The organism is Streptomyces tendae (assembly GCF_014650435.1).
Taxonomy (GTDB): Bacteria; Actinomycetota; Actinomycetes; order Streptomycetales; family Streptomycetaceae; genus Streptomyces; species Streptomyces tendae.
In genome coordinates this window covers 1-110,944 of the sequence record NZ_BMUY01000019.1, presented here as the reverse complement: position 1 = coordinate 110,944, position 110,944 = coordinate 1, and the positions used below count along the sequence as shown (strand labels likewise).

Genomic DNA, 110,944 nt, shown 5'->3' with positions numbered 1-110,944 from the left:
CCCCGTTCTCCCGGGTTCACCGGAGCGCCCCAAAGGGGCGCGGGGCGGTGTCTATGCGCGGCTCCGCCGCGGGGGCGCGAGCAGCTTGCGTGATCCCCGTTCTCCTGGGTTCGCGGGAGCGCCCCAAAGGGGCGCGGGGCGGTGTCTATGCGCGGCTCCGCCGCGGGGGCGCGAGCAGCTTGCGTGATCCCCCTTCTCCCGGGTTCACCGGAGCGCCCCAAAGGGGCGCGGGGAACTGCGCGAGCAACCCCCACGGGCCCGCGCCCGACGAACCGCCCGCCCGGCCCGGGGCGATTCGGGGCGCCTCGTGTCGCCGGGGGTGCCCCTCAGGGGCGCGGGGAACTGCGCGAGCAACCCCCACCGGCCGCGGCCGACAAACCGCCCCGGCCCGTAGGCCGACAAGCCGCACCCGCAGCCCAGTCAGAGCCACCCCTGCCCCCGCGCCGCGCGGAGCGCCTCCGTTCGGTTGCGGGTGCCGGTCTTGCCGATCGCCGCGGACAGGTAGTTGCGGACCGTGGACTCGGACAGGTGCAGCGCGCCGGCGATGTCGGCGACCGTCGCGCCGTCCGCCGAGGCCCGCAGCACGTCGCACTCCCGCGCGGTGAGCGGACTCGGCCCCGCACTGAGCGCGGCCGCGGCCAGCGCGGGGTCGACGACCGTCTCCCCGGCCAGCACCCGGCGGATCGCACCGGCCAGCTCCTCCACCGGGCCGTCCTTGACCAGGAAACCGGCGGCGCCCGCCTCCATGGCCCGCCGCAGGTACCCGGGACGACCGAACGTGGTCAGGATCAGCACCCGGCAGTCCGGCGTCCGCGCGCGCAGCTCGGCTGCGGCGTCCAGGCCGCTCAGGCCCGGCAGTTCGATGTCGAGGAGGGCGACGTCGGGACGGTGCGCGAGCGCGGCGGGGACGATCTCGTCACCGGCCGCCACCTGCGCGACCACCTCGATGTCGTCCTCCAGCCCGAGCAGCAGCGCGAGCGCGCCCCGCATCATGCCCTGGTCCTCGGCGAGGAGGACGCGGACGGGGTCGGCGCGGGGCGTCTCGTCGGTCACGGGGCAAGGGTAGAGGGCGCGGCACCGGAGGCCGGGCGTCCCGAAGGCCGGGCGTCCCGAGGCCGGCGTGCACGGGAGGGCCGGGCGTCCTGGGGGGCGGGACATCGCGGAGGCCCGGCGCACCGGGGCCTGGCCCACCGGGGGCGGGGCATCCCGGAGGGCGGCATCCCGGGGGCGAGGCATCCCGGAGGCGCGGCGCACCAGGGGCCGGGCCTCCGGGATGCCCGGGTGCTACGCGGGCGCCACGCCGGCGGCGCCCGCCCCCACCGGCTCCCCCTCCGCCCGCACCGGCAGCTCCGCCGTCACCGAGAACCCGCCGCGCGGCTCCGCCCCCGCCGTCAGCGAACCGCCCGCCGTGGCGAGGCGTTCCCTGAGCCCGGTCAGACCGGTGCCCGGCCCCTGGGCGGCGACGGCGGCCCCCGCACCGTTGTCCGTGACCGTCAGCCGGACCCGGTCCGCGCTGCCCGCGACCGCGATCTCGCACCGGCTGGCGCCGCTGTGCCGTACGACGTTGGTGACCGCCTCCCGCACCACCCACCCGAGCAGCGCCTCCGCCTGCGGCGGCAGCGGCGGTCCTGAGCGGTGCACCACCGGGTCGACGTCCGCCGCGCTCAGCGCGGAGCGCGCCCGGTCCAGTTCGGTGCCGAGGCTGCCCTCCCGGTAGCCGGTGACCGCCTCGCGGACCTCGGTCAGCGCCTGGCGGCCGACCGACTCGATGTCCGTGACCTGGGTCAGCGCCGCGTCCAGGTCGCGGGGCGCCAGCCGCCGGGCGGCCTCCGACTTGACCACGATCACCGACAGCGTGTGCCCCAGCAGGTCGTGCAGGTCCCGCGAGAACCGCAGCCGTTCCTCCGCCACCGCCCGCGTGGCCAGTTCCTCCCTGGCGGCGCGCAACTGCCGTACGGCGTCGGACAGACTCAGGATCGCGGCCGTCACCATCGTCGAAAGGAAGGTCCCGTAGGCGATGTTCAGGCCGTTCCAGCCGTCCTTGACGCCTGCCACGACGCCCGCCGCCACCGCCAGCGACCAGCCCCACCGGCCCAGCCACCGGCCGCGCAGCGCCGCCCCGGCGGCCAGGCCGAGCAGCGGGAAGAACAGCAGCCAGCTGCCCCCGTACGCCAGCGCCAGACCGCAGGTCACCAGCGCCATGGCGGCCAGCGCCAGCCGGGTGGACGGCGACTCGCGCAACTCCTTGTCGAAGGAGCGGAAGGCGACGTAGATGTAGAGCGAGTTGAAGACGAACAGGCCCGCCCCGCCGATCCAGGGGTTGGAGTCGTTCCCCTGGAAGATGTTCGCGAGGCTGCCCAGACCCATCAGCAGCCACGGCAGCAGCGTGAAACCGGTGGGCGGCGGCCCCATCCGCTCCGACCGCTCGCCCGCCCCGGCCGCGTCGGCCGGATCCGACTGCCGTGCCAGCTGCCACGCGTCCAGGCGGCACGACATGCTGCGCAGCCGCCCTCGGGTCCCGGTCATGGGTGTCCGCTCCCTTCCACTTCGGCGCCCGCGGCGCTCAGTCGGTCGCCGCGCCGCGGCGGTAGGACAGGACGGCGTACGCGCCGAAGGCCAGCAGCCAGCCCGTCAGGACGAGAATGGCACCCCCGGGCGGCGCGTGCCCCGTGGCGACCGATGTGCCCAGCTGCGCGAAGCGGTTGGTCGGGGTGTACGCCGACACCGCGCGCAGCCACTCGGGGAACAGCGCCAGCGGGAACCACAGCCCGCCGAGCACCGCGAGACCCAGGTTGGCGACCATGTTCGCCACGCCCGTGGTCTGCCCGGTCAGCCGGTAGCCGTTGCCCAGCCCCAGCAGCGTGAAGGGCACCGACCCCAGCCACAGCAGCAGCGCCAGCGCCGCCCACTGCCAGGCGTCCAGCCGTACGCCGTTGACCAGGCCGCCCGCCGCGAGCACGGCCGTGATCGCGGGCAGCACGGTGACCGAGGCGGTCAGGGCCCGGCCCACGACCACCTGGTGCGGCCGCATCGGAGTCACCCGCAACTGCCGCAGCCAGCCGATGGCACGGTCCTCGGCCACCCCGCCGCCGGTGTTGAGCGCGGAGCCGACCGCGCCGTACGCGGCCATGCCGACCATCGCGCCCGTCTTCCACTCGCCCGCGTCGCCCCCGAGGTTGGTGAACAGCAGGTACATCAGCACCGGCACGGCGACACCGCCGACGACGAAGCCGGGGTCGCGCAGTGTGCGGCGCGTTTCGAGGAGCAGGTAGTCCCTCATCGCACGGTCTCCTTCATCGCACGGTCTCCTTCTCCGGCACCGGTGCCGTCGTCGTCAGGGCCAGGAACGCGTCGTCCAGGGACGCGGGGGCGACCTCCAGGCCGCGTATCGCGCCGAGCCGCGCGAGGGCGATCACGGTGGCGTCGGAGTCCTCGGTGCGCAGCACCGCGCGGTCGCCGCGCACCTCCAGCGTGCGCACCCCGGGCAGCAGCATGAGGTCCTCGGTGGGCCGCCCGGCCAGGTCGAAGGAGACGCGGCTGCCGCCCGCCGCCCGGCGCAGTTCGTCGCCGGTGCCGTCGGCGACGATCCGACCCCGGTCGACGACCAGGATCCGGTCGGCGTGCGCCTCGGCCTCCTCCAGGTAGTGGGTGGAGAAGAGGACCGTGCTGCCACGCCCGGTGTACGCCCGCATCGACCGCCAGAAGGCGTGCCGGGCCTCCACGTCCAGGGCGGCCGTCGGCTCGTCCAGGACCAGCAGGTCGGGGCGGCCGGCCAGGGCGAGGGCGAACCGCACGCGCTGGGTCTGCCCGCCGGACAGCCGGTCCACGCGCCGTCCGGCCAACTGCGCCAGCCCGGCCAGCTCCAGGGCCTCTCCCACGGGCATCGGCGCCGGATAACGGCCGGCCACGAAGGTCACCAGCTCGCCCACGGTGACCCGGGGCACCGCCCGCACCTCCTGGAGCATGGCTCCCACCCGGCCCGCGTGCACGGCTCGCTCCGGAGCCCCGCCGAACAGCTCCACGGCGCCCGCGTCGGGCGGGCACAGGCCGAGCAGCAGCGCGATCGTCGTCGACTTGCCCGCGCCGTTGCGGCCGAGCAGCGCGACCGTCTCGCCGCGCTCGATGCGCAGGTCCACGCCGTCGACGGCGCGGACGTCGCCGTAGGACTTGGCCGCTCCCGTGAAGGCCACGGCGGGGGTGGCGCCCTGTGTCGGTGTCATACCGGTGACGCTACGGAGCCGGCGGGCAGGGGCGGCAGATGCGGTTGTCCGGAGATCGGGAGGACAAATGTCACGGGCGGCCCGCGTCCCGTACGGTCGGGGCTGTCGTGATCGTCGTCGTGACCGGGAGGAGCAGCAGGGCCATGCCCATCGACGCGGCCGGGGCACTCGGCGCCGCACCCCGGGTCCGGGAGATCGCCTGGGACCACAAGGACGTCCAGCTCTACCACCTCGGCATCGGCGCCGGCCGGCCCGCCACCGACCCGGGCGAGCTGCGCTACACCCTGGAGACCCGGCTGCACGTCCTGCCGAGCTTCGCGACGGTGGCCGGGGGCGGCGCCCCCGGTGTGATCCGCGCGCTGTCCGTGCCCGGCGTCGACGTCGACCTCGCCCACGTCCTGCACGGCGGTCAGCGGCTGCGCCTGCACCGGCCCGTTCCGGTGCGGGGCCGGGCCACCGCCGCCGCACGCGTCGTCGCCGCGTACGACAAGGGCACGGCGGCCGTCCTCGTGCTGCGCACCGAGGTCACCGACGCGGACGGGCCGCTGTGGACCGACGAGGCCGAGGTCTACGTACGCGGGGAAGGCGGCTGGGGCGGCGAGCGGGGCCCGTCGGGACGCCCCTCACCACCGCCCGCCGAGCCCGCGGACCACGTCGCCGAGCGGGTCCTGAGGGAGGACCAGGCGCTGCTCTACCGGCTCTCCGGGGACTGGAACCCCCTGCACGCCGACCCGGAGTTCGCGGCGCGCGCGGGCTTCGAACGGCCGGTCCTGCACGGTCTGTGCAGCTACGGCGCCACGCTCAAGACGGTCGTGGACACGCTGCTGGACGGTGACGTGACCCGGGTGCGCGCCTACCGCACGCGGTTCGCCGGGGTGGTGTACCCGGGGGAGACGCTGCGGGTGCGGATGTGGCGGCCGGCCGGGGCGGAGCGGTACGGAGCGGAGGGCGGCGGGGCCGGGGAGGCCGGGGAGGTCCGGGTGGCGGTGAGTGCCGTCGAGCGCGACGACGCGCCCGTCCTCGCCGACACGGTCGTGCGATACGGGTGAACGACAGCGGCCCCGCCCGCCGGATACGACGAACGGGGCCGGAGCCGCTTGCTTTTCGCTTGCCTGTGCCTGTGTCGGTGCTTGTCCGTACCGTCAGGCGGCCGTCTCGGTCTCCTCGGCCGGCTTGCGGTGGCGGCCCTTGGGAGTCGCCACGGCCTCCTGGCTGGAGACCGGTCCACGGTGCTTGCCGTGGCCGGTGTCGGTCTCGGAAACGTCGGCACCGGCGGCCTGGATCGGCTGGGTCGTGCTGGCGTCGTTCATCGGAAGGAATTCACCCCGTCAACATGATCTTTCCTACAGCCGGGCGAGTCTAACCGGCACACCTCGGGCGGAATCCAGGCGGCCACGCCAACCGGCACTACTTCGTTACAAGCCGTGCCAGCGGGGCCTGTTGCAGCGGTACGGGGCGGGGTCGAGCGGGGGCGGGAGCGGCCGCCGGCGTGTCCGCGGCGCCGGGTTCGCCGGGCTCGCCGGGCCCACCCGAGGCCGAATCCTCCGGAGCTGAATCCTCCGGATTCCCGGGATCCGCCGGTCCCCCCGGCTCGCCCGGTTCCTCGGGCCGCTCGCCACCGGTGCCGGTGCCGGTGCCGGTGCCGGGAACGTCGGGTGCGGCGAGCCGGGCCACGCCGCACGGCGACCGCGGTGTGGAGCACGGCAGCCGCAGCTCCCCGTCCGGGGTCCACAGCCCGGCGCCCGTCAACCAGCCCTCGGGCGCCGGGAGATGCCGCACCTGCCGGTCGGCGGGCCGCCACACGCCGACCCAGCTGCCGAGGGCGCCGTCCACCCGCAGGGCCACCGCACAGCGCTCCGGGGTCAGCACCTGCCCCGGCTGGACGGCGAACGGCGTCACGACGCAGTCCGGCAGCCGCAGGCACTCCGGGAAGCGCACCGGCAGCGTGCTGCCCAGCACGCCCCAGCCGAGCCGCTCCCGCCCCGGGGAGGGGGCGTCCGAGCGGATCAGCACCAGTCCGCTGTCCGGGTCGGCCAGCAGGAGCCGGTCGTCACTGTCCGGGGCGATCTGCAGCAGCGGCGACACCTCGCCGCCCCGCTCCAGGTCCACCACGACCGCCTTGGTGCGCCCGCCGGTCTCCCGGTCCACCGCCAGTATCCGGCCGGTGCGGTCCAGCCAGACCCCGCCCGAGCAGCGGCCGGGGATCTCCGCCACCCGCTCGGGCCCGAAGGCGCCGCCCGCGACCTGCCACAGCACCGTCGACCGCGGACCGGCCGCGAGGGCGTACGCCCGCTCGCCGTCCGGGGCCGGCGGCAGCAGCCGCAGTCCGGTGGCCTCCGCCAGGCACTCGACCGCGCCCAGCGGCAGCTCGCCGGTGCCGGGCCCGGTCGGGTACAGCAGGGCGAAGACGTGCCGGCCGGCCGCGACCCGGTGGACCAGGACCCGCCCGTCGCCCATCGGCTGCACCTCGGTGCCCGGCTCCTCGGGCTGGTTGCCCGGCAGCGGCACCGCGTACGGCTCGGGGCCGTCCAGGGTCCAGCGCTCCGGGTACCAGGAGTCGCCGCCCTCCCCGCTCCGGGCGAGACGCGCGGCGTAGGCACCCTCCGCGGTGATGCTGCAGTCCGCCCGCGGGCCCCCGCCGTTCCCGGGGTCCGCCGAAGGCTCGATCGCACAGGCCGTCATCGTTCGGTCACCTCCGGCGACGAAGCTAGTTTTCGTACGCACGGGCGGGGGACCGGCAGCCGTCCCCATCACACATACGTGTGTCACAGGAACGATTCGCCTGAGGGAAGGGCACGGCGTGTGCTGTGCCGCACCGTCCGGTCGCGGCGGCGGACGACGGATACGTCCGCGAGTAGACCGGCGAGTTGATCCGTGAGTGAATCCGCGGGTACGCCCGCGGGCACTCCGCGGGTACAACGGCGCAGAACCTCCAGGTAGCCTTGCACGCGTGCCCCGTCTGTCAGAAGTCATCACCGCGCTGGACAACCTGTGGCCCGCCGAGCGGGCCGAGTCCTGGGACGCGGTCGGCACCGTCGTGGGCGAGCCCGACCAGGAGGTCACACGGGTCCTGTTCGCGGTGGACCCCGTCCAGGAGATCGTCGACGAGGCGGTGAAGCTGGGCGCCGACCTGCTCGTCACCCACCACCCGCTGTATCTGCGCGGGACGACGACGGTCTCCGCGGCCACCTTCAAGGGCCGCGTCGTGCACACGCTCATCAAGAACGACATCGCCCTGCACGTCGCCCACACCAACGCCGACACCGCCGACCCGGGCGTCTCCGACGCGCTGGCCGGCGCCCTTGACCTGAACGTCGTAGGGCCCCTGGTGCCGGACCCGAGCGACCCCGCGGGGCGCCGCGGCCTGGGCCGGGTGTGCGAGCTGCCGCACCCGCTGACCGTCCGCGAGCTGGCCGCCCGCGCCGCCGAGCGGCTGCCCGCCACGGCGCAGGGCATCCGCGTCGCCGGTGACCCCGAGGCGACCGTGCGCACCGTCGCCGTCAGCGGCGGCTCCGGCGACGGCCTCTTCGACCACGTGCGGGCGGCCGGCGTCGACGCCTTCCTCACCGCGGACCTCCGCCACCACCCCGTGTCCGAAGCCCGCGCCCACAGTCCCCTCGCGCTGCTCGACGCGGCGCACTGGGCCACCGAGTGGCCCTGGTGCGAGCTGGGCGCGGCCCAGCTCGACGAGATCTCCGACCGCAACGGCTGGGACCTCAGGGTCCACGTCTCGAAGACGGTCACCGACCCCTGGACCGCCCACGCGGCGTCCGCCCCGACCTCTAGCGCAATGGGAGCCCCCAACTGAAAGCCGCGCCCGCCGACCAGATCCGACTCCTCGACGTCCAGGGCCTCGACACGCGGCTCCAGCAGCTCGCGCACAAGCGCCGGTCCCTGCCCGAGCACGCCGAGATCGAGTCGCTGACCAAGGACCACACCCAGCTGCGCGACCTGCTCGTGGCCGCGCAGACCGAGGAGAGCGACTGCGCCCGCGAGCAGACCAAGGCCGAGCAGGACGTGGACCAGGTGCGCCAGCGCGCCGGGCGCGACCAGCAGCGCCTGGACTCCGGCGCCGTCACCTCCCCGAAGGACCTGGAGAACCTCCAGCGCGAGATCGCCTCCCTCGCCAAGCGCCAGGGCGACCTCGAGGACGTCGTCCTGGAGGTGATGGAGCGCCGCGAGTCCGCGCAGGAGCGGGTCGCCGAGCTGACCGAGCGGGTCGGCGCGGTCCAGGGCAAGATCGACGACGCCACCGCGCGCCGGGACGCGGCCGTCGAGGAGCTGGACGGCGAGGTGGCCTCGGTGACCAAGGAGCGCGAGGTCGTCGCGGGCTCCGTCCCCGAGGACCTGCTGAAGCTCTACGACAAGCTGCGCGAGCAGCAGGGCGGCGTCGGCGCGGCCAAGCTGTACCAGCGCAGCTGCCAGGGATGCCGCCAGGAGCTGGCCATCACGGAGCTGAGCGAGATCCGCTCCACGGCCCCCGACACGGTCGTACGCTGCGAGAACTGCCGCCGCATCCTGGTGCGCACCGCCGACTCCGGGCTGTAGGGGGCCGGTCGGTGACTGAGCGGTGGGAGACGCGGTGACCGGTTCCGCGCGGGAGTTCGTCGTCGAGGCCGACGGCGGGTCGCGGGGCAACCCGGGGCCCGCGGGCTACGGCGCGGTCGTGCTGGACGCGGCGACCGGGGAGACCCTGGTGGAGGCCGCCGAGTACCTCGGGGTCGTCACGAACAACGTCGCCGAGTACCGGGGCCTGCTGGCCGGTCTGCGCGCGGCCGGGGAACTGGACCCGGACGCCACCGTGCACGTCCGCATGGACTCCAAGCTGGTCGTCGAGCAGATGTCGGGCCGCTGGAAGATCAAGCACCCCGACATGAAGCCCCTGGCGGCCGAGGCGGCCCGCGTCTTCCCGCCGGGGCGCGTGACGTACGAGTGGATCCCCCGCGCGGACAACAAGCACGCCGACCGCCTGGCCAACGAGGCGATGGACGCGGGCGCACGCGGCGAACAGTGGTCGCCGTCCACGTCGACGGCGGAACTGGACGCGCGCGCCGCCGACCGCGCCGCACCCGCCGACCGCACGGCCGGATCCCGCCGGAGCGGGGACCGGGCGACCGCCGCACCCGCCGGCGCCGGAGAAGCCGCCGACGTGGCGGCCGCCGGCGGTGATGCTCCGTCCACGGGCGAGCGCCTGCCCCGGACGACGACGACCCGGACCGGCGCCGGGAGCGCGGTGTCCGGCGGTGCTGCCGCCGGAGGTGCGTCCCGGGGCGGCCGTGGGGAAGGCGACGGCGGTGAGGCTGCCGTCTCGGGCGACGGTGCGATCGCGGGGGAGCGTGTCCTGCGGGCGGCCCGGACCGGCGCCGGGAGCACGGTGCCCGGTGCCGCCGAGACCCCGGCGGCGGCCGATGTGCGGGCCGCGAAGGCCGTGGCCTCGCCCGGCTGGGGGCCGCCCGACATGGGCTCTCCCGCCACCTTCGTCCTGCTGCGGCACGGGGAGACGCCCCTCACCCCGCAGAAGCGGTTCTCCGGGAGCGGCGGCAGCGATCCGTCCCTGTCACCCGTAGGGCGCGAGCAGGCCGAGAGAGTTGCTGAGAGCCTCGCCCGGCGCGGCACCATCGAGGCGATCGTCGCCTCGCCCCTGGCCCGTACCCGCGAGACCGCAGGCATCGTCGCCGCCCGCCTGGGTCTGGCGGTGACGGTCGAGGAGGGGCTGCGCGAGACCGACTTCGGCGCGTGGGAAGGGCTCACCTTCGGCGAGGTGCGCGACCGGCACCCCGCCGACCTGGACGCCTGGCTGGCCTCCCCGGACGCGGAGCCGACCGGCGGCGGCGAGAGCTTCGCGGCCACCGCCACCCGGATCGCCGCCACCCGCGACAAGCTCGTCGCGGCGTACGCGGGCCGCACGGTGCTGCTGGTCTCCCACGTCACGCCGATCAAGACGTTCCTGCGGCTCGCCCTGGGCGCCCCGCCCGAGTCGCTGTTCCGGATGGAACTGTCGGCGGCATCACTGTCGGCCGTGGCGTACTACGCGGACGGCGGCGCCAGCGTCCGCCTGTTCAACGAGACGTCCCACCTGCGCTGAGTCCACCCGCGCCGAGCGCCGCCGCCTCGCGGGCCAGCGTCTCGACGCGTCCCCAGTCCCGGCCGGCCACCGCGTCCTTGGGCAGCATCCAACTGCCCCCGACACAGCCGACGTTGGGCAGCGCCAGGTACTCCGGCGCGGAGGCCGGGGTGATGCCGCCGGTTGGGCAGAAGCGCGCCTGCGGCAGCGGCGCGGCGAGCGCCTTGAGATAGGCGGTGCCGCCCGCTGCCTCGGCCGGGAAGAACTTCATCTCCCGCACCCCGCGCTCCAGCAGCGCCACCACCTCCGACGTGGTCGACACCCCCGGCAGGAACGGCACCCCGGACCCCCGCATGGCCTCCAGCAGTACGTCCGTCCACCCCGGGCTGACCAGGAACCGAGCCCCGGCCGCCACCACGTCCGCGACCTGCTCCGGCGTGATGACCGTGCCCGCGCCGACCACCGCACCCGGTACCTCAGCGGCGATGGCCCTGATCGCGTCGAGGGCGACCGGCGTCCGCAGCGTCACCTCGATCGCGGGCAGCCCGCCGGCGACGAGCGCCCTGGCGAGCGGCACGGCGTCGGCGAGGTCGTCGACGACCACGACGGGCACCACGGGCGCGAGATCCAGCACCGAGGCGGCGGGGGAGGAGGGCAGCGGAGAACTCATGCCCTCATCGTGCCGCCGAAACGCACTCTCTGCAATCGCCGTTGCATGCGACGCAACGGGGGTGGGTGTGATCGAGGGGTCGGGTCAGTGGACCTCGTCCACGAGCACGTCCAGCGACCACGGCCGACCGGCCTTCGCGGGCGCCTCCGCCTCCACCTCGTACCCCAGCTCGCGCAGCGCCTCCACCAGCTCCGCCGGCCCCTCGGGCCCGGTCCCGGACGCCAGCAGGCTCCGTACGATCCGCCCCTTGGTCGCCTTGTTGAAGTGGCTGACCACCTTCCGCGTCGGCGCGTGCAGCACCCGCACCGTCGCCGTCCGCGAGGCGACCTCGCCCTTCGGCTTCCACGCCGCCGCGTACGCCGACGACCGCAGGTCGAGCACCAGCCCGTTCCCGGCCGCCTCCGGCAGCACCTCGGCCATCGGCATCCGCCAGTGCGCGCCCAGCGCCCCGAGACCGGGCAGCTTCACGCCCATCGAGCACCGGTAGGAGGGAATCCGGTCGGTCACCCGCACGGCACCCCACAACCCCGAGAAGACCAGCAGAGACCTGGCCGCCCGCCGCTTGGCGGCGGCGTCCAGCGAGGCCAGGTCCAGGGCGTCGTACAGCACCCCGGTGTAGATCTCGCCGGCCGGGCGCGCCCCCGCCGTCAGCAGCTCCACGTTCTTGGCGACCTCGCCGCGCAGGCCCTCGCTCAGCCCGAGCACCTCGCGCGCCTTCTCCTCGTCGCCGGCGCACAGCTCGACCAGTTCGCCGAGGACGGCCTCCCGGGCCGCGGTGAGCCCCGGCAGGGACAGCGACCCGGTCTTCAACGGGGCGCCCCGGCCGGACGCGGCCTTCCCCTCGGACGGCGGCAGCAGGACAAGCACACGTACTCCTTCACATCGAGCCGGCTCCCCGGCCCCCGGTCAGGGTACGGCGTCCCCCGCCCGCGCCCGCTCGACGGCCCGTACCAGCGCCCCGGGGTCGTCGGCGTGACACCGCACCACGCGCACCTCGCGCCGGCGCCCGAAGAAGGAGACGTGGGCGACGGGCTCGGCGAGCTCGACGGTGACGGAGGTCTGGGACCCCACGGCGAGAGCGAGTTCCCCGTCGGCGGGCTCGTGCGTCGTGCGCAGCTCGCGCCGGACGGAGGCGATCCGCTCCAGCGGTATCCGTACGTCGACGTGGATGCCCCGCCGGATCCGCAGCGTCCCGGCGGCCGGGTCCAGGACGTGCGGCCGGACCACGGACGCGGCGTGCAGCCCGACCACCATCACGACGGTGTACACGTCCAGCACCAGCACCACGTGGTGCACGGCGGGCCAGTCCCGCAGCAGCAGGGACATCATCACGGACTCGACGACACACACGAACGCGAACCCGGCCATCATCGCGCCCTGGCCCCGCGCGTACCCGAAGGCGGACCCGCCGGCCGCCGCGTCGTGCGTCCGCCGGGCGGCCCACAACCACAGGCTCGCCCACAGCCGCAGCTCGTGCCTCACGAGCAGGTACGGAAACGTGGCGGGACCGGTGCCCCTCACGACCGCCGTCCCCGGGAGGCGATCTCCATGGCCCGCCGGACCGCCTCCGCCTGGGCCGGCGCGAAGTCGGCGTACAGGGCGCGCAGGAGACCGTGGCCGGGGTCGAGGTCGAAGCCGTCCTCGGGCAGCAGCTCCGCGGGCATGCAGTCGGCGAGCAGGCGGGCCGCCTCCGCGACGCGGGGGTCGTCGGCTCCGGCGTCGGCCAGTTCGTCGAGCAGCGCATAGGCGCGGCGGGCCCGCGCCGCCGCCTCCGGCGAACCCAGGGCCTCGCGCATCGCGGCCAGCAGCCCCTCCCGCTCCTCCGGGGCGACGGTGCTCTCCAGCAGCACCAGCATCTCCCGGTCCCGCAGGGCCATCGGCGAGCCGGACACGTCCCCGATCCCGGCGAACAGCTCGGCCAGCTCCGGCGAGACCGGCCCCTCGGGCGGCACCCCGCCCTCCGCCTCCAGCAGCGCCCGCAGCCGCGTCCGGCGCTCCCGGATCGCCGCCTCCTGCCGCGCGAGATCCGCGTCCAGCTCCTCCAGTACCTCGGCGAGGTCCTTCCCGGCATCGTCCGCGAGCACGTCGCGCACCTCCGCCAGCCCGAGTCCCAACTCGGTCAGCCGCCTGATCCTGGCCAGCACGACGAAGTGCCGCAACGTGTACGTCCGGTACCCGTTGGCCAGCCGCTCCGGTTCGGGCAGCAGGCCCTGGTGGTGGTAGTGCCGCACGGTCCGCGTGGTGACGCCGACGGCGTCGGCGAGTTCTCCGATCCGCATGGCCCCAGTAGAAACGTTGACGTTGCGACAGGGTCAAGCGCGACAGGTTCGCCTTCCGGACAGCGACGCCGATCCTGTGCCACGATCGAGGGAACGGTTCCCGATCTCTCGGACAGGTGATCAGTCGATGCCCCAGCCTGGCGAGCGACCGAAGGAGGGGCGTGACATGACTGCCATGGCCCATGAGCCGCTCACGCAGGCGGACGTCCTGCTGGAGGGGTTCCTCGCCCTGGACACGCCGGAAGGCTTCCGGGCCGAGTTGATCGAGGGGGAGATCGTTGTGACGCCGCCGCCGGACGGGGATCACGAGGACTACATCAACTTGATCGTGAAGCAGGTGATCAGGAGGTCCAGGACGGACATGGACGTTTCCGGGAACAAGGGGCTGAGGCTCAGAGGCGGACTTGACCTTCCCATGGATCACGTCATCCCGGACGCCACTTTCGCCCCCACCGACCTGCGCCTGTATCGCGGCGCCGACCCCTGGATGCCCTGCCAGGGAGTCGCCATGGTCCTGGAGGTGACGTCGAGCAAACCCCGGGTCGACCGCGAGGCCAAGCGCCGCTGCTACGCGGGTGGCGGCATCCCCCTCTATCTGCTGGTCGACCGGCACGCGTCCTCGATCACTCTGTTCAGCACCCCGCAGAAGATCGACCACCGCGACGACTACCGAGAGCACTGCACTCGTCCCCTGGGCAAGTCACTCGCTCTCCCCGCCCCCTTCTCCTTCGACCTGGACACCACCGACTTCCTCTGATCCCGTAGGGGCAGGGGGTGGGCAGCGGTGGACGCACGCGGCGAGCAGGCACGCTGGACCAGGGCGCGGCTGGGTGCGGGCGGCCCGCCCCTCGACCTCCTCACCGCCTGCTTCGACCGGCACGTCTACGCCCCGCACGCCCACGACGAGTACACGGTCGGCGTCACCGTCGGCGGCCTGGAGGTCATCGCCTACCGGGGCGGTCACATCCGCTCGGGTCCGGGCTCCATCGTCGTCCTGGAACCGGGCGAGGTGCACACCGGCGGCCCCGCCGCCCCCGTGGGCTACTCGTACCGAGCCCTGTACGCGGCCCCGAACCTCCTCACCGACGGCACCCGCACTGCCGTCGCCCTCCCGCACTTCCGCGAGCCCGTCATCGACGACCCCGAACTCGCCGCCGCCCTGCGCGCCGCACACACGGACCTGGCCCGCTGCCCCGACCCCCTGGAGGCGGAGTCCCGCCTGCCCTGGCTGCTCACGGCGCTGGCCCGCCGCCACTCCACGGCCCGCGCGGCCGACGACACGGTCCCCGGCGCCGACCGCGTCGCCCGCGTCGTACGCGACCGCCTCGCCGACGAACTCCTCGCGCCGCCGTCCCTCGCGGCCCTCGCCACCGACCTCGGCCTGTCCCGCTACCAACTCCTGCGGGCCTTCCGTACGTCGACGGGGATGCCGCCGTACGCCTGGCTCGCCCAGCACCGGGTGGCCAGGGCGCGCGGACTCCTGGACGCGGGTCTGCGCCCCGCCGAGGTGGCGGCGCTGGTGGGCTTCGCCGACCAGGCTCACCTGACCCGCTGGTTCCGCCGGGTCCTCGGGGTGACCCCTGCGGCGTACCGCAACAGCGTTCAAGACCGCGCGGGGTGAGGCGGCCGAGACTCGCCGCATGACTGCACGCGGCTGGTTCCTGTTCTCCCTGATGGGAGTGGTCTGGGGTGTCCCCTACCTGATGATCAAGGTGGCGGTGGACGAGGTGTCCCCGTCCGGAGTGGTGTTCGCGCGCTGCGCGCTGGGCGCGGCGCTCCTGCTCCCCTTCGCCCTGCGCAAGGGAGACCTCTACGGCACCGTACGGCGCCACTGGAAGCCGATGCTGGCCTTCGCCGTGATCGAGATCATCGGCCCCTGGTGGACCCTGACGGACGCCGAACGGCACCTGTCCAGCTCCACCGCCGGGCTGCTGATCGCGGGCGTGCCGATCGTCGGCGTCCTCCTGGCCCGCTTCTTCGGCGCCGCGGAACGGGTCGGCGCCCGCCGCATCACCGGACTCGGCCTCGGCCTCGGGGGCGTCGCCGTCCTCACCGTGCCGCACCTCACCGGCGGCGACGCCCGCTCGCTGGCCGAGGTGCTGGTGACGGTCGTCGGTTACGCCACCGCCCCGCTGATCGCCGCCCGCCACCTCAAGGACGTCCCCACCCTCCAGCTCATCACCCCCTGCCTCACCCTGGCCGCCGTCGTCTACGCCCCCGCCGCCTTCCTGACCCGGCCCACCACTCTCCCGTCCGGCGAGGCCCTGGCAGCCCTGGCGGGACTCGGCGTCGTCTGCACCGCGATCGCCTTCGTGGCCTTCCTGGAGCTGATCAAGGAGGTCGGCCCGGTCCGCGCCGGCGTCATCACCTACGTCAACCCGGCGGTCGCCGTCGCCGCGGGCGCCCTGCTCCTGGACGAGGACCTGACCCTCGGCATCGGAGTCGCCTTCACCCTGATCCTGGCCGGCTCGGTCCTCGCGACGGCCGCCGCCGGTCCGGGGCGGGAGGTCCGCCGGGTACCATGGTCGACACGGCAGACGAGCCGGGCGGGCGGCCGCGTGGAGTCCCTCACGGGACTTCCCGAGGAACGTCCGGGCTCCACAGGGCAGGGTGATGGCTAACGGCCACCCGGGGTGACCCGCGGGACAGTGCCACAGAAAGCAGACCGCCGGAGGCTTCGGCCCCCGGTAAGGGTGAAACGGTGGTGTAAGAGACCACCAGTGCCCAGGGCGACCTGGGCAGCTAGGTAAACCCCACCCGGAGCAAGGTCAAGAGGGGGCACCCAGGTGCCCCTGCGCGGACGATCGAGGGCTGCCCGCCCGAGTCCGCGGGTAGACCGCTGGAGGCCGGTGGCAACGCCGGCCCTAGATGGATGGCCGTCGCCGACGGGACCGCGAGGCCCCGTCGGAACAGAACCCGGCGTACAGCCCGACTCGTCTGCCGCTCACCGCCCCGGGGAGGGGCGGTGGTGCCGTGGCCCGAGCCGAATCCGCGCGCGTCAGTCCTTGCGCCCCGTCGCCGCGACCGTGACGCCCAGGCCGATCATCGTGAGGCCGCCGATGCCGCCGACCAGGGAGAGCCGCCGGGGGGAGCGGGCGAACCACTCCCGACCGGTCGCCGCGGCCAGTCCCCACACGCTGTCGCAGGCCACCGCGATGAGGTTGAAGACCAGGCCCAGCATCAGCATCTGGGCCACCACTTGTCCCTGGGCGCGGTCCACGAACTGGGGGAGCACCGCGGCGAAGAACACCATCGTCTTGGGGTTGGCCACCCCGACCGCGAATCCCTCCCACAGGGTGCGCAGACCGCCCCCGCGCGCGCTCCCGTCCGTGGTGACCGCGGCCTGCAACGAGCCGCGCTTCCGCCAGGCCCGCACGCCCAGGTACACCAGGTAGGCCGCGCCGACGAGCTTCAGCGCCGTGAAGACGAGGACCGAGCGCTCCACGACCGACCCGACGCCGAGCGCCACCGCCACGACGAGCACATAGGCGCCCACCGTGTTCCCCACGACCGTGGTCAGCGCGGCCCGGCGGCCCTGGGCCAGCGCCCGTCCGATCACGAACAGCACGCTGGGCCCGGGGACCACGATCAGCAGGAACGACATCGCCGCGAAGGCGAGCAAGCGCTCGGAGGACACCATGGCCTCATCGAAGCACGGCCGGGTGCCGGGTCTCAGCCCTTTTTCGCGGGGTCCTGACCCTGCCGCCATGCAGCCTTGCCCTCACCCGAACCCCGGCATCACCCGCTCCGCGATCAGCCGCAGCTGGGTGTTCACGTCCGCCGCCCCTGGCAGGTCCCGGCCCGTGAACGTCTGCACCAGGGCGCGGTCGGTGATCGCGCAGATCATGTGGTTGACGCCGCTGGGTGCGATGTCCCGTTCGATCTTCTCCCGGCACTCCTCGGGCGTGCCCGCGACCGAGAGGCGGTCGGCGATCTCCGGGGTGGTCAGCTCGATGCCGCGGGCCAGGTCGCCGGCGCCGATCGCGTCGATGACCGGCTTCAGTTCCGCCGGGTCGACGCCCCCGCATCGCGCCGAGCTTCAGCCGGTCCTGCACCGGGCGGGCGAAGGTGAACAGGCCGTCGTAGGAGAAGAACTCGCCCTCGTGCGTGATGGTGCCCTCGTCGAGGAAGGTGCGCATCACGTGCAGGGCTTCCTTGACCCGGGACAGCGGCCTGGTGCGGGCCCAGTCGATGCGAGCGGGGGTTCGAAATTTTCGGACCTGCTTATTCTCTTTTCCGAGTACTCCGGTGAGATGGTTTTGCGTGGCTGGTGCTTGCTTGTGATGAAGGGGCTCTGGTCTGCGCTTTCGTGTCGCGTGCAATGCCTCCTTGGCGGCCGAAGGTTTCGAAATATTTACCGAAACTGTTGACGCTTGATGGGTGCAGGTCAACACTGTCGCCGTTGTCCGCACCCGCAGGAGAGGAACACCCCCATGAACCTGCTCGTCCAACCAAGGCGTCGCAGACGCGGTCTCGTGACCCTGCTCGTCCGGAGCGCCTGGGCCGTCGCCCTCGCCGCCCTCGCCGCGCTGATGCTGCCGGGCACAGCCCAGGCCGACACGGTCGTCACGACCAACCAGGAGGGCACCAACAACGGCTACTACTACTCGTTCTGGACCGACAGCCAGGGCACCGTCTCCATGAACATGGGCTCCGGCGGGCAGTACAGCACCTCGTGGCGCAACACCGGCAACTTCGTCGCGGGCAAGGGCTGGAGCAACGGCGGGCGCAGGACCGTGCAGTACTCGGGCAGCTTCAACCCGTCCGGCAACGCCTACCTGGCGCTCTACGGGTGGACGTCGAACCCGCTCGTCGAGTACTACATCGTCGACAACTGGGGCACCTACCGGCCCACGGGCGAGTTCAAGGGCACCGTCACCAGCGACGGCGGCACCTACGACATCTACAAGACGACCCGCGTCAACAAGCCCTCCGTCGAGGGCACTCGCACCTTCGACCAGTACTGGAGCGTCCGGCAGTCGAAGCGGACCGGCGGCACCATCACCACCGGCAACCACTTCGACGCGTGGGCGCGGGCCGGGATGCCGCTGGGCAACTTCAGCTACTACATGATCATGGCCACCGAGGGGTACCAGAGCAGCGGCAGTTCCAACATCAACGTCGGGGGGACCGGCGGGGGCGACAACGGGGGCGGTGGCGACAACGGTGGTGGCGGTGGTGGTGCCTGTACCGCGACGTTGTCCGCCGGACAGAAGTGGGGCGACCGGTACAACCTCAATGTCTCCGTGAGCGGTGCGAGTGACTGGACGGTGACGATGAACGTGCCGTCCCCGGCGAAGGTCATGTCGACCTGGAACGTCAACGCGAGTTATCCGAGCGCGCAGACGCTGACCGCCAAGTCCAACGGCAGCGGCAACACCTGGGGTGCCACCATCCAGGCCAACGGCAACTGGACCTGGCCCAGCGTGTCCTGCAGCGCGGCCTGACCCACGGCACCAGCGGAGAGGAGAAATCACTCGTATGCGTACCAGTACCGGAATACGCGCGTCCGCGCGCACCCTGCGCACCCTGGCCTCCGGTGTCGCCGTCACGGCGCTCGCCGCCGCGGGCACCGTCGCGGCCGGAACCGCTCCGGCCCAGGCCGCGGCGTGCAACGGCTATGTCGGGCTCACCTTCGACGACGGCCCCTCCGGCAGCACCCAGTCCCTGCTCAACGCGCTCAGGCAGAACGGGCTGCGGGCCACCATGTTCAACCAGGGGCAGTACGCCGCCCAGAATCCCTCGCTGGTCCGGGCCCAGGTCGACGCCGGGATGTGGGTCGCCAACCACAGCTACACCCACCCGCACATGACCCAGCTCAGCCAGGCGCAGATGGACTCGGAGATCTCCCGGACCCAGCAGGCGATCGCGGGCGCGGGCGGCGGGACGCCCAAGCTGTTCCGCCCGCCCTACGGCGAGACCAACGCGACGCTCCGATCGGTCGAGGCCAAGTACGGGCTGACCGAGGTGATCTGGGACGTCGACTCCCAGGACTGGAACAACGCAAGTACCGACGCGATCGTGCAAGCCGTCTCGCGGCTCGGCAACGGCCAGGTCATCCTCATGCACGACTGGCCGGCCAACACGCTCGCGGCCATCCCGCGCATCGCCCAGACCCTGGCGAACAAGGGGCTGTGCTCCGGCATGATCTCGCCGCAGACCGGCCGTGCGGTCGCCCCCGACGGTGGGGGCGACAACGGGGGCGGTGGCGACAACGGTGGTGGCGGTGGTGGTGCCTGTACCGCGACGTTGTCCGCCGGACAGAAGTGGGGCGACCGGTACAACCTCAATGTCTCCGTGAGCGGTGCGAGTGACTGGACGGTGACGATGAACGTGCCGTCCCCGGCGAAGGTCATGTCGACCTGGAACGTCAACGCGAGTTATCCGAGCGCGCAGACGCTGACCGCCAAGTCCAACGGCAGCGGCAACACCTGGGGTGCCACCATCCAGGCCAACGGCAACTGGACCTGGCCCAGCGTGTCCTGCAGCGCGGCCTGACCCGGCCGGCCCCGACCGGCCCGCACCCGTGACCGACTCCCACGGGTGCGGGCCTCCCGGGGCACGGGGCCAGGGGCCGAGGGCGGGGGGCTGGGGGCCTCGGTCCTGGTCCCTCACTCACCCAGCGAGCGCCCCGCCACCCGTGCCAGATGCCGGCCGAAGACCTCTCGGGCCTCGGGTGTCAGGGTGCGCAGGGCCACCATCGCCGTGATCACGACGTCGCACAGCTCCGCCTCCACGTCGTCCCAGGTGTGGGTGACGCCCTTCCTCGGGTTCTGCCCGGTCGCGCCGATCACCGCCTCGGCGACCTCGCCGACCTCCTCCGACAGCTTCAGCATGCGCAGCAGCAGGCCCTCCCGGCCGCCGACGGGCTGGTCCGCCTCCAGCCACTTCCACAGATCGTCGATCGTGCTCCAGAGGTCGGCTCGCGCGCCGTCAGGGTGGTCGCTCATGGGGAGCAGCGTGCCATGGCCGCGGCTCCCCCGGCCGTCACTCGAACAGAGGTTCCTGTTGTCCCTCCGCCGCCCTGCGCAGCCGCCTGTTCCGCGCCCCCACGACCACCGTCGTGGCCGCCGCCGTCGCCGCGAGGGCGGCGGGGACCATCCAGTTCCGGTTGACCGCGTGGCCGAGGGCGTGGTCCAGGGAGAGGCGGCCGGGGCCCGAGACCGCTAGGCCCGCGGCGGTCAGGCCGAGGGAGACCGCGTACTCGTAGCCGCCGGCCTGGGCGAAGAAGCCGTTCGGGGCGTGCACCGCCGCGGCGCCCGCCATCGCGCCTGCTGCCGCCGCGCCCGCGGCCGGAGTGGCCAGGCCCAGCGCCAGCAGCGTCCCGCCGCCCGCCTCGGCGAGGCCCGCCGCCGTGGCGCTGGCCCGGCCCGGCGCGTAGCCCATGGCCTCCATCGCCCGGCCGGTCTCCCCGATGCCCCCGCCGCCGAACCAGCCGAGCAGCTTCTGCGCACCGTGCGCGGCCAGGACGCCGCCGGTGCCCAGGCGGAGCAGCAGCAGCCCCAGGTCACGCCGGTCACAGCAGTTCACTTCGACTCCTCGCGGGCAGTGGCGGCTCATCTGCCCACCGTCTCCCGTCGGCGGCGTCCGGGCCCGCCACCGGGCGCCGTTCGGGTGGCGGCGGGCGGGTGACGGGCGGCGGGCCCGGTGGCGGGCGTGCGGAGCCGGTGTGACGCTGCGGCCATGACGATTCAGACCACGCGACTCAGCGACCCGGCCGTCCGCGCCTTCGTCGCCGCCGTCAACGCCCACGACCGCGAGGCCTTCCTCGCGCTGCTCGCGCCCGACGCCACCATGGCCGACGACGGAGACGACCGGGACCTCGACCAGTGGATCGACCGGGAGATCTTCTCCTCCAACGGTCACCTGGAGGTCGACAACGAGTCGAACGGCGGGCGCGCCCTCATCGCCCGCTACCGCAACGACACCTGGGGCGAGATGCGGACCCGGTGGGACTTCACCGTGGACGAGGAGGGCCGGATCGCCCGCTTCGAGACCGGGCAGGCGTAACCGGGAAACGGTGCGGCAGCCGTTCCGTCCACCGGCGTGCCGGTGTGGCGGAACGGCTGCCGCCTCCCCCCTCGGTGTGGTCCATGGAGCGTTGCGGAGGGCCTTGTGAAGGGGCCCTCTGGAGGCGCCTTGTGGAAGGCCAACGCTTCAAGTGTGAAGCTCTGGTGAAGGAGATTTGAGCATACGTCCTCCACCGGCCGCAATACCGTGGACCTTGAAATTCCGATTGTGTGAATCGCCGGGTGCCGTCGCGGCGTGCGCTCAGCCGCGCCCCACGTACGGCATCGCCGTCGCCATGACCGTCGCGAACTGCACGTTGGCCTCCAGGGGCAGTTCGGCCATGTGCCGCACCGTGCGCGCCACGTCGGCGACGTCCATCACGGGCTCGGGTGCCGTCTCCCCGTTGGCCTGGAGCGCGCCGGTCTGCATGCCGGCCGTCATCTCGGTCGCCGCGTTGCCGATGTCGATCTGGCCGACCGCGATGCCGTAGGGACGGCCGTCCAGCGACAGCGACTTGGTCAGGCCCGTCAGCGCGTGCTTGGTCGCCGTGTACGCCACCGAGTGCGGGCGCGGGGTGTGGGCCGAGATCGAACCGTTGTTGATGATCCGGCCGCCCCGCGGATCCTGTTCCTTCATCTGCCGGTACGCCGCCTGCGCGCACAGAAATGCCCCGTTGAGGTTGGTGTCCACCACGTGCCGCCATGCCTCGTAGGGAAGGTCCTCGACCGGCACGCCCCCGGGGCCGAACGTCCCGGCGTTGTTGAACAGCAGGTCCAGTCGCCCGAACCGGTCGCGCACGGCGCCGAACAGCGCCGCCACGTCCTCGGGACGTGACACGTCGGCGCGGACGGTGAGCGGTGTGCCGCCGCCCGCCGGTGCCGCCGCGGCCGTCTGGGCCAGGGGCTCGGAGCGGCGGCCGGCCAGGGCCACCGACCAGCCGGCGGTGAGCAGTTCGACGGCGACCGCCCGGCCGATGCCGGACCCGGCGCCCGTGACGACGGCGACCTTCGGCGCCCCGGCGCTTTCCTCGTCGGTGGTTTTCACGGTGTTCATGAGTCCGCAGCGTACGGGTCGCCGAACATCCCGAACTCATCCGTCCGACACGCGATCGCCATGTCCGCGCCAAGCTCGGGTCGTTCCCGGCCCTTCGAATTCCCCTTGCAACCACCGCAAGGGGAGGAACGGATGACACCCGCGAACCACCAGGCCCCGACCACGGTCCCGAGCCCGGTCCCGGACCGGTCGCAGTCCTCGCACGCGCCCGAACTCCGCGCCGCCGCCCGCAGCCTGGGCCGCCGCCGCTTCCTGACCGTCACCGGCGCTGCCGCCGCGCTCGCCTTCTCCGTGAACCTGCCGACCGCCGGCGCCGCGAGCGCCGCCGAGCTGGACGCCGCGCAGCTGACCGCCGACCCCTTCACGCTCGGTGTCGCCTCGGGCGACCCGCAGCCCGGCTCGGTGCTGCTGTGGACGCGCCTGGCCCCGGTCCCGTACCAGGCCGACAGCGGACTGCCCGCCAAACGCGTCGAGGTGAGCTGGGAGGTGGCCCTGGACGAACGGTTCCGCCGCGTCGTCAGAAGGGGCCGGGCCACCGCCCACCCCGAGTTCCACCACACCGTGCACGTCGAGGTCGACCACCTCGCGCCCGGCCACGTCTACTACTACCGCTTCCGCGCCGGCCGCTACGTCAGCCCGGCCGGCCGCACCCGCACCGCCCCCGCGCAGCACAGCCGGGTCGCCGACCTGACCTTCGGCGTCGTCTCCTGCCAGAAGTACGACCAGGGGTACTACACCGCGTACAAGCACCTGGCCCAGGAGGACGTGGACGTCGTCTTCCACCTCGGCGACTACCTCTACGAGTACGCCGTGAACGCCACCGGCGGCTCCCGCGCCTACCCCGCGGGCACCCTGCCCGCCCACTTCAACCACGAGACGGTGACGCTGGAGGACTACCGGCTGCGGTACGCCCTCTACAAGTCGGACCCCGACCTGCGGGCCGCGCACGCCGCGCACCCCTTCGTCGTCACCTGGGACGACCACGAGACCGAGAACAACTACGCCGACGAGACGCCGGAGAACAGCGTCCCGCCGGAGGAGTTCCTCATCCGCCGGGCCGCCGCCTACCGGGCCTACTGGGAGAACATGCCGCTGCGGCGCCCGCAGTTGCCCGACGGCGCCGACCTCAAGCTCTACCGCCGCCTGCACTGGGGACGGCTGGCCCAGTTCGACGTCCTCGACACCCGGCAGTACCGCTCCAACCAGGCGTACGGCGACGGCTGGCAGTTCCCCGGGCCCGAGTCCGAGGACCCGAGCCGCACACTCACCGGCGACGCCCAGGAACGCTGGCTGATCAACGGCTGGCACCGGTCGAACGCGCTGTGGAACGTGGTGCCCCAGCAGGTCACCTTCGCCCAGCGCTACAACATGACCAGTACGCCGTCCAAGGTCTCCATGGACTCCTGGGACGGCTACCCGGCCTCCCGCGAGCGGGTCCTGGCCGGCGCGCAGGCCGCCGGGATCGAGAACCTCATGGTCCTCACCGGCGACGTGCACGTCTCCTACGGCTTCGACATCAAGCGCGACTTCGACGACCCGGACTCCCGGACCCTGGGCACGGAGATCGTCACCACCTCGATCACCAGCGGCGGCGACGGCTCGGCGAAGCCGTCCAACTGGGACACCCTCATGACCGCCAACCCGCACCTGAAGTTCTTCAACGGGCTGCGCGGCTACGCGACGGTGGCACTGGGCCGCGAGTCGGCGCGCGCCGACTTCAAGACCGTGTCCCACGTCAGCACCGAGGGCGCGGCGCTCACGACCGCCGGGTCCTTCGTGACGGAGGCGGGGGAGCCGGGGCTCAAGCCGGTGTGACGACCGGCTCCGCCGTGTCTCCGGGGTTCCCCGCTGCTGCGGCCTCCCCTGCTGCCGCGGCTTCCCCTGCTTCTGCGGCTTCTCCCGGGTAGCGGACGCCGACGCGGTTCCGGATCGCGTCGAGCGTCCGCATCACGGCCAGCGTGCCGTCGAGGGGGACCAGTGAGGACTCGGTCTCCCCGGCGCGCAGGGCCCGCATCACCTCCTCGGCCTCGTGCCGCAGGCTCTCGCGCGGCCCGTCGGCCGGGTCGGCCCGGAACTCCTGCGGGTCCCGGCCGGTGCGGTGCAGCACGAAGTGGTCCGGGAAGAAGAAGCCGTTCGGCACGTCGATGCGGCCCTCGGAGCCGGTGATCGACGCGGAGTTGGGCGTACCGCCGGTGATGGAGCAGTGCACCGAGGCGAGAGCGCCGCTCTCGTAGGAGAGCAGTGCGCCCGTCTGGAGATCGACGCCCTCCTCGGAGAGCACTGCTCGCGCCGCGACGTCCGCGGGCTCACCGAGCAGCAACTGCGCGAACGACACCGGGTACACACCCAGGTCCAGCAGCGCGCCGCCGCCCTGCGCCGGGTCGCGGAGCCGGTGCGCGGGCGGGAAGGGGCCCGCCAGGCCGAAGTCCGCCTGGAGGCTGCGGACCTCGCCGATCGCACCGTCGTCGACCAGCGTCTTCAGGCGCCGCACCAGCGGGTTGCAGTACATCCACATCGCTTCCATGAGGAAGACGTTCTTCTCCCGGGCGAGCGCGACCAGTTCCGCCGCCTCGCGCGCGTTCAGCGTGAACGGCTTCTCGCACAGCACGTTCCGGCCCGCCTCCAGGCACAGACCGGCCGCCGTCCGGTGCGCCGAGTGCGGGGTCGCGACGTACACCACGTCGACGTCCTCGTCCCGCGCCAGCGTCTCCCAGTCGCCGTACGCCCGCGGTATGCCGAACCGCTCCGCGAACGCCTTCGCCGACGCCTCGGTCCGCGAGGCCACCGCCACGACCTCCGCGTCCGGCAGATCGACCAGATCCGCCGTGAACCTCGCCGCCATCCCGCCGGTCGCGAGAATCCCCCAGCGCACCTTCTGCCCGGTCACCGCTGACACCCTGCCCCACCCTCGCTCAGGTTCGTTCGTCGTTCGTCGTTCGACGTTCGTCGTTCGTGCGTTGTTCGAGTTTGTGCGTCGTTCGAGTTTGTTCGTTCAACTGCGTACGAGCTGAGAGCATAGGTGGCGGATCTGTAGAAGAGGGAGGGGCACATCACATGCCCGAGCGCGGGCCGTCCACGCAAACGCCGCAAACGTCTCAATCGTCGTATATATCGCAGACGCCGCCCGCCGGGCGGCGTATCAGTCTTCTCGTCACGCTCATCCTCGGCAGCCTGACCGCCACGCCGCCGCTGGCGATGGACATGTACCTCCCCGCGCTGCCGGAGGTCACCCGGTCCCTGAGCGCACCGGCCGCGACCGTCCAGCTCACGCTCACCGCCTGCCTGGCCGGCATGGCCCTCGGGCAGATCGTGGTCGGGCCGATGAGCGACAAGTGGGGACGGCGGCGTCCGCTGCTGGCCGGTCTCGCCGTCTACGTCGTCGCCACCGCGCTGTGCGCCGTCGCGCCGAACGTGGAAACCCTCGTCGCCTTCCGGCTGGTCCAGGGCCTCGCGGGCGCCGCCGGGATCGTCATCGCCCGGGCCGTCGTACGCGACCTGTACGACGGCGTGGCCATGGCGCGCTTCTTCTCCACCCTCATGCTGATCTCCGGCGTCGCGCCGGTCGTGGCGCCGCTCATCGGCGGGCAGATCCTGCGCGTGACGGACTGGCGGGGCGTGTTCGTCGTCCTCGTGGTGGTGGGCGTGGTGCTGGGTGTCGTCGTGTGGGCCCGGCTGCCGGAGACGCTGCCCGTCGAGGAGCGGCACGCGGGCGGTGTCGGCGACACCCTGCGCGCGATGCGCGGTCTGCTCGCCGACCGGGCCTTCACCGGCTACATGCTCGCGGGCGGCTTCGCCTTCGCCTCGCTGTTCGCCTACGTCGCTGCGTCGCCGTTCGTCATGCAGGAGATCTACGGGGCGTCGGCGCAGACGTTCAGCCTGCTGTTCGGGCTCAACTCGATCGGCCTCGTGGTGGTCGGGCAGATCAACGGCAAGATCCTCGTCGGGCGGGTCAGACTGGACCGGGTGCTCGGCCTCGGCCTCGTCATCGTGATCGCCGCCGCGACCGTGCTGCTGCTGATGTCCCTGGGCGTCTTCGGCGAGGTCGGGCTCGGGCCGGTCGCCGCCGTGCTGTTCGTGCTCATGTCGGCGATGGGCATCAGCCTGCCCAACACCCAGGCGCTCGCGCTGATGCGGGTCAAGACGTCCGCCGGCTCCGCCTCCGCGCTGCTCGGCACGTCGTCGTTCCTGATCGGTGCGGTGGCCTCGCCGCTGGTCGGGATCGCGGGGGAGGACACCGCCGTGCCGATGGCCGTGGTGCAGCTGGTGGCCGCGGTGCTGGCGCTCGGCTTCCTCGTGGCCCTGTGCCGGCCCTCGGCCGGAGGTGGCGCCGGGCTGGGAGCCGGTGGGGGAGTCGGTGGTCGAGCTGGTGAGGTCGCCGGTGAGAGTGCGGGCAAGGGAGCGGGCAGCTGAGCGCTCCGAGACTGCGCGGCGACACCCCGGGGCGGGCCGGACTCGATCCGGGGCAGCTCCGTCGGGTCGTCGCCGACGTGCGCGACCTCACCACCGGTGAACGCCCCTGGGCGGCGGGCGCCGTCGTGGCCGTCGGGCGCGGGCCCGTGCTCGCCGTCGAGGAGGCGGCGGGCTGGGCCGTGCGCTACGCCTCCTACGACCCGCGCACCGACACGGGCGTGGAGCTGCCGGCGGACTCGCGGGTGCCGATGACCGTGGACACGCCCTTCGACCTCGCCTCGCTGACGAAGCTGTTCACCGCGGTCGCCGCCGTGCAGCAGATCGAGCGCGGCACGCTCGGCATCGACGCGGAGGTCGGCGCCTACCTGCCGGACTTCCGGGCCGCGGCGCGGCACGGGGTCACCGTGCGGCAGTTGCTCACCCACACCTCCGGGCTGCGGCCCGAACTCCCGCTGTACGACTGCGCCGACGGCGAGGAGCGGCTGCGGCGGCTGCGGGCGGAGCCGCCGGTGGGGGTGCCGGGCACGTACTGCTACTCGGACCTGAACATGCTGCTCCTGCAGCAGGTGCTGGAGCGCATCACCGGGCGGGGTCTGGACGTCCTCGTCCGGGACGGGATCACCCGGCCCCTGGGCATGACGGCGACGTGCTTCGGGCCGTGTCCCGGCGCGGCGGCCACGGAGGACCAGCGGCGGCCGTGGGCCAAGGCGGACCGGGGGATGCTGCGCGGGGTCGTCCACGACGAGAACGCGTGGGCGCTGGGCGGGGTGGCCGGTCACGCGGGGCTGTTCTCGACGGGGCGGGACCTCGCGGTCTTCTGCCGGACGCTGCTCGCGGGGGGTTCCCACGGGCCGGCGCGGATCCTGGGGCCGGACTTCGTGGAACTGCTGCTCGCCGAACCGGGGCTGGGATTCGCTCTGGACCAGCCGTGGTTCATGGGCGAGCTGGCGGGGCGCGGGGCGGCGGGGCACACCGGGTTCACGGGCACGATGCTGGTCCTCGACCGGGTGACGGACACCTTCGCGGTGCTCCTCGCCAACACGGTCCATCCACGCCGCCGGGATCCGGACAACCGGCCGCGCGCGGCGCTGTGTACGGGGGTGGCGCGGGCGGTGCGGGTCTGAATCCGGCGCGTGCGGGTGCCTGCGGCGGCTGTGCGGGGTGGTGGGGGTGCGGGGTGCCTGCGGCGCCTGTGCGGGTTCGGTGGGGGTGCGCGTAGCGCGATACGTCCGGTGGGTGGGTCGGGGCCGCGCCGGGGGGTGTCCGTCCTCGGAACGGCGCGGAATCGGTTCCTCGAAGAGGTGCGCGGCGTTGACGCGCCAACCGCTGCGGGCGAACACCCCCCGACACGTCCCCTCCTCGCCGTACGCGCCTGCGGGCCGTCGCCCCCTAGCCGCGGGCAGTCGTGCCGCTGGGGCGGCACGGGTGGGCGCGGCGGCACCCCGGCAGCGCCGGGCCACGCGACCCACCCCCGCGCCCGCGCCTGCGCCGGGTGCCAAGGGAATGCCGGGCCGCCCTCCCCGCCCCGGCGCCCGCGCCAACGCCGGGGTGCCAAGGGGACGCCGGGCCACGCGACCCACCCCCCGGCGCCCACTACAATCGCCGGGTGAACCACCCCGCCGCCCCCGCCGACGCCCTGCGCGCCGCCCTCGCCGACCTCGTCGACGGGTTGCCGCCCCGGCAGGCCGCGCAGGCCGTGGAGCGGCTGATCGCCAACTACCGCGGGGACACCCCCACCGACGCCCCCATCCTGCGCGACCGCGCCGACGTCGTCGCCTACGCCGCCTACCGCATGCCCGCCACCTTCGCCGCCGTCCGCTCGGCGCTGACCGCGTTCGCCGAGGCCGTGCCGGACTGGGTGCCCGGCAGCCACGTGGACGTGGGCGGCGGGACCGGCGCCGCGACCTGGGCCGTCAGCGACACCTGGGGCGGCACGCGCCCGGTGACCGTGCTCGACTGGGCCGAACCCGCGCTCGCCCTCGGCCGGGAGATCGCCGCCTCGCTGCCCGCCCTGAGAGAGGTCCGCTGGCAGCGCTCGCGGATCGGGTCGGCGCTCGACATCGAGAGCGCCGACCTCGTCACGGTGTCCTACGTACTCAACGAGCTGACCGGTGCCGACCGTGCCGCCCTCGTCGACGCCGCCGCCGGTGCCGCGCGCGCCGTCGTGATCGTCGAGGCCGGCACCCCCGCCGGGTACGCCCGCGTCATCGAGGCCCGCGACCGGCTGATCGCCGCCGGGTTCCGGGTCGCCGCGCCCTGCCCGCACAGCGCCGCCTGCCCCATCGTGCCCGGCACGGACTGGTGCCACTTCGCGGCACGCGTCAGCCGGTCCAGTCTGCACCGGCAGGTCAAGAGCGGGTCCCTCGCGTACGAGGACGAGAAGTTCAGCTACGTGGCCGCCACCCGGCTCCCCGCCGAACCCGCCGCCTCCCGGGTGGTCCGGCGTCCGCAGATCCGCAAGGGACAGGTGCTGCTGGACCTGTGTGAACCCGACGAGCAGTTGCGGCGTCGTACGGTCACCAAGCGGCACGGCGATCTGTACAAGGCGGCCCGTGACGCGGCCTGGGGCGACTCCTGGCCGCCGGGGGAGGAGTGAGGGAGAAGTGGAACGTGATGTGCGGGGCGCCCTGCGGATCGTGATCGCCGAGGACGATCCGCTGCTGCGCGAGGGGCTCGCCCTGCTGCTGCGGGCCGAGGGCCTGGACGTGGTGGCCACCGCGGACACCGCCGAGTCGGTGCTCGCGGCCATCGACGAGCACGAGCCCGACGTCGCCATCCTCGACGTGCGGATGCCGCCCACCCACACCGACGAAGGGGTCCGTGCGGCGGTCGAGGCGCGGCGGCGGCACCCCGGGCTCGCCGTCCTGGTGCTGTCCGCGTATGTGGAGCAGTCCTTCGCCACCGACCTGCTGACCGGGGGAGTGGGCGGTCTGGGGTACCTGCTCAAGGAGCGCGTCGGGCGGGTCGAGGAGTTCATGGACGCGCTCGGGCGGGTCGCGGGCGGTGGCACCGCCATCGATCCCGAGGTCGTCGCCCAGTTGTTCACCCGGACGCGGCAGGACACCCGGATGGAGCGGCTCAGTCCGCGCGAGCGGGAGGTGCTCGCCCTGATGGCCGAGGGCCTGGGCAACAGTGCCATCGCCGGGCGGCTGGTCGTTACCGACGGCGCCGTCCACAAGCACATCCGCAGCATCTTCGCCAAGCTCGATCTGTCCCCGGCCGACCAGGTCGACCGGCGGGTGGCGGCCGTACTGCACTATCTGGAGAACGCGCGGGCGCCACGCCACTGAGCCCCGTCCACTCGCTATTGGCGAGACGGTCCGTCTTGTCGGCCTGGTAGCTTCGTTGCATGGCCACCATCCGGAAGTCCGCCCGCAGTACCCACCCCGCCGCCGAGCGGCCGCACCCCGACGCCACCCGGCGCAGTCAGCGGTCCCGCCAGGCCATCTACGACGCCGCCCTCGCCCTGGTCGGCGAGGTCGGCTACCCGAAGACCACCATCGAGGGCATCGCCGCCCGGGCCGGCGTCGGCAAGCAGACCATCTACCGGTGGTGGTCCTCGAAGGCGGACGTGCTGCTGGAGGCATTCCTCGATCTGGGTGAGCGGCTCGTGGAGGCCGCCGGCGAGGAGGCCTACACCATCCCGGACACGGGTGACGTCGCCGCCGATCTCAAGGTCGTACTGCGCGCCACCGTCGACGAGCTGCGGGATCCGAGGTTCGAGGCGCCTTATCGTGCGCTGGCGGCGGAGGGCGTCGTCAACGAGGAGCTGGGCCGGACCTTCGTCAGCAGGCTCCTGGAGCCGTCGCTCCAGCTGCACGCCGACCGGCTGCGGGCCGCCCAGGAGGCGGGCCAGGTACGGCAGGACATCGATCTGCGGATCGCGCTGGAGCTGTTCGTCTCCCCGCTCGCGCAACGCTGGCTCCAGCACACGGGGCCCTTCTCCCACGCCTACACCGACACCCTCGTCGACTACGCGCTGCACGGGCTCGCCCCGCGCTGACCGAAGAGGTCTGACCAGGGAAGTTTGTCCCTTCGCGACCCCGAAGCGCGGAATGGTGCGACGATAGGGCATGCTGGAGCGCACGACGGCGAGGCAAGGGGATAGATGAGCGCGGAGTTCGGCGGTCGGAGCGGTCTGCAGGGCAAACTCTCCTCGTGGCTGCGCGGACGCCGCCCCAAGGAGGCCGCCTCGGACGGTGGCCGGGAGGATCTGCTGCTCGCCGCGGCCGGTGCCGGACTGCCCCTGGCGCCCGCCGCCCACCCCGCCGGATACCGTTGCTCCTGCGACCGCGTGGGCTGTCCCACCCCCGCCCGGCACCCGGTGTCGTTCGCCTGGCAGACGCAGTCCACCACCGACCGCGCGCAGATCGAGCGCTGGGCCCGGCACCAGCCCGAGGCCAACTTCATCACCGCGACCGGCATGGTCCACGACGTCCTTGACGTGCCTCTGGAGGCCGGTCGGGAGGCGGTGCGCAGGCTGCTCGACGCCGGTGTCGAGGTCGGGCCGGTCGCCGAGAGCGACGACGGGCGCATGCTGCTGTTCACCCTCACCCGGGGCACCCCCGAGGACGAGGACGAGTGGTGGCCCTGCGAGCTGGACTGTCACCCCGAGACCATGGACGAGCATCCTGGGCTGCGCTGGCACTGCCGCGGGTCCTACGTGCTGGTGCCGCCGGCCCGGCTGCCCGGCGAAGGCCGGACCGTGCGCTGGGTGCGCGGGGCCGAGCATCCGCTGCCGGACCCGCTGACCCTGCTGGAGACCCTCACCGACGCCTGCGCCCGGCACGCCGGTGCGGAGAGCGACGACCACGAGGATGCCTCCTGGCCGCTGCGCCGCTGAGCGCCCCGGGCTCTCCTATTCGCCCTTGCCCGAGGTGAGGCCCTGGACCCGGCCCAGCACCGACACCTGCCCGTCCGCCGGGTCGAGCGCGACCTCGTTGGAGACGAACTCCATCGTCAGCGACTGCTTGATCTCGCCGTCCGTCAGGGCCAGCACGTCCTTGTTCGGCGTCGGCACGGACGCGCCCCGCGCGGCGGTCTGCTTCTCGAAGTGGCGGCTGGTGAAGAACACCAGCGCGCCGCCGTCCACGGTGCGCAGCGCCAGCGGCGCGTAGTCGCCGTTCGCCAGCGGCTCGTCGATGTACTGCGTGACCAGGCCGGGGCGGGTCGAGCGCTTCTCGCGCAGTGCGCGCCAGGAGCTGGTGTGCACGCCGTCCGCGAAGGTCTTGCCGCCGTCCTGCAGATACGTCGTGTAGTCCTTGCTCAGGTCGGCCGGCGGGACGCTCACGTCGGTGGAGTTCGCCGGCACGGCCTCGGCCCAGCCGTCCTGGTCGGTCTTGAACTCGGGCACCTTGCCGGGGGCGACCAGCGTCAGGTAGGCCGCCTCCCAGGTGTCGTCCAGGCCGCTCCGGGTGAAGACCAGCAACCAGCGTGTCTTGCCGCCCTTGTTGGCCTTGGTGTCCGCGACGAACCAGCGCGGCCAGCCCGCCTTCTTCGGGATCGTGAACTTCGCGTCGGTCAGCTCCAGCGGCTCGTGCGCCGGATTGCCGTCCGGGTGGTTGGCCGCACCCGCCTTCAGCCGTGCCGAGTCGATCGCGGCGAGGGCGCCGGCGGTGTGGTCGGCGTCCAGGGAGGCGTCGTACGCCTTGTCGGCCGCGTTGTACGCGGTGGTGAACTGCTCCAGCGCCTTCGCGGCCTCGGCCCGGGTGGCCGAGGGGAGCACCTCGCGCTCACCGTGCACCACCACGCAGCCGCTCGCCGTCAGCGACAAAGCGGTCGCCGAGGCCGATATGAGCGCGTACTTCTCAAGCCTGCGGGGCCTTCGAGGGCCGCGATCCTGGCTCATCAGGTTCCTTCACCTTCCCCTTCCCGGAGGCGAACCCTACCGGGGCGAGGAAGAGCGCGAGTGTCGGGACCAGGTACAGCAGCCACACCGTGACCTGGAGGACGGTCGGATCGGGCTGGAAGTTGAACACGCCCTTGAGCAGGGTGCCGTACCAGCTCGACGGGTCGATGGTGCCGCTGATGTCGAAGGCCAGGGTCGTCAGGCCCGGCAGCAGGTCGGCCTCCTGGAGGTCGTGCAGTCCGTAGGCCAGCACGCCCGCCGCCACGACGACCAGCATGCCGCCGGTCCAGGTGAAGAACCGGGCCAGGTTGATGCGCAGCGCGCCCCGGTAGAACAGCCAGCCCAGGAGGACGGCGGTGGCCAGCCCGAGGGCCACGCCGATCAGCGGGCGCGGGGTGCCGTCGCTCGCCGCGTGCACCGACGCCCACACGAACAGCGCCGTCTCCAGGCCCTCCCGGCCGACCGCCAGGAACGCGGTGGCCACCAGGGCCCCGGTGCCCATGGCGAGGGCCGCGTCCAGCCTGCCGTGCAGCTCCGTCTTGAGGTGGCGGGCGGTGCGGCGCATCCAGAAGACCATCCACGTCACCAGGACCACGGCCAGGATGGAGAGCGAACCGCCCAGCGCCTCCTGCGCCTTGAACGTCAGCTCCTGCGAGCCGAACTCCAGCGCGCAGCCGAAGCCGAGCGCGATGGCGATGGCGACGCCGATGCCCGCCCAGATCGGTTTCAGGGCGTCCCTGCGGTCCGTCTTGACCAGGTAGGCGATGAGGATGCAGACGACGAGGGAAGCCTCCAGGCCCTCGCGCAGCCCGATCAGGTAGTTCGAGAACACGGTTACGCCTCCTTGCCGAACAGCGTGCTGCCCCACCAGTCGTCCGCGTCGCGGACGCCGGGCGGCACGGCGAAGACCGCCGAACCCACGTGCTGGATGTACTCGTTGAGCGCGTCCGTCGCCAGGTTGCGCTGCACGGGGACGAAGCCCTTGCGGATGTCGCGCTGGTAGGCGAGGAAGAACAGGCCGGCGTCCAGGCGGCCCAGGCCGTCCGTGCCGTCGGTGAAGGAGTAGCCGCGGCGCAGCAGTGTCGCCCCGCCGTTGGAGTCGGGGTGGGCGAGCCGGACGTGCGCGTCGGGCTTCATCGCCTTCAGGAACGGCTCGTCGCGCTCCTTGGCCTTGCCGACGGGCGCGCCCTCGCCCTTGTCACGGCCGAACACGTCCTCCTGCTCCTGGAGGGAGGTCCGGTCCCAGGTCTCGATGTGCATGCGGATGCGGCGGGCGACGAGGTAGGAGCCGCCCGTCATCCACGGCGTCCCGTCCTTCTCGGCGGCCCAGACGAACCGGTCCAGGCGGTCCTTCTCGGTGCCCGCGATGTTGCGGGTGCCGTCCTTGAAGCCGAGCAGGTTGCGCGGGGTCTGTTCGTCGGGCGTCGTGGACGAGGTCTTGCCGAAGCCGAGCTGCGACCAGCGCACGACGACCTTGCCGAAGCCGATGCGGGCGAGGTTGCGGATCGCGTGCACGGCGACCTGGGGGTCGTCGGCGCAGGCCTGGACGCACAGGTCGCCGCCGCTGCGGGCCTTGTCGAGGTTGTCCCCGGGGAACTTCGGCAGGTCGGCCAGGGCCTCGGGGCGCCGGTCGGCGAGGCCGAACTTCGTGAAGAGGGACGGTCCGAAGCCGATGGTGAGGGTCAGCCGGGACGGCTTGAGGCCCAGGGCCTCGCCCGTGTCGTCCGGCGGGGCCTCGGGCAGTCCGCCGTAGGCGCCCTCGCCCACCGCGTGACCGGCGGTCATCAGGCGGGCCGCCGCCGTCCATTCCTTGAGCAGCGCCACGAAGGCGGCGCGGTCCTCGGTCGTCACATCGAACGCCGCGAAGTGCAGGCGGTCCTGCACCGGCGTGGCGATGCCCGCCTGGTGCGCCCCGTGGAAGGGCACGGCGGAGCCCGCGTCGTCGGCGGCGGCGGGGTCCGCGTCGTCGGTGCGGTCCATCGCCACCGCGCCGCCGGCCGCCGCGGCGGCGCCGAGCGCGAGGCCCGCGCCGCCCCATCCGATCAGCGACCGCCGGGAGGGCGAGGGGGCCGGTGCGGGGGAGTCGGTGTCCGTCATCTCGCCTCCCACGCCTACTTGGTGACCACGGCCGCGGCGAGCTTGGACAGCGGCTCCGCGAGCGCGTTGACCGCGTCCGACAGCTCCTTGCGGTCCGCCTTGCCGACCTTGTCGTAGGAGGTGAACTCGTAGGAGGAGGCGCTCGGGCGGTACTGGTCGAGCAGCTTGTCCAGCGCCGCGAACTGGCGGTCCAGCTCCGTCGTCAGCGCCGCGTCGTTCTCCTTCGCGACCGGCTTCAGGAGCGCGTACGACTGCTGCGCGCCCTCCACGTTGGCCTTGAAGTCGACCAGGTCGGTGTGCGAGTAGCGCTCCTCCTCGCCGGTGACCTTGCCGGTGGCGACCTCGTCGAGGAGTTCCTTGGCGCCGTTGGCCATGGAAGTGGGGGTGATCTCGGCCTTGCCGACCCGGTTCTGCCAGTCCTTCAGGTCGGTGACCAGGGTCGCGGCCAGCTCCTTCTCGCGGTCGCCGATCTTCCCGTCCTGCCACAGCGCCTTCTCCAGGCGGTGCCAGCCGGTCCAGTCGGTCGCCGGGTCCTGGCCGTCCTCCAGGCCGTCCTCGCGGACGTCGACCTTCGGGTCGATGTCGCCGAAGGACTCCGCGACCGGCTCGGTGCGCTCCCAGCCGATGCGGGAGGGGGCGTACGCCTTCTTCGCGGCCGCCAGATCGCCGGCCTTGACGGCCTTCGCGAACGCCTCGGCCTTCGGCAGGGTCTCGTCGGCCTGCTGCTGCACGTACTGGCGGTAGGCGGCCACGGCCTGGTCGAGGCGCGGGTCGCGCGCGGCTGCCTTGCCGCCGGTGGCCTTCACGTCCTGGCGGATGCCCTTGCCCTTCATGCCGGGCTTGCAGGCGATCCGGTAGTCGCCCGCCTTCACCTCGGCGGTGACCCGCTGCTTGGTGCCGGGGCCGATGTTCTCCCGCTCGGTGACCACCCGGTCGTCGGGGAAGAGGAGGTAGACCTCGGTGACCTTGGAGCCCTTGTTCTCGACGGCGAGTTCGACGTGACCGGCCGGGAACTCGGCCTTCGACACCTCGCACTTGTCGTCCGTCGCCGTGACCGAGATGACGTGCTCGCCGTCCTCGGCGCCGCTCTTCTCCGTGCACCCCGTGACGGCGGCCAGGGCCGCGGCGGTGGCTACGGCGGTGACGAGGGAGAGTCTGGCGGCTCGCATGCGGGCTCCAAGGGATGGCCGAAAGTGCGCGTGACGGGCCTCACAGGGAAGGTGAGGCTGGCCTAACATACCTAAGGATTTCCTAAGCAAAACCCGCCCATACGGTGATCCGAATCTCATGGACGGTGTATGAGCACGGGCCGGTCACGGTGGCTCAATGAAGTGCTCATGGGAAGGTCAAAGGTGCGTCAAAGACTGCCTCGTCGGGGGTGGCGGTCGCCGGGACGGTCGCCGCGGCGGGCGTCAGGACTCGCGGCGCGGGACGACCAGGAGGGCGCCCGTGCGCGGGTGCGGGAACACCTCCACCGGCTGGTCGTAGACCTCGGACAGCAGCCCCGCGGCGAACACCTCCGAGGGCGGGCCCCCGGCCGCGATCCGGCCGGAGCGCAGGAGCGCCACCCGGTCCGCGTACGCCGCCGCCAGCGCGAGGTCGTGCAGGACGACGACCACCGCGTCCCCGGCCCGCGCCCGCTCCCGGCACAGCCGCAGCACGAGTTCCTGGTGCCTCAGGTCCAGCGCCGCGGTCGGCTCGTCCAGCAGCAGGAGGGGAGCGCGCTGGGCGAGGACGCGGGCGAGGGCCACGCGGGCCCGTTCGCCGCCGCTGAGCGCGGAGAACGGACGGTCGGCGAAGCCGGTCACCTCCGTGCGGGCCATCGCCTCGGCCACGGCCGCCTCGTCCTCGTCCTCCCGGTCGCCGCCCGCCCAGGGCGCCCGGCCCATCCGCACGACCTCCTCCACCGCGAACGGGAAGGACAGCGACGCCGACTGGGGCAGCACCGCGCGGCGCAGCGCGAGTTCGGGCGCCGACCAGTCCGACACCGGGCGGCTGTGCACGTGTACGACGCCCTCGGCGGCCGGGACGTCGGCGGCCAGCGCGCCCAACAGGGTCGACTTGCCCGCGCCGTTGGGGCCGACCAGGGCAAGCACCTCGCCGGCGCGGACCTCCACGTCCACCCCGTCGAGGACCGGCCGGCCGCCCAGGTCCACGCGCAGTCCCTCGGCCGCGGCGAGGACGTCACCCGGTGCGGCCGGGGGCGGCGGCACCGGACGGGACGGCACCAGCCGCGGCAGCTTCACACTTCTCATGCCCAGCCTCCCTGCCTGCGCCGGGTGCGGCGCAGCAGCCAGAAGAAGAACGGACTGCCCAGCAGCGCCGTCAGCACCCCGAGCGGCAGTTCGGCCGGCTCCGCGACCGTGCGGGCGGCCAGGTCTGCGGCGAGCAGGACCAGCGCGCCGAGCAGCGCGCTGCCCGGGACCAGGAACCGGTGGCCCGGCCCGGCCACCATCCGCAGCAGGTGCGGGACGACGAGCCCGACGAAGCCGATGACACCGGCCACGCTCACCGCCGCCGCCGTCAGCAGGGCGATCACCAGGACCAGGACGATCCGCAGCCGCTCCACGTCCACCCCCAGGTGCCGGGCCGGGCGTTCGCCGAGGGCGAGGAGGTCGAGGCGACGGGCGTAGAGCGGGGCGAGCCCGAGGCCGAGCGCCGCGCACGGCAGGACCGCCAGCACCTTCGGCCAGGTCGCCTGGGCGAGCGAGCCCAGCTGCCAGAAGGTGATCTGGTTGACCGCCGCCGTGTCCGCGAAGAACAGGAACAGACCGATCAGCGCGCCCGCGAAGGCGTTCACCGCGATGCCCGTGAGGATCAGGGTCACGACCTCCGTACGGCCGCCCGAGCGGGACATCGCGTAGACGACCAGGACGGTGACCAGACCGGAGACGAAGGCGAAGACGGACACCGTCCAGGTGCCGAGGAAGTTCAGGCCGAACGCGATGGCGGCGACCGCGCCGACCGCCGCGCCGGAGGAGACGCCGATGACGCCCGGCTCCGCGAGCGGGTTGCCGAACACGCCCTGCATCAGCGCCCCCGCGCACCCGAGCGAGGCGCCGACCAGCAGGGCCAGCACGATCCTGGGGAACCGCACGTTCCACAGCACCGACTCGGCCACCCGGTCCAGTTCCGTGCCGCCGAGCCCCGTCCGGTGCAGCAGCGAGCCGAGCACGTCGCCGACCGGGATCGGGTAGGCGCCGGTGCCGGCCGCGACCGGGACGAGGACCAGCAGGCCGGCGGTGAGGGCGGCGGTCAGCAGCCAGGCGGTGCCGCGCCGGACGCGGGGCGCGGCCGGGTCCGAGGGCGCCTGGGGGCGGACCGGCTTGTCCAGTACGGTCACTTGGCGCCGTCCTCGCCGTAGAGCTGCGCCACGACCGACTTCAGCACCTGGTCGGTGCGCGGGCCGTAGTTGAGCAGTACGCCGTCCTCGACGGAGACGATCCGGCGGTCCATCCCGGCCGGGGTCTGGGCGACACCGGGGATCTTCACCAGCCCGTCCACGCCGCCGACCGATTCGAGCCCCTTGCTCATCACGAGGATCGCGTCCGGCGCGGCCTTGACCAGGGCCTCGCTGGTGATGGCGGTGAAGTCCTTGTCGAGGCCGGAGGCGGCCCCGGCGTCCACCGCCCCGGCCGCCTCGATCAGCGAACCGGCGCCGGAGTCCTTGCCGCCGATGAGGTAGACGGAGGCCGAGCCGCGCAGGTAGAGGAAGGCGACCCGCGGCTCCTCCCCGTGCGGAACGTCCCCCCGTACGGCCTCGATCCGCTGCTCCGAGCGCCGGGTCAGCTCCTTCCCGGCCACCGGTACGCCGAGCGCGTCGGCGACCGCCTCGATGCGCGGGCCCACGTCGTCCAGCCCCTTGGCCGCCTCGACGAAGAGCACCGGGACCCCGGCGGCGCGGATCTGGTCCACCGCCTCCTCGGGGCCCGAGGTGGTCTCGGCGAGCACCAGGTCGGGCCTCAGCGACAGCACGCTCTCGGCGGAGACGTCGTGGCCCCGGGTCACCACCGGGAGCTTCGCCGCCTGTTCGAAGGTGGCGGTGACGTCCCGGGCGACGACCCGGTCGCCGAGCCCGAGGGTGAAGACGATCTCGCTGAGGCTGCCGGAGAGGGGGACGATCCGCTCGGCCGCCCGCACTGTCACCCGCTCGCCGTCGGCGGACGGGACGGTGACCGGGAGCCGGGGCTCGGGTTTCCGGGTGAGCGGCTCGACGCGGTTGGCGACGGACGCCCCGGCGGGGGAGGACGTCGAGTCCCCGCCGCCGGGCGCGGCCTCGGAGGAGCCTCCGCATCCGGTCGCGGTCAGGGACAGGGCGAGCACGGACAGCAGTGCTCCCGCCAGTCGGTTGCGCAAGCGTCGCACGGTGGTCCGTTCCTCTCCTCGGGCCGCGGACGGGCGGCCGGCACGGGGTCGACTAGAGCTTAGGTTAGCCTTACCTTTGTTCGCTACCGGCCCCCCGATCCGGAGGACTTCGCATGCCCGCCCGCCTTCGCGCCCTGGTCACCGTGGTGTGCGCGGCCGTTCTCGGCGCCCTGCTGTCCGTGACCGCCGCCCACGCCGAGAGCCGGACCGTGCAGGGCGGACGGCTCGACTGGGGCATCAAGTCCTCGTTCCAGAGCTACGTCACCGGGCCCATCGCCAAGGGCAGTTACTCGCTGACCCAGGGGGCGGCGACCGTCGGCGGCAGCGCCTTCCGCTTCCACTCGGCGACCGGCAGCTACGACGCCGCCACCGGCGCCTTCCGCGCCGCCTTCACCGGCGGTGTCCACTTCCTCGGCCATCGCACGAGCGCCGGTTCCCACCAACTCGACCTCACCCTCAGCCGTCCCACCGTGAGCATCTCCGGCTCCACGGGAACGCTCCACGTGGACGTCGTCAGCAGGGCGAAGGACACCGGGGCGGTCACGACGTCCCGTCAGGTGCCCTTCGCCTCTCTCTCCCTCGGCGGCATCGACATGCGGGGCGGCGGCGGTACCGTCGCCCTGAACAACATCCCCGCCACCCTCACCGCCGAGGGCGCCCGCTCCTTCGCCGGGTACTACACCGCGGGCACCGCGCTCGACCCGGTGAGCCTGTCCGCCGACGTCCAGGCGTCCGCGCCGGGGCAGGAGAAGCAGCCGTCCGCCACCCCCTCCGCGTCCGCCGAGTCGCCCAAGCCCGCGAAGACGTCCGGCGGCGCCATCCAGGACGGCGCCGTCGACTGGGGGGTGCGCCGCACCTTCCGCGAGTACGTCACCGGCGACATCGCCGACGGCGAGTGGGCCCTCACCGCGGGCGCCCAGGACGGCGGCGCGCTCTTCCGCTTCCCCGGCGGCCGGGGGACGTACGAGGACGGCGAGCTCACCGCCGACTTCGAGGGCACCGTGCGCTTCACCGGCGCCCACGGCCTCGACCTGAGCCTCGGCAACGTGCGGGCGGTCGTGGAGGACGGCAAGGGCACGCTGTACGCCGATGTGACGAGCCCGGACGTCAAGGAGAAGAAGGTGCCCCTGGTCACCTTCACCGCGGGCGAACCGAAGCCGGCCGGCGGTCTGGTGAAGGTCACCGAGGCCCCGGCCGAGCTCACCGCCCGCGGCGCGAAGGCATTCGGCGGCATGTACCAGGCCGGCACCGCGATGGACCCCGTGTCCCTCGCCGTCGCCCTCACCGCCGACGCGGAACTGCCCGCCCTGCCCGACCTCGGCAGCGAGCCCGCCCCCAGTGCGAGCCCGCGGCCCGAGAAGACCGGCGCCGACACCTCCGCCGCACCCGTCGCGAGCACCACCGACGACGGCGATTTCCCCGCACTTCCCGTCTCCCTCGCGGCCGGCGCCCTGCTGCTGGCGGCCGCGGCCCTCGTGGCCGTCGCCCTGCGCAGGCGCCGCGCCCGGCCCGCCGCGTCCGCCGATTCCCCGGCGGACCCGGAGCAGGGCTGAACACCCCCGACACCCAAGGAGAACCGAGCCATGCCCGTCAGACGACGCCGCTCCACCGCACTCGCCGCCGCCGTGGCCACGGCCGCCGCCCTCGGCGCCGCCGCCCTCGCCACGCTGGGCGGAGCCACCAGCGCCTCGGCGGCCGAAGCCCCGCTCGCCGACTACGAGTTGACCTGGGGCATCAAGCAGTCCTACCGGACGTACGTCGGCATGTTCGGCAGCTTCACCGCCTCCGAGGGTGCCAGTCAGGCCGCGGGCAACGGCGCCTTCGCCTTCACCGACGGCACCGGCACCTACGACACCACGGCGCACACCGTCGGCCTCGCCTTCCAGGGCAAGCTGGTGAGCGCCTCCGCCGCGCACCAGTTCGAGGTCACGCTCACCGACGTGCGCTTCGACAGCGGCGCCGGTGAGATCACCGCCGACGTGACCACGGTCGACACCTCCGGCGCGACGCCCACCAAGAAGGGCGACGACGTGCCGCTCGCCAAGGTCGCCGTGACCCGCGCGATGACCGACATGGCGACCACCCTCACCACCGAGGCGGGCGAGTACCTCGGCAGCGCGAGCTACGCGGGCGCGGCCGGAGACCCGCTGACGGTGGTCAAGAAGACGCCGCCGACCACGGAACCCACCACCGGTCCCACGACCGAGCCCACCGGGCAGCCCACCACCGGGGAGCCCTCCAAGGAGCCGACCACCGGCCCGACCGACCCGGAGCCGACCGACCCGGAACCCACCGACCCGCAGACCACGCCGGCCGGCCAGGGCCCGAGCCCCGCGGCGAGCACGAGCGCCTCGCCCTCGGCCCCCGCGAGCGCCGCCCCCGCCAAGGGCGCCGTCGCCGACGGCACCCTCGGCTGGGGCGTGAAGGAGTCCTTCCGCGCCTACGTCGTCGGCACCATCGCCAAGGGCCGGGTCACCGTCTCCGGCGGCGCCGTCCAGGCCGCCGGAAACGGCGCGTTCACCTTCAAGGACGCCACCGGCACCTACGACACCGACGCCGACAAGCTGACCGCCACCTTCAAGGGCGCCGTCAACTTCAAGGGCCACGAGTCGGGCGGCACCTACGGCCTCGACCTGACCCTGAGCAACCTCAAGGCCACCCTCGACGGCGGCACCGGCACGCTCAGCGCCGACGTGAACAGCCTCGGCACGCAGACCAAGGGCGTGGTCCTGGCCGACCTCGAGGCGAAGTCCGGCGACCTGAAGGCCGCGCAGGACGTCATCACCGTCGACGATGTCGCCGCCACCCTCACCGCGGCCGGCGCCAAGGCGTTCGGCGACTTCTACCAGGCGGGCACCGCGCTCGACACCGTCGACCTGTCGGTGGCGCTCAGCGACGACGCCCAACTGCCGGACGGCGGCGGCTCGGACACGTCCGGCGGCACGGGCGGCGGCGCCGGCACGGCGGGCGGCTCCACCGGCGGGGGCACGGGCACCGCCGGAGGCACCGGATCGACCGTCGGCGGCACCGGGACGACCACCGGCGGCTCCATCGGCGGCGGCAGCCTCGCCTCCACCGGCTCGGACATACCCGGCCCGGCGCTGGGCGCGGCGGCCGGCGTCGCGGTCGTGGTCGGCGCGGGCGCGGTGTACGCGACGCGCAGGCGGCGGAACCAGGGGCAGTCCGCCGAGTAATTCCTTGCGGGCCGGGGCGGCCGGGACCCGATACTGGCCGTATGGAACGGGCGGTGCGGGAAGCGACCGGGGGACCCCTGGTCCTGGACGTCCGGGGCCGCCCCGGCCCGCCACCGCTGCGCTTCGTCCGGGCCCGGGACGGCGGCCCGCCCACGCTCCACCAGGGCGACCGCCCCCTCACCCGGGCCCGGTGGCACGGCGACGGCTGCTGCCGCGAGCTGCACCTGCGCCGGCTGCCCGGCCACCGTTCCCCGCTGTCGCCCCTGCGCGCCGCGTCGATGCGCACACCGGACGCCGACTGGCGCCACCGCTGCGCCCGGTGGTTGGAGGACACTCCCCACGGGCCGCTGCACGACGGACGCTGGTCGCTCACCGCACGCGCGTCGTTCGCTCCGGGCATCTGGACCGAGGACTTCGTACGGGACTGGCCCGACGCCATCCTCGAACTGCTCTGCGGTGGCGGCTGGCACGGCGTCCTGCCCCTGCGCCCGCTCTCGCCCCCCGACGCGCCGCGCGTGAAGGCGTACCGCAAGCACGCCCGGGACGGCACCGTCGCCCCGGTCCTGCTGTGGTGGGTGTCCTTCCTCGACGGCTGGCTGATCCTGGACGGGCACGACCGGGCCGTGGCGGCGCTGGCGGAGGGCACCGAACCGCCCTGCGTGGTGCTCGCCCGGCTGCCGGACGAGGCGGAGTGGCGGCGGACCGCCGACGCGGTCGCCGAGGGCCACGCGGAGCGCATGACCCGGCTGTCGGAGCACCCCGCCGGACCGGGGACCGAACGCCGACGCGCCGCCCTGGAACGCGGGTACGCGGACGCGCTCGCCACCCTCCCCCACGACGAGGCCCCCACCCCGCTCTGGCCGCCCGCGGACGATGCTTGAATGCCCCGGTGACCGACTACGACGTACTGCGGGTCTTCTGCGCGCCGAACGGCGGCTACGGCAACGAACTGGGCGTCGTCCGGGACGGATCCGTACTGCCCGAGCCCGAGCGGCGGCAGGAACTGGCCGCCAAACTCGGCTTCAGCGAGACCGTGTTCGTCGACGACCCCGAGCGCGGCGTCGTCGACATCTACACGCCCACCCTGCGCCTGCCCTTCGCCGGCCACCCCTGCGTCGGCACCGCCTGGCTCCTCGACGTGCCCGAACTCGTCACACCGGCCGGGGTGGTGGGCGCTCGGCTGGACGGGGAGTTCAGCTGGATCGAGGCCCGGCCCGAGTGGGCCCCGCCGCGCACCCTGCGCCAGTACGCCACCGTCGCCGAGGTCGACGACCTCGCGGTGCCCCCGAAGGGGGAGTGGATCTACGCCTGGGCGTGGGAGGACGAGGCGGCGGGGCGGGTGCGCGCCCGCGCCTTCCCCGGCCGCGACGACGGCATCGACGAGGACGAGGCGACGGGCGCGGCGGCGCTGCTGCTGACCGGACGCCTCGGCCGCGCCCTCAACATCACCCAGGGCGTCGGCTCCCAGATCCTCACCGCACCGCAGCCCGAGGGCTGGGTCGAGATCGGCGGGCGGGTACGCCTGGAGCGGTGACTCAGGCGGACAGCGGGAACTCCTCGCCCAGCGCCCGGAACACCGCCGTGTTCAGCGCGAAGGCGCGCTTGCACTCGGCGACCACCCGCTGCTTGTCCAGGTCGTCCGCGCGGATGCCGTCCAGCAGTTCGCGGTACTCCCGCTTGAAGGCGGCCGGGTTGGAGATCTCCTCGAAGACGTAGAAGCGGACCCCGTCGCCCTTCCTGGCGAAGCCCCACGTCCGCTCGGCCTTGTCCCGGATGATCTGGCCGCCCGACAGGTCGCCCAGGTAGCGCGTGTAGTGGTGGGCGACGTACCCCGCCGGCCACTGTTCGGCGCACTCGCGCACCCGGGTCGCGTACGCCTCGGTGGCGGGCAGGGCGGTCAGCCCCGCGCGCCAGTCGGCGCCGCGCAGGTGCGCCAGGTCCCGCTCCAGGGAGGCCAGCCGAAGCAGCTCCGGCCGGACGAACGGCCCCGCCACCGGGTCGGCCGCCAGCCGTCCCGCGCCGGCCTCCAGGGCTTCGTAGACGAACCACAGCTGCTCGGTGTAGCGCGCGTACGCGTCCACGCCGAGCCGGCCCCCGAGCAGGTCGCTCATGAAGGTGGAGGTCTCCGCCTCCACGTGCTGCTCGTGGGACGCCGTGCGGATGAGGGTCGAGAAGGAGTCCATGGCGTGATTTTCTATGGTTAGGCTTACCTAAGTCAATAGGCTTGCCGACGGCCTGTCGGTAAAAAGCGTACCCGCCGGGACGCGAAACGGCCCGCCCTCCGAGGAGAGCGGGCCGTCCAGAGCGTGCGAGGTCAGGGCAGGGTGAGGATCTCCGCGCCCGAGTCCGTCACCACCAGGGTGTGCTCGAACTGCGCGGTCCGCCTGCGGTCCTTCGTCACGACCGTCCAGCCGTCGTCCCACATGTCGTACTCGTGGGTCCCGAGCGTCAGCATCGGCTCGATCGTGAAGGTCATCCCGGGCTGGATCACGGTCGTCGCGTGCGGGCTGTCGTAGTGCGGGACGATGAGCCCCGAGTGGAACGACGAGTTGATCCCGTGGCCGGTGAAGTCCCGCACCACCCCGTACCCGAACCGCTTGGCGTACGACTCGATGACCCGGCCGATGATGTTGATCTGCCGGCCCGGCTTGACCGCCTTGATCGCGCGGGCCAGCGACTCCCGGGTCCGCTCGACCAGCAGCCGGCTCTCCTCGTCCACGTCGCCGACCAGGTAGGTCGCGTTGTTGTCGCCGTGCACCCCGCCGATGTACGCCGTCACGTCGAGGTTCACGATGTCGCCGTCGCGCAGCACCGTGGAGTCGGGGATGCCGTGGCAGATCACCTCGTTGACCGAGCTGCACAGGGACTTCGGGAAGCCCCGGTAGCCGAGGGTCGAGGGGTAGGCGCCGTGGTCGCACATGTATTCGTGCGCCACCCGGTCCAGCTCGTCCGTCGTCACGCCGGGCGCGATGTGCTTCGCGGCCTCCTCCATCGCCCGCGCCGCGATCCGCCCGGCCACGCGCATCGCCTCGATGGTCTCGGGCGTCTGCACCTCCGGCCCGGTGTACGGCGTGGGCGCGGGTTTGCCGACGTACTCGGGTCGGCGGATGTTTCCGGGCACGGAACGGGTGGGGGAGAGCTCCCCTGGTACGAGCAGCGACTGGCCAGACATGCGGCGAGTCTAACCAGCGGCCGTGGGGGAACATGTCGGTGGCGAGAGGAGCTGCCCATGGCCCTGTTCAAGAAGCGCACGGTCGGCAAACCGGGCGAGTGGTACTACTGCCTGGAACACCAGAAGGTCGAGGAGGGCCCGGACTGCCCGGGCAGGGACCGCTTCGGGCCGTACGCCTCCCGCACCGAGGCCGAGCACGCGATGCAGACCGCCCGCGAACGCAACCTCGAGTGGGAGAACGACCCCAGGTGGCACGACGCCTCCTCGACGGGGAGCGCCGACGGCGACCGGGACGACTGAGCACGGGCGGAGCCGGTCGGTCACGCGCGGGCCGGTCACCCGCCCGCGGCGTCGGCTGCGCGTTTCTCGCGCAGCCGCACCGCGTGCTCGTTCGTCCGCGCGTCGTACGTCATCATCGTCGGCAGGCACAGCGCCAGCAGCCCCACCGCGCCCGCGCACAGCAGCCCGCCCGACCACACCGACGCCCGCACCCCGGCGAGCGCGGCCGTGCCGCCCGCCCGGACCTGGCCGAGCTGCGGGCCCACCGAGTACGACAGCAGCTCGATCCCGGCGAGCCGGCCGCGCAGTTCGTCCGGGATGGTCTGGTTCCACATCGCGCTGCGGAAGACGCCGCTGACCATGTCGCAGGCCCCGGCGAGGACGAAGCACAGCAGCACCAGCCACACGTTCCCGGCGAAGCCCGCCGCGGCGATCGCCACGCCCCAGCCGGCCGCCGCGAGCACCACCATCCGCCCGTGCCGGTGCACCCGCGACGTCCAGCCGCTGCTCACGCTCACCAGCAGCGAGCCCGCCGGGATCGCCGCGTACATCAGGCCGAGCGACCACTCGGCGTCCAACTCGTCGGCGAGGAACGGCAGTACGGCGAGCGGCATCGCCAGGAGCATCGCCGCGACGTCGACCGCGTAGGTGCCCAGCAGCTCCTTGCGGCTCCACGCGTACCGGGCGCCCTCGGCGATCGCCGCCCACGACGGCCTGCGCGCCTCGTGCGAGGCGGGCGAGGAGGCGAGCCCCACCACCAGGGCCACCGAGGCGGCGAAGGTGACCAGGTCGACCGCGTACGCCCAGCCGAGACCCGCGTACGCCACCACCACGCCCGCCAGCGCCGGTCCGGCGATCCCGCCGACCTGCCATCGCAGCGCGTTCAGCGAGGCGGCGGCCGGCAGGTGCTCGTGGGCCACGATCCGCGGGATCAGCGAGTCCAGGGCCGGGCGCTGGACCGCGCCGAGCGCCGAGGTGAACGCGGCGATCACATACAGCGGCCAGACGGCGGGGCTCGGCATCAGCGCGTTGACCAGCAGTGCCGCGCACGCCACGCCCTGACCGGCCTCCGTCCACAGGATCAGCCGCCGCTTGTCCCAGGCGTCGGCCAGCGCACCGCCGTACAGCCCGAAGACCACCAGCGGCACCAGCTCCACGGCACCGATCGCGCCGACCGCCGCCGCCGAGCCGGTCAGCTCCTTGATCTGCACCGGCAGCGCGACGAACGTCAGGAAGCTCCCGAAGTTCGTGATCAGTCCCGAGATCCACAGCCGCCGGAAGTCCCGGGAGGCCCGCCAGGGCGCGAGGTCGGGCAGCAGCGCCCGCAGTCCGGTGGGCGCACCGACGGGCACGTCCGCGGGTCTGTCAGCGGGCGCGTCGGCGGGTCTGTCGGCGGGCGCGTCGGCGGGGGAGGTGTCGGTCACGAGGGCCCATCGTCCGGCGCCCGCCGGAGCACGGGCAACCGGTTTTCCGGCAGGCCCGTCACCAGCCCGACGGTGGTGGGGCCGTCAGGTGGTCGGCGAGGCGCGAGAGGCGGTCGCGGAAGCGGCGGCGGCCCCGGGGCGGCGGCACCGCGTTCTCCCCGGCCGAGGCGCTGACCAGGTGCTGCACCGTGTCCAGGTCCAGCTCGGCGCCGTCCGGGACGGTCAGCGTCTCGTGCGCCATCGCCGTCAGCTCCCGCTCACCGGGCTCGCGGTCGGTGCCCAGCGCCAGCACCGTCGCACCGGCCCGGCGGGCGTCGTGTACCCGCTCCAGAAGCGGGGCGCCGGGGTCGTCGGGCGTGACCACCAGCAGCGTCTCGCCGCGCCGGGCCGCAGCCAGCCGCCCGAGGCCGACCGCGAGGTGGGCCGGGTCCGAGGGCCGCGCCCCGTGCCGGACCAGCGTCGGTGCCAGCTCCGGCGTCCCCGACCAGGCGGCCTCGTCCACCAGGTGCGCCGCCAGGTGCCAGGGCTCGAACCCGGGGGTGCCCACCAGCAGCAGACCGCCCCCGTGCGGGACCACCGAGCCCCGCAGCGCCCCCGCGAACCGCCGGGTGGCCCCCAGCCACTCGGTCCCGGCGAGCACTTCCCGCAGCAGCGCGACCCGTACGGCGTCCATGCGGTCGCATCCTGCCGCAACCCCCTCCGCCCGGTCCGGCGTTCGCCCCGGATTCACCCGCCCCGGGGACCGCTCTCCGCCGGGCCGGACCCGTACCGCCGGGCCGGTCGTCACAGACGTAGGGTCGGCCCATGACCTCTACCGACAGTGCTGCACACAAGGCCCCCGCCAAGGCACCGGCCAAGGACCCCTGGGACCTGCCCGACGTCTCCGGGCTGGTCGTCGGCGTGCTCGGCGGCACCGGCCCGCAGGGCAAGGGCCTCGCGTACCGCCTCGCCAAGGCCGGCCAGAAGGTGATCGTCGGCTCCCGCGCCGCCGAGCGCGCCGAGGCCGCCGCCGAGGAGATCGGGCACGGCGTCGAGGGTGCCGACAACGCCGAGACCGCGCGCCGCAGCGACGTCGTGATCGTCGCCGTACCGTGGGACGGCCACGGCAAGACCCTCGAATCCCTGCGCGGTGAACTGTCCGGCAAGCTCGTCGTCGACTGCGTCAACCCGCTCGGCTTCGACAAGAAGGGCGCCTACGCGCTCAAGCCCGAGGAGGGCAGCGCCGCCGAACAGGCCGCCGCCCTGCTGCCGGACAGTCGGGTCGCCGCCGCCTTCCACCACCTCTCGGCGGTCCTCCTCCAGGACCCGGAGATCGACGAGATCGACACCGACGTGATGGTCCTCGGCGAGGAGCGCGCCGACGTGGAGATCGTGCAGGCCCTCGCCGGGCGCATCCCCGGCATGCGCGGCGTCTTCGCCGGACGCCTGCGCAACGCCCACCAGGTCGAGTCGCTGGTCGCCAACCTGATCTCCGTCAACCGGCGCTACAAGGCGCACGCCGGGCTCCGCGTCACGGACGTATGAGGCGATGGGGGACACTGGTCGGTACCAGTGTCCCCCCGACAGGAGCCGTTCCCATGCCCCGCCTCGCCCTCTACGCCCTGGTCGTCTGCGTACTCGCCGTGGCCGCCGCCGTCGTCTCCTTCGTGCAGGGCAGCGTCGTGATCGGCGTCGTGTGGGTGCTGCTGTCGGGGCTGTCGTCGAACATGTGCTGGTACTACGCCAAGCGCGGCCGGGACGCCCGCCGCGCCGCCTCGTCCACGTCCGTCACCGGCTGAGTCCGGCACCGGCCGAGCGGCCTCATCCGCCCGGCGTGCACAGCGGGTCGGTCTGCCAGAAGCGGTACAGCTCGAAGCCGCAGTACGTGTCGACCTCGCCGATCCCCAGGCCCCGCAGCAGCGCGTCGATCGCGTCGAAGAACACGCCGTTGAGCGCCGGGATCCACAGCAGCGCGAACACGATCAGCAGCCCGAACGGCGCGAGCGGCTCCACCTGCCGTCGCACGTTGTACGACAGCCAGGGCTCGATCACGCCGTAGCCGTCCAGGCCCGGCACCGCCAGGAAGTTCAGGATCGCGGCCGTGACCTGGAGCAGTGCGAGGAAGGCCAGCGCGAGCCGGAAGTCGCGCGGCACGCCGTCCAGCGCGTCCAGCCAGAACGGCGCCGTGCACACGACGGCGAACAGCACGTTCGTCAGCGGGCCCGCCGCCGAGATCAGACTGTGCCGCCACCGCCCCCTGATCCGCCCGCGCTCGATGAAGACGGCACCGCCGGGCAGCCCGATCCCGCCCATGATCACGAAGAGGACGGGCAGGACGATGCTGAGCAGGGCGTGCGTGTACTTCACCGGGTTCAGCGTGAGGTAGCCCTTCGCGCCGACCGAGATGTCGCCGCTGTGCAGCGCGGTGCGGGCGTGCGCGTACTCGTGCAGGCACAGCGAGACGACCCACGCGGCCGTGACGAACAGGAACACGGCGAGCCCCGGCTGCTCGGCGAAGCCGGTCCAGGTGGCCCAGCCCGTGACCGCGGCGACGGCGACGATCCCGAGGAAGACGGGACTGATCCTCCGGTCGCTGGGACGGGCGGTGGCGGTGGACATGGAACTCCCTGACTGTCGGGCACGCGTGACGGGCACCCGCGGGGTGCGGGACTGCCCGACCGTACCGGGCGCACGGGGAGAACGTCTCGCGCGGGGCGGACGGTTCCGGGCCGGGGCGGACGGTTCCGGGACGCCGGGAGCGGGGCGGTGCGGGCCCGGCCACGCCGTGCGGCCAAAACCCCGTGACCGGCTCCGACGGCAGCGGGGACAATGGGCCCGTGCGCTATCGCATCCTCGGCACCACACAGGTACTCCGTCCCGACGGCACGGCCGTCCCGCTCGGCGGGGCGCGGCTGCGTGCCCTGCTGACCGTGCTCGCCCTCCGGGCGGGCCGCGCCGTCCCCACGGGACTGCTGGTGGAGGAGGTCTGGGACGGAGACCCGCCCGCCGACGCGCCGGGCGCCCTGCAGGCGCTGGTCGGGCGGCTGCGCCGGGCGCTGGGCGCGGACTCGGTCGCCTCGGCCGACGGCGGTTACCGGCTCGCCGCCGCGCCCGACGACGTCGACCTGCACCGCTTCGACCGGCTCGCGGGTGAGGGCGCCCGCGCCCTCGCCGACGGCGACCCGGCCAAGGCCGCCGTCGTGCTCGACGACGCGCTCGCGCTGTGGCGCGGGCCCGTCCTCGCCGACCTGCCCGACCGCACCGCCGAGGCGGCCCGCTGGGAGACCCGGCACTTCGAAGCCCTGCGCGCCCGCCACACCGCCGCCCTGGACCTCGGGCAGGCCGAGCACGCCCTGCCCGAGCTGACCGCCCTGTGCGACGGCCACCCCCTGGACGAGCCCCTCCAGGCGCTGCGGCTGCGCGCCCTGCGCGACACCGGCCGCACCGCCGAGGCACTGGCCGCCTACGAGTCCGTACGCCGCGTCCTCGCCGACCGCCTGGGCGCCGACCCGGGGCGTGAGCTGCGAGCACTCCACGCGGAGCTGCTGAGCCCTTCGCCCGCCCCGGCACCCGCCCCCGGCCGGCCGTCCGGCACGGGCCCGGCGTCCGGTCCTGCCGCGGGGCCCGCCGCCGCGCCTGCCCACGGCACGGGTCCTGCCCCGGGCAGGTGGGCAGCATCCGAGACGGCACCGGGGGCCCCCGCCGGGCCGATGCACGGCGCGGGACCTGCGTCGGGTACGGGACCTGTCTCCAGTACCGGACCCGCCTCCGGCCTGGCGCCCGCCTCCAGTACCGGACCCGCCTCCGGCCTGGCGCCCGCCTCCAGTACCGGACCTGCGTCCGGCCCGGCGCCCGCCTCCCACCCGGCGGGCACGTCCGCCACCGGACCGCAGCCGACCACGTCCCCCGTGCCCGGTGCGACCTCCGCGCCCGGTGCGCCCGTGCCGCCGGAATCCGCCGCCGTGTCGCCCGGGTCCGCCGCCGCACCCGTCCCGGAGGGCTTCCGCCCCCGCGGCAACCTGCGTGCCCGGCTCACCTCCTTCGTCGGGCGGGACGGCGACGTGGAGGCGCTGCGTGCCGATCTGGCGACCACTCGGCTGGTCACCCTGCTCGGGCCCGGCGGCGCCGGGAAGACCCGGCTGTCGCAGGAGGCCGCCGAGGGGGCCGGGGACACGGCGCGGGACGGGGTGTGGCTGGCCGAGCTGGCCCCCGTCGACGACCCCGCCGACGTACCGGAGGCCGTCCTGACCGCCGTCGGCGCCCGCGAGACCGTGCTCTACCGCGCCGGTGCCGAGGAGATGCGGGCCGTCACCGCCTCCGAGGGGCAGGACACCGCCGTCGAGCGGCTCGTCGAGCACTGCGGCCGGCGCCGCATGCTGATCGTCCTCGACAACTGCGAGCACGTCGTCGACGCCGCCGCCCGCCTCACGGAGGAACTCCTCGCCCGCTGCCCGCACCTGACCGTCCTCGCCACCAGCCGCGAACCCCTCGGCGTACGGGGCGAGTCGCTGCGCCCCGTGGAGCCGCTGTCCGAGCCCGCCGCGCTGCGGCTGCTCGCCGACCGGGGAGCAGCCGCCCGCCCCGGCTTCCGCGTCGACGCCGACGAGGAGACCGCCGCCGCCTGCGCCGAGATCTGCCGCCGCCTCGACGGCCTGCCGCTGGCCATCGAACTGGCCGCCGCCCGGCTGCGGATGCTCACCCCGCGCCAGATCGCCGACCGGCTCGACGACCGCTTCCGTCTGCTCACCTCCGGCAGCCGCACCGTCCTGCCCCGCCAGCAGACGCTGCGCGCGGTCGTCGACTGGTCCTGGGACCTGCTCGACGCCGACGAACGCGAGGTGCTGGGGCGGCTGTCCGTCTTCGCGGGCGGCTGCGACCTCGCCGCCGCCGAGGCCGTGTGCGGGCCCGCCGCGCTGGACGCCCTCGGCTCCCTCGTCGACAAGTCCCTCGTCGTGGCCGCGCCGGTGACGGACCGCCTGTCCGGCGACGGCATGCGCTACCGGCTCCTGGAGACCGTCGCCGAGTACGCGGGCGAGCGCCTCGACGAGACCGGCGGCCGCGCCGCCGCGGCCCGCGCCCACCTGACGTACTACCGCGAACTCGCCCGCACCACCGACCCGTTGCTGCGCGGTCCGCGGCAGCTCGCCGCCATCGAGCGGCTGGAGCGCGAGTACGAGAACCTGCGCACCGCCCTGCGCCACGCCGTCGCCGAGCGCGACGAGCAGGAGGCGCTGTGCCTGGCGCTGTCGCTGGTCTGGTACTGGCAGATGCGCGACCTGCGGGTGGAGGCCCGGAACTGGTTCGTCGAGGTGATGGCACTGGGCCCGGACCCCTTCGCCGAACCGGGCACCCCCGCCCGGCCGGTGTGGGAGCGGTGCACGTCCGCCCCGCCCCCGATGACCGGCGAGGTCCTCGCCGAGGCCCGGCGCGGCGTGCACCTGGCCCATCTGGCCTGCATGGACACGGAGCTGGACGCGTGGCAGAACCCGGCGGCCCAGCGCAAGCTGCGCATCATCGCGGGCACCTACGAGCCGGGGATGCCGCAGACCTGCTCCAGCCCCGGCCTGCTCTGGTTCTACTCCGTGATGCTCACCGGTGACATGGACCGGCTGCGCGAGATCATGGACGCCACCCTGCGCACCTGCCGGGAGACCCCCGGCTACGAGTGGGAGCTGGCCGGCGGCCTGCAGATGCGCGCCCAGATGCTCGCCAACCGCACCGACTGGGCGGGTGACGCGGTCCGCGACGCCGACGAGTCGCTGGAGATCTACGACCGGCTCGGCGACGCCTGGGGCATGGCCGAGGCGCTCTCCGGGCGGGCCGAGGCCCGCGAACGCGTCGGCGAGTACCGGCTGGCCGCCGCCGACTACCGGGCCGCCGCGCAGCACGCCAAGCGGCTCGGCGCCCACGCCCAGGTGGACATCCTCGACGCCCGCCTGGGCCGCGTGCTCCTGGAGGCGGGCGACACGGAGCGGGGCGAGCGCGTCCTGCGCGAGGTGCTCGACCGTACGGCGGGGACGGGCCACAACGGCGCGATGCCCGCCGCCAGGCTGTTCCTCGCCGGACACCTGGGCATGACCGGCCGCACCGCCGAAGCGAGCGAGCAACTGCGGCTGCTGCGCGAGGAGTTCTCCATCGCCCACTTCGTCGTCTTCGACGCCTTCATCCTCGCCGCCGAGGCGTGGCTCGCCACGCTGGAGGACCGGCACGAGGATTGCCTGACCCGGATCCGCAAGTCGCTGGAGCGGGCCGAGGACCCGCTGTCCGCGGCCATCGCCCCGCACATGCGCTCGGCGTACCTGACCATCGGCGCGATGGCCCTGGCCCGCCTGGACGGCGGAGAGCGGGCCGCGGACGGCGCCCGGTGCCTGGGCGCCGCCGAGGCGATGCTGCCGCCGGGGCACGTGTCGACGGGCATGGAGCGCGACGCGCGCGGCAGGGCCGTCGAGCGGGTCCGCGAGGCGCTCGGCGGCGAGGCGTACGACGCCGCGTACGCCGAGGGCGCCCGGCTCTCCCCGCAGGAGGCCGTCGCCCTCGTCTGACGCGTGCCGCACGTGCGCGGTTCAGGTCTTCGTACGGAACTTGTGGACGGCGATCGGCGCCATCACCGCGGTGATCGCCGCCGACCAGCCGAGCGTGATCCACAGGTCGTGCGCGACCGGGCCGCCCACCATCAGCCCGCGCGCCGCGTCGGCGAGCGTGGACAGCGGGTTGTAGTCGGTGAAGGACTGCAGCCAGCCCGGCATCGACTGCGTCGGCGCGAAGATCGAGGAGCCGAACTGCAGCGGGAACAGCACCATGAAGCCCATCGCCTGCACGGACTGCGCGTTCTTCAGGACCACGCCCAGGGTGAGGAACACCCACATGATCGAGGAGGCGAACACCGCGGACAGGCCCACCGCCGCGAACAGTCCGGCCCAGTGGTCGATGTCGAAGCCGACCAGGACGGCGACGATCATCAGCACCGTGGTGGCGAACAGCATCCGGGCCATCTCGACCGCGATCTTCGCGAAGAGCACCGAGCCGCGCCCGATCGGCAGCGACCGGAAGCGGTCCATGACACCGGAGTTGAAGTCCTGGCTGAAGCCGGTGCCCACGCCCTGGGACAGGGTCATGCTCATCATCGCGATCATGCCGGGGATCACGTACTGCACATAGCCGTCCTGCCCGCCGCCCAGGGCCTGGCCGATCGACCCGCCGAAGACGTACACGAACAGCAGGGTGAAGACGATCGGCATCAGCAGGGCGTCGAACATCGACTCCGGGTCCTGCCGGATCCACAGCAGGTTGCGGCGGACCAGGGCGCCGGTGTGCCGCACGTGCGCCCGCAGCGAGATCCGCGCGTCGGGAGCGAGCGCGGCAGGGGCGGCGGTGGCGGCTGGAGTGGCTGGAGTGGTGGTGGCGCTCATACGGCGACCTCCTGACGGGTGTCGTCGGTGGCCGGGGCCGGGTCCTGCGGGGCACTGGCGCGGTGGCCGGTGAGGGACAGGAAGACCTCGTCCAGGCTGGGGAGTTCGGTGGTGACGGCGGAGACGGTGATACCGCGCGCGGTGACCGCGCCGACCACGGCCGTCAGCTGCTCGTCGCTGAGGATCGGCACCAGCACGGCACCGCGCTCGGCGTCCACGGTGGAACTGGCGAGCCCGGTGATGCCCAGCTCGTCCAGGTAGGCGGCGAGCGGGCGCAGCTGCAGCGGGTCGGCCGGGCGGACCCGCAGGGTGCGGCCGCCGACCTTGGCCTTCAGCTCCTCGATGCCGCCGTTCGCGATCACCTTGCCGCGGTCCACGACGGTCAGCTCGGAGGCGAGCTGCTCGGCCTCCTCCATGTACTGGGTGGTGAGCAGCACGGTCACACCGTCGCCGACCATGCGCTTGACCTCGTCCCACACCTCGTTGCGGGTGCGCGGGTCGAGGCCGGTGGTGGGCTCGTCCAGGAACAGGACGGCCGGGTGCCCGATCATGGAGGCGGCCAGGTCGAGCCGGCGCCGCATGCCGCCGGAGTAGGTGGCCGCGGGCCGCTTGCCCGCCTCGGTGAGCGAGAAGCGTTCCAGCAGCTCGTCGGCGCGGGTGCGCGCGTCCCGGCGGGGCAGGTCGAGCAGCCGGCCGATCATGTAGAGGTTCTCCCAGCCGGGGAGCTTCTCGTCCACGGAGGCGTACTGCCCGGTCAGCCCTATGACGCGGCGCAGCTGCCGCGGCTGCCGTACGACGTCGTACCCGACGACGTGCGCCTGGCCGGAGTCGGGGGTGATGAGGGTGGACAGGATGCGTACGAGGGTGGTCTTGCCGGCGCCGTTCGGACCGAGCACGCCCATCACGGTGCCCTCGCGCACGTCCAGGTCGACGCCGTCCAGCGCCTTGGTCTCGCCGTAGTGCTTGACCAGCCCCCGCACGGTGACCGCGCTGTCCGCGGCCCGGGGGATGTCGTCGATTCGCTTCATGCCCCAGACGATGGCAGGGGGCACCGACAAAGCACCGACATCCCACCGACAGCCGGCCGGCGCCACCGACTTCCCGCCGACACCGCGCCCGGGAACCACTCGGCCCCGCCGACGGGGGAAGATCGGCGGGGCCGGCGGTCGTACCGCGATGGTCTGCTGGTGGAGCTAGTGCACCGAGTGCTCGTCCTGCGGGAACGTGCCGCCGACGACGTCCTCGGCGTACGCCTTCGCCGCGTCGCCCATGACCTTGCGCAGGTCCGCGTACTGCTTGACGAACTTCGGCATCCGCCCGCCGGTCAGCCCGAGCATGTCGGTCCACACCAGCACCTGGGCGTCGGTGTCCGGGCCCGCGCCGATGCCGACCGTCGGGATGTGCAGCGTCCGGGTCACCTCGGCGGCCAGCTCGGCCGGCACCAGCTCCAGGACGACCGCGAAGGCGCCCGCGTCCTGCACCGCCTTGGCGTCGCGCAGCAACTGCTGGGCCGCCTCCTCGCCGCGGCCCTGCACCCGGTAGCCCATGGAGTTGACCGACTGCGGGGTGAGGCCGATGTGCGCCATCACCGGGATGCCGGACTCCACCAGCAGCTCGATCTGCCGGTGCGAGCGCTCGCCGCCCTCCAGCTTGACCGCGCCGACCCCGGCCTCCTTGACCAGCCGGGTCGCCGAGCGCAGCGCCTGCACCGGGCCCTCCTGGTAGGAGCCGAAGGGCAGGTCGCCCACGATCAGGGCGCGGCTGGTGCCCCGGACGACCGCGGCCGAGAGCATCGTCATCTCGTCCAGCGTGACGGGCACGGTGGTCTCGTAGCCGAGGTGGCAGTTGCCCGCGGAGTCGCCGACGAGCATCACCGGGATGCCGGACTCGTCGAAGACGGACGCGGTCATCGCGTCGTACGCGGTGAGCATGGGCCACTTCTCGCCGCGCTCCTTGGCGGCGGTGATGTCCCGGACGGTGATACGGCGGTTGATCTTGCCCCCGTACAGCGCCCTGCTCCCGTCGGCGGGGGTGCGCTGCGGCGTCTGGGCAGCCGAAAGCTGCGTCATGGCAACGGCTCCTTCATGTCATCTCGAGGCGCCCTGACGGCGTCCCCGGATCCCTTCCATGGTGGCACTTGTCGCGCCCCGGCGGCTAGGGGACCCCCGTCACGTACCCCGTCCGGGGTCGGAGTGCGGCTCATGGGGTCAAATGTGCCCGTTGTGTCACAGAGCCGCCCGTCCCGGCACAGTGCGGAACTCCGCGGGACGGCCCGTACGTCCTCGTGCCCGTACGGCCGTCCAGGGCGGCGGGATCGGAACCGATCATCCCCTATGGTGCTGAGTCACAGGGGGCGACGGTGTGCACAGCAGGCAGTGAGGCAACGGTATGGCGCAGCAGGCGTACATGACGGAGACGGACGGCGGCGGCTCGGATCCCGAGCGCCGGGAACCCCGGATTCGGCGCCTGTTCGACCGGGCCGTCAGCGGCTGGCGCGGTGACCGGCGGATCTGGCGCCGGGGCCTGGTCACGGCCGTGGTCGCGCTGCTCCTGGCGGCGGTCATGGCGGCCCACTCGCACATCCCGAACGCCATCGGCAACCTCGGCAGCCTCACCGAGACCTTCCTGCCGTGGTTCGGCCTGCTGATTCCGGTCCTGCTGGTGATCGCCCTGGTGCGCAAGTCGGCGACGGCGCTGATCGCGCTGGTGGTGCCGGTGAGCGTGTGGCTCAACCTCTTCGGCGGCCTGCTCTTCGACAAGACCGGTTCCGGCGGCGACCTCACCGTGGCCACGCACAACGTCAACGCGGACAACGCCGACCCGGCGGGCACCGCCCGCGCCGTCGCCGCCGCCGGCGCGGACGTGATGGCCCTGGAGGAACTGAAGGCGTCCGCCGTACCGACGTACGAGAAGGCGCTGGCGGCCAAGTACCCGCACCACGCGGTGGTCGGCACCGTCGGGCTGTGGAGCAAGTACCCGATCAGCGGGGTGAAGCCGGTCGACATCGAGCTGGGCTGGAAGCGCGCGATGCGCGCCACCGTCGCCACGCCCTCCGGACCGATCGCCGTCTACGTCGCCCACCTGCCCTCCGTACGGGTGAAGCTCGAGGCCGGTTTCACCGCGCGGCAGCGGGACAAGAGCGCCGACGCCCTCGGCGAGGCCATCGCCGACGAGAAGCTGCCCCGCAAGATCCTGCTGGGCGACCTCAACGGCACCATGAACGACCGCTCGCTCACCGCGATCACCTCCCAGCTGCGCTCCCCGCAGGGCGCCGTGGGCGACGGCTTCGGCTTCAGCTGGCCGGCGTCCTTCCCGATGGCCCGCATCGACCAGATCCTGGTCACCGGCGTGGAACCGACGACCAGCTGGACCCTCCCGGCGACCGGCAGCGACCACCTGCCGATCGCCGCGCGTGTGAAGGTCGACACAACGGCTTCCTAGAATTCGTCTGCGGAATACCCGCCCTGAGAGTCTTTGTTCCGTACGGGAACATACAGTCGTCCCCGCCCGGCCCTCCCGGCCTCCCGTACGCGACCCCGCTCTCGAAAGGCGAGACCCCTCATGCCCCTGGCCCTGCTCGCCCTTGCCGTGGGCGCCTTCGGCATCGGTACCACCGAGTTCGTGATGATGGGCCTGCTGCCCGACGTCGCGGACGACCTGGGCATCTCCATCCCCACCGCCGGCCACCTCGTCTCCGCCTACGCGCTCGGTGTCGTCATCGGCGCCCCGCTGCTCGCGGCGGCGACGACCCGGATGTCCCGCCGCGCGGTTCTGATCGCCCTGATGGCGCTGTTCGTGGTGGGCAACGCCCTCTCGGCCGTCGCCCCCGGCGAGATCTCCCTGCTCGCCGCCCGCTTCGTCAGCGGCCTGCCGCACGGCGCCTTCTTCGGCGTCGGCGCGGTCGTCGCCACCGGCATGGTCGCGCCGGAACGCAGGGCCCGCTCCGTCTCCCTGATGTTCCTCGGCCTCACCGTCGCCAACATCGTCGGCGTCCCGGCCGCCACCGCCATGGGCCAGCAGCTCGGCTGGCGGGCCACCTTCCTCGGCGTGAGCGCGATCGGCGTGGCGGCGATAGCGGCGCTGGCCTTCCTCATCCCGCGCGACAGCGCCCCCGCCCCCACCACCGGCCTGCGCGGCGAACTGGCCGCCCTGCGTTCCCTTCCCGTCTGGCTGGCGCTCGGCACGACGGTCGCGGGCTTCGGCGCGCTCTTCGCGGCCTACAGCTACATCACGCCGATGCTGACCGACGCCGCCGGGTTCGCCGAGACCAGCGTGACGCTGCTGCTGGCCCTCTTCGGCGTCGGCGCCACCGCGGGCAACCTGCTGGGCGGCCGCCTGGCCGACCACTCCCTGCGCGGCACCCTCTTCGGCGGCCTCGCCTCCCTGGTCGTCGTGCTGGCGTCGTTCCCCCTGCTGATGCGCACGCCCGTCACGGCCGCGGTGTCGGTGGCCCTGCTCGGCATGGCCGCCTTCGTCACCGGCTCTCCCCTCCAGCTGATGGTCATGGAGAAGGCCGCCGCGGCCCCCTCCCTTGCCTCCTCCGCCAACCAGGCTGCCTTCAACCTCGCCAACGCGGGCGGCGCCTGGATCGGCGGCCTCGCCCTGGCCGCCGGATTCGGGGCCACCTCCCCGGCGACGGCGGGCGCGGCCCTGGCCGTCCTCGGCCTCGCGGTCGCGGCGACGGCACGGGCGGTGGACCGCCGCCGCGCCGTCACCGCACCGGCGCCCAGCCGCGAGCGCGTGATCGCGGGGCACGTGCCGGAGCCGGTGGAGGCGGTACGGCGGTGACGGGCGCCCGCCCGGAGCGCGTCGGCGGAAAGGGCGGTGCGGAGCGGCCCGCCCCCGCAGCATGATGGGGGCCATGACCGTCCACACCACCACCCCCGCCCGCCTCGGTGAGACGCGGCTGCCGGACGGCCGCCTGCTCGGCTGGGCCGAGTGGGGCCCGCAGGAAGGCACGCCGGTCCTGCTGTGCCCCGGCGCGGCCACCAGCCGAAGCCTCGGCTTCGGCCCCCACGCCGTGGCCGCCCTCGGCATCCGCCTCGTCTCCGTCGACCGGCCCGGCCTGGGCGCGTCCACGCCCGCACCCGGCCGAACCTTCGCGGACTTCGCCGCCGACGTGCGGGAGTTGTGTACCCGGCGCGGCCTCGACCGTCCCGCCGTGGTCGGCAACTCGCAGGGCGCTCCGTTCGCCCTCGCCTGCGCGGAGGCGGGCCTCGTCTCCGCGCTGGCCCTGGTGTCGGCCGCCGACGAGGTGGCGGCCCCCGAGTTCGCCGCCGTACTGCCCGCCGAACTGCGTGCGTTGACCGAACGCGCGGTGCACGACCCCTCGGGTGCCGAGGAGTTCTTCGCGGGGTTCGACGCCGAGAGGATGTGGGACCTGGTCATGGCCGGCAGCCCGGACTGCGACCTCGCCGTGTACCGGGACCCGGGCTTCTCCGCCGCCTACCGCCGCGCCCTCGCCGAGGGATTCGCCCGGGGCGCGGCGGCCGGCTACGCCCGTGACACGGTTCTGGCCATGGGACGGTGGCCCTTCGCCCTCGGCTCCCTCACCCTGCCCGTCGACATCTGGTACGGCGAGCAGGACACCGCCCACTCGCCCGACAACGGCGCCCTGCTCGCCTCCCGCATCCCCGGCGCCCGCCGCCGCGTCGTCCCCGGCATCGGCGGGGCCCTGCTGTGGACGCACGCCGAGGAGATCCTGACGTCGCTGACGCACGTCCGGGTGACAGGAGGCCCGCATCCCGTCACCCTGCGTCGCCACTCCGTCTAACGTGACGCGCATCGCGATAGGACGCGTGTGACGGAGGGGTGCGGATGCCGGTGAACGGCGAGGCGGACGAGCCGGGTTGGGAGGTCGACCCGGACGACGAGTGGGGCGTGGCCGTCCTCACCACCGTGGGCAGGCAGCTGAAGCTGCGCCGCGAGGCGGTGGGCATGCGGGCGGGCGACTTCGGGGTGGCGGTCGGCTACGGCGAGGATCTCGTCTACAAGGTGGAGGGCGGGAAGCGGATTCCCCGGCGGGAGTACCTGGAGAAGGCGGACCAGGTCCTCGACGCGGGCGGTCTCATCGCTGCGGCTTGGGAGGACGTGAAGAGGGTCCGGTATCCCAAGCAGGTGCGGGAACTCGCCAAGCTGGAGGCGACAGCGGTGGAGGTCTCGTTGTACGCCAACCACAACGTCCACGGGCTGTTGCAGACCGAGGAACACATGCGGTCGCTCTTCGACACGTGGCTGCCCGCGTACACCGAGGAAGAGACCGAGAGCATGGTTGCGGCACGACTGGCACGCCGGTCGGTGTTCGAGCGGTCCCCGGCGCCGACCCTCAGTTTTGTCCAGGAGGAGGCGACGCTTCGCCGACCGGTAGGGGGCAGAATGGTGTGGCGTGGGCAGCTCGAACGACTGCTCGAGCTGGGCGAGTTGCGAAGCGTCTCGATTCAGGTGATGCCGACCGACTGCGAGGAGCACTTCGGCACGGGCGGCATGATCGAGGTCCTGAAGTTTCCGGACGGTACGGCGGTGGGGCGCTCCGAAGGAGCGTTCAACGGGCGGCCGGTGTCCGACCCGAAGCAGCTCCGGATCCTTGAGCTGCGCTATGGCATGATCCGGGCCCAGGCTCTCACGCCCCGAGAGTCGCGGGCCGTCATCGAGCAGATGCTTGGAGAGTCATGAACCGCGTCACCTCAGCCTCGGAAGCCCCCGGCCCCGTCTGGTTCAAGAGCAGCTACAGCAGCAGCGGAGACGGCAACGACTGCGTCGAGGTCGCGATAACCCCCGCCACCATCCACATCCGCGACTCCAAGCGCCCCGACGGCCCCCGCCTCGCCGTCGAATCGGCGACGTGGACGACGTTCGTGGCCTGGCCGGGCGCGGTCAGTCCTCGGGTTTGACCTTCGAGGCCACGAAGAGCAGCCCGGCCGTTGCCGCGATGAGGACTCCGGCCAGTTCTTCGTAACCGGTGAAATAGGCGACGGGGACGGCGAGCCCGCAGGCTGCTCCGAGCAGCTCGAAGGAGCCCCCGATCAGCCGCCGGGGGCGATTCGCGGGCGGAGGGTGATGGGGGTTGGGCGGGCTTCGCCAGTAGTGGAGAGGGCCCGCCCGGGGCTTCCAGCCGTCCGCTCGGAGTTCCAAGTACTCCGGGTGGTGGCGGGCGTAGCCCCTGCGGCGGGGCGCCAGGCGCTGCCACGGCAGGCGGCCCAGGCGGATCGCGATCCATACGAGCCCCGGCAGACAGGCGACGGCCGCCCAGACGGCCGCGACCACCCGCTCCCCGGGCGTAGGCGACAGGATGCCCAGCAGCCGGTCCAGCTGGCCGCTGGCGGCGTAGGCGATCAACGCGGCCAGGGAGAGTACCGCCGCGGTCCGCTCCAGCTGGTGCCCGGTGTGGCAGCGGGCGCAGCGGGGCACGGACACGGTTTCCATCCGCCAGGTGGAGCGCAGGACGATGATGAACGGGGTCATGGTGGTGTCCGCGTCCCTGTGCAACCCCAGGACGTGGTCGTGCCACGACGGTGGAGTCTCCTCCCCGCAGAACCAGCACTCCCGCACCACGCGTTCCCTCCCCCGGCCGCCGCGCCGAACCGACCCTGCCAACTAGCGGTCGGCGCAGTTCTGTTCGCTTCGTCGAGCCATCCTCGCGGCCTGGCCTTCGTGGATGTCGTTCACCCACTCCCAGCCGGGCTCGACCGAAGACCCGAGCCTCGGGTCGTCCGGAGCGCGGCCGTCCCTCAGCGCGTGCAGATACTCCCGGTCCTGGTCGATCCGCACCCGGACCTGATCGGCGAGGGCGACGGATCCGTGCCCCGGCACGAGCACTTCGACGTCGTCCGCCACCTTCTCCAGGAGCCGTAGCCCGGTGAGATAGTCCTCAACCGGATGCTCCGTGTCGTCGAGCATCGGAACGAAAAGATCGGACAGCATGTCGCCGGCGACGAGCACCCCGCGATCCTCGACCAACAGCGCCGCATGGCCCGGAGCATGGGCCGGATGTTCGATCACCCGTACCTCAGGCCCGTTCCACGGAATCAGCTCTGCTCCAGCGGGCAACCCCACGATGAGACCGAACAGTTCCAACGGTGTCTCGTCGGCGATTTCCGGAGGCAGCCCTGCTGCGACGCGAGCCTGCCACCCCTCCTCGGAGCGGAGCTCTCGCAGGTACGCCGAACAGTGGGCCGTGCCGTAACGGGGCACCTGCCCGAGCTCGGGGTGCCACAACGCGTGATCCCAATCCGGATGCGTCGCAAAACCTGCCACGACGGGCTGACCCAACTGGCGAAGGTCCTCCGCCAGGCAGCCCATCTCGCCGGTCGTCAACCCGGGATCAACGACCAGCACACCGGCCTCGCCCTGCACGACAACGGTGTTGTTCCGCAGCAACTCGCTCTGGTGTACCAGCACACCGTCCGCGACCGGCGTCAGCATGAGGTCTCCTCACATCAGCCTGCAAACCCTTGCCGAGACGGTAGTTCCGGACACTCGGGCAACGCAGCCCTTTGGACAACCCGGTTGCCTAGCGCGCGAACCGGGCCCCGGACGCACTGGTCCGGGGCCCGGGTGTGGTGCGGGGCTGCGGTCGGCTCAGACGCTCGTCGTGTGGGCGTGGGCCGCCGCGCCGCCGAAGGGGGCCGAGACGCCGAGGCCGCCGGTGAGGGAGAACGGGCCGGACTCCGCGTGGAGGCCGGCGGCGAACGCGCCGTCGCCCGCGACGAGGGCCGTGCCCGCGGTGAGGCCGACGCCGCCGGACACCTGGTCCAGGTCCGCGTCGGAGATCTCGGCCGTTTCGACCTGGGGGACAGTGTTCATGGCAGGTCTTTCCTTTCGTGGGGAAGGGGAGCGGTGCGGTACGCACGTCCGTCGACCGGAGTTGGGGCTCCGGCGAGGGCCGTCGGCGTGCCGCGCGCATTGATCAAAGCACGGGGCCGAACGGCCCACCATCGCCGAGCCGTTGCCCGCCGTGGCCCGGCGCCGCCGACTTCACCGGTGTGTGAATGCGGTCGGAGAAAGCGTCCGGATCTTCACGCCATCCCCTGGGGCAAAGGGCTCTTCTGCGCCCCGGCGCGCGCGGTCCGCCCAGTGAGCGGTGACCGCGTCGCGACGGTGCGACCGAGCGATGAACACTGTGGAGATTCACGGCTTTTCCGGGACCGATCCGCGGGCGGGCCCCGGCCCACGGGGGTGTGACACATCAGCACCCCCGTCGGCCTCAGTGGAGGATCCGCTCCACGAACGCGTCGAGGTTGCCCCGCAGGCGCTCGATCTGCTGCTCGACGGTGAGCGACTCCTCCATCCGCCCGCCCGGTGCCGCCTTCTTCTTCCCCCGTACGTACAGCGAGCAGTCCAGGTCGGCGCAGACGTAGAGGCCCACCGAGTTGCCTTCGCGGCCGGCCGGGCCTGCCTTGGGGGCGGTCATGAGGCAGACGCCGCCGCCGGTATGCGTGGTCAGGCACAGCGAGCACATGCTGCGACGCAGGAAGCCGCGGTTGCCGGAAGCGGAGCGCAGGGTCAGGCCGACGGGTCCGGCGGCGCGTTCGAGGACGAGATAGCTGCGGTCGGGCGCGGACAGATCGGACCAGCCCAGGAAGTCCAGGTCGTCCCAGTGGTCGAGGTCCGCCAGGTCCTTGGGCAGCGGGAGGCGTTTGGCCGCGCCCTTCGAGCAGTTGACGAACGAGGTACGGATGTCGTGCTCGGTCAGGGGTTTCATGAGGATCCTTCGGGAAGTGCGGTGGACGGTGGCGGCGGGACGACCCCGGCTGCTAGGCCGGTGCGTCGTGTCCGGCGTGCTTCGGCGTCCTGTGCCAAACAGTGAGGCCCGCTACCAGCGCGGCGAGCAGCAGGACGCCCGCCGAGCACCGGTAGGCGACGGAGAAGCCGTGCACCATGCCCTGGTCGAGGGTCGCGCCGTCGGCGTCCGGACCGCGCACGTGCGAGTGGAGGTAACGGCCGGTGGCGCCGGTGGCGATGGTGTTGAGCAGTACGGTGCCCAGCGAAGCGCCCATCTGCTGAACGGTGTTGAGGACGGCCGAGGCCACACCGGCGTCCTGAGCGGGTACGCCTGCGGTGGCCGTCGCGTAGACCGGCATGAAGGTCAGGCCCATGCCCAGACCGAGCAGCAGCAGGGCGGGCAGCACGTGCGTGACGTACTGCGCGTGCACGGTCAGGCTGCTGAGCAGCACCATGCCGGCGGCGGCCAGCACCATGCCGGACGACATCAGAGTGCGCGGCGCCGTGCGTGGCAGCAGACGGGCCGCGATCTGGGTCGCGCCGATGACGATGCCGGCCGAGATCGGCACGAAGGCCAGACCCGTCCGCACCGGCGGGTAGCCGAGGACGACCTGGAGGTAGTACGTCAGGAACAGGAAGACGCCGAACATGCCGATGGTGGCCAGGCCCATCGTCGCGAGCGATCCCGCCCGGACGCGGTCCCTGACGATGCGCAGCGGCAGCAGCGGGCTCGCCGCGCGGCTCTGCCACCACACGAAGGCGGCGAGCAGGACCACTCCGGCCACGAGCGGCGTGAGCACGGACGGGCTGGACCAGCCGCGAGGTTCGGCCTCGCTGAAGCCGTACACGAGGGCGACGAGCCCGCCGCAGCCCAGCAGCGCGCCCGGCACGTCCAGGTGCCCGCTCCGGCGGCCGGAGCGGTCGCGCAGGAAGGCGGGTGCGCCGAGCAGGGCGGCCAGCGCGATGGGCACGTTGACGTACAGGGACCAGCGCCAGTTCAGGTACTCGGTCAGTAGACCGCCCACGATCAGCCCGACCGCGCTGCCGCCGCCGGCCAGCGCACCGTAGACCCCGAACGCCCTGGCCCGCTCCTTGGGGTCGGTGAACGTCGTCGCCAGCAGCGACAGGGCCGAGGGCGCCAGGACCGCCGCGAACGCACCTTGCAGGGCCCGCGCCGCGAACAGCATCCCGGGACCGGCCGCCGCGCCGCCCAGCGCGGAGGCCGCGGCGAATCCGGCCAGGCCGATGACGAAGGTGCGCTTGCGGCCCACCAGATCGGCGATCCGGCCGCCGAGCAGCAGCAGCCCGCCGAAGGCCAGCGTGTAGGCGGTGATCACCCACTGCCGGTCGGCGTCCGACATGCCGAGGGCGCGCTGGGCGGAGGGCAGCGCGATGTTCACGACGGTGCCGTCGAGGATCACCATCAGCTGGGCGAGGGCGATGACGGCCAGCGCCCACCAGCGCTTCGGATCCGGTTCCGGAGTCGCGGCGGGGACCTCGTGGTCCGGGGAAGGGCCGGTGGCCGTGGAGGGGGCGGACGGGAGGGATTCCCCTCCGGGACGTTTCTTGCTCATGGCGATCACGCACGTTTCGTGTCGAAGTGCTGACGAGACAGCCGGCCGGGGCGGTCGCGGTGGCGACGACGGGCCGGGGGTACGGAGCACGGGGACACGCCCCCGCGGCCCGCGCGGTGGCTAACCGCACAGGTCAGGACGTCTCGTGACGCGACACCTCAGGAAGGTGCCGAAGACAGGAAACGAAAGGGGGGAAGAGCTACCGCGCGCCGCAGAGGAGGGAGGGCACACGGCCGGAGGCAACTATGGCCGCAACGCATTCGGCACGGTCCATGTCTCTCGCCTCCTTCCGGGCAGGGCACGCGGTGCGTGTCGACGCCGAGCGCGCCGAGCGGGGTGGCAGGGAACCCGCCACGCGAAATCCCGGACAGACTAGTCCCGTCGACGCCACCGCGCGACCGAATTCGATCGAGCACCCGCGCACGGAGAGCCGTTGACGATGTCCGACACCTGCTGGTGCAGTCCCCGCACGTGGCGATCCGGGCGACGCCGGCCCCGCGGAATCCCCGGCGGCCACGGTTCCCCGGACCGCGTTGTGGCAGTATCCGGGCCGAGGCGCTGCCCGCCAGGGGAGTCAGCGGCCTTCGTCCAACGACTGCTGGGGGAGACATGAGCCGTAAGGACACATCCCGACACCGCGCCGACCTGACCCGGTCCAGGGGCAGCTTCGGCGACACCGGCAACCTCGGCGACCGCGTCGAAGCGGCGGCGCTCGCGGGATGACTGACCGTATGTCACGCCCCGCCGGTGACATACCGGCCGAGATCGGTCCCTACCGGCTGGAGAGGCTGCTGGGCGAGGGCGGGATGGGCCGCGTCTACCTCGGGCGCACACCCGCCGGGAGCGCCGTGGCCGTCAAGGTCGTCCACCGGGCGTACGCCGCCGATACGGAGTTCCGCAGACGGTTCGCGCTGGAGGTCGCGGCGGCCCGGCGCGTGCAGGGGCTCTACACCGTGCCCGTCGTCGCGGCGGACCTGGACGCCGACGAGCCCTGGCTGGCCACGGCCTACGCCCCCGGGCCCTCCCTCCAGCAGGCAGTCGGCGAACGGGGACCGCTGCCCGCCGCCGAGGTGCTCGCGCTGACGGCCGGGGTCGCCGAGGCGCTGGAGACGATCCACGCCGCCGGGGTGATCCACCGCGACCTGAAGCCCTCCAACATCGTCCTCACCGCCGACGGACCCAAGGTCATCGACTTCGGCATCGCCCGGGCCGCGGACGTCACCGCCCTGACCGCCACGGGCATGCGCGCCGGGACGCCCGCCTACATGGCACCCGAGTACATCCGGGGGCAGGAGGTCACCGAGGCCGGTGACGTCTTCGCGCTGGGCCTCGTCGCCCACTTCGCCGCCACCGGACGGCTCGCGTTCGGCGGCGGCAGTGACCACGGCGTGGCGTACCGGATCCTGGAAGCAGACCCCGACCTCGACGGCTGTCCCGCGTCCGTGCGCGGCGTCGTGGCGCTCTGCCTGGAGAAGGACCCGGCCCGGCGGCCGACGCCCGCCGAGGTGATCCGGCTCTGCGGCCGGGCCGCGAACGGGGACTTCGACGACGGCCGCACCCCCACCGTCGTCTCCACGCCCCCGGCGACCGGCCCGGACGCGCCCACCGCCACCGCCCCGGCGCGCACCCCCGCCCCGGACGCCGACCCCGCGCCCCCGTCCACACCGCCGTACGCCGCCCTGCTCGGCGCAGTCGGTGCCATCGCCCTGGTCGTCGTCCTGGTCGTGACGCTGCTGCCCTCGTCCGAGAAGCCCCCGAAGAACAAACAGCCGTACCCCGTGGTCGCGGCGACCGACATCTTCGCCAAGGGGACCAGCGGCGTCGCGTTCAGCCCGGACGGTGAGACGCTCGCCACCGGCGGCGAGGACGGGAAGGTGCGGCTGTGGAACGCCGCCACCCGCAAGGTGCGTGCCACGCTCACCGAGAAGGACTGGCGGGGGGAGCCGTTGAGCATCCTCGACGTGACGTTCGGCGCCGACGGGAAGACCCTGGCCACGAGGACCGGCACCCACCTGGTCGGCGTCTGGGACGTGGCCCGGCGCCGGGAGGTCCGCCGTATCGAGGAATCGGCCTATTCCCTCGCCCTCAGCCCCGACGGCAAGTGGATCGCCCTGGGCGACAGCGCGGGTGCCAACCTGTGGGACCTCGGCAGCCGCGGTGAGGACCCGCGCGCCCACCTGTCGCAGAACCTGCACGTGGCGGACATGGCGTTCAGCCCCGACGGCAGGACGCTCGCCTCCGTCGGCGACTTCTCCGACCAGCGCTACCAGGTGGAGAACGAACCGGCCAAGCTGTGGGACCTGACCCGGCTCGACCCGCGGCCCTACGGCCAGGGCGACCCGCGCCACAACCTCGCCCTGGAGGACATCACCTACGCGGTCGCCTTCAGTCCCGACGGCAAGACCCTCGCCACCGGCGGCCAGGACGGCGGCGTACGGCTGTGGGACGTGGCCACCGGCCGCCTGAAGGCCACCCTCAGTCACCGCTTCGTCACCAAGGCCCGGGACGTGGCATTCAGCCCGGACGGCAGGACGCTCGCCGTCACCGCCGACGGCCGGGTACTCCTGTGGAACCTGGCCGACCGCAAGCCCAGCGCCATCCTGGCCGATGACGAGACCGGCTTCGGCGCCGACATCCGCGAACTGGCCTTCAGCCCCGACGGCCGGTTCCTCGCGGGCACCACCAAAGGCGGCGGCGCCCCCGAGGAGACCGCCGCCCCGGGCACCACCACCGATGCCGAGGCCGCCAAGGACAGCGGCGTACGGCTGTGGAAGGTCCCGGCTCAGACCGCTCACTGAGCGGGCCCCGCCCCTGCCCCCGGATCAGACCACCGGGAGCCGGTCCACCAGCAGCCGCACCCTCCGCTCGGTTTCCTCCGGCGGCAGCCGGCCCGACCGGGTCAGGGTCGTCACCCCGTGCAGGGACGCCCAGAACACCTCGGTGAACAGCCCCGGTTCGACGCCGTCCCCGGCGACCTCCCCGAGGCTCTCCAGCAGTGCGGCGAAGGCGTCCTTGAGGGGCTCGGGGGTGTCCTCCCGCGCGTACGCCAGGCCGCCGTCCAGTTGGAAGATGGCGTCGTAGACGGCCGGGTTGCGTTCGGCGAAGGCGAGGTAGGCACGGGCGAGGGCGTGCACCCGGGCGCGCGGGCCGTCGGCGGCGGCCGTCGCGGCCCGCATCGCCACGGCCATCTCGGTGGCGCCCTGGAGGGCGACGGCGCCGATGATCTCGCGTTTGCCGCGGAAGTGGCTGTAGAGGACGGGCTGGCTGTACTCGATGCGCTCGGCGAGCCGACGGGTGGTGACCGCGTCCCAGCCCTGCTGCTCGGCGAGTTCACGGGCCGTCGCCACGATGAGGCGCTCGCGCTCCGCCCGTTCCCGCTGCTTGCGTTCCTGTACCGACATAACTCGACCCTAGCACCGCTAGACAACGAAGCATTGGCAGTGCTAGCGTTGCCTCATTGTCTAGCGATACTAGTTTCCGAGCCCCGGTAACTCCGCCGGGGTCGCCGAGGCCCTCTACAGCACCGGCAGCGACTTCCGCAGCTCGAAGGCCGTCACCTGGGAGCGGTACTCCTCCCACTCCTGGCGCTTGTTGCGGAGGAAGAAGTCGAAGACGTGTTCGCCCAGGGTCTCGGCGACCAGGTCGCTGCGTTCCATGAGAGCGAGGGCCTCGCCCAGGTTCTGGGGGAGGGGCTCGATGCCCAGGGCGCGGCGCTCCGCGTCGGAGAGGGCCCACACGTCGTCCTCGGCGCCCGGCGGGAGTTCGTAGCCCTCCTCGATGCCCTTGAGACCGGCGGCGAGGAGGACGGCGTAGGTCAGGTACGGGTTGGCGCCGGAGTCGATGGAGCGGACCTCGACACGGGCCGAGCCGGTCTTGCCGGGCTTGTACATCGGGACCCGGACCAGGGCCGAGCGGTTGTTGTGGCCCCAGCAGATGTAGGAGGGGGCCTCGCCGCCCGCGCCCGCCGTGCGCTCGGTGCCGCCCCAGATGCGCTTGTAGGAGTTCACCCACTGGTTCGTGACCGCGGAGATCTCGGCGGCGTGGCGCAGCAGGCCCGCGATGAAGGAGCGGCCCACCTTGGAGAGCTGGTACTCCGCGCCGGACTCGTAGAACGCGTTGCGGTCGCCCTCGAAGAGGGAGAGGTGGGTGTGCATGCCCGAGCCCGGGTACTCCGAGAACGGCTTCGGCATGAAGGTGGCCTGGAGACCCTGTTCGAGCGCGACCTGCTTCATGACCAGGCGGAACGTCATGACGTTGTCGGCCGTGGAGAGCGCGTCCGCGTAGCGCAGGTCGATCTCCTGCTGGCCGGGGGCGCCCTCGTGGTGGGAGAACTCCACCGAGATGCCCATCGACTCCAGCATCGTGATCGCCTGGCGGCGGAAGTCCATGCCGATGTTCTGCGGGGTGTGGTCGAAGTACCCGGAGTTGTCGGCGGGGGTCGGGACCGAGCCGTCGACCGGCTTGTCCTTCAGCAGGAAGAACTCGATCTCCGGGTGGGTGTAGAAGGTGAAGCCCAGGTCGGAGGTGCGGGCCAGGGCCCGCTTGAGGACGTAGCGCGGGTCCGCGAAGGACGGCGAGCCGTCCGGCATGAGGATGTCGCAGAACATGCGGGCCGTGCCGGGGGCCTCCGCGCGCCACGGCAGGACCTGGAACGTCGACGGGTCCGGCTTGGCGATCATGTCGGACTCGTAGACCCGGGCGAAGCCCTCGATCGCGGAGCCGTCGAAGCCGATGCCCTCGTCGAAGGCCTGCTCCAGCTCGGCCGGGGCCACGGCGACGGACTTGAGGAAGCCCAGCACGTCCGTGAACCACAGGCGTACGAACCGGATGTCGCGCTCCTCCAGCGTCCGGATCACGAACTCCTGCTGCTTGTCCATCTTCCGCTTCCCCATCCTTGCTGGTCAGGCCGCCTGTCTCCGGTACGGCGGGAGGCGGTCGGGCACTTGAGCATCACACCACAGCGCCGTTACGTGTGCGTTGCGGACCTCCGTCGGCCGGCCCACCCCGTGACCGCAGCGTAGAGGCCACCTGTTCGATCGGGCCATTCCGGGGATCCGGCCGGGACGGATCCTGTGCCCGCCCTACGAAGGACGGGGCCCGCGCCATTACGATCAGCGGACCTCACGCTCGTCCGTCTCCCGAATTCTTCCCAGAAGGGCAACACCCCATGGGTTCCGCCAAGAAGAGCAGCAACACGGCGCGACAGGCCCGCATAGCCGAGATGCGGCGTGCCGAGGAGGCCCGCAACCGCCGGAACCGGATCCTCACGGTCACGCTCAGCACCGTGGTGGTCGCCGGTCTCGTCGTCGGCGGTGTCCTCCTCGTCCGGTCGCAGTCCGACGACTCCTCCGGCGACACCGCCTCCGACGGCAAGACCTCCGGCAAGTTCGAGACCGGCGCGGACGGCGTACGGACCTGGAAGGGCGACCTGGGGCGCAACCACGTCACCAAGAAGGTGACCTATCCCGTCGAGCCCCCCGTCGGCGGCGACCACAACCAGGTCTGGATGAACTGCAACGGCGACGTCTACACCAAGCCGCTGAACAACGAGAACGCCGTGCACTCGCTGGAGCACGGCGCCGTCTGGGTGACGTACACCGACAAGGCTCCCGAGGCCGACGTCGAGAAGCTGGCCGCCAAGGTCAAGAAGACGCCGTACTCGCTGATGAGCCCCGACGACAAGCAGAAGGACCCGATCGTGCTGTCCGCCTGGGGGCACCAGCGCACGGTGACCGGCGCCGACGACCCGAACGTGGACAAGTTCTTCGAGAAGTTCGTGCAGGGACAGCAGACCCCCGAGCCGGGGGCCGCGTGCACCAACGGGCTGTCCCAGTGACCCCGAAACGGGCCGGCTGGATCGCGGGGGCCGCGACCGCGGCCCTCGTCGCGGCCGGCGGGATCACCTACGCGGTCGCCGGGGACGACGGCGGCAGCCGGGTCCCGGCCGCCGACTCCGCGGACGCCGGGTTCGCCCGGGACATGTCGGTCCACCACCAGCAGGCCGTGGAGATGTCGTACATCGTGCGCGACCGCACCGACGACGAGGAGGTGCGGCGGCTCGCGTACGACATCGCGCAGACCCAGGCCAACCAGCGCGGCATGATGATCGGCTGGCTCGACCTGTGGGCGCTGCCCAAGGTGTCGTCCGACCCGCCCATGACCTGGATGGGCATGGGCGACGCGGCCTCGGCCGGCGAGGGTTCGCTGATGCCGGGGATGGCCACCGACGCCGAGATGAAGAAGCTCGGGACGCTGGACGGGAAGCAGGCCGAGGTCTACTACCTCCAGCTGATGACCGAGCACCACAAGGGCGGCGTCCACATGGCGAAGGGGTGCGTCGAGAGGTGCACGGTCGGCGTGGAGAAGCGGCTGGCCCGGGGGATGGTGGAGTCCCAGGAGTCGGAGATCCGGCTGATGGCCGACCTGCTGGCCGAGCGGGGCGCGAAACCGCGGAGCTGAGACGGCGTGTGTGAGGTCCCGGACATCGGGCGGTAACACATCCGTCGCCCCATTGCGTCGTTCTGACGATTACAGTGGACCCGTGCCTCGACTACGACTCGCCCTGAACCAGATCGACTCCACCGTCGGCGACATCGACGGCAACGCCGAGTCGGTCCTGCGCTGGACCCGGCACTCGGCCGAGCAGGGAGCGCACCTGGTGGCGTTCCCGGAGATGACGCTGACCGGATACCCGGTGGAGGACCTGGCCCTCAGGTCCTCCTTCGTCGAGGCGTCCCGCGCCGCCCTGCGCTCCCTCGCGGCGCGGCTGGCGAACGAGGGCCTCGGCGAGGTCCCCGTGGTCGTCGGCCACCTCGACCGCTCGGCGACCGCGCAGCCCAGGTACGGCCAGCCGACCGGCGCCCCGCAGAACGCGGCGGCCGTGCTGCACGGCGGCGAGGTGGCGCTGAGCTTCGCCAAGCACCACCTGCCGAACTACGGGGTCTTCGACGAGTTCCGCTACTTCGTGCCCGGCGACACCCTGCCCGTGGTGCGGGTGCGCGGCGTGGACGTGGCGCTGGCCATCTGCGAGGACCTGTGGCAGGACGGCGGCCGGGTGCCCGCCGCCCGCTCGGCGCGGGCCGGACTGCTGCTCTCCGTCAACGCCTCCCCGTACGAGCGGGACAAGGACGACACCCGGCTGGAGCTGGTGGGCAAGCGCGCCCAGGAGGCCGGGTGCACCACCGCCTACCTGGCGATGACCGGCGGGCAGGACGAGCTGGTCTTCGACGGCGACTCGATCGTCGTCGACCGGGACGGGACCGTCCTGGCCCGGGCGCCGCAGTTCACCGAGGGCTGCATGGTGCTGGACCTCGACCTGCCCGCCGCCGACACGCAGGCGCCCACGGGCGTCGTGGACGACGGACTGCGCATCGACCGGGTGGTGCTCTCCGAAGCGGGGCAGGAGGCGGCGGACACGGTGCCCGCGGGAGAGCCGTGGCGGTCCGGCGGCCGTGCCGAGCCGCTCGACGACGACGAGGAGGTCTACTCGGCGCTCGTCACCGGCCTGCGCGCGTACGTCACGAAGAACGGCTTCCGCTCGGTGCTGATCGGACTGTCCGGCGGCATCGACTCCGCACTGGTCGCGTCGATCGCCTGCGACGCACTCGGCGCGGAGCACGTGTACGGCGTCTCCATGCCGTCCAAGTACTCCTCCGGGCACTCCAGGGACGACGCGGCCGAACTGGCCCGGCGCACCGGCCTCCACTACCGCACCGTGTCCATCGAGCCGATGTTCGACGCGTACACGGGTGCGCTGGAGCTCACCGGCCTGGCCGAGGAGAACCTCCAGTCCCGGCTGCGCGGCACGCTGCTGATGGCGCTCTCCAACCAGGAGGGCCACCTGGTCCTGGCCCCCGGCAACAAGTCGGAGCTGGCGGTCGGCTACTCGACGCTGTACGGCGACTCGGTGGGCGGCTACGGGCCCATCAAGGACGTGTACAAGACCTGGGTCTTCCGGCTCGCCGAGTGGCGCAACCGCGCGGCCCGGGACCGCGGCCGGACCCCGCCGATCCCGGAGAACTCGATCACCAAGCCGCCGAGCGCGGAGCTGCGCCCGGGGCAGGTCGACACCGACTCGTTGCCGGACTACCCGGTGCTGGACGCGATCCTCGCCCTGTACGTCGACGGGGACCGCGGCGCGGACGAGATCGTGGCCGCCGGGTACGACCGGGAGCTGGTGACGCGCACGCTGCGCATGGTGGACACCGCGGAGTACAAGCGGCGGCAGTACCCGCCGGGCACCAAGATCTCGTCCAAGGGCTTCGGCAAGGACCGCCGCCTGCCGGTCACCAACCGCTGGCGGGAGAGCGACTGAGCGGACCGGCAACGGCGGCGGGCCCGGTCAGCCCTCGCGCTTGAGGTCGGCCAGCACCTTGTGCAGCGGCTCCGCCACCCGGCGCCGGTACTCCTGGATCGCCCAGCCGTTGCCGTCCGGGTCCTTGAAGTACATGAATGTGGCGCCGTCGTCCGGGGCGTACTGCACCGGCTCCGAGACCTCCAGGCCCCGCGCGGTCAGCTCCGCGTGGGCCGCCTTGATGTCGGCGACGCAGAGCTGGAGGCCCTGGTACGAGCCCGGTTCCGGCCGGGTCTGGCCCTGCGCCATGTCCCAGATGGCGTCGCCGAGGGCGACCGAGCAGCCGGAGCCCGGGGGCGTCAGCTGGACGATCCGCATGCCCGGCACGACCTCCTGGTCGATGTCGACGTGGAAGCCGACCTTGTCGCGGTAGAAGTCCCGGGCGCGGTCGATGTCGGTGACGGGGAGTGGGATGACTTCGAGCGTGAAGTCCATGACGTGACTCCTTCGGCTTCGGCTTCGGCTTGCGCCGGTCGCGGGTGCCGGGTCCGTAGCGGCGGGTGTCAGTAGTGGTAGCGCGCCTGGACGATGACCAGCAGGTCATCGGTGGGCTTGTACACAAGACGGTGCGTGTCGTCGATGCGCCGTGACCAGTAGCCGGACAGGTCGCCCTTGAGCGGCTCCGGTTTGCCGATGCCCTTGAACGGGTCACGGGCGATGTCGGCGATCAGTCTGTTGATCCGCTTGGTCACCTTCCGGTCGCTCTCGGCCCAGTGGACGTAGTCCTCCCAGCCGTGGGACGTGAAAGTGATTCTCACGCCCGCTCCGCGTCCGGGTCGATCAGCTCGTGCTGCCGTGCGTCGCCCGCCTCGGCCTCGGCGATGGAGTCGAGCAGACGGCGGGCGTTCCTGGGCGAGCGCAGGAGGTGGACCGTCTCCGTCCACGCCGTGAAGTCCTCCTCGGACATGAGCACGGCGTTCCCCTTGCGGGAGGTGATGTGCACCGGGGCGTGGTCCTCGTTGACCTGCTCTATCAGCGGGAACAGATTCTGACGGGCTTCGCTGGCGGTGATGGACATACCAGTGCCTCCCTTCCTCGGCTGGTACAAGATATCGTACGAGTCTGTGCCGGGCCACCGGAAGAGCGAGTCCGGGGAAGCGGGAGGGGTACGCCCCGGCGCCAGCCCGCCGTTCCCCGGTTACGCTCAGCCCGTACGACCTTGATCCGACCGGGCCCACGTGCCCCGCAGTCCGACAGGAGGCCGAGATGACGGCGCCGGGGCGCAGGAGCAGTACCTTCACGCGGCTGCTGCGGCACGGCTTCACGGATCCGTCGGCCGCCGAACGGCTCCTCGAGGGGGCCGAGCTGGCCGAGCTGCGGGCCGACCCCGTGCTCCTGGAGGCGCTGGGCGCCACCGCCGACCCGGACCTCGCCCTGCACGGCCTGGTCCGGCTCCTGGAGGCGCAGCCCGACCCCACCGCCCGCCAGGAGCTGCTGGACACCCTGATAGCCGCCAAGCCGCTGCGCGACCGTCTCCTCGGGGTGCTCGGCGCCTCCGAGGCGCTCGCCGACCACCTCGCCCGGCACGCCGGGGACTGGCAGGCCCTCGTCACGTACGAGCCGCGCGACCTGCACCGCGGCGTCGAGGAGTTCGAGCGGCAGCTCGCCGAGGCCACCGACCCGGTGTCCCTGCGCGTCGCCTACCGGCGCTGCCTGCTGTCCATCGCCGCCCGCGACGTGTGCGGCACCATCGACCTCGCCGAGACCGCCGCCGAGCTGGCCGACCTCGCCACCGCCACCCTGCGCGCCGCCCTGGCCCTCGCCGAGGCCGCCGCGCCCGAGGACGCCGCGCGGTGCCGGCTCGCGGTGATCGCGATGGGCAAGTGCGGCGGACACGAGCTGAACTACGTCTCCGACGTCGACGTCATCTTCGTGGGGGAGGCGGCGGACGCGGGCCCCGAGGCCGACGAGGCCAAGGCGATCCGGGCCGCGACCTCGCTGGCCGCGCACATGATGCGGATCTGCTCCGAGACCACCGTCGAGGGCTCCATCTGGCCCGTCGACGCCAACCTCCGCCCCGAGGGCCGCAACGGCCCGCTGGTGCGCACCCTCAGCAGCCACGTGGCCTACTACCAGCGCTGGGCCAAGACCTGGGAGTTCCAGGCGCTGCTCAAGGCCCGCCCGGTGGCCGGCGACCCCGGCCTGGGTGCCGAGTACGTCGCCGCCCTCCAGCCCCTGGTCTGGCAGGCCGCCGACCGCGAGAACTTCGTCCCGGACGTGCAGAAGATGCGCCGTCGGGTGGTGGAGAACATCCCCGTCGCCGAGGTCGACCGGCAGCTCAAGCTCGGGCCCGGCGGCCTCAGGGACGTCGAGTTCGCCGTGCAGCTCCTCCAACTGGTGCACGGGCGGGCGGACACCTCCCTGCACAGCGGCACGACGCTGGACGCGCTGGCGGCCCTCGCCGCGGGCGGCTACGTCGGCCGGGCCGACGCCGCCCAGCTCGACGAGGCGTACCGGTTCCTGCGGTCCATGGAGCACCGCATCCAGCTGCACCGGCTGCGCCGCACCCACCTGGTGCCCGAGGACGAGGCCGACCTGCGCCGCCTCGGCCGCTCACTCGGCCTGCGCACCGACCCCGTCGCCGGGCTGCTGCGCGCGTGGAAGCGGCACGCCTCCGTCGTACGCCGGCTGCACGAGAAGCTGTTCTACCGGCCGCTGCTCGACGCCGTCGCCCAGCTCGCCCCCGGCGAGGCCCGGCTCAGCCCCGAGGCCGCCCGCGAGCGCCTGGTCGCCCTCGGCTACGCCGACCCGGCCGCCGCGCTGCGGCACCTGGAGGCGCTCGCGTCCGGCGTCACCCGCAAGGCCGCCATCCAGCGCACCCTGCTGCCCGTGCTGCTCGGCTGGTTCGCCGACTCCGCCGACCCGGACACCGGACTGCTCAACTTCCGCAAGGTCTCCGACGCGCTCGGCACCACACCCTGGTACCTCAGGCTGCTGCGCGACGAGGGCGCCGCCGCCGAGAACCTCGCCCGGGTGCTCTCCGCCGGGCGGCTCGCCCCCGACCTGCTGATGCGGGCCCCGGAGGCCGTCGCGCTGCTCGGCGACGGCGTCGCCGGGGGACTGCGGCCGCGCGGCCGGGCCCAGCTGGAGCAGGAGACCCTCGCCGCGGTCCGGCGCGCCGACGACGCCGTGCAGGCCGTCACCGCGGTGCGCGGCGTACGGCGCCGGGAGCTGTTCCGCACGGCCGCCGCGGACATCGTCGGCTCCTACGGCACCGAGGCCCAGCCCGTCGAGGCCGACCAGGGCGCCCTGGTGGACCTGGTGGGCGGCGCGGTGTCCGACCTGACGGCGGCGACGCTGGCGGGGACGCTGCGGGCGGTCGTGCGGGACAAGTGGGGCGACGTCCTGCCGACCCGGTTCGCGATCATCGGCATGGGCCGCTTCGGCGGACACGAGCTGGGCTACGGCTCGGACGCGGACGTGCTCTTCGTGCACGAGCCCCGCGAGGGGGTGGACGAGCGGGAGGCGGGCGACGCCGCCAACAAGGTCGTCTCCGAGATGCGCCGCCTGCTCCAGGTGCCCAGCGCCGACCCGCCGCTGCTGATCGACGCCGACCTGCGTCCCGAGGGCAGGTCCGGGCCGCTGGTGCGGACCCTGAAGTCCTACGAGGCGTACTACCGGCGCTGGTCGCTGGGGTGGGAGTCGCACGCCCTGCTGCGGGCCGAGTTCGTCGCCGGGGACGAGGACCTGGGGCGGCGCTTCGTCGAGCTGATCGACCCCCTGCGGTACCCGGCGGGCGGGCTCGGGGAGGACGCCGTACGGGAGATCCGGCGGCTCAAGGCCCGCATGGAGTCCGAGCGGCTGCCGCGCGGGGCCGACCCCAAGCTGCACGCCAAACTGGGTCCTGGCGGCCTGTCCGACGTGGAGTGGACCGTGCAGCTGTTCCAGCTGCGGCACGGGCACGAGATCGCCGGGCTGCGGACCACCCGGACGCGTGCGGCGCTGGTCGCCGCCCGGGACGCCGGGCTGGTCTCGGAGGAGAACACCGCCACGCTCGACGAGGCGTGGGTGCTGGCGACGCGGGTGCGCAACGCGGTGATGCTGGTGCGTGGGCGGGCGGGGGACACCTTTCCGACCGACCCGCGCGAGCTGGCGGCCGTCGGCCGCTACCTGGGCCACGGCTCCGGCCACGCGGGCGACATGCTCGACGAATACCGCCGCACGGCCCGAAGAGCGAGAACGGTCGTGGAGGACCTGTTCTACACCTGACCCAGCTGCGGGCAGTCGTGCCGCTGGGGCGGCACGGGTGGGCGCAGCGGCACCCCGCCCCGCCGGGTAGCGCACTCCCCGGGCCCCCACCCCGCAGCTAGGCCCGCCCCGGCAACCACACCCTCCGCCGCCGCGCAGCGACCGGCACCACCCGAGGCAACGCATACGGCAGCTTCCCGTACCAAGCCGCAGCGACCCCGTACCCGAACGCCAGACACAGCACACCCCCCACCGCGTCCAGCCAGAAGTGGTTGGCCGTCGCCACGATCACCACCAGCGTGAGCGCCGGATACACCAGCCCCAGCACCCGCACCCACGGCACCGACGCCAGCGCGAAGATCGTCAGCCCGCACCACACCGACCACCCGATGTGCATCGACGGCATCGCGGCGTACTGGTTGGACATGTTCTTCAGGTCCCCGGACGCCATCGACCCCCACGTCTGGTGGACCATCACCGTGTCGATGAAGTGCTCGCCGTTCATCAGCCGGGGCGGGGCGAGCGGATACAGGTAGTAACCGGCCAGGGCGACACCCGTGGTCGCGAAGAGCACCAGCCGGGTCGCCGCGTAGCGGCCGGGATGGCTGCGGAACAGCCACACCAGGACACCCAGAGTCACCACGAAGTGCAGCGTGGCGTAGTAGTAGTTCATGCCGACGACCAGCCAAGTCGCCGAGTTCACCGCGTGGTTGACGGATTCCTCGACGGCGATGCCCAGTTGCTGCTCGACCCGCCAGATCCAGTCGGCGTTGCGCAGCGCGGCCGTCCGCTGTTCCGGCACCGCGTTGCGGACGAGGGAGTACGTCCAGTAGCTGAGTGCGATCAGCAGGATCTCGAACCAGAGGCGGGGCCGGCGCGGGGTGCGGAGCCGGCGCAGAAGTCCCTTCCCCGTCGTCCCAGTGACGGGGTGCGGAACGCTGTCCTCCAGGCGTTCCCGAGTCCTCACGGTCGCGTCACCCATAGGCATGAAGTCTGCCAGAAAAGCCCTCTTCCACCGATCATCCCCCAGGTGGACCCGACCCGCATCCGACCCGGAGCCGCCACCCCCACCGAGTCAGGGACGGCCGCGCTCGCCCGGCGCCGACGCCGTCGAGCCGCGCACCACCAGCTCCGGCATGAACACGAACTCGCTGTGCGGCGCGGGCGTCCCGCCGATCTCCTCCAGGAGCGTGCGCACCGCCGCCTGCCCCATCGCGGGCACCGGCTTGCGGACCGTGGTGAGCGGCGGGTCGGTGAAGGCGATCAGCGGCGAGTCGTCGAAGCCGACGACCGAGACGTCCTTGGGCACGTCCAGGCCCTGCTGACGGGCCGCGCGTATCGCGCCCAGCGCCATCATGTCGCTGGCGCAGACCACCGCCGTGCAGTCCCGCCCGATGAGCGCGGCGGCCGCCGCCTGGCCGCCCTCCAGGGTGTACAGCGAGTGCTGGACCAGCTCCTTCTCCACCGTCTCGGCGCTCAGGCCCAACTGCTCCTGGACGGTGCGCACGAAGCCCTCGATCTTGCGCTGCACCGGCACGAACCGCTTCGGCCCGAGGGCCAGTCCGATCCGGGTGTGGCCGAGCGAGACGAGGTGGGTGACCGCGAGGCTCATCGCGGCCCGGTCGTCGGGGGAGATGAACGGCGCCTGCACCCGCGAGGAGAAGCCGTCGACGAGGACGAAGGGCACGCCCTGCGCCCGCAGCCGCTCGTAGCGCTGCATGTCGGCGGTGGTGTCGGCGTGCAGTCCGGAGACGTAGATGATGCCGGCGACCCCGCGGTCGACCAGCATCTCGGTCAGCTCGTCCTCCGTGGAGCCGCCCGGCGTCTGGGTGGCGAGGACCGGTGTGTAGCCCTGGCGGGTCAGCGCCTGCCCGATGACCTGGGCCAGCGCCGGGAATATCGGGTTCTCCAGCTCCGGGGTGATCAGGCCGACCAGGCCCTCGCTGCGCTGCCGCAGCCGCACGGGGCGCTCGTAGCCCAGCACGTCGAGGGCGGCGAGCACGGACTGGCGGGTGGTGGCGGCGACGCCCGGCTTCCCGTTGAGGACGCGGCTGACGGTCGCTTCGCTCACCCCCGCCTGGGCAGCGATGTCGGCAAGCCGTGTGGTCACAGGGGTGGACTGTACCTGTCGGCCGCCTCCTTGCACACCGATCGGGCGCCGTGGACGGCCGGTTGAGCGGCCTGCTGGACGGCCCGGGGCGGGCTGCTGCGTCATCGCGCTCCCTCGAAAAAGTGGCGGCAAGAGCTTGCAGAGTCTTGCACAACCGGCTCGATACCGCTCGACCCCCGTAAACAAGCGTCTCATGACGGTCGCCGAGAGGTCACGCCCGGATAACTTCGGAGATCTCTTGCACATTTTTGCAGCAAGACCTTTCGCCGGGCTTTCAACGCTGTTACGTTCACGTCGCCCGACGGCAGCAACGAAGCGGTCGGCGGTCGGCAGGAGCGGCGGACGGGCCCGCACCCTGCACCACACGGGCTTTCACCCTCAAGGAGAACTCATGCGGCGTGGCATAGCGGCCACCGCGCTGGTGGCGTCCCTCGCCCTGGCGGCGACGGCGTGCGGCGGAGACGGCGACAGCGAGTCGGGCGGACCGGTCACCATCACTTACTGGGACACCTCCAACGCGACCAACGAGGCGCCGACCTACAAGGCCCTGGTCAAGGAGTTCGAGGCCGCCAACAAGGGCGTCAAGGTCAACTTCGTCAACGTCCCCTTCGACCAGGCGCAGAACAAGTTCGACACCGCCGCAGGATCCAAGGGCGCCCCCGACGTGCTGCGCTCCGAGGTCGGCTGGACGCCCGCCTTCGCCAAGAAGGGCTTCTTCCTGCCCCTGGACGGCACCGAGGCCCTCGCCGAGCAGGACAAGTTCCAGCCCAACCTGATCGAGCAGGCCAAGTACGAGGGCAAGACCTACGGCGTCCCGCTGGTCACCGACACCCTGGCCTTCGTCTACAACAAGGCGCTCTTCGAGAAGGCCGGCGTCGAGGCCCCCAAGACCTGGGACGACCTGAAGAAGGCCGCCGCCACCATCAAGGACAAGACCGGCGCCGACGGCTACTGGGCCTCCACCGCCGGCTACTACGCGCAGCCGTTCCTGTACGGCGAGGGCACCGACACGGTCGACGCCGACGCCAAGAAGGTCACCGTCGACTCCGCCGAGGCGAAGAAGGGCTACGGCACCTGGCTGAGCCTCTTCGACGGCAAGGGCCTGCACAAGGCCGACACCACCGCGGACGCCTACGCCCACATCCAGGAGGCGTTCGTCAGCGGCAAGGTCGCCTCGATCATCCAGGGCCCGTGGGAGATCACCAACTTCTACAAGGGCTCGGCGTTCAAGGACAAGAACAACCTGGGCATCGCCACCGTCCCGGCCGGTTCCACCGGCAAGGCGGGCGCCCCGACCGGCGGCCACAACCTCTCGGTCTACGCCGGCTCGGACAAGGCCCACCAGGAGGCGGCGCTGAAGTTCGTGAACTTCATGACCTCGGCGAAGTCCCAGGAGACCGTCGCCCTGAAGAACTCCACGCTGCCGACCCGCGACGACGCCTACACCGCCAAGGTCAAGGCCGACCCGGGCATCGCCGGCTTCCAGACGGTCCTGCCCGCCGCCCAGCCGCGCCCGGCGCTGCCCGAGTACAGCTCCCTGTGGACGCCGCTGGACGACGAGCTGCCGCAGATCGCCGGCGGCAAGAAGTCCCTGGACGAGGGACTGGGCGACGTCGAGACCGCGATCGCCAAGCTGGTGCCGGACTTCAGCAAGTAGGTCCAGCCGACCGCCGGGCCCCCGCACTGGGGGAGGGGCCCGGCGGTCACCGGCCGTGCGCCGCACCCCTGAACTTCCGATCCTCCCGTTGATCGCTCCCGAAGGTGTCGAACCATGACAGTCGCCATCGACCGCGCGACCGGCAAGCGCCGCGGTGACCGCACCCCGCGGCCCGGCCTCGGCCGGCGTCTGAAAGACGGCTACCAGAAGCACTGGTACGCCTACGCCATGATCGCGCCGGTGGCCGTCGTGATCGGCGTCCTCGTGCTGTACCCGCTGGCCTACGGCCTCTACCTCACCCTCACCGACGCCAACAGCCTCAACAGTGCGCGCACCATCGGCGTCAACGAGATCGAGGCCACCTACAAGTTCGTCGGCCTGGACAACTACGCCGACATCCTGTGGGGCCCGACGGCCTACGACCGGTTCTGGTCGCACTTCATCTGGACCATCGTGTGGACGGCCGTCTGCGTCGGCCTGCACTTCTTCATCGGCCTCGGCCTCGCCCTGCTGCTCAACCAGAAGCTGCGCGGCCGCACCATCTACCGGCTGATCCTGGTCCTGCCCTGGGCCGTGCCCACCTTCGTCACCGTCTTCGGCTGGCGCTTCATGCTCGCCGACCAGGGCATCATCAACTCCGCCCTGGACTGGCTGCACCTGCCGACGCCCGCGTGGCTCGAGGACACCTTCTGGCAGCGCTTCTCCGCGATCATGGTCAACACCTGGTGCGGCGTGCCGTTCATGATGGTCTCGCTCCTCGGCGGCCTGCAGTCCATCGACAACAGCCTCTACGAGGCATCCGAGATGGACGGCGCCAACGCCTGGCAGCGCTTCCGCTACGTCACCCTGCCCGGTCTGCGCTCGGTCAGCTCCACCGTCGTGCTGCTCGGCATCATCTGGACCTTCAACCAGTTCGCCGTGATCTTCCTGCTGTTCGGCAACACCGCCCCCGACGCGCAGATCCTCGTCACCTGGGCGTACCAGCTCGGCTTCGGACAGCAGCCGCGCGACTTCGCGCAGTCCGCGGCCTACGGCATTCTGCTGCTGGCCATCCTGATCGTCTTCACCTCCTTCTACCGCCGCTGGCTGAACCGCAATGAGCAGCAGCTCGCGAACTGAGGCAGGAGCCGCCATGAGTACAAGCACCGCGCCCACCAAGGCCCCCGCCGAGCAGATCACCGCGCCCGCCGCGCCGCCGCGCAAGGTCCGCGGCCGCGGCGAACGCAGCCGCGCCGCGTCCCTCGCCTCCCACGGCGTGCTGACCCTCGCGAGCCTCGTCGCGCTCTTCCCGGTCGCCTGGCTGGTCTACCTGTCCCTCGGCCCGGACAAGAACGACTACCTGCACCCCGGACGCATCTGGTCGAAGATGACCTTCGACAACTACGCGTTCGTGCTCCAGGACACCAACTTCTTCGACTGGCTGAAGAGTTCGCTGATCGTCTCGCTGGGCACCACCGTCATCGGTGTGCTGGTCGCCGCGACGACCGGCTACGCGGTCTCCCGGATGCGCTTCCCCGGCTACAAGAAGCTCATGTGGGTCCTGCTGGTCACCCAGATGTTCCCGATCGCGGTCCTGATCGTGCCGATGTACCAGATCCTGTCGAAGCTCCAGCTCATCGACAACTACTTCGGCCTGATCCTGGTCTACTGCTCGACCGCGGTACCGTACTGCGCCTGGCTGCTCAAGGGCTACTTCGACACCATCCCGTTCGAGATCGACGAGGCCGGGCGGGTGGACGGGCTGACGCCGTTCGGCACCTTCTTCCGGCTGATCCTGCCGCTGGCCCGGCCGGGCCTCGCGGTCGCCGGCTTCTACAGCTTCATCACCGCGTTCGGCGAGGTCGCCTTCGCCTCGACGTTCATGCTGAGCGACACGAAGTACACCTTCGCCGTCGGACTGCAGAGCTTCGTCAGCGAGCACGACGCCCAGCGCAACCTGATGGCGGCCACCGCCGTGCTCGTCGCGATACCCGTCTCCGCGTTCTTCTACCTCGTGCAGAAGAACCTGGTGACCGGCCTCACCGCGGGCGGCACGAAGGGCTGATCGCCGCCCGACCCGGAAAACGTCCGGCCGCGGTGCCCATCCGACCCCGCTGCACCGCGGCCGGCCGCCCTTTCCGCCACCGACGCTTCCACTCCACTCCACTCCGTTCAGCTTCGTTTCGCTTCGTTTCGCTACGTACCAAGGACGACATGAGCCAGCAGCCTTCCGCCGCACCGGCCCCCACCTCCGCCGTCGCCACCGTCTCCGAGCGCCACGACTGGTGGCGGGACGCGGTCATCTACCAGGTGTACCCGCGCAGCTTCGCCGACAGCAACGGCGACGGCATGGGCGACCTGGAGGGTGTCCGCACCCGCCTGCCGTACCTGCGCGACCTGGGCGTGGACGCCGTGTGGCTCAGCCCCTTCTACGCCTCCCCGCAGGCCGACGCCGGTTACGACGTCGCCGACTACCGGGCCGTCGACCCCATGTTCGGCACCCTCCTGGACGCCGACGCGCTGATCCGCGACGCCCACGCGCTGGGCCTGCGCATCATCGTCGACCTGGTGCCGAACCACTCCTCCGACCAGTACGAGTGGTTCAAGCGCGCCCTCGCCGAGGGCCCCGGCTCCCCTTCCCGGGACCGCTACCACTTCCGCCCCGGCAAGGGGAAGAACGGCGAACTGCCGCCCAACGACTGGGAGTCCATCTTCGGCGGCCCCGCCTGGACCCGGGTCACCGAGCCCGACGGCACCCCGGGTGAGTGGTACCTGCACCTGTTCGCGCCCGAGCAGCCCGACTTCAACTGGGAGCACCCGGCCGTCGGCGACGAGTTCCGCTCCATCCTGCGGTTCTGGCTGGACATGGGCGTGGACGGCTTCCGCATCGACGTCGCCCACGGCATGGTGAAGGCCGAGGGGCTGCCCGACCTTGGATCCCACGAGCAGCTGAAGCTGCTGGGCAACGATGTCATGCCGTTCTTCGACCAGGACGGCGTGCACGCCATCTACCGGCAGTGGCGCCGCATCCTCGACGAGTACTCCGGCGAGCGCATCTTCGTCGCCGAGGCATGGACCCCGACCGTCGAGCGCACCGCCAACTACGTCCGCCCCGACGAACTGCACCAGGCGTTCAACTTCCAGTACCTGGGCACCCACTGGGACGCCGAGGAACTGCGCACGGTCATCGACCGCACCCTGGACGCCATGCGCCCGGTCGGCGCCCCCGCCACCTGGGTCCTGTCCAACCACGACGTCACCCGGCACGCCACCCGCTTCGCCAACCCGGCGGGCCTCGGCACCCAGATCCGCCTGGCCGGCGACCGCGCCCTGGGCCTGCGCCGCGCCCGCGCCGCCACCCTCCTCATGCTGGCCCTGCCCGGCTCGGCCTACGTCTACCAGGGCGAGGAGCTCGGCCTTCCGGACGTCGTCGACCTGCCCGACGAGGTCCGCCAGGACCCGGCCTACTTCCGCGGCGCGGGCCAGGACGGCTTCCGTGACGGCTGCCGGGTGCCGATCCCGTGGACCCGCGAGGGCTCCTCGTACGGCTTCGGCGACGGCGGCAGCTGGCTGCCGCAGCCGGCGGGCTGGGGCGAGCTGAGCGTCGAGGCGCAGACCGGCGAGCCCGGCTCCACCCTGGAGCTGTACCGCGAGGCCCTGGCCGTCCGCCGCTCCACCGCCGACCTCGGCGCGGGCGACGCGGTCGAGTGGCTGCGCGCCCCGGAGGGCGTCGTCGCCTTCCGGCGCGGGGACTTCGTGTGCGTCGCCAACACCACCGGCGAGTCGGTGGCGGTGCCCGCACACGGGCGTGTCCTGCTGGCCAGCGGTGAGATCACCGAGACGGCGGCCGGCGAGGCGAAGGTACCGGCGGACACCACGGTGTGGTGGACCCGCGCCTGACGCTCTCTGCGGACCGTTGAAGGGCCCGCTGCTTCCCCCGGGGGAGCGGCGGGTCCTCGCGCGTCCGCCCGGCCTGTCCCGGTGATCCGGGCAAGTCCTGTGAAAATCCTTTCCGTTACTTTCGCAAGTCTTGCCGCAAGACTTGCGACGGCGTTACGGTCTCGCCGGGGTCGGACCCGAACGAGCCGTACTCGCAAGGAGCTCACGCCTGTGATACCGAGATGGCCGGTGCCTGCCACGCGCCGCACCGCACGAGTGAGACGGGTCGCGGCCGTCACCGTGACCGCGCTCGCCGCCGCCCTGCTTCCCCCGCTCGCCGCCCGGGCCGACGCCCCGCCCGCGCCCCCGTCCGACGCGAAGCTGGCGAAGACCGCCGCACGCCACGACCTGACGCGTGAGCAGTTCTACTTCGTCCTGCCGGACCGCTTCGCCAACGGGGACGCCGGGAACGACCGCGGCGGCCTGACCGGCACCCGGCTCGCCACCGGTTACGACCCCACCGACAAGGGCTTCTACCAGGGCGGCGACCTCAAGGGCCTGACCGAGAAGCTCGACTACATCAAGGGCCTGGGCACCACCTCCATCTGGATGGCGCCCATCTTCAAGAACCAGCCCGTGCAGGGCACCGGCAAGGACGCCTCGGCCGGCTACCACGGCTACTGGATCACCGACTTCACCCAGGTCGACCCGCACTTCGGCACCAACCAGGACCTCAAGAACCTCATCTCCAAGGCCCACGCCAAGGGCATGAAGGTCTTCTTCGACGTCATCACCAACCACACCGCCGACGTCGTCGACTACGAGGAGAAGTCCTACGACTACCTCTCCAAGGGCGCCTTCCCCTACCTGACCAAGGACGGCCAGCCCTTCGACGACGCCGACTACGCGGACGGGGAGCGCCGCTTCCCCCGCGTGGACGCCGGCTCCTTCCCGCGCACCCCGACGGTCCCGGCCGCCAAGAAGAACCTCAAGGTGCCGTCCTGGCTCAACGACCCGGCGATGTACCACAACCGGGGCGACTCCACCTGGGCCGGCGAGTCCGCCACCTACGGCGACTTCAACGGCCTCGACGACCTGTGGACCGAGCGTCCCGAGGTCGTCAGCGGCATGGAGAAGATCTACCAGCGGTGGGTCAAGGACTTCGCCATCGACGGCTTCCGGATCGACACCGTGAAGCACGTCAACATGGAGTTCTGGACCCAGTGGGCGACCGCGCTGGACGCCTACGCCGCCAAGAAGGGCCGCGACGACTTCTTCATGTTCGGCGAGGTCTACTCCGCCGACACCTCCGTCACCGCGCCCTACGTCACCGAGGGCCGCCTGGACTCCACCCTGGACTTCCCGTTCCAGGACGCGGCCCGCGCCTACGCCTCCCAGGGCGGCAGCGCCCGGAAGCTCGCCTCCGTCTTCGGCGACGACTACAAGTACACGACCGACAAGGCCAACGCGTACGAGCAGGTCACCTTCCTCGGCAACCACGACATGGGCCGTATCGGGACCTTCCTGAAGCAGGACGACCCCGAGGCAACCGACGCCGAACTGCTGAAGAAGGACAAGCTCGCCAACGAGCTGATGTTCCTCAGCCGCGGCAACCCGGTGATCTACTACGGCGACGAGCAGGGCTTCACCGGCGCGGGCGGCGACAAGGACGCCCGCCAGCCGATGTTCGTCTCCCGCACCGCCGACTACCTCGACGACGACCAGCTCGGCACCGACCGCACCCACGCCGAGGCCGCCTACGACACGAGCGCCCCGCTCTACCGGCAGATCAGCGCCCTCGCCGAGCTGCGCAAGGCCAACCCCGCCCTCGCCGACGGCGTCCAGACCGAGCGGTACGCGGCCGACGGCGCCGGGATCTACGCCTTCTCCCGCACGGACGCGAAGACCGGCACCGAGTACGTCGTCGCCTTCAACAACGCCGACACCGAGAAGAGCGCCACCTTCGGCACCGGCTCGGCGCACATGACCTTCCGCGGCCTCTACGGCACCGACGCCGGCGTGAAGTCGGGCGCCGACAAGAAGGTCACGGTCACCGTCCCGGCCGGGTCGGCCGTCGTCCTCAAGGCCGCGGGCAGGCTCGCCCAGCCCGCCGCCAAGCCGACGATCACCCTGCACGCCCCGGACCCCGGCGCCACCGGCACCGTCGAGCTGAGCGCCGACGTCGCGGGCGGACAGCTCAACCGCGTCGTCTTCGCCGCCCAGACCGGCGACGGCAAGTGGCGTACCCTCGGCACCGCCGACCACGCCCCCTACAAGGTCACCCAGGCCATCGACGCGGACACCCCGGCCGGCACCGCCCTGCGCTACAAGGCGGTCGTCGTCGACTCGGCCGGCCGCACCGCGAGCGCCACGGCCGCGTCCACCGCCGGCACCCCGCCCGCCGAGGAGGTGCCCACCGCCGCCTCCCGGGACTACGCGGTCGTGCACTACAAGCGCGCGGACGGGAACTACGACGACTGGGGCCTGTACGCCTGGGGCGACCTCGCCGACGGCGAGGCGACCACCTGGCCCGAGACCCACCCCTTCGCCGGCCGGGACGCCTACGGCGCCTTCGCGCACGTCAAGCTCAAGCCCGGCGCGTCGAACGTCGGCTTCCTCGTCATCGACAAGGACGGCAACAAGGACGTCGCCGCCGACCGCACCATCGACGTCACCGAGACCGGCGAGGTGTGGATCGAGCAGGGCAAGGAGCAGGTCGCCACCGAGCGGCCCGAGTACCCGGCCCAGGACACCACCAAGGCCGTACTGCACTACCACCGCGCCGACGGCGACTACGACGGCTGGGGTCTGCACGTCTGGGGCGACGCCGCCGACCCCACCGACTGGGCCAAGCCGCTCCAGCCGGTCAGGACCGACCCCTACGGCGCGGTCTTCGAGGTGCCCCTCACCGAGGGCGCGAGCAGCCTCAGCTACATCGTCCACAAGGGCGACGAGAAGGACCTGCCCACCGACCAGGCCCTGGACCTCAAGGCCGACGGTCACGAGGTGTGGCTGCTGAGCGGCCAGGAGGACCACCTGCTGCCGCAGCCCGCGGGCTCCGCGGCGGCCGTGGACCTCACCACCTCCAAGGCGGTCTGGATCGACCGGAACACCGTCGCCTGGAACGGCTCCGAGGGCGCCGCCTCCACCCAGCTGCTCGCCTCCCGCACCGGCTCCATCACCGCCGAAGGCGGCAGGCTCACCGGCGACGACCAGCAGTGGCTCCGCCTCACCAAGAGCGCCCTCACCGACGCCCAGAAGGCGAAGTTCCCGCACCTGAAGGAGTACACCGCCTGGTCGGTCGACCCGCGCGACCGCGACCGGGTCCGCGAGGCCCTGCGCGGCCAGGTCGTCGCCGCCCAGCGCACCGCCAACGGTGCCCTGCTCGCCGCGACGGGCGTGCAGACCGCCGGCGCCCTGGACGACCTGTACGCGGACCGGGCGACCAAGGCCGACCTCGGTCCGGTCTTCCGGCACGGGCGCCCCACCCTCTCCGTGTGGGCGCCGACCGCGCAGGACGTGAAGCTGGAGATCGGCGACCGCACCGTGCGCATGCGCCGCGACGACGCCACCGGCGTCTGGTCCGTCACCGGCCCGAAGTCCTGGAAGGGCAAGCCCTACCGGTACGCCGTCAAGGTGTGGGCGCCCACCGCGGGCGAGGTCGTCACCAACAAGGTCACCGACCCCTACTCCCTCGCCCTGACCACCGACTCCGAGCGCAGCCTCGTCGTCGACCTGGACGACCGCTCCCTCGCCCCGCGCGGCTGGGAGCACTACCGCAAGCCCGAGGCCGTCCCGCTGCGGGACGCGCAGATCCAGGAGCTGCACATCCGCGACTTCTCCGTCGCCGATGCGACCGCCGACGCGGATCACCGGGGCACCTACCTCGCCTTCACCGACGAGAAGAGCGACGGCTCGAAGCACCTGCGCGAGCTGGCCGAGGCCGGTACCTCCTACGTGCACCTGCTGCCCGCCTTCGACATCGCCACCATCCCCGAGAAGAAGTCCGAGCAGACGACGCCCGACTGCGACCTCGCCACCCTCCCGGCCGACTCCGAGAAGCAGCAGGAGTGCGTGACGAAGGCCGCCGCCAAGGACGCCTTCAACTGGGGCTACGACCCCTACCACTACACGGTCCCCGAGGGGTCCTACGCCACCGACCCGGACGGCACCGAGCGCACCGTCGAGTTCCGCAAGATGGTCAAGGCCCTCAACGAGGACGGCCTGCGCGTCGTCATGGACGTCGTCTACAACCACACGGCCGCGAGCGGCCAGGCCAAGACCAGCGTCCTCGACCGGATCGTGCCCGGCTACTACCAGCGGCTGCTCGCCGACGGCTCGGTGGCCAACAGCACCTGCTGCTCCAACACCGCCACCGAGAACGCCATGATGGGCAAGCTCGTCGTCGACTCGGTCGTCACCTGGGCCAAGGAGTACAAGGTCGACGGCTTCCGCTTCGACCTCATGGGCCACCACCCGAAGGCCAACATCCTCGCGGTCAGGAAGGCGCTGGACGAGCTGACCGTCAAGAAGGACGGCGTCGACGGCAAGAAGATCGTCCTGTACGGCGAGGGCTGGAACTTCGGCGAGGTCGCCGACGACGCCCGCTTCGTCCAGGCCACCCAGAAGAACATGGCCGGCACCGGCATCGCCACCTTCTCCGACCGGGCCCGCGACGCCGTGCGCGGCGGCGGCCCCTTCGACGAGGACCCCGGCGTGCAGGGCTTCGCCTCCGGCCTCTACACCGACCCGAACTCCTCGACGGCCAACGGCACCGAGGCCGAGCAGAAGGCCCGCCTGCTGCACTACCAGGACCTGATCAAGGTCGGCCTGACCGGCAACCTCGCCGACTACTCCTTCACCGACACCGCCGGCAAGGAGGTCAAGGGCTCCGAGGTCGACTACAACGGCGCCCCCGCCGGATACGCGGCGGCACCCGGCGACGCCCTCGCCTATGCCGACGCGCACGACAACGAGTCCCTCTTCGACGCGCTCGCCTTCAAGCTGCCGAAGGGCACGTCCGCCGACGACCGGGCCCGCATGCAGGTCCTCGCCATGGCGACCGCCACCCTCTCGCAGGGCCCGGCGCTCTCCCAGGCGGGCACCGACCTGCTGCGCTCCAAGTCGCTGGACCGCAACTCCTACGACAGCGGCGACTGGTTCAACGCCCTGCACTGGAACTGCGCCGACGGCAACGGCTTCGGCCGGGGACTGCCACCCGCCGCCGACAACCAGGACAAGTGGCCCTACGCCAAGCCCCTGCTGGGCGCGGTCCAGGTGGGCTGCCCGCAGATCAACGGCGCCTCGGCGGCGTACCGGGACCTGCTGAAGATCCGCAGCGGTGAGCGGGACTTCTCCCTCGCCACGGCGGGGCAGGTCCAGTCCCGGCTCTCCTTCCCGCTCTCCGGCGAGGACGAGACGCCCGGCGTGATCACCATGCGCCTCGGCGACCTCGTGGTCGTCTTCAACGCCACGCCCGAGCGGCAGCAGCAGCGCCTCGACGCGGCGGCCGGGACCGGCTACCGGCTGCACCCGGTGCAGTCGGCGGGCGCGGACCCGGTGGTGAAGGAGTCGGCGTACACGGCGAAGACCGGCACGTTCACCGTGCCGGCCCGCACGGTCGCCGTCTTCCAGCGGGCCGGCTGACGGCAGGAGGTCTGCGGTTAGGGTGAGCCCTGCTGTCCATGCCAACGGGAGGGCTCATGCCGCAGATCACCGTCGACTACTCCGACCGGCTCGTCGGCGACTTCGACCGGCCCGCTTTCGCGCGGGCCCTGCACGAGGCCGTCGTCGAGATCGCGGCCGCGAAGCCGCCGGCGTGCAAGACGCAGTTCCGCCGCACCGAGGACACCGTGGTCGGCCCCGACGCCGAGGGGCACGCCGTCGTGCACGTCACGCTCGGGCTGCTCGCCGGCCGCACCGACGAGACCAAGGTGCGGCTGACCGAGGCCGTCCTGGAACTGCTGCGGCAGTACGCCAAGCCCGGCGACGGCCTCGCCCTGCACGCCTCCGCCGAGGTCCGCGACCTGGACCCGTCGTACCGGAAGTTCGAGAGCTAGGGCAGGCCCTAACCGGCGAGCGCGATCAGCCGGCCGACCAGGTCCCCGAAGGGGCCGTCGGCCGGCTCGTCCGCGAGGACGCGGCGCAGGAGGGCGCCCATCTCCTCGTCGTAGGCGGCGCTCACCGCCAGCAGCGCGGCGAAGTCGTGCACGAGCTGCGACTCCAGCTCGGCGCGCGGGATGCGGCGCCCGTCCAGCCAGAGCAGCGCCGTCGACTCGGCGAGCGAGATCCAGGAACGGACGACCAGTTCCAGCCGTGCGGGCGGCTCGGTGACGTCCAGGTGCGAAAGGATCTGGACATACGCGGCCTGCCGTACGGAGTCCACCAGCGCGTTGGTCGTGGAGGACCCGACGGCCGGGCCGCCGCGCATCAGGGCCGAGAAACCCGGGCCGTGCTCGTCGACGAAGTCGAAGTAGCGGCCCATCACGCGCAGCAGCCGCGCGCCCAGCGGGCCCTGGTGGGGCTCCACGAACCGGGCGGCCAGATCGTCCGAGGCACGCTGCAACGCGGCCTCGTACAGGCTGAGTTTGCCGGGGAAGTAGTGGTAGACCAGCGGGCGCGAGATGCCCGCCGCCGACGCTATCTCGTCGATGGAGACCTCGTCGGGCGAGCGGCGGCTGAACAGATCGAGCGCGACGCCGATCAACTGCTGCCGCCGCTCCTCGACGCCCATTCTGCGGCGTACCCCGGTAGTCATACGAACACCTTACCGATCGAATCCGGCCCCGAACGGGCCGGACCGGGCATCGGCCTTCATCGGCGTTCACATGTCGAGCACGAGTCGCGTGCCGAGGCACCGGGACACACAGATGAGCATCGAGTCGCCGCGCTCCGAGTCGGTCAGCAACTCGTCCCGGTGATCGATCTCGCCCTCCAGCACCTTCTGTTGGCAGGTCCCGCACCAGCCCTGCTCGCAGGAGTACGGGGTGTTCGGCAGCTCGGTGCGCACGGCGGCCAGCACCGAGGAGTCGCCGGGCACGGTCAGTGTCCGCCCGCTGCGGCGCAGCTCCACCTCGAACTCCGCGTCGCCGTCGGCCGTCGTACGCGGCGCGAACCGCTCCAGGTGCAGCGCGGCGCCCTCCGGTAGGCGTTCGGCGACGGCCGCCATCAGGCCTTCCGGACCGCAGCAGTACACGGCCGCGCCCTCGGGGAGGTCCGCGAGGAAGGCGTCGAGGCCGGGCCGCCCGTCCTCGTCCTCGGCGACGACGGTGACCCTCCCGCCGTCCGGGTCCAGCTTCTCGATCTCCTCCAGGAACGGCATCGACGCCCGCGTCCGCCCGCCGTACAGCAGCCGCCAGTCGGTGCCCTCGGGCAGCGCCCGGAGCATCGGCAGCACGGGCGTGATGCCGATGCCCCCGGCGACGAACACGTAGGAGGGCGCCTCGACCAGCGGGAAGCGGTTGCGCGGTCCGCGCACCTCCAGTTCCGTCCCCTCCTGCACCTGCTCGTGCACCTCGCGCGAGCCGCCCCGCCCGTCCTCGACCAGCCGCGCGGCCACGGTGTACGACGAGGTGTCCTCCGGGTCGCCGCACAGCGAGTACTGGCGTACCAGCCCCGAGGGCAGCACCAGGTCCAGGTGGGCGCCCGGCTCCCAGCGCGGCAGGTCGGTCCCCTCCAGGCGCAGCCGCACCACCCCGTCGGCCAGCCGCTCGTGCGCGGTCACCAGCAGCGTCAGCGCGCGGGAGCGGGGCCGCCCGGAGACCGGCGGGTCCAGCGCGGGCAGCGGCCACAGCGGCGAGCCCTGGACGCGGCGCCGCAGCGCCCGGCGGACGACGAGCGCGGCACCGGCCGTACCGGCCGCGAGGAGCAGGGCCGTCGTCCGCCTCGGAGTCGGCCTCGGGCTCGGGTTCGGGCTCATGCGGCACCTTCCTGGGACTTCTCGGCGGCCGAGGCGGCCACGGCGGCGGGGGAGGTGGCGAGATAGGCGACGGCCTGCTCGGTGGAACACTCCTTGGACGGGTGGTAGGCGCGGCTCAGATAGCCGGGTATGGAACGCGTGATCGCGCCGGTCGAGGGCAGCAGGCCCTGCCGGCCGCGCCGGTGGAAGTCCCGGAAGGTGGCCCTGCCGTCGGCGAGCGTCGGGTCGTTCGCCATGAAGAACCGGGTCCCGCGCTGCCACAGGAACACCAGCGCGGTGAACGCGGTCGCCCAGGTCCGCACCCGCCGCGCGTAGTCCCCGTCCACGTGTACGAACAGGTCGAAGGCGACGGACCGGTGCTCGACCTCCTCGGCGCCGTGCCAGCGCAGCAGGTCCAGCATGGTCGGATCGGCGCCCCGCCGGTCGAGCGCCTCGGCGTTCAGCACCCAGTCGCCGAGGAAGGCGGTGTAGTGCTCGATCGCCGCGATCAGCGCCACCCGCTCCAGCAGCCACCACCGCCGCGGGCGGCCCGGCGGCAGGGTGCGGTCGCCGAGCAGCTTCTCGAAGAGCCAGTCGACCTGCGCGGTGTAGGGCGTCGGGTCGAGCCCCTGGTCCCGCAGGTGCGGCAACACCTCGTCGTGGGCCTGGGAGTGCATCGCCTCCTGCCCGATGAACCCGATGACGTCCTCGCGCAGCCGCTCGTCCCGGATGTACGGCAGCACCTGCTTGTAGACGTGCACGAACCACCGCTCCCCGGCGGGCAGCAGCAGGTGCAGCACGTTGATGGTGTGGGTCGTGAACGGGTCCCCCGGCACCCAGTGCAGCGGTGTGTCCTCCCAGGCGAAGGACACCTTCCGGGCCTTGAGCGGGACATGCTTGTTAGACATGGCGTCAATGTACTGACGGGTACGGCCCGGCGGAACCCTCCTGCCGAGACTTGTTGACGCCAGTGTCAGCTAGGCCGGTGTCGGCCGGCCCGGTGTCTGCCCACCCGGTACCGGCTAGCGCAGTCCGCCGATCGTCCGGCCGCTGTCCAGCGTGCCCTTCAGCTCGGCCCGCGCGCCCTGGTCGGCCTTCGCGGTCAGCAGGTTGCCCTCGGCCGAGTCGCTGATGCCGCCCGTCGCCTCGATCGACTCGGTGTCGCGGCCGCCTGCCGCGAGCAGGTACCAGTGCCCGCCCTCCGACTTCCACAGCACCCCGGCCAGCACCTGCGGGTCGCGCTCCCCGCAGGCCGGCACGTCCTGCGCCTTCGCCGCCACCGCGCCCTGCACGCCGCCCGGCGTCCGGAACTGCGCCAGCACCCGGGCCCCCTCGCCGCGCCAGGTCTCGGCGCGGGTGCACACCCACGCGCCCGACCCCGTTCCGTCGGGCAGCGGCTGCGTCGCGAACTCCCAGGCGTTCACCGAGCGCACCCCCTGCCCGCGCACCGCGCCCAGCGAGCAGGCGTACGGCGCCCAGGCGTCCAGCGCCTTCGCGCCCGAGGCGTCCTTCGCGGAACCGGGGCGCCCGGTGGTGAGCCGGGCCGGCACCAGCTCGCCCAGGTCGGTCACCACCCGGGTGTCCGAACCGTCGGTCAGCTCCAGCGCGTTCCACGACGTGCACGCCCCGGACTGCTGCTGCACCGGGCTGGCCAGCGGCGACGTCACGCCGTCGGTGAGCGTCAGCTCCTCGGCGGCGGAGTCCGGCCGGGCGAGATCGCGCGCCGCCGCCCCGGTCACCCAGGGCGCCGTCAGATAGCGGACGTTGCCGTCGGCGCGCCCCAGCACCACCGCGGTCGCCGCGGCCCGGTCGGCTCCGTCGGTCCGCGCGAAGTCCAGGGCGGCACCGGCGGAACCGTCCTTCGGCTCGGCGTACCGGACCAGACGCAGACCGTCGTGCAGGATCACCACCCGCGCGGTGTCGACGTCCCCCGCGTACAGCAGCTGCGGCGGCCCGGCCGGACCGCCGGTCGCCGTCCCCGGCGTCGCGGACACCCCTACGCTCTCGCCGGGCCGCGCCCAGACGGCCAGGGCGCGGCGCAGCAACTCCTCGTCTCCGGTGAGGTCACCGCGGGCCGGCCACACCGAGAAGTCCGTACGCGCGGACGTCTCCCACGCGGCGGGCGCTGCCTTGGTCAGCCTGCCGGGGTCGAGCGCGGCCTCGGCCGCGGGGTTTCGCGCGTACGGCGGGGCGGCGGCACCGTCCGGTCCCCAGCCGTCCCCGGGCAGGCCGAGCAGCGCCCCGCACACCACCAGCGCCGCCCCGGCAACCAGCGCGGCCCGCGTGTGCTGGCGCCGGCGCAGCAGATCGGTCGGCCGGGCCTGCAACGAGCAGGGGTCGAACTCGGGGGAGCCGAGCAGCCCGTACTGCCCCGGCACCCCGTCGGCCTCCCGCAGCGCGGCGTCCACGTCGGCGACCTGGGCGGCCGCGAGCACCTGCCGCACGCCGTCGTCGGGCAGCCGCTCCAGACCGCGCAGCACGTACGCCGCCCGGCCGGGACCGGAGAGCGCGGACAGCCGCTGGTCCAGGGCGAGTTCATCGGCGCCGCCCGAGCGCGGGAAGAGCTTGAGGCCCCGTACGTGGGGCAGCAGCGGCGGCAGTTGGGACCGCCGGGGCCACGCCCGCCGCCGCAGCGGGAGCCCCGCCTCCAGCGCCGTACGCACCACCCGCAGCCGGACCAGCGCGTACCCGGGGTCGACCTCGCGGCCGGCGGACTGGGCCGGGATCACCGGGGTCGTCGTCCGGTTCCGGGGCAGGGCGCGCTGGGTGAGGGCGTGCGCGGTCAGGACGCGGCGGCCCCGGCCGAGTCCCGGCGGCAGTACCAGATAGGCCAGCCGGGCCAGGCGCGGATAGTGCTCGACGAGCGCGGCCTCGGCCTGCTCGACGTCCACGACCGGGTCGGCCGACGAGGCGGAGGACGGTGCGGGGCGCGGGGCGACATCCTGTGGCTGCACGTTCAGCAGAACGAGCGAACGCGGCGATGGTCACCGTACGACCCGCCCGGGCGGGGGCCTCCTAGTCCTCCGGTTCCACCAGGAGCCGTGCGTAGGCGGCCATCGACCGCTGGTAGCGCGGCAGATGGGGGGCGAGGGCGCCGAGCACCAGGGACAGGCCCTCGCGGTCGCGGCCCATGCTGGACAGGCAGAGGGCGAGCGTGGCGCGCACGGCGTCGTCCAACTCGTCGGACGGGGCGACCAGTTCGGGCGAGAGCAGCTTCACGCCCTCCTCCGGGTGCCCGGTGTTCCGCAGCGAGCTGGAGAGCTGGATCTTCGCCCGGCGCCCCTTGTAGGCGCTGACCTCGCCGAGCCCGCGCTCCAGCGCCTCGCGGTACAGCGGCACCGCCCGGTCGGAGTGGCCCGTCGAGTCCCAGGCGCAGGCCCGCTCGAAAAGGCCCAGCGGGCTGTCGGCGGGCAACTCGTCGGCGAGGGCGTCGACGACCGCCCGGAAGTCGGCGGCATCCTCCTCGGCGTAGTCCTCGAATGCCGCCCAGGCGGCCCTCACGCGCTCTTCCCAGTCCTGGTCCACGGGCCCACTCTCGCACGGAGCCCGCACAACGGCACCCGGGCTCCTGAGTACTTCGCGCCCCGCGCCCGTATCGATGACGGGGCCCCTCGCCGGGGCTCCGCGCGGCATGTCGCCACAGCGGACCGGAGGAACACATGAGGCTGACCCGACCGATGCTCGCCCCGGCCGCCCTTGCGGCGGTTCTGGCGCTGACGGGCTGCGGCGCCGACGGGGACGGCGCGGACGCCGTGCCCGCGACGGCGACCGGCAGCCTGGAACACCTGGCCGCCGAGGCCGAGTGCACCCCGAACATGCAGACCGACGCCGACACCATCCGCCAGGCCCTGTGCGGCAAGGGCGACGGGAAGTACGTCCTCGCCACCTTCTCCACCGACCGCGGCCAGCGCGAGTGGATCAACACCGCCAAGGACTACGGCGGCTACTACCTCGTCGGCCGCAAATGGGTCGCCGTCGGCCACGAGGAGGTGGTGGCGGACCTGCGCGGCCGGCTCGGCGGCGACCTGGAGCAGGGCGTCCAGCACGGGGGCGGCGGCGCCGGGCACTCGGCCGGGCACGGCGAACACGCCGGACATTCCGGCTGACCGGACGCGGACGCGCGAAGGGGGCCGGTGACGGAAATCCGTCACCGGCCCCCTCCTTGCCACGGGCCGGGACCGCTACTGGCAGTCCTCGCCGCGGTTGATGCAGTCGACCACCTCGTTCATCAGGTCCTCGTCCATGACGTTGATGAAGTCGTTGTGATCCGTGATCGGCTTGTGCAACTGCTCCGGGAAGCTGTCCACGGCGTACGGGTTCTGCACCTGGCCGTTGTCGACCGTCGGGGTGGGGATGTCGTACGCGAGCCGGACCTGGAGTTGGGGAACGGCCTGGAAGCCCTCCGGGCAACTGCCGTCCTGCTGGACGAACGCCATGTGGTCCCGGTGGTTGGCGCTGTCGATGTTCTGGCCGTCCCAGCAGCTCTGGAAGTTGGTCGTCCGCAGCACCTGGCTGCCCTCGGGGCACAGCGGGTACTTGTCCGTCACCTGCCGGTCCTCGAAGCCCGAGCAGCTCCACGAGGTGTTGGCGTTCGCGTCGCCGTTGGTGAACGACTTGGCGTCACCGGTGATGATGCGCAGGAACTTCGGCATCGCGACCACGTCGCCCTGCTGGCTGCCGACGAACTTCAGCTCGGCCTGGGCCGGCTTGAGGATCTTGCCGATGTTGCCCTCGGCGCCGCCGCCCTGGTCGTTCGCGTCGAACTCCTGCGTACCGTCCTGGAGCCGCAGCACCGGCCAGTAGTACGTGGACCTGTCGCCCTGGTTCTGGCACGAGGTGTCCGCGTTCGCCAGGTCCTCGTCGCTGGAGAAGGCGTCGTTGTCCTGGTTGCCGACGTAGTCGTGGGTGTGGTGCGCGCCGTTGTCGACGCCCGGGGCGGCGATCAGGTTGTCGCTGTTGAACAGGTTGTTCTCGTTGACGCCGCAGTCCGTGCTGAAGGTGCCGGTGGAACCCCCGTCACCGTTGGCGGCCAGGCCGTTGCGGCTGTTGCGGGAGTTCGGCTGGACGTCGTTGATGTCGATGAAGTCGTCGGCGACCGGACCGGCGACACCGTTGCCGTTGTCGTCCTGGTTCTGGCCATCGCCGTCCTGACCGCCGCCGTTCTGACCGTCGCCGTTCTGGCCGTCGTCGTTCTGGCCGTCGTCCTGGCCGCCGCCGTTCTGCTGGTCCGCGGGACGTCCCTGGCAGCCCGCCAGCTCGTCCAGGTTGTCGTCGGCCTTGCCGCCGGCCCGGTTGATCTCCAGCTGGATCCGGTCGATGATCGCCTTCCGCCGGTCCTTGAGCGGGCCCAGGATGGAGTTCTGGACGAACTGCGAGTCACCCGCCTGCGCCCGCCGCGTGGTGGCGAGGCGCTGGTAGGCGTTGGTGATCTGGCTGTCCATCGTGGCCAGTTCGCCGTCCACCTCGCCGCGCGCCCGGTCCGGCACGTCACGGATCTTCTGGCCGACGTCGGGGCAGTCGATCGTCGCGACCTGCGCGCCGGCCGACCTGGTCCGGTTGTGACCCCCGTGGTCCTCGTGCGCCGAAGCGTAGAAGTTGGCCCAGACCAGCCCGCCCCCGCCGACCGCCAGGGCCGCCGCCCCGGCTACGATCTTGGTGGCCAGCGGCGTACGGCGTTTTCTCGTGTTGCGTCCCATGGAACTCCTCAAACTTCCTTGCGGGGGCATCGCTTGCGGGGCATCGAGGGCGCCCGACAGGAGTGAAGCGGCTCCCATCCATACGGAAGCCGCTCCTGAGGTGTTCACCCGTCTCGGGAATTGCTGGGGTCCCTGGGGCCCCGGGGACGCGTCACAGGGTCAGCGGCCGCGGTCCAGATACGCCAGAACCGCCAGGACACGGCGGTTGTCGTCGTCCGAGACCTCCAGGCTCAGCTTCGCGAAGATGTTCGCCGTGTGCTTCGCGATCGCCCGCTCGGTGACGACGAGCTTCCCGGCGATCGCCGCGTTGGTCCGGCCCTGCGCCATCAGCTCCAGCACCTCCAGCTCGCGCGGGGTGAGCCGCTCCAGCGGGCGGTCCTCCGCCGCGCGCCGGCTGAGCAACTGCTGGATGACCTGCGGGTCCATCGCCGTGCCGCCCGATGCCACCCGCCGTACGGCGTCGATGAACTGCTCCGCGTCGAACACCCGGTCCTTGAGCAGGTACCCCACCCCGCCGCTCCCGTCGGCCAGCAACTCGCGCGCGTACAGCTGCTCCACGTGCTGGGAGAGGACCAGCACCGGCAGCCCGGGCCGGTCGCGGCGGGCCTGCAACGCGCACTGCAGGCCCTCGTCGGTGAGCGTGGGCGGGAGCCGGACGTCGACCACGGCGACGTCCGGCTCCAGTTCGGCCAGGGCCCGGGACAGCTCGGGGCCGGTCTCGACGGCCGCGGCGATCTCGAAGTCGTGGGCCTCCAGAAGCCGGACCAGTCCGTCGCGCAGCAGGAACAGGTCTTCGGCTAGGACAACGCGCAAGGGATCTCCATGGTGACCATGGTGGGGCCGCCCGCGGGCGAGCTGACGGCCAGGACGCCGTCGAATGTACCCAGTCGGCGCTCCAGGCCGGCCAGGCCCGAGCCCGCTCCGACCACGGCACCGCCCTTGCCGTTGTCGGTGACACAGACGCGCAGCCGCCCCTCCGTGTAGTGCATGTCGACCCAGATCCGGTCGGCACCGGAGTGCTTCACGGCGTTGGTGAGGGTCTCGCTGACCGCGAAGTACGCGGCCGACTCCACGGGGGCGTCGGCGCGGCCGGGCAGGTCCACCTCGACCTCGACGGCGATGGGCAGCCGCAGGGCCAGGGCCCGCACCGCGTCGCCGAGACCGCGTTCGGCGAGCACCGGTGGATGGATGCCGCGCACCAGTTCGCGCAGCTCGGTGAGGGCGTCGGCGGAGGACTGCCGGGTCTGCGCGAGCAGTTCCCTGGCCTTCGCCGGGTTCTTCTCCAGCAGTGCCTCGATGGTCCCCAGGTCCATGCCGACGGCTACCAGCCGGGCCTGTGCCCCGTCGTGCAGGTCGCGCTCGATGCGGCGCAGCTCGGCGGCGGAGGTGTCGACGGCGTCGCGCCGAGTCTCGGTCAGCACCCGTACCCGCTCGGCGAGTTCGCCCTGGCCGGAGCCGAGGAGCGCGCCGGTGAGCCGGAAGTGGGCCTTCAGTGCGAGAGGACTGAGCCGGACGGCTGCCACGAGGAGGGCGGCGCCCAGGGCGGCGGCGTACAGCGCGGTGATCTGGCCGGTCACGGGCACGAAGCCGTACCAGTAGGTGTCGTCCCAGGCCCGCCACAGCCCGGCCGCGATGACGAAGCCCTCCAGCGGGTAGAACACCAGCGCGAAGGCCAGCAGTGCGCTGACGAAGCCCGCCGTCATGTCGACCGGCAGCCACAGGACGTCCCGCCAGGTCGCCGGGTCACGGAGCATCCCGAAGGTGCGGGCCCACGGATTGGCGCCCTCGGGCAGCGGCCGGTACGCCCGCGGGATCCGCACCCCGCCCCACTCGGCGGCGAGCAGCCGCCGCCAGTCCGCGAACGCCCGTACCCCCGTCAGCACCCACGACGTGGTGACGATGCCGACCCCGATCGGGATGAGGGCGACGGACACCACGGTCAGGCAGAAGCAGATCACCGCGCCCGGCAGGGAGATGAGCGCCAGCGCCAGTCCCCGTACGGCCGACAACGCCAAGCCCCGCGTCCGCCCGGTTGTCTGTGGCCGCCCTGTGCCGCTCTTCGTCTCGATGCTCATGACATCAGTCTCGCCGAGGCGACGACACGGGGCACTGGGCCGGGCACCCCGATCAGGGGGTGGTGCCAGGTACACCACCGCCGGGGCCGTCGGCGGCGAGGGCCTTCGCCTCCGCCTCCGGGTCCAGGCCGACCGGTGGCCGGTCCGGGCGTTGGGGTGCCGTGCCGCCGAGGGTCCGCAGCCAGGCCCAGGTGTCGGCCACGGTGTCGCCCACGGGCCGGCAGACCAGGCCCGTCGCCAGGGCACTGGAGACGTCCGCGCTCTGCAGGGCGTCGTGCAGGTCGCTGCCCGGCGGGGTCCACACCGGCAACTGGCCCCACGGCTCGATGCCGGCGGCCAGGACGGTCTCGGGGGCGGTCCAGCGCAGCTGCGCGGTGCCGCCGGTGACCGCCGCGCAGGCTTCGAGCAGGCCGCCCATCGTGGTGTGCCCCGGCGGGGAGGCCAGGTTGTACGGCCCGCTCAGCTCCCGCTCCAGCGCGCCGAGCATCCAGTCGGCGAGGTCGCGCACGTCTATGTACTGCAGGGGCAGGTCCCGCGGTCCCGGCGCGAGGACCGGGCCGCCGCGGGCCATGCGGTTCAGCCACCACGGCAGCCGGCCGACGTTCTCGAGGGGGCCGAGGATCAGCCCGGCCCGCACCAGCAGCGAGCGGTCGGCGCCGAAGGCGTCCAGGACGGCCAGCTCGGCGCCCCGCTTGTCCCGGGCGTAGTCGACCTGCCCGGCGTCCGCCGAGGCGCCCTCGACGAGCGGGGCGTCCTCGGCGTACCCGGCGGGCGGGGCCCAGGCGTACACCGAGCAGCTCGACACGTACACGTACCGTCCGGCGCGGCCCCGCAGCAGCCGGGCCGCGTCCCGCACCGCGCGGGGCGCCGCCGACCAGGTGTCGACGACGGCGTCCCAGGCGCCCTCGGCCAGCGCGTCGAGCCCGTCGGGCGCGGTGCGGTCGCCGTGCAGCGCCCGCACTCCGGGGGGCGGGGCGTGCCGTCCGCGGTGCAGGACGGTCACCTCCCAGCCGCGGCCGAGCGCCGCCTCGACCACGGCCCGCCCCACGAACTCCGTACCGCCCAGCACCAGTAGCCTCATGCCGCCACTGTGCCGGGCGCGGCGGCTGCGGGGAACGCCCCTCTGCCGTCAGCAGAAGGGCGGTGGCGGCTCAGCGTCCCGTGGGCGGCGTGTACTTGTAGCCGACGCGCCGCACTGTCTGGATCGTGTGCCGGTGCTCGGCGCCGAGCTTCCGGCGCAGCCGGGCCACGTGCACGTCGACGGTGCGGCCGTCGCCCACGTGTCCGTAGCCCCACACCGTGGTCACCAGTTGGTCGCGGGTGTGCACCCGGTGCGGATGGGTGACGAGGTGGGCGAGCAGTTCGAACTCCAGGTAGGTCAGGTCGAGTTCGCGTCCTTCCACGGCCGCGACACGCCGGGCGGAGTCGATCCGGACGAGCGGGGCCTCGTCCCGGGCCCGGTCCTGGTCGTCGCCGTCGTCGCGGCCCTCGGGTGGCGGCGCGGCCACGCCCTGCGGGCGGAACGGCGGCTGCTGGTCGGCCGGGACGAGCACCAGGTAGCCGACCATCGGCGGACGGCCGGGCAGCGGGGGCAGGGTGTGCGGGGGTGCGGGCAGCCAGGTGGCGCCGGGCGGCAGCAGATCGGAGACGTCCACCACCTCGTCCCGGTCCACGGCGCGCAGCCGGTGCCGGGGCCCGCCGGAGTCGGGGCGGACGGTGGGGGAGTCCAGGGTGACGGTGGACAGGGAACGGGTGGTCGCCATGAGACGTCAGCTCTTTCGCGCGAGAGGTTCGTCGGTAGGGGCGACGGGCGCGAGTTCGTGGTCGGGCGCGTCGCGGGACGTACGTCGTGCGCACCGGCAGAAGGCACAGAATGCCTGGGATGTGCGGCTTCCTAGCGGGCCGGCGCGATCGTCGCGCGGCAACACACCCGGTCGAAGTCGTCGTGCTGACGGGAAGGCCAGAAGGGCTCGAGGTCATGGCGACCCGTCGCTGCGTACTTCCGGAAGCTGGCCATGGGCCCATTGAAGCAGACGACGGAGGGGGAGAGGAGACTCCTCTCAGTGCGTGGACGCCGCTTGGCGTGAACCGGTCCCCGGCCCGGTCATCCCACCAGCCGTTTGCGCCAGTTCAGCGGGGCGACGGTGATGGCTCTGCCCGGATCGCCGTCCCACTGGGCGGACAGCCCGGACCCCGTGAACGCCGCCACGACCTCGTGTCCGACGGCCGTGGTCGTCTCCTCGGAGCCGTCGAAACCGCCGTAGTGCAGCATGAGCCCGTGCCCCTCGGCGGCGGCCTCGGTGCTCTGCCGGTGGAAGAAGACGAAGCCCCGGGCGCCCTCGCGCTCCGCGCCGATCTCCGCCGTGCCGCAGCCCCGGCAGCACGCGAAGTTCTCCCGGGCGGTGAGGCCGGCCGCGTCCAGGGCTCGGAAGACCCGGGTGAGCCGGTCCGGGTCGGTGGTCTCCGCGCCCCAGGACTCCTGCTCGGCCAGCCGCTCCAGCCACAGCCGGTCCACCAGCCGCCGGGCCTGGGCCCGGGACACCGGCCGTTCGCCGTACTCGCCGCCGACCAGGTAATCCTCCGCGATCTCGGTGAGCGTCCCGCGGCCGTCGTAGCCGCAGCGGAGCTGCTCGCGCACCCGCCGCTCGACCTGCTCGCGGACCGCGTCCGGCAGGTCCGGGACCTCTTCCGGCGGCGGGACGGGGATCGGCTCCCAGACGGCGCCCGCGTCCCAGCCGGGCTCCTGGCGGGCCCAGCCGGTCAGGAGGTCGGCCACGCGGTGGGGGTCGCCGATGTCGGTACCGAAGAACGCGTCAGCGGCGCTGCGGTACTCCAGCCGGTACTCCCCGCCGTGCTCGTGCCAGACCTGCGCGAACACGTCGGGGACGTCCGGTATCCGCTGGATCACCAGGAAGCGGTCGCCGGTGTGGCCGATACGCGTCACCAGCTCGCGCAGCCGCTCCGCCCGAATCCGGGTGTGCGTCTGCCAGTTCTCCGTCTCGACCCTGATGGCGAGGTCCCCGTCGATCTCCATGACCCCACCCTCGCACGCGCCACTGACAACGCGCCCCGGACGGGACCCGGCACGTCTCAGACCTGGCCGGCCTTCTCCAGCGCCGTGCAGCAGGTGTCGACGAGCAGGCGGGTCACGACGTACGGGTCGACGTTGGCGTTGGGACGGCGGTCCTCGATGTAGCCCTTGCCGTCCTTCTCGACCTGCCACGGGATGCGCACCGAGGCGCCGCGGTCGGACACGCCGTAGGAGTACTCGTTCCACGGGGCGGTCTCGTGCAGGCCGGTGAGGCGGTCGTCGATGCCGGCGCCGTAGTTCTTGACGTGGTCCATCGGCTTGGAGCCCTCACCGAGGGACTCGGCGGCGGTGATGATCGCGGCGTAGCCCTCGCGCATCGCCTTGGTGGAGAAGTTGGTGTGCGCGCCCGCGCCGTTCCAGTCGCCCTTGACCGGCTTGGGGTCGAGGGTGGCGGAGACCTCGAAGTCCTCGGCGGTGCGGTAGAGCAGCCAGCGCGCGACCCACAGCTGGTCGGAGACCTCCAGCGGGGCCAGCGGGCCGACCTGGAACTCCCACTGACCGGGCATGACCTCGGCGTTGATGCCGGAGATGCCGAGACCGGCCTTCAGGCAGTTCTCCAGGTGCGCCTCGACGACGTCGCGGCCGAAGATCTCGTCCGAGCCGACACCGCAGTAGTAGCCGCCCTGCGCGGCCGGGAAGCCGCCCTCGGGGAAGCCGAGCGGGCGGGCGCCCTTGAAGAAGGTGTACTCCTGCTCGATGCCGAAGATCGGCTCCTGCGCGGCGAAGCGCTCGGACAGCTCGGCCAGCGCGGCACGGGTGTTGCTCGGGTGCGGCGTCATGTCCGTGTCCAGGACCTCGCACAGCACCAGGATGTCCTCGCCGCCGCGGATCGGGTCGGGGCAGGAGAAGACCGGCCTGAGCACGCAGTCCGAGGAGCTGCCCTCGGCCTGGTTGGTGGAGGAGCCGTCGAAGCCCCAGATCGGCAGGGCGTCCAGGCCCGCGGGGGCAGCCGTGATGATCTTCGTCTTGGAACGGAGCTTGGCCGTCGGCTCGGTGCCGTCGATCCAGATGTACTCAGCCTTGAAGGTCACGGGGCCACATCCTTCGGGGTGGGTCTCGGCGCACGTGCGGGTGCGGCGGCGCTGGGGCGGCAGGGGTACCGCGTCTACTGCCGTGCAGCGTGTCAACAGGCGATTTCCCGACCGTTGCCCGTATGTGAACCCCGTGTTACCCGGGCTCGTTGTGGTGCGGTTCACGTCCGTCGTCCGCGGCGGCCTCCCGTACGCCGGTCAGGAAGCCCCGGATCGCCGCCAGTTCCCGCTCGTCGTATCCGCGCAGCAGCTCCACCGCCCGTCCGATCAGCGGTCCGAAGTGGGACCAGCCCAGCGTCACGGCCCGTTCGTCCACCTCGACGGTGACCCTGCGCCGGTCCCGTCCGTCGCGAACCCGGCGCACGTGGCCGGCCCGCTCCAGCCGGTCGACCAGTGCCGTCGTGCCCGCGGAGTTCAGGCCGAGCGCGCCGCCCAGGCGCCCGGCGGTCATCGCCTCGCCGGCCCGCGCGGCGTCCATGAGCGCGATGAGCGCACGGACGTCGGTGGGGTGCATGCCGTTGCGCTGGGCGAACCGGGCGCTGTGCGCACCCAGTTCGACGGCCACCGCGCGCAGGAGGTGGACGAGTTCCATCTCCGGTTCCGGGTCGGACACGGGGGCGCTCCCTTCGGTCCCTGCGGCGATCGTCCCGCTCGTGTCCCGCGATCGCCTCGCTCGACAAGTATCTCGTTGGGCGAGATAATACCGGGGAAGCAGGCATCAGGGGAGTGAACGAAACAGGGGGTACCGCTCATGAGCGCTCGCGGTCCGTACGACGCCGGCCGTTTCCGGGACGCCTACGACAAGGTGCTGGCCAAGTGGCCCGCGGGCACCGAGGCGGTGACCGTGCCCACGCCCTTCGGTGAGACGCACGTCAACGTGACCGGCCCGGCCGGCGGCCGTCCCCTCGTCCTGCTGCCGGGCGGCGGAGCGGCGACCTCCGCGTCCTGGTACGCCCAGGCCGCCGAGCTGTCCCGTACCCACCGCGTGCACGCCGTCGACCTGATCGGCGCCCCCGGCCGCAGCACACCGGCCGGCGACCGCCACCCCCGTACGGTCGCCGACCTGGCCGGCTGGCTGGACGCGCTCCTCGACGGCCTCGGCATCGCGGAGACCGACCTCGGCGGGCACTCCTACGGCGCCTGGATCGCCCTGCACCACACCCTGCACGCGCCCGAGCGGGTACGCCGCCTGTTCCTCCTGGACCCGACCCAGTGCTTCGCCGGGTTCAAAGCGGCCTACCTGCTGCGCGCGCTGCCGATGCTGCTGCGGCCCACGCCCCGCCGGGTCCGCGCCTTCCTGGACTGGGAGACCGGGGCGACACCGCTCGACGCCGACTGGCTCGCCCTCCAGGAGGCCGCCGTCGGCTTCCCGGAGCGCAGGCCGGTCACCGGACCGCGCCCGGCCCCCGAGGCGCTGCGCGCCCTGGACGTGCCGGTCCTGCTGCTCCTGGCCGGGAACAGCAGGACGCACGACCCCGCCGAGGTGGCGGCCCGGGCGCGGACCCTGCTGCCGCACGTGGAGACCGCGGTCCTGCCGGACGTGTCCCACCACGCGCTGCCGCAGTCCGCGCCGCCCGGTCTCGGCCGCCGCCTCGGCGACTTCCTGGCCGCACCGGGCGTGCCGGGCGAGTGAGCCTCAGCCGACCTTCTCGATCAGCGCCCGCCGGATCAGGAACTTGCCCTCCTCACGGACCTGCTCGAACGCCGCGTTGTTGAGCAGCGCACAGCTTCCCGAGACCGAGTTCACCTCCACGGTCGTGGACTTGTCGTTGTCGAGGTTGGTCACCCTGAGCTTGGTGCCCACCGGGAACTGGTTGCTGGAGGCGGCGGGCGCACCGCCCTCGCCGGAGAGGGTGACCGTGGAGCCGGCGCAGACCTGCTCGCCGGCCTGCCCGGCGCCCCCTGCCTGGTCGCCCGCCTGGTCGCCGGTCCGGTCCCCGGTGTCCTGGCCCGCCTCCTGTCCGGCCTGCGGCGGCTGCGGGGTCTGGGAGTCCTGAGCCGACTCCCCGACCGCGCACCCCGAGGCGGCCTGCTTGCGCTCGATCTCCGCGACGACGGCCTCGCGGTTCTCGATCCGCGCCTGCGACTGCGCGTCGGGATTGGCCCGCTGGCCCTCGATGAACCGCTGGTTGTTGCCGAGCGCGGTGGCCAGACCCTGGCAGACACCCGAGTCCTGGGCCGCCTTCGTCCGCGCGTCCTGCGTGGTCTGCGCGGCGTTCGAGGCGTTCGCCATGACGAAGGCGCCGCCACCGGCCACCGTGGCGGCGCCGACCAGTAGCGCGATCTTCTTCTTCGTACCGAGAGTTCTCCTGCGCGACATCCGCGCCTCCTGAAGAGGTAGGGGAGCGTACGCCGCTATGTACGAGATACCGAACGGAGTTACTCACCGGTCGCGTCGACGCGCGCCCGTAACCTGCGTCACATTCCGCAGGGCGGCCTACCGGGACAGGGCGTCCCGGACCGCCTCGTCGGTGCGGCCCACCACGGCCGTCCCGTCGTCCGCCGTGATGATCGGGCGCTGGATCAGCTTGGGGTGTTCGGCGAGCGCGGTGACCCAGCGGTCGCGGGACGCCTCGTCACGGGGCCAGTCCTTCAGGCCCAGTTCCTTGGCGGCCGCCTCCTGGGTACGGGTGATGTCCCACGGTTCGAGTTCCAGCCGGGTGAGCACCTCGCGGATCTCGTCCGCGCTCGGCGCGTCCTCCAGGTAGCGGCGGACGGTGTAGTCGGCCCCTTCCGCGTCGAGCAGGCTGATCGCGCTGCGGCACTTCGAGCAGGCCGGATTGATCCAGATCTCCATGCCGCACACGGTAGCCGGAGGGCGGCGGAACTCGTTCACCACGTGGGTCCCAGCGGCCCCGAAATGCCTTGTGGGCAGGGGCTTTTGTCAGTGGTGGGCAGTAAAATAGAAGCAGTGTTCGAGGGTGTCGCCGGGAGGTCCGGACGGCGCCCTGACCGCGACAGGAGGATGCCCGTGCCCGCTGCCGCACTGAAGCCGAAGCCGTTGCCCACCCAGTCCACCGCCAAGCGGCCCGTCCTGCTCGACCTGCCGTACGAACCCGTGGAGAAGCGTCCGCTGCCGGCGGGCCGCCCGCGCGAGTGGTACGTGACGCACAACCGCCGGCTCAAGGCGATGCGCCTCGCCATCGCCCTGCTCGACTCCGGCGTCTACCTGCCCAACCAGGCGCGCAACGAGAGGATACGGAGCGCCGCCCTGACCATCGGCGTTCATCCGCCGTCGGACACGACCTGCCACATGGTGCGGGCGTTGATGCGGTACTCGCGGTGACGTCGGCGCCGGGTGCCGTGTCCTGCACGGCACCCGGCGCTCAGAGTCCGGGCGCACCCCACACCGGGAACCAGCGGCCCAGGTCGTCCTCCACCGGCAGCTCGTCGGCGAGCGCCGCCCGTATCCGCAGCTCCAGCGCGTTGTCCCGCTGCTGCCGCCCGCCGGGCAGGGGCGCGAAGGGGTAGAACGTGCCGCGCTTGTAGAGGTAGACGAGGGCGAGCCGCCGCCCGTCCTCGGCCGCGAAACCGGCCAGCGAGCACAGCAGCCGCGGCCCGAAGCCGGCCGCCTCCAGGGTGCTGTTCACCGCGTGCAGGTCGTTCACCAGGACCGGCAGCTCCTCCGGGGAGCGGTGCGAGACTAGCCAGGAGTAGCCGTAGGAGTCGTGGGTCAGCTCCACCGGGGTGCGCCCCGCGTCCGCGTCCAGCAGGGCGCGGATCTCGCGGTGCGTGCGCTCGAAGGCGGCCCCCTCGACCGTGGCGAAGCACACCGCCCCCTGCCCGGTCGGCCGGAACCCGGCCGCGGCCTCCAGGCCCACCGCCGCCGAGGGCAGCGCGAAGAGCCGGTCGAGATCCGGGCCCACGGCCCGGGACCTGCCGAGCAGGATGTCCAGCAGTCTCATGCCCGTGCGCCCGTCCTCCCGCGACGTCCCGTGACTTCCCGTGCCTCAGGCATGGCCGGGGGCCGTCGCCTCACCCAGCTCGGCGGAGATCCGGCCCAGCTGGTCGAGCCGCTGCTCCAGGCTCGGGTGGGTGGCGAAGAACCGGCCGAGGCCGGGCTCGCTGCCGAAGGCCGGGGTGAAGTAGAAGGCGTTGAACGCCTGGGCGGTGCGCAGGTCCTTGGTCGGGATGCGGGCGATGTCGCCGGTGACCTTGGTGAGGGCCGCCGCCAGGGCCGAGGGGCGCCCGGTGAGCAGGGCCGCGGCCCGGTCGGCCGCCAGCTCCCGGTACCGGGACAGGGCCCGGATCAGCAGGAAACTGAGTGCGTACACGGCCGCCGAGACGCCCATCACCACCGCCAGGACCGCCATCGTGTTCTGGTCCCGGCGCCCGCCGAAGAGCTGGGAGTAGAAGGCGAACCGCACGATCAGCCCGGCGATCACGCCGAGGAACGACGCCACCGTGATCACCGCGACGTCCTTGTGCGCGACGTGCGACAACTCGTGCGCCAGCACCCCCTCCAGCTCCGCGGGCTCCAGCCGCCGCAACAGCCCGGTGGTCACGCAGACCACCGCGTTGTCCGGATTGCGGCCGGTGGCGAAGGCGTTGGGCATCTCCATCTCCGACACCGCGACCACCGGCTTCGGCATGTCGGCCATCGCCGCCAGCCGGTCCACCACCCCGTGCAGCTCCGGATACTCGTCCCGCTCCACGATCCGGCCGCGCATCGCGAACAGCGCGATCCGGTCGGAGAACCAGTACTGCGCCCCGAACACCAGCGCCACGATCACCACGACCAGGACCCAGGACTTCAGCAGCGCGATCAGCGCGGCGACGAACCCCACGTACAACAGGCCGAGCAGGAACAGGGTGATCCCCATGCGCACGGTCAACCGCCGGTCACTCCGGAAGCGGCTCTGCATCTCCACCACCTCACAGTCGGGCACTCGTCCCGCTGTCCAGTGTGCACCCGGCGCCCCGAAGGTCAGGCGGGATCGAGCGCCGACAGCCGGCGGGTGATCCGGTCGAACAGCTCCGTCAGCGGCTCGCCGACGTCCCGGCCGAACTCGGTCAGCCCGTACGTGACCTGCGGCGGCGTCGTCGGCTCGACCTTCCGCCAGACCAGACCGTCCTCGACCAGCGTGCGCAGGGTCTGGGCCAGCATCTTCTCGCTGATGCCCTGGATGCTCTCGCGCAGCTCGTAGAACCGGAGGTCGTTGCGGCGCAGGGAGATGAGCACCCAGACGCCCCACCTGCTGGTCACGTGGTCGACCATGTC

General features: G+C 72.7%; 103 protein-coding genes, 1 other RNA gene and 2 pseudogenes. 45 read left to right on the top strand and 61 right to left on the bottom strand.

Features of this window, described 5'->3' with window-relative positions; translation table 11 throughout:
* Positions 1 to 420 precede the first annotated feature (420 nt).
* The 4 genes from IE258_RS35965 to IE258_RS35950 all read right to left on the bottom strand — a co-directional run bounded on the left by IE258_RS35965 (position 421) and on the right by IE258_RS35950 (position 4,220).
* Positions 421 to 1,053 carry a response regulator transcription factor gene (locus IE258_RS35965; RefSeq protein ID WP_127895412.1) on the bottom strand — a complete coding sequence of 211 codons (633 nt, stop codon included), beginning with the start codon at positions 1,051 to 1,053 and terminating at the stop codon, positions 421 to 423.
* 231 nt (positions 1,054 to 1,284) lie between these two features.
* Positions 1,285 to 2,526, bottom strand: coding sequence for a sensor histidine kinase (locus IE258_RS35960; RefSeq protein ID WP_189750039.1), 1,242 nt, complete (start codon positions 2,524 to 2,526; stop codon positions 1,285 to 1,287).
* Positions 2,527 to 2,563: 37 nt separating this feature from the next.
* Positions 2,564 to 3,280 (bottom strand): ABC transporter permease, encoded by a 717-nt coding sequence (locus IE258_RS35955; RefSeq protein ID WP_127895410.1) that lies wholly within the window; start codon positions 3,278 to 3,280, stop codon positions 2,564 to 2,566.
* Between the two features lie 13 nt (positions 3,281 to 3,293).
* Positions 3,294 to 4,220 (bottom strand): ABC transporter ATP-binding protein, encoded by a 927-nt coding sequence (locus tag IE258_RS35950; protein WP_189750038.1) that lies wholly within the window; start codon positions 4,218 to 4,220, stop codon positions 3,294 to 3,296.
* A gap of 143 nt (positions 4,221 to 4,363) precedes the next feature.
* Here IE258_RS35950 and IE258_RS35945 point away from each other — a divergent pair, with 143 nt between their 5' ends.
* A complete protein-coding gene (locus IE258_RS35945) occupies positions 4,364 to 5,269 on the top strand; it encodes a MaoC/PaaZ C-terminal domain-containing protein (protein ID WP_189750037.1) in 906 nt (301 codons plus the stop codon).
* Positions 5,270 to 5,362: 93 nt separating this feature from the next.
* Here the strand turns inward: IE258_RS35945 and IE258_RS35940 are convergent, their stop codons facing one another.
* Together IE258_RS35940 and IE258_RS35935 are read right to left on the bottom strand one after the other, a co-directional pair.
* Positions 5,363 to 5,530: a hypothetical protein gene (locus IE258_RS35940; RefSeq protein ID WP_127895408.1), complete on the bottom strand. Its 168-nt coding sequence runs from the start codon at positions 5,528 to 5,530 to the stop codon at positions 5,363 to 5,365.
* Between the two features lie 97 nt (positions 5,531 to 5,627).
* Positions 5,628 to 6,902: a hypothetical protein gene (locus tag IE258_RS35935; protein WP_189750036.1), complete on the bottom strand. Its 1,275-nt coding sequence runs from the start codon at positions 6,900 to 6,902 to the stop codon at positions 5,628 to 5,630.
* 268 nt (positions 6,903 to 7,170) lie between these two features.
* Here IE258_RS35935 and IE258_RS35930 point away from each other — a divergent pair, with 268 nt between their 5' ends.
* From IE258_RS35930 to IE258_RS35920, 3 genes are read left to right on the top strand one after another with little or no spacing between them, the layout of a single operon-like run.
* Positions 7,171 to 8,028 carry a Nif3-like dinuclear metal center hexameric protein gene (locus IE258_RS35930; RefSeq protein ID WP_189750035.1) on the top strand — a complete coding sequence of 286 codons (858 nt, stop codon included), beginning with the start codon at positions 7,171 to 7,173 and terminating at the stop codon, positions 8,026 to 8,028.
* Entirely contained in the window at positions 8,025 to 8,768 is a 744-nt protein-coding gene (locus IE258_RS35925; RefSeq protein ID WP_161376523.1) for a zinc ribbon domain-containing protein, read from the top strand. Before IE258_RS35930 ends, IE258_RS35925 begins: the two co-directional genes overlap by 4 nt.
* Before the next feature lie 34 nt (positions 8,769 to 8,802).
* Positions 8,803 to 10,305, top strand: a complete 1,503-nt coding sequence (locus tag IE258_RS35920) for a bifunctional RNase H/acid phosphatase (protein WP_189750034.1) — start codon at positions 8,803 to 8,805, stop codon at positions 10,303 to 10,305.
* On the opposite strand, the gene eda is transcribed toward IE258_RS35920, so the two are convergent.
* The 4 genes from eda to IE258_RS35900 all read right to left on the bottom strand — a co-directional run bounded on the left by eda (position 10,280) and on the right by IE258_RS35900 (position 13,233).
* Entirely contained in the window at positions 10,280 to 10,954 is a 675-nt protein-coding gene (gene eda, locus IE258_RS35915; RefSeq protein WP_189750033.1) for a bifunctional 4-hydroxy-2-oxoglutarate aldolase/2-dehydro-3-deoxy-phosphogluconate aldolase, read from the bottom strand. The two genes, IE258_RS35920 and eda, sit on opposite strands and share 26 nt — an antisense overlap.
* Positions 10,955 to 11,038: 84 nt before the next feature.
* Complete coding sequence (gene yaaA, locus IE258_RS35910) at positions 11,039 to 11,821, bottom strand: peroxide stress protein YaaA (RefSeq protein WP_189750032.1); 783 nt, start codon at positions 11,819 to 11,821, stop codon at positions 11,039 to 11,041.
* 39 nt (positions 11,822 to 11,860) lie between these two features.
* Positions 11,861 to 12,475 carry a hypothetical protein gene (locus tag IE258_RS35905; protein WP_189750031.1) on the bottom strand — a complete coding sequence of 205 codons (615 nt, stop codon included), beginning with the start codon at positions 12,473 to 12,475 and terminating at the stop codon, positions 11,861 to 11,863.
* Positions 12,472 to 13,233 carry a MerR family transcriptional regulator gene (locus IE258_RS35900; RefSeq protein WP_189750030.1) on the bottom strand — a complete coding sequence of 254 codons (762 nt, stop codon included), beginning with the start codon at positions 13,231 to 13,233 and terminating at the stop codon, positions 12,472 to 12,474. The genes IE258_RS35905 and IE258_RS35900 overlap by 4 nt, the downstream gene beginning before the upstream one ends.
* A gap of 166 nt (positions 13,234 to 13,399) precedes the next feature.
* On the opposite strand from IE258_RS35900, the gene IE258_RS35895 reads away from it, so the two are divergent.
* The 4 genes and pseudogenes from IE258_RS35895 (at position 13,400) to rnpB (ending at position 16,173) form a co-directional block, all read left to right on the top strand.
* Entirely contained in the window at positions 13,400 to 13,990 is a 591-nt protein-coding gene (locus tag IE258_RS35895; protein WP_189750029.1) for a Uma2 family endonuclease, read from the top strand.
* A gap of 27 nt (positions 13,991 to 14,017) precedes the next feature.
* Positions 14,018 to 14,854 (top strand): AraC family transcriptional regulator, encoded by an 837-nt coding sequence (locus IE258_RS35890; RefSeq protein ID WP_189750028.1) that lies wholly within the window; start codon positions 14,018 to 14,020, stop codon positions 14,852 to 14,854.
* 19 nt (positions 14,855 to 14,873) lie between these two features.
* Positions 14,874 to 15,701 (top strand): annotated as a pseudogene (locus tag IE258_RS42125) (DMT family transporter); the annotation flags it as partial.
* A 70-nt stretch (positions 15,702 to 15,771) separates the two neighbouring features.
* Positions 15,772 to 16,173, top strand: an RNA gene (rnpB, locus tag IE258_RS35880) — RNase P RNA component class A.
* 58 nt (positions 16,174 to 16,231) lie between these two features.
* Here rnpB and IE258_RS35875 read toward each other — a convergent pair.
* A complete protein-coding gene (locus IE258_RS35875) occupies positions 16,232 to 16,873 on the bottom strand; it encodes a LysE family translocator (protein WP_189750027.1) in 642 nt (213 codons plus the stop codon).
* 81 nt (positions 16,874 to 16,954) lie between these two features.
* Positions 16,955 to 17,528 (bottom strand): annotated as a pseudogene (locus IE258_RS35870) (LLM class oxidoreductase); the annotation flags it as partial.
* A 138-nt stretch (positions 17,529 to 17,666) separates the two neighbouring features.
* Between IE258_RS35870 and xynA the strand changes: the two are divergent.
* On the top strand, positions 17,667 to 18,680 hold the full coding sequence (gene xynA / locus IE258_RS35865; RefSeq protein ID WP_189750026.1) for an endo-1,4-beta-xylanase XynA: 1,014 nt from the start codon (positions 17,667 to 17,669) through the stop codon (positions 18,678 to 18,680).
* A 34-nt stretch (positions 18,681 to 18,714) separates the two neighbouring features.
* On the top strand, positions 18,715 to 19,731 hold the full coding sequence (locus IE258_RS35860; protein WP_189750025.1) for a polysaccharide deacetylase family protein: 1,017 nt from the start codon (positions 18,715 to 18,717) through the stop codon (positions 19,729 to 19,731).
* A gap of 113 nt (positions 19,732 to 19,844) precedes the next feature.
* On the opposite strand, the gene IE258_RS35855 is transcribed toward IE258_RS35860, so the two are convergent.
* Positions 19,845 to 20,183 (bottom strand): MazG-like family protein, encoded by a 339-nt coding sequence (locus IE258_RS35855; RefSeq protein ID WP_159329134.1) that lies wholly within the window; start codon positions 20,181 to 20,183, stop codon positions 19,845 to 19,847.
* Positions 20,184 to 20,220: 37 nt separating this feature from the next.
* A complete protein-coding gene (locus tag IE258_RS35850) occupies positions 20,221 to 20,763 on the bottom strand; it encodes a DoxX family protein (protein ID WP_159329135.1) in 543 nt (180 codons plus the stop codon).
* A 153-nt stretch (positions 20,764 to 20,916) separates the two neighbouring features.
* Between IE258_RS35850 and IE258_RS35845 the strand changes: the two genes are divergently transcribed.
* The gene (locus IE258_RS35845; protein WP_159329136.1) at positions 20,917 to 21,243 is read left to right on the top strand and encodes a nuclear transport factor 2-like protein; all 327 of its coding nucleotides are present in this window, start codon (positions 20,917 to 20,919) and stop codon (positions 21,241 to 21,243) included.
* A 261-nt stretch (positions 21,244 to 21,504) separates the two neighbouring features.
* Here the strand turns inward: IE258_RS35845 and IE258_RS35840 are convergent, their stop codons facing one another.
* Positions 21,505 to 22,296, bottom strand: a complete 792-nt coding sequence (locus tag IE258_RS35840; RefSeq protein ID WP_189750024.1) for an SDR family oxidoreductase — start codon at positions 22,294 to 22,296, stop codon at positions 21,505 to 21,507.
* 132 nt (positions 22,297 to 22,428) lie between these two features.
* Between IE258_RS35840 and IE258_RS35835 the strand changes: the two genes are divergently transcribed.
* Entirely contained in the window at positions 22,429 to 24,111 is a 1,683-nt protein-coding gene (locus IE258_RS35835) for an alkaline phosphatase D family protein (protein WP_189750023.1), read from the top strand.
* Here the strand turns inward: IE258_RS35835 and IE258_RS35830 are convergent.
* The gene (locus IE258_RS35830) at positions 24,098 to 25,183 is read right to left on the bottom strand and encodes a Gfo/Idh/MocA family protein (RefSeq protein WP_189750022.1); all 1,086 of its coding nucleotides are present in this window, start codon (positions 25,181 to 25,183) and stop codon (positions 24,098 to 24,100) included. The genes IE258_RS35835 and IE258_RS35830 overlap by 14 nt on opposite strands.
* Positions 25,184 to 25,350: 167 nt before the next feature.
* Here IE258_RS35830 and IE258_RS35825 point away from each other — a divergent pair, with 167 nt between their 5' ends.
* From IE258_RS35825 to IE258_RS35800, 6 genes are all read left to right on the top strand, one after another.
* Positions 25,351 to 26,706: a multidrug effflux MFS transporter gene (locus IE258_RS35825; RefSeq protein WP_229892637.1), complete on the top strand. Its 1,356-nt coding sequence runs from the start codon at positions 25,351 to 25,353 to the stop codon at positions 26,704 to 26,706.
* Between the two features lie 77 nt (positions 26,707 to 26,783).
* Positions 26,784 to 27,830, top strand: a complete 1,047-nt coding sequence (locus IE258_RS35820; protein WP_229892636.1) for a serine hydrolase domain-containing protein — start codon at positions 26,784 to 26,786, stop codon at positions 27,828 to 27,830.
* A 482-nt stretch (positions 27,831 to 28,312) separates the two neighbouring features.
* A complete protein-coding gene (locus IE258_RS35815) occupies positions 28,313 to 29,302 on the top strand; it encodes a small ribosomal subunit Rsm22 family protein (protein ID WP_189750021.1) in 990 nt (329 codons plus the stop codon).
* A gap of 31 nt (positions 29,303 to 29,333) precedes the next feature.
* A complete protein-coding gene (locus IE258_RS35810) occupies positions 29,334 to 29,996 on the top strand; it encodes a response regulator transcription factor (RefSeq protein WP_189750086.1) in 663 nt (220 codons plus the stop codon).
* 59 nt (positions 29,997 to 30,055) lie between these two features.
* Positions 30,056 to 30,709, top strand: a complete 654-nt coding sequence (locus IE258_RS35805) for a TetR/AcrR family transcriptional regulator (protein ID WP_109031689.1) — start codon at positions 30,056 to 30,058, stop codon at positions 30,707 to 30,709.
* A 105-nt stretch (positions 30,710 to 30,814) separates the two neighbouring features.
* Positions 30,815 to 31,549, top strand: coding sequence for a bifunctional DNA primase/polymerase (locus IE258_RS35800; protein WP_189750020.1), 735 nt, complete (start codon positions 30,815 to 30,817; stop codon positions 31,547 to 31,549).
* A 15-nt stretch (positions 31,550 to 31,564) separates the two neighbouring features.
* Here the strand turns inward: IE258_RS35800 and IE258_RS35795 are convergent, their stop codons facing one another.
* The 7 genes from IE258_RS35795 to IE258_RS35765 form a co-directional block, all read right to left on the bottom strand.
* Entirely contained in the window at positions 31,565 to 32,554 is a 990-nt protein-coding gene (locus tag IE258_RS35795; RefSeq protein WP_189750019.1) for an SCO2278 family lipoprotein, read from the bottom strand.
* A complete protein-coding gene (efeU, locus tag IE258_RS35790; protein WP_159329144.1) occupies positions 32,514 to 33,386 on the bottom strand; it encodes an iron uptake transporter permease EfeU in 873 nt (290 codons plus the stop codon). Before efeU ends, IE258_RS35795 begins: the two co-directional genes overlap by 41 nt.
* Positions 33,387 to 33,388: 2 nt before the next feature.
* The gene (gene efeB / locus IE258_RS35785; protein ID WP_189750018.1) at positions 33,389 to 34,651 is read right to left on the bottom strand and encodes an iron uptake transporter deferrochelatase/peroxidase subunit; all 1,263 of its coding nucleotides are present in this window, start codon (positions 34,649 to 34,651) and stop codon (positions 33,389 to 33,391) included.
* A gap of 14 nt (positions 34,652 to 34,665) precedes the next feature.
* Positions 34,666 to 35,820, bottom strand: coding sequence for an iron uptake system protein EfeO (efeO, locus tag IE258_RS35780; protein WP_189750017.1), 1,155 nt, complete (start codon positions 35,818 to 35,820; stop codon positions 34,666 to 34,668).
* Positions 35,821 to 36,063: 243 nt separating this feature from the next.
* The gene (locus tag IE258_RS35775; RefSeq protein ID WP_189750016.1) at positions 36,064 to 36,906 is read right to left on the bottom strand and encodes a heme ABC transporter ATP-binding protein; all 843 of its coding nucleotides are present in this window, start codon (positions 36,904 to 36,906) and stop codon (positions 36,064 to 36,066) included.
* Positions 36,903 to 37,994 carry a FecCD family ABC transporter permease gene (locus tag IE258_RS35770; protein ID WP_189750015.1) on the bottom strand — a complete coding sequence of 364 codons (1,092 nt, stop codon included), beginning with the start codon at positions 37,992 to 37,994 and terminating at the stop codon, positions 36,903 to 36,905. Before IE258_RS35770 ends, IE258_RS35775 begins: the two co-directional genes overlap by 4 nt.
* A complete protein-coding gene (locus IE258_RS35765; protein ID WP_189750014.1) occupies positions 37,991 to 39,016 on the bottom strand; it encodes a heme/hemin ABC transporter substrate-binding protein in 1,026 nt (341 codons plus the stop codon). The genes IE258_RS35770 and IE258_RS35765 overlap by 4 nt, the downstream gene beginning before the upstream one ends.
* Positions 39,017 to 39,129: 113 nt before the next feature.
* On the opposite strand from IE258_RS35765, the gene IE258_RS35760 reads away from it, so the two are divergent.
* Genes IE258_RS35760 through IE258_RS35745 form a run of 4 tightly spaced genes read left to right on the top strand, consistent with a single transcriptional unit; the run spans position 39,130 to position 43,744 of the window.
* Entirely contained in the window at positions 39,130 to 40,569 is a 1,440-nt protein-coding gene (locus IE258_RS35760; protein ID WP_189750013.1) for an HtaA domain-containing protein, read from the top strand.
* 30 nt (positions 40,570 to 40,599) lie between these two features.
* A complete protein-coding gene (locus tag IE258_RS35755; RefSeq protein ID WP_189750012.1) occupies positions 40,600 to 42,210 on the top strand; it encodes an HtaA domain-containing protein in 1,611 nt (536 codons plus the stop codon).
* Between the two features lie 41 nt (positions 42,211 to 42,251).
* Positions 42,252 to 43,091 (top strand): hypothetical protein, encoded by an 840-nt coding sequence (locus IE258_RS35750; RefSeq protein WP_189750011.1) that lies wholly within the window; start codon positions 42,252 to 42,254, stop codon positions 43,089 to 43,091.
* An 8-nt stretch (positions 43,092 to 43,099) separates the two neighbouring features.
* A complete protein-coding gene (locus IE258_RS35745) occupies positions 43,100 to 43,744 on the top strand; it encodes a PhzF family phenazine biosynthesis protein (RefSeq protein ID WP_189750010.1) in 645 nt (214 codons plus the stop codon).
* A 1-nt stretch (position 43,745) separates the two neighbouring features.
* Here the strand turns inward: IE258_RS35745 and IE258_RS35740 are convergent, their stop codons facing one another.
* Together IE258_RS35740 and map are read right to left on the bottom strand one after the other, a co-directional pair.
* Positions 43,746 to 44,393 carry a biliverdin-producing heme oxygenase gene (locus tag IE258_RS35740; protein ID WP_189750009.1) on the bottom strand — a complete coding sequence of 216 codons (648 nt, stop codon included), beginning with the start codon at positions 44,391 to 44,393 and terminating at the stop codon, positions 43,746 to 43,748.
* Positions 44,394 to 44,524: 131 nt separating this feature from the next.
* Complete coding sequence (gene map / locus IE258_RS35735) at positions 44,525 to 45,382, bottom strand: type I methionyl aminopeptidase (protein ID WP_189750008.1); 858 nt, start codon at positions 45,380 to 45,382, stop codon at positions 44,525 to 44,527.
* A gap of 57 nt (positions 45,383 to 45,439) precedes the next feature.
* Here map and IE258_RS35730 point away from each other — a divergent pair, with 57 nt between their 5' ends.
* On the top strand, positions 45,440 to 45,682 hold the full coding sequence (locus tag IE258_RS35730; protein WP_189750007.1) for a hypothetical protein: 243 nt from the start codon (positions 45,440 to 45,442) through the stop codon (positions 45,680 to 45,682).
* Between the two features lie 35 nt (positions 45,683 to 45,717).
* Here the strand turns inward: IE258_RS35730 and IE258_RS35725 are convergent, their stop codons facing one another.
* Together IE258_RS35725 and IE258_RS35720 are read right to left on the bottom strand one after the other, a co-directional pair.
* Positions 45,718 to 47,013 carry an MFS transporter gene (locus IE258_RS35725; protein ID WP_189750085.1) on the bottom strand — a complete coding sequence of 432 codons (1,296 nt, stop codon included), beginning with the start codon at positions 47,011 to 47,013 and terminating at the stop codon, positions 45,718 to 45,720.
* Positions 47,014 to 47,143: 130 nt separating this feature from the next.
* Positions 47,144 to 47,758, bottom strand: a complete 615-nt coding sequence (locus IE258_RS35720; RefSeq protein ID WP_161379796.1) for a hypothetical protein — start codon at positions 47,756 to 47,758, stop codon at positions 47,144 to 47,146.
* Positions 47,759 to 47,889: 131 nt separating this feature from the next.
* Between IE258_RS35720 and npdG the strand changes: the two genes are divergently transcribed.
* Together npdG and IE258_RS35710 are read left to right on the top strand one after the other, a co-directional pair.
* Entirely contained in the window at positions 47,890 to 48,609 is a 720-nt protein-coding gene (gene npdG, locus IE258_RS35715) for an NADPH-dependent F420 reductase (RefSeq protein ID WP_159329156.1), read from the top strand.
* 53 nt (positions 48,610 to 48,662) lie between these two features.
* The gene (locus tag IE258_RS35710; RefSeq protein ID WP_016326075.1) at positions 48,663 to 48,863 is read left to right on the top strand and encodes a hypothetical protein; all 201 of its coding nucleotides are present in this window, start codon (positions 48,663 to 48,665) and stop codon (positions 48,861 to 48,863) included.
* 22 nt (positions 48,864 to 48,885) lie between these two features.
* Here the strand turns inward: IE258_RS35710 and IE258_RS35705 are convergent, their stop codons facing one another.
* Positions 48,886 to 49,683, bottom strand: coding sequence for a site-2 protease family protein (locus tag IE258_RS35705; protein ID WP_189750006.1), 798 nt, complete (start codon positions 49,681 to 49,683; stop codon positions 48,886 to 48,888).
* Between the two features lie 218 nt (positions 49,684 to 49,901).
* On the opposite strand from IE258_RS35705, the gene IE258_RS35700 reads away from it, so the two are divergent.
* Positions 49,902 to 53,606 (top strand): AfsR/SARP family transcriptional regulator, encoded by a 3,705-nt coding sequence (locus tag IE258_RS35700; protein WP_229892635.1) that lies wholly within the window; start codon positions 49,902 to 49,904, stop codon positions 53,604 to 53,606.
* 21 nt (positions 53,607 to 53,627) lie between these two features.
* On the opposite strand, the gene IE258_RS35695 is transcribed toward IE258_RS35700, so the two are convergent.
* From IE258_RS35695 to panB, 3 genes are all read right to left on the bottom strand, one after another.
* Positions 53,628 to 54,473 (bottom strand): ABC transporter permease, encoded by an 846-nt coding sequence (locus IE258_RS35695; RefSeq protein WP_189750004.1) that lies wholly within the window; start codon positions 54,471 to 54,473, stop codon positions 53,628 to 53,630.
* Entirely contained in the window at positions 54,470 to 55,501 is a 1,032-nt protein-coding gene (locus IE258_RS35690) for an ATP-binding cassette domain-containing protein (RefSeq protein ID WP_189750003.1), read from the bottom strand. Before IE258_RS35690 ends, IE258_RS35695 begins: the two co-directional genes overlap by 4 nt.
* Positions 55,502 to 55,666: 165 nt before the next feature.
* Complete coding sequence (panB, locus tag IE258_RS35685; protein ID WP_109031705.1) at positions 55,667 to 56,542, bottom strand: 3-methyl-2-oxobutanoate hydroxymethyltransferase; 876 nt, start codon at positions 56,540 to 56,542, stop codon at positions 55,667 to 55,669.
* 319 nt (positions 56,543 to 56,861) lie between these two features.
* Between panB and IE258_RS35680 the strand changes: the two genes are divergently transcribed.
* The 5 genes from IE258_RS35680 to IE258_RS35660 all read left to right on the top strand — a co-directional run bounded on the left by IE258_RS35680 (position 56,862) and on the right by IE258_RS35660 (position 61,363).
* Entirely contained in the window at positions 56,862 to 57,914 is a 1,053-nt protein-coding gene (locus IE258_RS35680; RefSeq protein ID WP_159329160.1) for an endonuclease/exonuclease/phosphatase family protein, read from the top strand.
* Between the two features lie 120 nt (positions 57,915 to 58,034).
* On the top strand, positions 58,035 to 59,261 hold the full coding sequence (locus tag IE258_RS35675) for an MFS transporter (protein WP_189750002.1): 1,227 nt from the start codon (positions 58,035 to 58,037) through the stop codon (positions 59,259 to 59,261).
* 73 nt (positions 59,262 to 59,334) lie between these two features.
* Positions 59,335 to 60,246 carry an alpha/beta fold hydrolase gene (locus tag IE258_RS35670; RefSeq protein ID WP_189750001.1) on the top strand — a complete coding sequence of 304 codons (912 nt, stop codon included), beginning with the start codon at positions 59,335 to 59,337 and terminating at the stop codon, positions 60,244 to 60,246.
* A 44-nt stretch (positions 60,247 to 60,290) separates the two neighbouring features.
* Positions 60,291 to 61,145 (top strand): helix-turn-helix domain-containing protein, encoded by an 855-nt coding sequence (locus tag IE258_RS35665; RefSeq protein ID WP_189750000.1) that lies wholly within the window; start codon positions 60,291 to 60,293, stop codon positions 61,143 to 61,145.
* The gene (locus tag IE258_RS35660; protein WP_109031709.1) at positions 61,142 to 61,363 is read left to right on the top strand and encodes a DUF397 domain-containing protein; all 222 of its coding nucleotides are present in this window, start codon (positions 61,142 to 61,144) and stop codon (positions 61,361 to 61,363) included. Before IE258_RS35665 ends, IE258_RS35660 begins: the two co-directional genes overlap by 4 nt.
* On the opposite strand, the gene IE258_RS35655 is transcribed toward IE258_RS35660, so the two are convergent.
* The 5 genes from IE258_RS35655 to IE258_RS35635 all read right to left on the bottom strand — a co-directional run bounded on the left by IE258_RS35655 (position 61,347) and on the right by IE258_RS35635 (position 65,767).
* The gene (locus IE258_RS35655) at positions 61,347 to 61,934 is read right to left on the bottom strand and encodes a hypothetical protein (RefSeq protein WP_229892634.1); all 588 of its coding nucleotides are present in this window, start codon (positions 61,932 to 61,934) and stop codon (positions 61,347 to 61,349) included. The two genes, IE258_RS35660 and IE258_RS35655, sit on opposite strands and share 17 nt — an antisense overlap.
* Before the next feature lie 132 nt (positions 61,935 to 62,066).
* On the bottom strand, positions 62,067 to 62,894 hold the full coding sequence (locus tag IE258_RS35650; RefSeq protein WP_189749999.1) for an MBL fold metallo-hydrolase: 828 nt from the start codon (positions 62,892 to 62,894) through the stop codon (positions 62,067 to 62,069).
* 156 nt (positions 62,895 to 63,050) lie between these two features.
* Positions 63,051 to 63,275, bottom strand: a complete 225-nt coding sequence (locus IE258_RS35645) for a hypothetical protein (RefSeq protein WP_189749998.1) — start codon at positions 63,273 to 63,275, stop codon at positions 63,051 to 63,053.
* 400 nt (positions 63,276 to 63,675) lie between these two features.
* Entirely contained in the window at positions 63,676 to 64,173 is a 498-nt protein-coding gene (locus IE258_RS35640; RefSeq protein WP_189749997.1) for an FBP domain-containing protein, read from the bottom strand.
* Between the two features lie 52 nt (positions 64,174 to 64,225).
* On the bottom strand, positions 64,226 to 65,767 hold the full coding sequence (locus IE258_RS35635) for an MFS transporter (protein ID WP_189749996.1): 1,542 nt from the start codon (positions 65,765 to 65,767) through the stop codon (positions 64,226 to 64,228).
* Between the two features lie 731 nt (positions 65,768 to 66,498).
* Here IE258_RS35635 and IE258_RS35630 point away from each other — a divergent pair.
* The gene (locus IE258_RS35630) at positions 66,499 to 68,565 is read left to right on the top strand and encodes a WD40 repeat domain-containing serine/threonine protein kinase (RefSeq protein ID WP_229892632.1); all 2,067 of its coding nucleotides are present in this window, start codon (positions 66,499 to 66,501) and stop codon (positions 68,563 to 68,565) included.
* A 24-nt stretch (positions 68,566 to 68,589) separates the two neighbouring features.
* On the opposite strand, the gene IE258_RS35625 is transcribed toward IE258_RS35630, so the two are convergent.
* A complete protein-coding gene (locus IE258_RS35625; RefSeq protein ID WP_109031715.1) occupies positions 68,590 to 69,168 on the bottom strand; it encodes a TetR/AcrR family transcriptional regulator in 579 nt (192 codons plus the stop codon).
* A 114-nt stretch (positions 69,169 to 69,282) separates the two neighbouring features.
* Positions 69,283 to 70,644 carry a gamma-glutamylpolyamine synthetase GlnA2 gene (gene glnA2, locus IE258_RS35620; protein ID WP_003976572.1) on the bottom strand — a complete coding sequence of 454 codons (1,362 nt, stop codon included), beginning with the start codon at positions 70,642 to 70,644 and terminating at the stop codon, positions 69,283 to 69,285.
* A gap of 290 nt (positions 70,645 to 70,934) precedes the next feature.
* Between glnA2 and IE258_RS35615 the strand changes: the two genes are divergently transcribed.
* The 3 genes from IE258_RS35615 to IE258_RS35605 all read left to right on the top strand — a co-directional run bounded on the left by IE258_RS35615 (position 70,935) and on the right by IE258_RS35605 (position 74,081).
* Positions 70,935 to 71,603, top strand: coding sequence for a thioredoxin-like domain-containing protein (locus IE258_RS35615; protein WP_189749994.1), 669 nt, complete (start codon positions 70,935 to 70,937; stop codon positions 71,601 to 71,603).
* A complete protein-coding gene (locus tag IE258_RS35610; protein ID WP_189749993.1) occupies positions 71,600 to 72,226 on the top strand; it encodes a DUF305 domain-containing protein in 627 nt (208 codons plus the stop codon). Before IE258_RS35615 ends, IE258_RS35610 begins: the two co-directional genes overlap by 4 nt.
* A gap of 82 nt (positions 72,227 to 72,308) precedes the next feature.
* Complete coding sequence (locus tag IE258_RS35605; protein WP_189749992.1) at positions 72,309 to 74,081, top strand: NAD+ synthase; 1,773 nt, start codon at positions 72,309 to 72,311, stop codon at positions 74,079 to 74,081.
* Positions 74,082 to 74,108: 27 nt separating this feature from the next.
* Here IE258_RS35605 and IE258_RS35600 read toward each other — a convergent pair whose 3' ends face one another.
* From IE258_RS35600 to IE258_RS35590, 3 genes are all read right to left on the bottom strand, one after another.
* Positions 74,109 to 74,555: a VOC family protein gene (locus IE258_RS35600; RefSeq protein WP_189749991.1), complete on the bottom strand. Its 447-nt coding sequence runs from the start codon at positions 74,553 to 74,555 to the stop codon at positions 74,109 to 74,111.
* Positions 74,556 to 74,623: 68 nt separating this feature from the next.
* On the bottom strand, positions 74,624 to 74,878 hold the full coding sequence (locus tag IE258_RS35595) for a Txe/YoeB family addiction module toxin (protein ID WP_030189135.1): 255 nt from the start codon (positions 74,876 to 74,878) through the stop codon (positions 74,624 to 74,626).
* Entirely contained in the window at positions 74,875 to 75,138 is a 264-nt protein-coding gene (locus tag IE258_RS35590; protein WP_109031721.1) for a type II toxin-antitoxin system Phd/YefM family antitoxin, read from the bottom strand. The genes IE258_RS35595 and IE258_RS35590 overlap by 4 nt, the downstream gene beginning before the upstream one ends.
* A 188-nt stretch (positions 75,139 to 75,326) precedes the next feature.
* On the opposite strand from IE258_RS35590, the gene IE258_RS35585 reads away from it, so the two are divergent.
* Complete coding sequence (locus IE258_RS35585) at positions 75,327 to 78,329, top strand: bifunctional [glutamine synthetase] adenylyltransferase/[glutamine synthetase]-adenylyl-L-tyrosine phosphorylase (RefSeq protein ID WP_189749990.1); 3,003 nt, start codon at positions 75,327 to 75,329, stop codon at positions 78,327 to 78,329.
* A gap of 97 nt (positions 78,330 to 78,426) precedes the next feature.
* On the opposite strand, the gene IE258_RS35580 is transcribed toward IE258_RS35585, so the two are convergent.
* A complete protein-coding gene (locus IE258_RS35580) occupies positions 78,427 to 79,290 on the bottom strand; it encodes a phosphatase PAP2 family protein (RefSeq protein ID WP_189749989.1) in 864 nt (287 codons plus the stop codon).
* Positions 79,291 to 79,383: 93 nt separating this feature from the next.
* The gene (locus IE258_RS35575) at positions 79,384 to 80,418 is read right to left on the bottom strand and encodes a LacI family DNA-binding transcriptional regulator (protein WP_087809720.1); all 1,035 of its coding nucleotides are present in this window, start codon (positions 80,416 to 80,418) and stop codon (positions 79,384 to 79,386) included.
* 391 nt (positions 80,419 to 80,809) lie between these two features.
* Here IE258_RS35575 and IE258_RS35570 point away from each other — a divergent pair, with 391 nt between their 5' ends.
* The 6 genes from IE258_RS35570 (at position 80,810) to IE258_RS35545 (ending at position 91,992) form a co-directional block, all read left to right on the top strand.
* Positions 80,810 to 82,075 (top strand): extracellular solute-binding protein, encoded by a 1,266-nt coding sequence (locus IE258_RS35570; RefSeq protein ID WP_189749988.1) that lies wholly within the window; start codon positions 80,810 to 80,812, stop codon positions 82,073 to 82,075.
* Between the two features lie 114 nt (positions 82,076 to 82,189).
* Positions 82,190 to 83,194 carry a carbohydrate ABC transporter permease gene (locus tag IE258_RS35565; RefSeq protein ID WP_189749987.1) on the top strand — a complete coding sequence of 335 codons (1,005 nt, stop codon included), beginning with the start codon at positions 82,190 to 82,192 and terminating at the stop codon, positions 83,192 to 83,194.
* A gap of 13 nt (positions 83,195 to 83,207) precedes the next feature.
* Complete coding sequence (locus IE258_RS35560) at positions 83,208 to 84,119, top strand: sugar ABC transporter permease (RefSeq protein ID WP_189749986.1); 912 nt, start codon at positions 83,208 to 83,210, stop codon at positions 84,117 to 84,119.
* A gap of 149 nt (positions 84,120 to 84,268) precedes the next feature.
* A complete protein-coding gene (locus tag IE258_RS35555) occupies positions 84,269 to 85,954 on the top strand; it encodes a glycoside hydrolase family 13 protein (protein ID WP_189749985.1) in 1,686 nt (561 codons plus the stop codon).
* 210 nt (positions 85,955 to 86,164) lie between these two features.
* Positions 86,165 to 91,579 (top strand): pullulanase-type alpha-1,6-glucosidase, encoded by a 5,415-nt coding sequence (pulA, locus tag IE258_RS35550; RefSeq protein ID WP_189749984.1) that lies wholly within the window; start codon positions 86,165 to 86,167, stop codon positions 91,577 to 91,579.
* 56 nt (positions 91,580 to 91,635) lie between these two features.
* Positions 91,636 to 91,992: a 5-carboxymethyl-2-hydroxymuconate Delta-isomerase gene (locus tag IE258_RS35545; protein WP_189749983.1), complete on the top strand. Its 357-nt coding sequence runs from the start codon at positions 91,636 to 91,638 to the stop codon at positions 91,990 to 91,992.
* A gap of 8 nt (positions 91,993 to 92,000) precedes the next feature.
* On the opposite strand, the gene IE258_RS35540 is transcribed toward IE258_RS35545, so the two are convergent.
* From IE258_RS35540 to IE258_RS35520, 5 genes are all read right to left on the bottom strand, one after another.
* A complete protein-coding gene (locus IE258_RS35540; protein ID WP_229892629.1) occupies positions 92,001 to 92,690 on the bottom strand; it encodes a TetR/AcrR family transcriptional regulator in 690 nt (229 codons plus the stop codon).
* A 66-nt stretch (positions 92,691 to 92,756) separates the two neighbouring features.
* Positions 92,757 to 93,851, bottom strand: coding sequence for a PDR/VanB family oxidoreductase (locus IE258_RS35535; protein WP_189749981.1), 1,095 nt, complete (start codon positions 93,849 to 93,851; stop codon positions 92,757 to 92,759).
* Positions 93,848 to 94,738, bottom strand: coding sequence for a metal-dependent hydrolase (locus IE258_RS35530; RefSeq protein WP_164458367.1), 891 nt, complete (start codon positions 94,736 to 94,738; stop codon positions 93,848 to 93,850). The genes IE258_RS35535 and IE258_RS35530 overlap by 4 nt, the downstream gene beginning before the upstream one ends.
* Before the next feature lie 114 nt (positions 94,739 to 94,852).
* Positions 94,853 to 96,784 carry a hypothetical protein gene (locus IE258_RS35525; protein ID WP_189749980.1) on the bottom strand — a complete coding sequence of 644 codons (1,932 nt, stop codon included), beginning with the start codon at positions 96,782 to 96,784 and terminating at the stop codon, positions 94,853 to 94,855.
* Between the two features lie 61 nt (positions 96,785 to 96,845).
* The gene (locus tag IE258_RS35520) at positions 96,846 to 97,355 is read right to left on the bottom strand and encodes a tetratricopeptide repeat protein (RefSeq protein ID WP_229892627.1); all 510 of its coding nucleotides are present in this window, start codon (positions 97,353 to 97,355) and stop codon (positions 96,846 to 96,848) included.
* A gap of 134 nt (positions 97,356 to 97,489) precedes the next feature.
* On the opposite strand from IE258_RS35520, the gene IE258_RS35515 reads away from it, so the two are divergent.
* A complete protein-coding gene (locus tag IE258_RS35515) occupies positions 97,490 to 97,936 on the top strand; it encodes a hypothetical protein (RefSeq protein WP_189749977.1) in 447 nt (148 codons plus the stop codon).
* A 75-nt stretch (positions 97,937 to 98,011) separates the two neighbouring features.
* Here IE258_RS35515 and IE258_RS35510 read toward each other — a convergent pair whose 3' ends face one another.
* From IE258_RS35510 to IE258_RS35475, 8 genes are all read right to left on the bottom strand, one after another.
* A complete protein-coding gene (locus IE258_RS35510; protein ID WP_189749975.1) occupies positions 98,012 to 99,526 on the bottom strand; it encodes a DUF1996 domain-containing protein in 1,515 nt (504 codons plus the stop codon).
* A gap of 159 nt (positions 99,527 to 99,685) precedes the next feature.
* Positions 99,686 to 100,339 (bottom strand): response regulator transcription factor, encoded by a 654-nt coding sequence (locus tag IE258_RS35505; protein ID WP_127896118.1) that lies wholly within the window; start codon positions 100,337 to 100,339, stop codon positions 99,686 to 99,688.
* Entirely contained in the window at positions 100,324 to 101,601 is a 1,278-nt protein-coding gene (locus IE258_RS35500) for a sensor histidine kinase (protein WP_189749974.1), read from the bottom strand. The genes IE258_RS35505 and IE258_RS35500 overlap by 16 nt, the downstream gene beginning before the upstream one ends.
* 52 nt (positions 101,602 to 101,653) lie before the next feature.
* A complete protein-coding gene (locus IE258_RS35495) occupies positions 101,654 to 102,682 on the bottom strand; it encodes an SDR family oxidoreductase (protein ID WP_189749972.1) in 1,029 nt (342 codons plus the stop codon).
* A 70-nt stretch (positions 102,683 to 102,752) separates the two neighbouring features.
* Positions 102,753 to 103,364: a winged helix-turn-helix domain-containing protein gene (locus IE258_RS35490; protein WP_189749970.1), complete on the bottom strand. Its 612-nt coding sequence runs from the start codon at positions 103,362 to 103,364 to the stop codon at positions 102,753 to 102,755.
* Positions 103,365 to 103,705: 341 nt separating this feature from the next.
* On the bottom strand, positions 103,706 to 104,635 hold the full coding sequence (locus tag IE258_RS35485; RefSeq protein WP_189749969.1) for a DUF6891 domain-containing protein: 930 nt from the start codon (positions 104,633 to 104,635) through the stop codon (positions 103,706 to 103,708).
* A 56-nt stretch (positions 104,636 to 104,691) separates the two neighbouring features.
* A complete protein-coding gene (gene glnII, locus IE258_RS35480) occupies positions 104,692 to 105,723 on the bottom strand; it encodes a glutamine synthetase (RefSeq protein ID WP_189749967.1) in 1,032 nt (343 codons plus the stop codon).
* Between the two features lie 136 nt (positions 105,724 to 105,859).
* A complete protein-coding gene (locus IE258_RS35475; RefSeq protein ID WP_189750082.1) occupies positions 105,860 to 106,315 on the bottom strand; it encodes a MarR family transcriptional regulator in 456 nt (151 codons plus the stop codon).
* A 159-nt stretch (positions 106,316 to 106,474) separates the two neighbouring features.
* Here IE258_RS35475 and IE258_RS35470 point away from each other — a divergent pair, with 159 nt between their 5' ends.
* A complete protein-coding gene (locus IE258_RS35470) occupies positions 106,475 to 107,356 on the top strand; it encodes an alpha/beta fold hydrolase (RefSeq protein WP_189749965.1) in 882 nt (293 codons plus the stop codon).
* A 3-nt stretch (positions 107,357 to 107,359) separates the two neighbouring features.
* On the opposite strand, the gene IE258_RS35465 is transcribed toward IE258_RS35470, so the two are convergent.
* Together IE258_RS35465 and IE258_RS35460 are read right to left on the bottom strand one after the other, a co-directional pair.
* Positions 107,360 to 108,043, bottom strand: coding sequence for an SCO2207 family protein (locus IE258_RS35465; protein WP_189749963.1), 684 nt, complete (start codon positions 108,041 to 108,043; stop codon positions 107,360 to 107,362).
* A gap of 117 nt (positions 108,044 to 108,160) precedes the next feature.
* Positions 108,161 to 108,520: an arsenate reductase family protein gene (locus tag IE258_RS35460; RefSeq protein WP_189749962.1), complete on the bottom strand. Its 360-nt coding sequence runs from the start codon at positions 108,518 to 108,520 to the stop codon at positions 108,161 to 108,163.
* 174 nt (positions 108,521 to 108,694) lie between these two features.
* Here IE258_RS35460 and IE258_RS35455 point away from each other — a divergent pair, with 174 nt between their 5' ends.
* Positions 108,695 to 109,009 carry a hypothetical protein gene (locus IE258_RS35455; RefSeq protein WP_003976610.1) on the top strand — a complete coding sequence of 105 codons (315 nt, stop codon included), beginning with the start codon at positions 108,695 to 108,697 and terminating at the stop codon, positions 109,007 to 109,009.
* A gap of 40 nt (positions 109,010 to 109,049) precedes the next feature.
* Here the strand turns inward: IE258_RS35455 and pspAB are convergent, their stop codons facing one another.
* The 3 genes from pspAB to IE258_RS35440 form a co-directional block, all read right to left on the bottom strand.
* Positions 109,050 to 109,628, bottom strand: coding sequence for a PspA-associated protein PspAB (pspAB, locus tag IE258_RS35450; protein WP_159329196.1), 579 nt, complete (start codon positions 109,626 to 109,628; stop codon positions 109,050 to 109,052).
* A 45-nt stretch (positions 109,629 to 109,673) separates the two neighbouring features.
* Positions 109,674 to 110,588, bottom strand: a complete 915-nt coding sequence (gene htpX, locus IE258_RS35445; protein ID WP_189749960.1) for a zinc metalloprotease HtpX — start codon at positions 110,586 to 110,588, stop codon at positions 109,674 to 109,676.
* 62 nt (positions 110,589 to 110,650) lie between these two features.
* A partial coding sequence (locus IE258_RS35440; protein ID WP_229892626.1) for a winged helix-turn-helix transcriptional regulator occupies positions 110,651 to 110,944 on the bottom strand: 294 nt, incomplete at its 5' end.

Excerpts from the sequence above, each read along its gene's own strand:
- IE258_RS35555 (WP_189749985.1), top strand. The coding sequence starts at position 84,269 with ATGAGCCAGCAGCCTTCCGCCGCACCGGCCCCCACCTCCGCCGTCGCC.
- glnA2 (WP_003976572.1), bottom strand. The coding sequence starts at position 70,644 with ATGGACAAGCAGCAGGAGTTCGTGATCCGGACGCTGGAGGAGCGCGAC.
- IE258_RS35670 (WP_189750001.1), top strand. The coding sequence starts at position 59,335 with ATGACCGTCCACACCACCACCCCCGCCCGCCTCGGTGAGACGCGGCTG.
- eda (WP_189750033.1), bottom strand. The coding sequence starts at position 10,954 with ATGAGTTCTCCGCTGCCCTCCTCCCCCGCCGCCTCGGTGCTGGATCTC.
- IE258_RS35695 (WP_189750004.1), bottom strand. The coding sequence starts at position 54,473 with ATGAGCGCCACCACCACTCCAGCCACTCCAGCCGCCACCGCCGCCCCT.
- IE258_RS35875 (WP_189750027.1), bottom strand. The coding sequence starts at position 16,873 with ATGGTGTCCTCCGAGCGCTTGCTCGCCTTCGCGGCGATGTCGTTCCTG.
- IE258_RS35615 (WP_189749994.1), top strand. The coding sequence starts at position 70,935 with ATGGGTTCCGCCAAGAAGAGCAGCAACACGGCGCGACAGGCCCGCATA.
- IE258_RS35825 (WP_229892637.1), top strand. The coding sequence starts at position 25,351 with ATGCCCGAGCGCGGGCCGTCCACGCAAACGCCGCAAACGTCTCAATCG.
- IE258_RS35470 (WP_189749965.1), top strand. The coding sequence starts at position 106,475 with ATGAGCGCTCGCGGTCCGTACGACGCCGGCCGTTTCCGGGACGCCTAC.
- IE258_RS35510 (WP_189749975.1), bottom strand. The coding sequence starts at position 99,526 with ATGGGACGCAACACGAGAAAACGCCGTACGCCGCTGGCCACCAAGATC.
- IE258_RS35640 (WP_189749997.1), bottom strand. The coding sequence starts at position 64,173 with ATGAAACCCCTGACCGAGCACGACATCCGTACCTCGTTCGTCAACTGC.
- IE258_RS35960 (WP_189750039.1), bottom strand. The coding sequence starts at position 2,526 with ATGACCGGGACCCGAGGGCGGCTGCGCAGCATGTCGTGCCGCCTGGAC.
- IE258_RS35760 (WP_189750013.1), top strand. The coding sequence starts at position 39,130 with ATGCCCGCCCGCCTTCGCGCCCTGGTCACCGTGGTGTGCGCGGCCGTT.
- IE258_RS35500 (WP_189749974.1), bottom strand. The coding sequence starts at position 101,601 with ATGAGCATCGAGACGAAGAGCGGCACAGGGCGGCCACAGACAACCGGG.
- IE258_RS35535 (WP_189749981.1), bottom strand. The coding sequence starts at position 93,851 with ATGAGCCCGAACCCGAGCCCGAGGCCGACTCCGAGGCGGACGACGGCC.
- IE258_RS35585 (WP_189749990.1), top strand. The coding sequence starts at position 75,327 with ATGACGGCGCCGGGGCGCAGGAGCAGTACCTTCACGCGGCTGCTGCGG.
- IE258_RS35750 (WP_189750011.1), top strand. The coding sequence starts at position 42,252 with ATGGAACGGGCGGTGCGGGAAGCGACCGGGGGACCCCTGGTCCTGGAC.
- IE258_RS35835 (WP_189750023.1), top strand. The coding sequence starts at position 22,429 with ATGACACCCGCGAACCACCAGGCCCCGACCACGGTCCCGAGCCCGGTC.
- IE258_RS35675 (WP_189750002.1), top strand. The coding sequence starts at position 58,035 with ATGCCCCTGGCCCTGCTCGCCCTTGCCGTGGGCGCCTTCGGCATCGGT.
- IE258_RS35855 (WP_159329134.1), bottom strand. The coding sequence starts at position 20,183 with ATGAGCGACCACCCTGACGGCGCGCGAGCCGACCTCTGGAGCACGATC.
- IE258_RS35545 (WP_189749983.1), top strand. The coding sequence starts at position 91,636 with ATGCCGCAGATCACCGTCGACTACTCCGACCGGCTCGTCGGCGACTTC.
- IE258_RS35935 (WP_189750036.1), bottom strand. The coding sequence starts at position 6,902 with ATGACGGCCTGTGCGATCGAGCCTTCGGCGGACCCCGGGAACGGCGGG.
- IE258_RS35655 (WP_229892634.1), bottom strand. The coding sequence starts at position 61,934 with ATGACCCCGTTCATCATCGTCCTGCGCTCCACCTGGCGGATGGAAACC.
- IE258_RS35845 (WP_159329136.1), top strand. The coding sequence starts at position 20,917 with ATGACGATTCAGACCACGCGACTCAGCGACCCGGCCGTCCGCGCCTTC.
- IE258_RS35775 (WP_189750016.1), bottom strand. The coding sequence starts at position 36,906 with ATGAGAAGTGTGAAGCTGCCGCGGCTGGTGCCGTCCCGTCCGGTGCCG.
- IE258_RS35900 (WP_189750030.1), bottom strand. The coding sequence starts at position 13,233 with ATGCGGATCGGAGAACTCGCCGACGCCGTCGGCGTCACCACGCGGACC.
- IE258_RS35710 (WP_016326075.1), top strand. The coding sequence starts at position 48,663 with ATGCCCCGCCTCGCCCTCTACGCCCTGGTCGTCTGCGTACTCGCCGTG.
- xynA (WP_189750026.1), top strand. The coding sequence starts at position 17,667 with ATGAACCTGCTCGTCCAACCAAGGCGTCGCAGACGCGGTCTCGTGACC.
- IE258_RS35730 (WP_189750007.1), top strand. The coding sequence starts at position 45,440 with ATGGCCCTGTTCAAGAAGCGCACGGTCGGCAAACCGGGCGAGTGGTAC.
- IE258_RS35465 (WP_189749963.1), bottom strand. The coding sequence starts at position 108,043 with ATGTCGCGCAGGAGAACTCTCGGTACGAAGAAGAAGATCGCGCTACTG.
- IE258_RS35530 (WP_164458367.1), bottom strand. The coding sequence starts at position 94,738 with ATGTCTAACAAGCATGTCCCGCTCAAGGCCCGGAAGGTGTCCTTCGCC.
- IE258_RS35800 (WP_189750020.1), top strand. The coding sequence starts at position 30,815 with ATGAGCGCGGAGTTCGGCGGTCGGAGCGGTCTGCAGGGCAAACTCTCC.
- IE258_RS35805 (WP_109031689.1), top strand. The coding sequence starts at position 30,056 with ATGGCCACCATCCGGAAGTCCGCCCGCAGTACCCACCCCGCCGCCGAG.
- IE258_RS35860 (WP_189750025.1), top strand. The coding sequence starts at position 18,715 with ATGCGTACCAGTACCGGAATACGCGCGTCCGCGCGCACCCTGCGCACC.
- IE258_RS35680 (WP_159329160.1), top strand. The coding sequence starts at position 56,862 with ATGGCGCAGCAGGCGTACATGACGGAGACGGACGGCGGCGGCTCGGAT.
- IE258_RS35690 (WP_189750003.1), bottom strand. The coding sequence starts at position 55,501 with ATGAAGCGAATCGACGACATCCCCCGGGCCGCGGACAGCGCGGTCACC.
- IE258_RS35485 (WP_189749969.1), bottom strand. The coding sequence starts at position 104,635 with ATGGAGATCGACGGGGACCTCGCCATCAGGGTCGAGACGGAGAACTGG.
- pspAB (WP_159329196.1), bottom strand. The coding sequence starts at position 109,628 with ATGAGACTGCTGGACATCCTGCTCGGCAGGTCCCGGGCCGTGGGCCCG.
- IE258_RS35565 (WP_189749987.1), top strand. The coding sequence starts at position 82,190 with ATGACAGTCGCCATCGACCGCGCGACCGGCAAGCGCCGCGGTGACCGC.
- npdG (WP_159329156.1), top strand. The coding sequence starts at position 47,890 with ATGACCTCTACCGACAGTGCTGCACACAAGGCCCCCGCCAAGGCACCG.
- IE258_RS35705 (WP_189750006.1), bottom strand. The coding sequence starts at position 49,683 with ATGTCCACCGCCACCGCCCGTCCCAGCGACCGGAGGATCAGTCCCGTC.
- IE258_RS35660 (WP_109031709.1), top strand. The coding sequence starts at position 61,142 with ATGAACCGCGTCACCTCAGCCTCGGAAGCCCCCGGCCCCGTCTGGTTC.
- IE258_RS35950 (WP_189750038.1), bottom strand. The coding sequence starts at position 4,220 with ATGACACCGACACAGGGCGCCACCCCCGCCGTGGCCTTCACGGGAGCG.
- IE258_RS35740 (WP_189750009.1), bottom strand. The coding sequence starts at position 44,393 with ATGGACTCCTTCTCGACCCTCATCCGCACGGCGTCCCACGAGCAGCAC.
- IE258_RS35495 (WP_189749972.1), bottom strand. The coding sequence starts at position 102,682 with ATGAGGCTACTGGTGCTGGGCGGTACGGAGTTCGTGGGGCGGGCCGTG.
- IE258_RS35645 (WP_189749998.1), bottom strand. The coding sequence starts at position 63,275 with ATGAACACTGTCCCCCAGGTCGAAACGGCCGAGATCTCCGACGCGGAC.
- IE258_RS35590 (WP_109031721.1), bottom strand. The coding sequence starts at position 75,138 with ATGTCCATCACCGCCAGCGAAGCCCGTCAGAATCTGTTCCCGCTGATA.
- IE258_RS35570 (WP_189749988.1), top strand. The coding sequence starts at position 80,810 with ATGCGGCGTGGCATAGCGGCCACCGCGCTGGTGGCGTCCCTCGCCCTG.
- IE258_RS35650 (WP_189749999.1), bottom strand. The coding sequence starts at position 62,894 with ATGCTGACGCCGGTCGCGGACGGTGTGCTGGTACACCAGAGCGAGTTG.
- IE258_RS35600 (WP_189749991.1), bottom strand. The coding sequence starts at position 74,555 with ATGGACTTCACGCTCGAAGTCATCCCACTCCCCGTCACCGACATCGAC.
- IE258_RS35625 (WP_109031715.1), bottom strand. The coding sequence starts at position 69,168 with ATGTCGGTACAGGAACGCAAGCAGCGGGAACGGGCGGAGCGCGAGCGC.
- IE258_RS35490 (WP_189749970.1), bottom strand. The coding sequence starts at position 103,364 with ATGGCGACCACCCGTTCCCTGTCCACCGTCACCCTGGACTCCCCCACC.
- IE258_RS35720 (WP_161379796.1), bottom strand. The coding sequence starts at position 47,758 with ATGGACGCCGTACGGGTCGCGCTGCTGCGGGAAGTGCTCGCCGGGACC.
- panB (WP_109031705.1), bottom strand. The coding sequence starts at position 56,542 with ATGACGCAGCTTTCGGCTGCCCAGACGCCGCAGCGCACCCCCGCCGAC.
- IE258_RS35540 (WP_229892629.1), bottom strand. The coding sequence starts at position 92,690 with ATGACTACCGGGGTACGCCGCAGAATGGGCGTCGAGGAGCGGCGGCAG.
- efeO (WP_189750017.1), bottom strand. The coding sequence starts at position 35,820 with ATGCGAGCCGCCAGACTCTCCCTCGTCACCGCCGTAGCCACCGCCGCG.
- IE258_RS35940 (WP_127895408.1), bottom strand. The coding sequence starts at position 5,530 with ATGAACGACGCCAGCACGACCCAGCCGATCCAGGCCGCCGGTGCCGAC.
- map (WP_189750008.1), bottom strand. The coding sequence starts at position 45,382 with ATGTCTGGCCAGTCGCTGCTCGTACCAGGGGAGCTCTCCCCCACCCGT.
- IE258_RS35665 (WP_189750000.1), top strand. The coding sequence starts at position 60,291 with ATGCCGGTGAACGGCGAGGCGGACGAGCCGGGTTGGGAGGTCGACCCG.
- IE258_RS35560 (WP_189749986.1), top strand. The coding sequence starts at position 83,208 with ATGAGTACAAGCACCGCGCCCACCAAGGCCCCCGCCGAGCAGATCACC.
- IE258_RS35475 (WP_189750082.1), bottom strand. The coding sequence starts at position 106,315 with ATGGAACTCGTCCACCTCCTGCGCGCGGTGGCCGTCGAACTGGGTGCG.
- IE258_RS35630 (WP_229892632.1), top strand. The coding sequence starts at position 66,499 with ATGTCACGCCCCGCCGGTGACATACCGGCCGAGATCGGTCCCTACCGG.
- IE258_RS35515 (WP_189749977.1), top strand. The coding sequence starts at position 97,490 with ATGAGGCTGACCCGACCGATGCTCGCCCCGGCCGCCCTTGCGGCGGTT.
- htpX (WP_189749960.1), bottom strand. The coding sequence starts at position 110,588 with ATGCAGAGCCGCTTCCGGAGTGACCGGCGGTTGACCGTGCGCATGGGG.
- IE258_RS35795 (WP_189750019.1), bottom strand. The coding sequence starts at position 32,554 with ATGAGCCAGGATCGCGGCCCTCGAAGGCCCCGCAGGCTTGAGAAGTAC.
- IE258_RS35460 (WP_189749962.1), bottom strand. The coding sequence starts at position 108,520 with ATGGAGATCTGGATCAATCCGGCCTGCTCGAAGTGCCGCAGCGCGATC.
- IE258_RS35635 (WP_189749996.1), bottom strand. The coding sequence starts at position 65,767 with ATGAGCAAGAAACGTCCCGGAGGGGAATCCCTCCCGTCCGCCCCCTCC.
- efeB (WP_189750018.1), bottom strand. The coding sequence starts at position 34,651 with ATGACGGACACCGACTCCCCCGCACCGGCCCCCTCGCCCTCCCGGCGG.
- IE258_RS35840 (WP_189750024.1), bottom strand. The coding sequence starts at position 22,296 with ATGAACACCGTGAAAACCACCGACGAGGAAAGCGCCGGGGCGCCGAAG.
- IE258_RS35580 (WP_189749989.1), bottom strand. The coding sequence starts at position 79,290 with ATGGGTGACGCGACCGTGAGGACTCGGGAACGCCTGGAGGACAGCGTT.
- IE258_RS35755 (WP_189750012.1), top strand. The coding sequence starts at position 40,600 with ATGCCCGTCAGACGACGCCGCTCCACCGCACTCGCCGCCGCCGTGGCC.
- IE258_RS35945 (WP_189750037.1), top strand. The coding sequence starts at position 4,364 with ATGCCCATCGACGCGGCCGGGGCACTCGGCGCCGCACCCCGGGTCCGG.
- IE258_RS35955 (WP_127895410.1), bottom strand. The coding sequence starts at position 3,280 with ATGAGGGACTACCTGCTCCTCGAAACGCGCCGCACACTGCGCGACCCC.
- IE258_RS35895 (WP_189750029.1), top strand. The coding sequence starts at position 13,400 with ATGACTGCCATGGCCCATGAGCCGCTCACGCAGGCGGACGTCCTGCTG.